General features: G+C 57.6%; 106 protein-coding genes and 11 pseudogenes (1 of these 117 running past the window's edge). 34 read left to right on the forward strand and 83 right to left on the reverse strand.

Annotation, left to right across the window (positions count from 1 at the left end; genetic code table 11):
* The 3 genes from BN32_RS20670 to alr all read right to left on the reverse strand — a co-directional run.
* Positions 1–873 (reverse strand): NAD(P) transhydrogenase subunit alpha (locus BN32_RS20670; protein WP_040427124.1); only part of this gene is annotated, 873 nt, incomplete at its 3' end.
* Between the two features lie 72 nt (positions 874–945).
* On the reverse strand, positions 946–2,220 hold the full coding sequence (locus tag BN32_RS20675) for a D-amino acid dehydrogenase (RefSeq protein ID WP_040427126.1): 1,275 nt from the start codon (positions 2,218–2,220) through the stop codon (positions 946–948).
* Complete coding sequence (gene alr, locus BN32_RS20680) at positions 2,217–3,380, reverse strand: alanine racemase (protein WP_244438223.1); 1,164 nt, start codon at positions 3,378–3,380, stop codon at positions 2,217–2,219. The genes BN32_RS20675 and alr overlap by 4 nt, the downstream gene beginning before the upstream one ends.
* Positions 3,381–3,543: 163 nt before the next feature.
* On the opposite strand from alr, the gene BN32_RS20685 reads away from it, so the two are divergent.
* Positions 3,544–4,020, forward strand: a complete 477-nt coding sequence (locus BN32_RS20685) for an Lrp/AsnC family transcriptional regulator (RefSeq protein WP_019196099.1) — start codon at positions 3,544–3,546, stop codon at positions 4,018–4,020.
* 315 nt (positions 4,021–4,335) lie between these two features.
* Here the strand turns inward: BN32_RS20685 and BN32_RS20690 are convergent, their stop codons facing one another.
* From BN32_RS20690 to BN32_RS20735, 10 genes are all read right to left on the reverse strand, one after another.
* Entirely contained in the window at positions 4,336–4,815 is a 480-nt protein-coding gene (locus tag BN32_RS20690; RefSeq protein WP_040427128.1) for a RidA family protein, read from the reverse strand.
* A gap of 81 nt (positions 4,816–4,896) precedes the next feature.
* Positions 4,897–5,676, reverse strand: a complete 780-nt coding sequence (locus BN32_RS20695) for a sulfite exporter TauE/SafE family protein (protein ID WP_019196097.1) — start codon at positions 5,674–5,676, stop codon at positions 4,897–4,899.
* Between the two features lie 144 nt (positions 5,677–5,820).
* Entirely contained in the window at positions 5,821–6,711 is an 891-nt protein-coding gene (locus BN32_RS20700; protein WP_019196096.1) for an MBL fold metallo-hydrolase, read from the reverse strand.
* A gap of 79 nt (positions 6,712–6,790) precedes the next feature.
* Positions 6,791–8,287 carry an aminotransferase class V-fold PLP-dependent enzyme gene (locus tag BN32_RS20705; RefSeq protein WP_019196095.1) on the reverse strand — a complete coding sequence of 499 codons (1,497 nt, stop codon included), beginning with the start codon at positions 8,285–8,287 and terminating at the stop codon, positions 6,791–6,793.
* A gap of 459 nt (positions 8,288–8,746) precedes the next feature.
* A complete protein-coding gene (locus BN32_RS20710) occupies positions 8,747–10,171 on the reverse strand; it encodes a sodium:solute symporter family protein (RefSeq protein WP_019196094.1) in 1,425 nt (474 codons plus the stop codon).
* A 396-nt stretch (positions 10,172–10,567) separates the two neighbouring features.
* A complete protein-coding gene (locus BN32_RS20715) occupies positions 10,568–12,367 on the reverse strand; it encodes a gamma-glutamyltransferase family protein (RefSeq protein WP_019196093.1) in 1,800 nt (599 codons plus the stop codon).
* Between the two features lie 75 nt (positions 12,368–12,442).
* Entirely contained in the window at positions 12,443–13,957 is a 1,515-nt protein-coding gene (locus BN32_RS20720; RefSeq protein WP_019196092.1) for a class I adenylate-forming enzyme family protein, read from the reverse strand.
* Positions 13,954–14,847 (reverse strand): VOC family protein, encoded by an 894-nt coding sequence (locus tag BN32_RS20725; protein ID WP_040427130.1) that lies wholly within the window; start codon positions 14,845–14,847, stop codon positions 13,954–13,956. Before BN32_RS20725 ends, BN32_RS20720 begins: the two co-directional genes overlap by 4 nt.
* 14 nt (positions 14,848–14,861) lie before the next feature.
* Positions 14,862–15,281, reverse strand: coding sequence for a PaaI family thioesterase (locus BN32_RS20730; RefSeq protein ID WP_019196090.1), 420 nt, complete (start codon positions 15,279–15,281; stop codon positions 14,862–14,864).
* Positions 15,282–15,321: 40 nt separating this feature from the next.
* Positions 15,322–16,326 (reverse strand): zinc-binding dehydrogenase, encoded by a 1,005-nt coding sequence (locus BN32_RS20735; RefSeq protein WP_019196089.1) that lies wholly within the window; start codon positions 16,324–16,326, stop codon positions 15,322–15,324.
* A gap of 231 nt (positions 16,327–16,557) precedes the next feature.
* On the opposite strand from BN32_RS20735, the gene BN32_RS20740 reads away from it, so the two are divergent.
* The 3 genes from BN32_RS20740 to BN32_RS20750 all read left to right on the forward strand — a co-directional run bounded on the left by BN32_RS20740 (position 16,558) and on the right by BN32_RS20750 (position 18,775).
* The gene (locus BN32_RS20740) at positions 16,558–17,295 is read left to right on the forward strand and encodes a GntR family transcriptional regulator (RefSeq protein ID WP_040427134.1); all 738 of its coding nucleotides are present in this window, start codon (positions 16,558–16,560) and stop codon (positions 17,293–17,295) included.
* A gap of 310 nt (positions 17,296–17,605) precedes the next feature.
* On the forward strand, positions 17,606–18,355 hold the full coding sequence (locus BN32_RS20745; protein ID WP_040427370.1) for a F0F1 ATP synthase subunit A: 750 nt from the start codon (positions 17,606–17,608) through the stop codon (positions 18,353–18,355).
* Positions 18,356–18,454: 99 nt separating this feature from the next.
* Positions 18,455–18,775, forward strand: a complete 321-nt coding sequence (locus BN32_RS20750; RefSeq protein WP_019196086.1) for a DMT family transporter — start codon at positions 18,455–18,457, stop codon at positions 18,773–18,775.
* 400 nt (positions 18,776–19,175) lie between these two features.
* Here the strand turns inward: BN32_RS20750 and BN32_RS20755 are convergent, their stop codons facing one another.
* The 5 genes from BN32_RS20755 to BN32_RS27150 form a co-directional block, all read right to left on the reverse strand.
* Positions 19,176–19,559, reverse strand: a complete 384-nt coding sequence (locus tag BN32_RS20755) for a GYD domain-containing protein (RefSeq protein ID WP_019196085.1) — start codon at positions 19,557–19,559, stop codon at positions 19,176–19,178.
* 195 nt (positions 19,560–19,754) lie between these two features.
* Positions 19,755–20,264 (reverse strand): DsrE family protein, encoded by a 510-nt coding sequence (locus BN32_RS20760; protein ID WP_019196084.1) that lies wholly within the window; start codon positions 20,262–20,264, stop codon positions 19,755–19,757.
* Positions 20,265–20,288: 24 nt separating this feature from the next.
* Entirely contained in the window at positions 20,289–20,921 is a 633-nt protein-coding gene (locus BN32_RS20765) for a hypothetical protein (protein ID WP_019196083.1), read from the reverse strand.
* A complete protein-coding gene (locus tag BN32_RS20770) occupies positions 20,918–21,889 on the reverse strand; it encodes a TAXI family TRAP transporter solute-binding subunit (RefSeq protein ID WP_040427373.1) in 972 nt (323 codons plus the stop codon). The genes BN32_RS20765 and BN32_RS20770 overlap by 4 nt, the downstream gene beginning before the upstream one ends.
* Positions 21,890–22,005: 116 nt before the next feature.
* Positions 22,006–23,748: a coiled-coil domain-containing protein gene (locus tag BN32_RS27150; RefSeq protein WP_162161327.1), complete on the reverse strand. Its 1,743-nt coding sequence runs from the start codon at positions 23,746–23,748 to the stop codon at positions 22,006–22,008.
* Between the two features lie 757 nt (positions 23,749–24,505).
* On the opposite strand from BN32_RS27150, the gene BN32_RS20785 reads away from it, so the two are divergent.
* Positions 24,506–25,993: a helicase HerA domain-containing protein gene (locus BN32_RS20785; RefSeq protein WP_019196079.1), complete on the forward strand. Its 1,488-nt coding sequence runs from the start codon at positions 24,506–24,508 to the stop codon at positions 25,991–25,993.
* 29 nt (positions 25,994–26,022) lie between these two features.
* Here the strand turns inward: BN32_RS20785 and BN32_RS27875 are convergent.
* Positions 26,023–26,945 (reverse strand): annotated as a pseudogene (locus BN32_RS27875) (invasion associated locus B family protein).
* A gap of 629 nt (positions 26,946–27,574) precedes the next feature.
* Here BN32_RS27875 and BN32_RS26420 point away from each other — a divergent pair.
* Positions 27,575–27,898 (forward strand): annotated as a pseudogene (locus BN32_RS26420) (DUF992 domain-containing protein); the annotation flags it as partial.
* 633 nt (positions 27,899–28,531) lie between these two features.
* Here BN32_RS26420 and BN32_RS20800 read toward each other — a convergent pair.
* From BN32_RS20800 to BN32_RS20820, 4 genes are all read right to left on the reverse strand, one after another.
* Positions 28,532–29,883 (reverse strand): IS3 family transposase gene (locus tag BN32_RS20800; RefSeq protein WP_152343889.1). Its coding sequence is split into 2 segments (ribosomal slippage): positions 28,532–29,538 and positions 29,538–29,883, totalling 1,353 coding nucleotides; the frame shifts between segments, so codons are not numbered across the junction.
* A gap of 15 nt (positions 29,884–29,898) precedes the next feature.
* Complete coding sequence (locus BN32_RS20810; protein WP_040427137.1) at positions 29,899–30,864, reverse strand: DUF2950 domain-containing protein; 966 nt, start codon at positions 30,862–30,864, stop codon at positions 29,899–29,901.
* Positions 30,861–32,561, reverse strand: coding sequence for a DUF3300 domain-containing protein (locus BN32_RS20815; RefSeq protein WP_019196074.1), 1,701 nt, complete (start codon positions 32,559–32,561; stop codon positions 30,861–30,863). The genes BN32_RS20810 and BN32_RS20815 overlap by 4 nt, the downstream gene beginning before the upstream one ends.
* A gap of 113 nt (positions 32,562–32,674) precedes the next feature.
* Positions 32,675–33,079, reverse strand: a complete 405-nt coding sequence (locus BN32_RS20820) for a sensor histidine kinase (RefSeq protein WP_283805255.1) — start codon at positions 33,077–33,079, stop codon at positions 32,675–32,677.
* 20 nt (positions 33,080–33,099) lie between these two features.
* Here BN32_RS20820 and BN32_RS20830 point away from each other — a divergent pair.
* The 4 genes from BN32_RS20830 (at position 33,100) to BN32_RS20850 (ending at position 37,773) form a co-directional block, all read left to right on the forward strand.
* Positions 33,100–34,451 (forward strand): IS3 family transposase gene (locus BN32_RS20830; RefSeq protein WP_152343889.1). Its coding sequence is split into 2 segments (ribosomal slippage): positions 33,100–33,445 and positions 33,445–34,451, totalling 1,353 coding nucleotides; the frame shifts between segments, so codons are not numbered across the junction.
* A 665-nt stretch (positions 34,452–35,116) separates the two neighbouring features.
* Complete coding sequence (locus tag BN32_RS27285; protein ID WP_173405797.1) at positions 35,117–35,293, forward strand: hypothetical protein; 177 nt, start codon at positions 35,117–35,119, stop codon at positions 35,291–35,293.
* 962 nt (positions 35,294–36,255) lie between these two features.
* Positions 36,256–37,179, forward strand: a complete 924-nt coding sequence (locus tag BN32_RS20845) for a complex I NDUFA9 subunit family protein (protein ID WP_019196072.1) — start codon at positions 36,256–36,258, stop codon at positions 37,177–37,179.
* Between the two features lie 231 nt (positions 37,180–37,410).
* Positions 37,411–37,773: an SPW repeat domain-containing protein gene (locus BN32_RS20850; protein ID WP_019196071.1), complete on the forward strand. Its 363-nt coding sequence runs from the start codon at positions 37,411–37,413 to the stop codon at positions 37,771–37,773.
* 138 nt (positions 37,774–37,911) lie between these two features.
* Here the strand turns inward: BN32_RS20850 and BN32_RS26965 are convergent.
* Positions 37,912–39,238 (reverse strand): annotated as a pseudogene (locus BN32_RS26965) (MFS transporter).
* Positions 39,239–39,682: 444 nt separating this feature from the next.
* Here BN32_RS26965 and BN32_RS26435 point away from each other — a divergent pair.
* From BN32_RS26435 to BN32_RS20865, 3 genes are all read left to right on the forward strand, one after another.
* A complete protein-coding gene (locus BN32_RS26435) occupies positions 39,683–39,907 on the forward strand; it encodes a hypothetical protein (RefSeq protein ID WP_019196068.1) in 225 nt (74 codons plus the stop codon).
* 379 nt (positions 39,908–40,286) lie between these two features.
* The gene (locus BN32_RS20860; protein ID WP_040427375.1) at positions 40,287–40,538 is read left to right on the forward strand and encodes a hypothetical protein; all 252 of its coding nucleotides are present in this window, start codon (positions 40,287–40,289) and stop codon (positions 40,536–40,538) included.
* Between the two features lie 59 nt (positions 40,539–40,597).
* Positions 40,598–40,849, forward strand: a complete 252-nt coding sequence (locus BN32_RS20865) for a DUF1488 family protein (protein WP_019196066.1) — start codon at positions 40,598–40,600, stop codon at positions 40,847–40,849.
* A 319-nt stretch (positions 40,850–41,168) separates the two neighbouring features.
* Here BN32_RS20865 and BN32_RS20870 read toward each other — a convergent pair whose 3' ends face one another.
* Positions 41,169–42,239 carry a YeiH family protein gene (locus BN32_RS20870; RefSeq protein WP_019196065.1) on the reverse strand — a complete coding sequence of 357 codons (1,071 nt, stop codon included), beginning with the start codon at positions 42,237–42,239 and terminating at the stop codon, positions 41,169–41,171.
* Between the two features lie 86 nt (positions 42,240–42,325).
* Here BN32_RS20870 and BN32_RS20875 point away from each other — a divergent pair, with 86 nt between their 5' ends.
* Entirely contained in the window at positions 42,326–43,246 is a 921-nt protein-coding gene (locus BN32_RS20875) for a LysR family transcriptional regulator (RefSeq protein WP_019196064.1), read from the forward strand.
* A 453-nt stretch (positions 43,247–43,699) separates the two neighbouring features.
* On the opposite strand, the pseudogene BN32_RS20885 reads toward BN32_RS20875, so the two are convergent.
* The 9 genes and pseudogenes from BN32_RS20885 to BN32_RS26970 form a co-directional block, all read right to left on the reverse strand.
* Positions 43,700–44,436: pseudogene (locus tag BN32_RS20885) on the reverse strand (succinate--CoA ligase subunit alpha); the annotation flags it as partial.
* 572 nt (positions 44,437–45,008) lie between these two features.
* Positions 45,009–46,109, reverse strand: coding sequence for an alpha/beta hydrolase (locus tag BN32_RS20890; RefSeq protein ID WP_019196062.1), 1,101 nt, complete (start codon positions 46,107–46,109; stop codon positions 45,009–45,011).
* Between the two features lie 106 nt (positions 46,110–46,215).
* Positions 46,216–46,569: an HdeA/HdeB family chaperone gene (locus tag BN32_RS20895; RefSeq protein ID WP_019196061.1), complete on the reverse strand. Its 354-nt coding sequence runs from the start codon at positions 46,567–46,569 to the stop codon at positions 46,216–46,218.
* Positions 46,570–46,668: 99 nt separating this feature from the next.
* Positions 46,669–47,778, reverse strand: a complete 1,110-nt coding sequence (locus BN32_RS20900) for an HlyD family secretion protein (RefSeq protein ID WP_019196060.1) — start codon at positions 47,776–47,778, stop codon at positions 46,669–46,671.
* 34 nt (positions 47,779–47,812) lie between these two features.
* On the reverse strand, positions 47,813–48,316 hold the full coding sequence (locus BN32_RS20905; RefSeq protein WP_244438227.1) for a helix-turn-helix domain-containing protein: 504 nt from the start codon (positions 48,314–48,316) through the stop codon (positions 47,813–47,815).
* A gap of 233 nt (positions 48,317–48,549) precedes the next feature.
* Entirely contained in the window at positions 48,550–48,858 is a 309-nt protein-coding gene (locus BN32_RS20910; protein ID WP_019196058.1) for a hypothetical protein, read from the reverse strand.
* Complete coding sequence (locus tag BN32_RS20915; protein ID WP_283805256.1) at positions 48,855–49,568, reverse strand: DUF2092 domain-containing protein; 714 nt, start codon at positions 49,566–49,568, stop codon at positions 48,855–48,857. The genes BN32_RS20910 and BN32_RS20915 overlap by 4 nt, the downstream gene beginning before the upstream one ends.
* Before the next feature lie 57 nt (positions 49,569–49,625).
* A protein-coding gene (locus BN32_RS20920; RefSeq protein ID WP_156946987.1) for an IS3 family transposase occupies positions 49,626–50,764 on the reverse strand; the annotation gives its coding sequence in 2 pieces (ribosomal slippage) (positions 49,626–50,500 and positions 50,500–50,764; 1,140 coding nt in all).
* On the reverse strand, positions 50,745–51,014 hold the full coding sequence (locus BN32_RS26970) for a hypothetical protein (protein ID WP_156947009.1): 270 nt from the start codon (positions 51,012–51,014) through the stop codon (positions 50,745–50,747). Before BN32_RS26970 ends, BN32_RS20920 begins: the two co-directional genes overlap by 20 nt.
* Positions 51,015–51,365: 351 nt before the next feature.
* Here BN32_RS26970 and BN32_RS20930 point away from each other — a divergent pair, with 351 nt between their 5' ends.
* Positions 51,366–51,662 carry a nucleotidyltransferase family protein gene (locus BN32_RS20930; protein WP_040427383.1) on the forward strand — a complete coding sequence of 99 codons (297 nt, stop codon included), beginning with the start codon at positions 51,366–51,368 and terminating at the stop codon, positions 51,660–51,662.
* Positions 51,652–51,996 (forward strand): HepT-like ribonuclease domain-containing protein, encoded by a 345-nt coding sequence (locus tag BN32_RS20935; protein ID WP_019196055.1) that lies wholly within the window; start codon positions 51,652–51,654, stop codon positions 51,994–51,996. The genes BN32_RS20930 and BN32_RS20935 overlap by 11 nt, the downstream gene beginning before the upstream one ends.
* Before the next feature lie 51 nt (positions 51,997–52,047).
* Here the strand turns inward: BN32_RS20935 and BN32_RS27400 are convergent.
* The 3 genes and pseudogenes from BN32_RS27400 to BN32_RS27155 form a co-directional block, all read right to left on the reverse strand.
* A pseudogene (locus tag BN32_RS27400) lies at positions 52,048–52,206 on the reverse strand (aldehyde dehydrogenase family protein); the annotation flags it as partial.
* A gap of 98 nt (positions 52,207–52,304) precedes the next feature.
* On the reverse strand, positions 52,305–52,724 hold the full coding sequence (locus tag BN32_RS20940; protein WP_244438229.1) for an integrase core domain-containing protein: 420 nt from the start codon (positions 52,722–52,724) through the stop codon (positions 52,305–52,307).
* 103 nt (positions 52,725–52,827) lie between these two features.
* Positions 52,828–53,229 carry a hypothetical protein gene (locus BN32_RS27155; protein WP_040427146.1) on the reverse strand — a complete coding sequence of 134 codons (402 nt, stop codon included), beginning with the start codon at positions 53,227–53,229 and terminating at the stop codon, positions 52,828–52,830.
* A 50-nt stretch (positions 53,230–53,279) separates the two neighbouring features.
* On the opposite strand from BN32_RS27155, the pseudogene BN32_RS26440 reads away from it, so the two are divergent.
* A pseudogene (locus BN32_RS26440) lies at positions 53,280–53,534 on the forward strand (Hsp20 family protein); the annotation flags it as partial.
* Between the two features lie 107 nt (positions 53,535–53,641).
* Here BN32_RS26440 and BN32_RS28265 read toward each other — a convergent pair.
* The 8 genes from BN32_RS28265 to groES all read right to left on the reverse strand — a co-directional run bounded on the left by BN32_RS28265 (position 53,642) and on the right by groES (position 60,234).
* Positions 53,642–53,989 (reverse strand): DUF6894 family protein, encoded by a 348-nt coding sequence (locus BN32_RS28265; protein WP_019196052.1) that lies wholly within the window; start codon positions 53,987–53,989, stop codon positions 53,642–53,644.
* Between the two features lie 163 nt (positions 53,990–54,152).
* A complete protein-coding gene (locus tag BN32_RS20960; RefSeq protein WP_019196051.1) occupies positions 54,153–55,238 on the reverse strand; it encodes a trypsin-like peptidase domain-containing protein in 1,086 nt (361 codons plus the stop codon).
* A 100-nt stretch (positions 55,239–55,338) separates the two neighbouring features.
* Positions 55,339–55,665 (reverse strand): hypothetical protein, encoded by a 327-nt coding sequence (locus BN32_RS20965; RefSeq protein ID WP_040427386.1) that lies wholly within the window; start codon positions 55,663–55,665, stop codon positions 55,339–55,341.
* Between the two features lie 81 nt (positions 55,666–55,746).
* Positions 55,747–56,238 (reverse strand): Hsp20/alpha crystallin family protein, encoded by a 492-nt coding sequence (locus BN32_RS20970; protein WP_040427387.1) that lies wholly within the window; start codon positions 56,236–56,238, stop codon positions 55,747–55,749.
* Between the two features lie 86 nt (positions 56,239–56,324).
* The gene (locus BN32_RS20975) at positions 56,325–56,786 is read right to left on the reverse strand and encodes an Hsp20 family protein (protein ID WP_040427148.1); all 462 of its coding nucleotides are present in this window, start codon (positions 56,784–56,786) and stop codon (positions 56,325–56,327) included.
* 938 nt (positions 56,787–57,724) lie between these two features.
* The gene (locus BN32_RS20980) at positions 57,725–58,048 is read right to left on the reverse strand and encodes a hypothetical protein (RefSeq protein ID WP_019196045.1); all 324 of its coding nucleotides are present in this window, start codon (positions 58,046–58,048) and stop codon (positions 57,725–57,727) included.
* Positions 58,049–58,253: 205 nt separating this feature from the next.
* Positions 58,254–59,876 (reverse strand): chaperonin GroEL, encoded by a 1,623-nt coding sequence (groL, locus tag BN32_RS20985; protein ID WP_040427150.1) that lies wholly within the window; start codon positions 59,874–59,876, stop codon positions 58,254–58,256.
* Positions 59,877–59,919: 43 nt separating this feature from the next.
* Complete coding sequence (gene groES, locus BN32_RS20990; RefSeq protein ID WP_019196043.1) at positions 59,920–60,234, reverse strand: co-chaperone GroES; 315 nt, start codon at positions 60,232–60,234, stop codon at positions 59,920–59,922.
* A 407-nt stretch (positions 60,235–60,641) separates the two neighbouring features.
* Here groES and BN32_RS20995 point away from each other — a divergent pair, with 407 nt between their 5' ends.
* Positions 60,642–61,280: a MarC family protein gene (locus BN32_RS20995; protein ID WP_019196042.1), complete on the forward strand. Its 639-nt coding sequence runs from the start codon at positions 60,642–60,644 to the stop codon at positions 61,278–61,280.
* A gap of 402 nt (positions 61,281–61,682) precedes the next feature.
* Here BN32_RS20995 and rpoH read toward each other — a convergent pair whose 3' ends face one another.
* Both rpoH and BN32_RS21005 read right to left on the reverse strand, forming a co-directional pair.
* Complete coding sequence (rpoH, locus tag BN32_RS21000) at positions 61,683–62,582, reverse strand: RNA polymerase sigma factor RpoH (protein WP_019196041.1); 900 nt, start codon at positions 62,580–62,582, stop codon at positions 61,683–61,685.
* 347 nt (positions 62,583–62,929) lie between these two features.
* On the reverse strand, positions 62,930–64,063 hold the full coding sequence (locus BN32_RS21005) for a glycosyltransferase family 4 protein (RefSeq protein ID WP_019196040.1): 1,134 nt from the start codon (positions 64,061–64,063) through the stop codon (positions 62,930–62,932).
* Between the two features lie 520 nt (positions 64,064–64,583).
* Between BN32_RS21005 and BN32_RS21010 the strand changes: the two are divergent.
* A pseudogene (locus tag BN32_RS21010) lies at positions 64,584–65,035 on the forward strand (Hsp20 family protein).
* 365 nt (positions 65,036–65,400) lie between these two features.
* On the opposite strand, the gene BN32_RS21015 reads toward BN32_RS21010, so the two are convergent.
* Positions 65,401–66,503, reverse strand: a protein-coding gene (locus tag BN32_RS21015) for an IS3 family transposase (RefSeq protein ID WP_152343899.1) whose coding sequence is annotated in 2 segments (ribosomal slippage) — positions 65,401–66,242 and positions 66,242–66,503 — 1,104 coding nt in all. Because the reading frame shifts where the segments join, the coding sequence is not laid out codon by codon here.
* Positions 66,504–66,592: 89 nt separating this feature from the next.
* Between BN32_RS21015 and BN32_RS21025 the strand changes: the two are divergent.
* Positions 66,593–66,961: pseudogene (locus tag BN32_RS21025) on the forward strand (transposase); the annotation flags it as partial.
* Between the two features lie 373 nt (positions 66,962–67,334).
* Here BN32_RS21025 and BN32_RS21030 read toward each other — a convergent pair.
* The 12 genes and pseudogenes from BN32_RS21030 to BN32_RS25720 form a co-directional block, all read right to left on the reverse strand.
* Positions 67,335–69,467, reverse strand: a complete 2,133-nt coding sequence (locus BN32_RS21030) for an amylo-alpha-1,6-glucosidase (protein ID WP_019196034.1) — start codon at positions 69,465–69,467, stop codon at positions 67,335–67,337.
* Positions 69,468–69,656: 189 nt separating this feature from the next.
* Positions 69,657–70,438: pseudogene (locus BN32_RS28270) on the reverse strand (glycosyltransferase); the annotation flags it as partial.
* Positions 70,434–70,967 (reverse strand): annotated as a pseudogene (locus BN32_RS21040) (IS110 family RNA-guided transposase); the annotation flags it as partial. The pseudogenes BN32_RS21040 and BN32_RS28270, both read right to left, overlap by 5 nt.
* A gap of 83 nt (positions 70,968–71,050) precedes the next feature.
* A complete protein-coding gene (locus BN32_RS26460; RefSeq protein WP_082757661.1) occupies positions 71,051–71,335 on the reverse strand; it encodes an integrase core domain-containing protein in 285 nt (94 codons plus the stop codon).
* Between the two features lie 161 nt (positions 71,336–71,496).
* Positions 71,497–72,066, reverse strand: coding sequence for a hypothetical protein (locus tag BN32_RS25715; RefSeq protein WP_051488557.1), 570 nt, complete (start codon positions 72,064–72,066; stop codon positions 71,497–71,499).
* 64 nt (positions 72,067–72,130) lie between these two features.
* Positions 72,131–72,466, reverse strand: a pseudogene (locus BN32_RS26465) (transposase); the annotation flags it as partial.
* A 192-nt stretch (positions 72,467–72,658) separates the two neighbouring features.
* Positions 72,659–73,465: an SDR family NAD(P)-dependent oxidoreductase gene (locus BN32_RS21060; protein WP_019196031.1), complete on the reverse strand. Its 807-nt coding sequence runs from the start codon at positions 73,463–73,465 to the stop codon at positions 72,659–72,661.
* A 19-nt stretch (positions 73,466–73,484) separates the two neighbouring features.
* On the reverse strand, positions 73,485–74,261 hold the full coding sequence (gene pcaD / locus BN32_RS21065) for a 3-oxoadipate enol-lactonase (protein WP_019196030.1): 777 nt from the start codon (positions 74,259–74,261) through the stop codon (positions 73,485–73,487).
* Between the two features lie 60 nt (positions 74,262–74,321).
* Complete coding sequence (locus BN32_RS21070; protein ID WP_019196029.1) at positions 74,322–75,200, reverse strand: FAD binding domain-containing protein; 879 nt, start codon at positions 75,198–75,200, stop codon at positions 74,322–74,324.
* Positions 75,200–75,706 carry a (2Fe-2S)-binding protein gene (locus tag BN32_RS21075; RefSeq protein WP_019196028.1) on the reverse strand — a complete coding sequence of 169 codons (507 nt, stop codon included), beginning with the start codon at positions 75,704–75,706 and terminating at the stop codon, positions 75,200–75,202. Before BN32_RS21075 ends, BN32_RS21070 begins: the two co-directional genes overlap by 1 nt.
* On the reverse strand, positions 75,703–78,015 hold the full coding sequence (locus tag BN32_RS21080) for a xanthine dehydrogenase family protein molybdopterin-binding subunit (RefSeq protein ID WP_019196027.1): 2,313 nt from the start codon (positions 78,013–78,015) through the stop codon (positions 75,703–75,705). The genes BN32_RS21075 and BN32_RS21080 overlap by 4 nt, the downstream gene beginning before the upstream one ends.
* A gap of 36 nt (positions 78,016–78,051) precedes the next feature.
* Complete coding sequence (locus BN32_RS25720; RefSeq protein ID WP_152343665.1) at positions 78,052–79,104, reverse strand: alpha/beta hydrolase family protein; 1,053 nt, start codon at positions 79,102–79,104, stop codon at positions 78,052–78,054.
* A gap of 199 nt (positions 79,105–79,303) precedes the next feature.
* Here BN32_RS25720 and BN32_RS21090 point away from each other — a divergent pair, with 199 nt between their 5' ends.
* Positions 79,304–80,059: a GntR family transcriptional regulator gene (locus BN32_RS21090; RefSeq protein WP_019196025.1), complete on the forward strand. Its 756-nt coding sequence runs from the start codon at positions 79,304–79,306 to the stop codon at positions 80,057–80,059.
* Here the strand turns inward: BN32_RS21090 and BN32_RS21095 are convergent, their stop codons facing one another.
* Genes BN32_RS21095 through BN32_RS21115 form a run of 5 tightly spaced genes read right to left on the reverse strand, consistent with a single transcriptional unit; the run spans position 80,060 to position 84,683 of the window.
* On the reverse strand, positions 80,060–80,698 hold the full coding sequence (locus BN32_RS21095; RefSeq protein ID WP_019196024.1) for an ABC transporter ATP-binding protein: 639 nt from the start codon (positions 80,696–80,698) through the stop codon (positions 80,060–80,062).
* Positions 80,699–80,705: 7 nt separating this feature from the next.
* A complete protein-coding gene (locus BN32_RS21100; RefSeq protein ID WP_019196023.1) occupies positions 80,706–81,452 on the reverse strand; it encodes an ABC transporter ATP-binding protein in 747 nt (248 codons plus the stop codon).
* Complete coding sequence (locus BN32_RS21105; RefSeq protein ID WP_019196022.1) at positions 81,449–82,411, reverse strand: branched-chain amino acid ABC transporter permease; 963 nt, start codon at positions 82,409–82,411, stop codon at positions 81,449–81,451. The genes BN32_RS21100 and BN32_RS21105 overlap by 4 nt, the downstream gene beginning before the upstream one ends.
* Positions 82,411–83,310 (reverse strand): branched-chain amino acid ABC transporter permease, encoded by a 900-nt coding sequence (locus BN32_RS21110; RefSeq protein ID WP_019196021.1) that lies wholly within the window; start codon positions 83,308–83,310, stop codon positions 82,411–82,413. The genes BN32_RS21105 and BN32_RS21110 overlap by 1 nt, the downstream gene beginning before the upstream one ends.
* Positions 83,311–83,369: 59 nt before the next feature.
* Entirely contained in the window at positions 83,370–84,683 is a 1,314-nt protein-coding gene (locus BN32_RS21115; RefSeq protein WP_040427153.1) for an ABC transporter substrate-binding protein, read from the reverse strand.
* 91 nt (positions 84,684–84,774) lie between these two features.
* Between BN32_RS21115 and BN32_RS21120 the strand changes: the two genes are divergently transcribed.
* Positions 84,775–85,089, forward strand: a complete 315-nt coding sequence (locus BN32_RS21120) for an NIPSNAP family protein (RefSeq protein ID WP_040427399.1) — start codon at positions 84,775–84,777, stop codon at positions 85,087–85,089.
* A gap of 255 nt (positions 85,090–85,344) precedes the next feature.
* Here the strand turns inward: BN32_RS21120 and BN32_RS21125 are convergent, their stop codons facing one another.
* From BN32_RS21125 to BN32_RS21160, 8 genes are read right to left on the reverse strand one after another with little or no spacing between them, the layout of a single operon-like run.
* Positions 85,345–86,907: a class I adenylate-forming enzyme family protein gene (locus BN32_RS21125; protein ID WP_019196018.1), complete on the reverse strand. Its 1,563-nt coding sequence runs from the start codon at positions 86,905–86,907 to the stop codon at positions 85,345–85,347.
* A 24-nt stretch (positions 86,908–86,931) separates the two neighbouring features.
* Complete coding sequence (locus tag BN32_RS21130) at positions 86,932–87,684, reverse strand: SDR family NAD(P)-dependent oxidoreductase (RefSeq protein ID WP_019196017.1); 753 nt, start codon at positions 87,682–87,684, stop codon at positions 86,932–86,934.
* Positions 87,685–87,743: 59 nt separating this feature from the next.
* The gene (locus BN32_RS21135; protein WP_019196016.1) at positions 87,744–88,505 is read right to left on the reverse strand and encodes an N-acyl homoserine lactonase family protein; all 762 of its coding nucleotides are present in this window, start codon (positions 88,503–88,505) and stop codon (positions 87,744–87,746) included.
* A gap of 5 nt (positions 88,506–88,510) precedes the next feature.
* Entirely contained in the window at positions 88,511–89,284 is a 774-nt protein-coding gene (locus tag BN32_RS21140; RefSeq protein ID WP_040427155.1) for an enoyl-CoA hydratase-related protein, read from the reverse strand.
* 1 nt (position 89,285) lies between these two features.
* The gene (locus BN32_RS21145) at positions 89,286–90,284 is read right to left on the reverse strand and encodes a branched-chain amino acid ABC transporter permease (RefSeq protein ID WP_019196014.1); all 999 of its coding nucleotides are present in this window, start codon (positions 90,282–90,284) and stop codon (positions 89,286–89,288) included.
* The gene (locus tag BN32_RS21150; protein ID WP_019196013.1) at positions 90,281–91,159 is read right to left on the reverse strand and encodes a branched-chain amino acid ABC transporter permease; all 879 of its coding nucleotides are present in this window, start codon (positions 91,157–91,159) and stop codon (positions 90,281–90,283) included. Before BN32_RS21150 ends, BN32_RS21145 begins: the two co-directional genes overlap by 4 nt.
* Before the next feature lie 6 nt (positions 91,160–91,165).
* Positions 91,166–91,891: an ABC transporter ATP-binding protein gene (locus BN32_RS21155; protein ID WP_019196012.1), complete on the reverse strand. Its 726-nt coding sequence runs from the start codon at positions 91,889–91,891 to the stop codon at positions 91,166–91,168.
* Positions 91,888–92,673: an ABC transporter ATP-binding protein gene (locus BN32_RS21160; RefSeq protein WP_040427157.1), complete on the reverse strand. Its 786-nt coding sequence runs from the start codon at positions 92,671–92,673 to the stop codon at positions 91,888–91,890. Before BN32_RS21160 ends, BN32_RS21155 begins: the two co-directional genes overlap by 4 nt.
* Before the next feature lie 139 nt (positions 92,674–92,812).
* On the opposite strand from BN32_RS21160, the gene BN32_RS21165 reads away from it, so the two are divergent.
* Positions 92,813–94,024, forward strand: a complete 1,212-nt coding sequence (locus BN32_RS21165; protein WP_040427159.1) for an ABC transporter substrate-binding protein — start codon at positions 92,813–92,815, stop codon at positions 94,022–94,024.
* Between the two features lie 15 nt (positions 94,025–94,039).
* On the opposite strand, the gene BN32_RS21170 is transcribed toward BN32_RS21165, so the two are convergent.
* The 5 genes from BN32_RS21170 to BN32_RS21190 form a co-directional block, all read right to left on the reverse strand.
* Positions 94,040–95,008: a winged helix-turn-helix transcriptional regulator gene (locus BN32_RS21170; RefSeq protein ID WP_244438258.1), complete on the reverse strand. Its 969-nt coding sequence runs from the start codon at positions 95,006–95,008 to the stop codon at positions 94,040–94,042.
* A 208-nt stretch (positions 95,009–95,216) separates the two neighbouring features.
* Positions 95,217–97,607, reverse strand: coding sequence for a xanthine dehydrogenase family protein molybdopterin-binding subunit (locus BN32_RS21175; RefSeq protein ID WP_019196008.1), 2,391 nt, complete (start codon positions 97,605–97,607; stop codon positions 95,217–95,219).
* A 31-nt stretch (positions 97,608–97,638) separates the two neighbouring features.
* Entirely contained in the window at positions 97,639–98,121 is a 483-nt protein-coding gene (locus tag BN32_RS21180) for a (2Fe-2S)-binding protein (protein ID WP_019196007.1), read from the reverse strand.
* Positions 98,118–98,993 carry an FAD binding domain-containing protein gene (locus BN32_RS21185; RefSeq protein WP_019196006.1) on the reverse strand — a complete coding sequence of 292 codons (876 nt, stop codon included), beginning with the start codon at positions 98,991–98,993 and terminating at the stop codon, positions 98,118–98,120. The genes BN32_RS21180 and BN32_RS21185 overlap by 4 nt, the downstream gene beginning before the upstream one ends.
* 1,115 nt (positions 98,994–100,108) lie before the next feature.
* Positions 100,109–100,369: a helix-turn-helix domain-containing protein gene (locus BN32_RS21190; RefSeq protein WP_019196005.1), complete on the reverse strand. Its 261-nt coding sequence runs from the start codon at positions 100,367–100,369 to the stop codon at positions 100,109–100,111.
* Between the two features lie 72 nt (positions 100,370–100,441).
* On the opposite strand from BN32_RS21190, the gene BN32_RS21195 reads away from it, so the two are divergent.
* From BN32_RS21195 to BN32_RS21210, 4 genes are all read left to right on the forward strand, one after another.
* Positions 100,442–101,689 carry an MBL fold metallo-hydrolase gene (locus BN32_RS21195; RefSeq protein ID WP_019196004.1) on the forward strand — a complete coding sequence of 416 codons (1,248 nt, stop codon included), beginning with the start codon at positions 100,442–100,444 and terminating at the stop codon, positions 101,687–101,689.
* 98 nt (positions 101,690–101,787) lie between these two features.
* Positions 101,788–102,669, forward strand: a complete 882-nt coding sequence (locus BN32_RS21200; RefSeq protein ID WP_244438231.1) for a hypothetical protein — start codon at positions 101,788–101,790, stop codon at positions 102,667–102,669.
* Positions 102,670–102,804: 135 nt separating this feature from the next.
* Positions 102,805–103,533, forward strand: coding sequence for a recombinase family protein (locus BN32_RS21205; protein WP_019196002.1), 729 nt, complete (start codon positions 102,805–102,807; stop codon positions 103,531–103,533).
* A 104-nt stretch (positions 103,534–103,637) separates the two neighbouring features.
* The gene (locus BN32_RS21210) at positions 103,638–104,027 is read left to right on the forward strand and encodes a hypothetical protein (protein WP_040427162.1); all 390 of its coding nucleotides are present in this window, start codon (positions 103,638–103,640) and stop codon (positions 104,025–104,027) included.
* A gap of 64 nt (positions 104,028–104,091) precedes the next feature.
* On the opposite strand, the gene BN32_RS21215 is transcribed toward BN32_RS21210, so the two are convergent.
* From BN32_RS21215 to BN32_RS21225, 3 genes are all read right to left on the reverse strand, one after another.
* Entirely contained in the window at positions 104,092–105,594 is a 1,503-nt protein-coding gene (locus BN32_RS21215; protein WP_019196000.1) for a phage terminase large subunit family protein, read from the reverse strand.
* Between the two features lie 64 nt (positions 105,595–105,658).
* The gene (locus tag BN32_RS21220) at positions 105,659–106,033 is read right to left on the reverse strand and encodes a DUF5681 domain-containing protein (RefSeq protein WP_019195999.1); all 375 of its coding nucleotides are present in this window, start codon (positions 106,031–106,033) and stop codon (positions 105,659–105,661) included.
* On the reverse strand, positions 106,026–107,465 hold the full coding sequence (locus tag BN32_RS21225) for a DNA modification methylase (RefSeq protein ID WP_244438232.1): 1,440 nt from the start codon (positions 107,463–107,465) through the stop codon (positions 106,026–106,028). Before BN32_RS21225 ends, BN32_RS21220 begins: the two co-directional genes overlap by 8 nt.
* Positions 107,466–108,037: 572 nt before the next feature.
* Between BN32_RS21225 and BN32_RS26980 the strand changes: the two genes are divergently transcribed.
* From BN32_RS26980 to BN32_RS21255, 6 genes are all read left to right on the forward strand, one after another.
* Positions 108,038–108,409, forward strand: a complete 372-nt coding sequence (locus BN32_RS26980; protein WP_152343663.1) for a hypothetical protein — start codon at positions 108,038–108,040, stop codon at positions 108,407–108,409.
* 259 nt (positions 108,410–108,668) lie between these two features.
* Positions 108,669–108,899: a hypothetical protein gene (locus BN32_RS21235; protein ID WP_019195996.1), complete on the forward strand. Its 231-nt coding sequence runs from the start codon at positions 108,669–108,671 to the stop codon at positions 108,897–108,899.
* A 99-nt stretch (positions 108,900–108,998) separates the two neighbouring features.
* A complete protein-coding gene (locus BN32_RS21240; RefSeq protein WP_040427164.1) occupies positions 108,999–109,442 on the forward strand; it encodes a DUF3489 domain-containing protein in 444 nt (147 codons plus the stop codon).
* Positions 109,442–109,969, forward strand: a complete 528-nt coding sequence (locus tag BN32_RS21245; RefSeq protein WP_019195994.1) for a DUF2924 domain-containing protein — start codon at positions 109,442–109,444, stop codon at positions 109,967–109,969. The genes BN32_RS21240 and BN32_RS21245 overlap by 1 nt, the downstream gene beginning before the upstream one ends.
* The gene (locus BN32_RS21250) at positions 109,956–111,491 is read left to right on the forward strand and encodes a recombinase family protein (RefSeq protein WP_019195993.1); all 1,536 of its coding nucleotides are present in this window, start codon (positions 109,956–109,958) and stop codon (positions 111,489–111,491) included. The genes BN32_RS21245 and BN32_RS21250 overlap by 14 nt, the downstream gene beginning before the upstream one ends.
* A gap of 469 nt (positions 111,492–111,960) precedes the next feature.
* Positions 111,961–112,860 (forward strand): hypothetical protein, encoded by a 900-nt coding sequence (locus BN32_RS21255; protein WP_019195992.1) that lies wholly within the window; start codon positions 111,961–111,963, stop codon positions 112,858–112,860.
* A 14-nt stretch (positions 112,861–112,874) separates the two neighbouring features.
* On the opposite strand, the gene BN32_RS21260 is transcribed toward BN32_RS21255, so the two are convergent.
* Both BN32_RS21260 and BN32_RS21265 read right to left on the reverse strand, forming a co-directional pair.
* Positions 112,875–113,426 carry a Pycsar system effector family protein gene (locus tag BN32_RS21260; protein ID WP_019195991.1) on the reverse strand — a complete coding sequence of 184 codons (552 nt, stop codon included), beginning with the start codon at positions 113,424–113,426 and terminating at the stop codon, positions 112,875–112,877.
* Positions 113,427–113,428: 2 nt separating this feature from the next.
* The gene (locus BN32_RS21265; RefSeq protein ID WP_019195990.1) at positions 113,429–114,541 is read right to left on the reverse strand and encodes a Fic family protein; all 1,113 of its coding nucleotides are present in this window, start codon (positions 114,539–114,541) and stop codon (positions 113,429–113,431) included.
* Positions 114,542–114,826: 285 nt separating this feature from the next.
* On the opposite strand from BN32_RS21265, the gene BN32_RS21270 reads away from it, so the two are divergent.
* A protein-coding gene (locus BN32_RS21270; RefSeq protein WP_019195989.1) for an adenylate/guanylate cyclase domain-containing protein crosses the window boundary here: on the forward strand, positions 114,827–115,343 show its 5' end (the start). 1,040 nt of this gene lie beyond the right edge of the window; only the first 517 of its 1,557 coding nucleotides appear in the window; the start codon lies at positions 114,827–114,829; its stop codon lies off the right edge, out of view.

The raw sequence follows: 115,343 nt of genomic DNA on the forward strand, positions 1-115,343 counted from the left end.
GCCGCCGCGCTCGACCGCCAGATCGACCAGCACCGAGCCGGGCTTCATCGACTTCACCATCTCGGCGCTGACCAGCTTCGGCGCCGGACGGCCCGGGATCAGCGCCGTGGTGATGACGATGTCCTGCTTCTTGATGTGCTCGGCGGTGAGCGCGGCCTGCTTGGCCTGATACTCTTTCGACATTTCCTTGGCGTAGCCGCCGGCGGTCTGCGCGTTCTTGAACTCTTCGTCCTCGACCGCGAGGAACTTGGCGCCGAGGCTTTCGACCTGCTCCTTGGTGGCCGGACGCACGTCGGTGGCGGTGACCACCGCACCCAGACGGCGCGCAGTCGCAATGGCCTGCAGGCCGGCAACGCCGACGCCCATCACGAACACCTTTGCCGCCGGTACGGTGCCGGCCGCGGTCATCATCATCGGGAAGGCGCGGCCGAAGGCTTCGGCGGCTTCGATCACCGCGCGGTAACCCGCGAGGTTGGCCTGCGACGACAGCACGTCCATCACCTGCGCGCGGGTGATGCGCGGCATCAGCTCCATCGCGAACGCGGCAACACCGGCATCGGCCAGCGCCTTCAGCGCCGCCTCGTTGCCGTAAGGGTCCATGATCGCGATGACCAGTGCGCCCTTCTTGTATTTGGTAACTTCAGAGGCTTCCGGGCGCTTCACCTTGATGACGATATCGGCATCCTTCACCGCCTCAGTGCTGACCACAGCACCCGCGGCGTTATAGTCCGCATCCAAAAGACCGGACTTGATGCCCGCACCCGGCTCGATCGCGACATCGATCCCCAGCGCCTTGAACTTCTTCACCGTGTCGGGCGTCGCCGCAACCCGCGGCTCCGCCGCATCCACTTCCCTGGCTATCGCAATTTTCATGACGCCTCCCGCAGCCGTATCATTCCCGTATCCATTTGCCGATTGATGCTCCTGCCGCGAATCTTGAATTGTTCACTGCGGTCTCGACATCGACTCTTGATAGCGCCGGATCGAGAGTTCATCCGCCACCACCTCCGGCCTCAATCCCGCGATCTGATCCGACACCACCCGCGCAGCGCCACAGGCCATCGTCCAGCCAAGAGTGCCGTGGCCCGTGTTCAGATAGAGGTTATCGAAACGTGCCGGCCCTATAATCGGCGGACCGTCCGGCGTCATCGGCCTCAAGCCGCTCCAGAATGTCGAGAGCGACATGTCTCCGCCTTTCGGAAACAGATCAGTCAGGGAACGATCAAGCGGCGCGCGCCGATCCGGCACAAGCTTCACTTTATAACTCCCCACTTCGGCTGTGCCGCCGACACGAATGCGGTCCCCGAGTCGTGTGATCGCAACCTTGTAGGTTTCATCCATGACCGTCGATTGCGGCGCCGACGCCTCATCCACAATCGGCACAGTGATCGAATAACCCTTGACCGGATAGACGGGAATATCGATGCCCAGCGGCCGCAGCAGCAACGGCGAGAAACTACCGAGCGCCATCACGTATTTGTCGGCTGAAAACACGCCCTTGTCCGTCGTGATCTGGGCAACGCCCCCACCGGCAACATCGATCGCCTTGATTGTCGTGTCATAAACGAAGCGCACGCCAAGACCCGCTGCAACCTTTTCGAGACGTTCCGTAAACATCTGGCAATCGCCGGTCTCATCGTCAGGAAGACGTAGTCCACCAACGAAAGAGCCTCGTACCGCGGCCAGTCCAGGTTCGGCGCGCACGCATCCGTCCCGATCCAGCACTTCGAAGGGTACATTATACTGACGTAATACCTCCACATCGCCGCCGATGCCGTCGAGCTGCGACTGCTTGCGAAATAGCTGTAATGTACCCTGGCTGCGTTCGTCATAACTAATGCCGATATCGGCGCGCAGCGCACGCAAACAGTCGCGGCTGTATTCAGCGATACCGACCATTCGCGCCTTGTTGACGGCATACCGCGCGGCCGTGCAGTTGCGCAGCATCTGGACGAGCCAGCGCCACATCGCAGGATCAGCCTGCGGCCGCACCACGAGCGGGCCATATTGATCGAGCATCCAGCGCACCGCCTTGGCCGGAACACCGGGACCAGCCCATGGAGACGCATATCCGGGCGACACTTCACCGGCATTGGCAAAACTGGTTTCGCGGCCGGGACCGGGCTGACGGTCGATCACCGTCACCTCTAAGCCTGCCTTGGCAAGATAATAGGACGTCGTCACACCGATGACGCCGGCCCCCATAACCAGAACTTTCATGACTGCAACTCTCCGACGAGTTCGGCCCGCGACAAGTCGGCAGCGCCTAGATAATTCCGTTCATAGCGATGGCCCAGCCCGGTCAGGACTTCGTAGCCGATGGTACCCATCGCTCCGGCCAGGTCGTCGACCGACTGATGATCGCCGATTACCTCTATGTGCGAGCCGACGCCGAGGCGATCAGGCGGGAGTTCGCTGACATCGACCGTGATGCTGTCCATTGACACGCGCCCTGCTATCGGCAGCGAGCAGCCTTCGAAATAGACCGCACCCCCTTTGCCGAGCGCGCGATGCAGACCATCCCCATAACCGATGGAGAGGGTAGCCAGCCGCGACGGCCCACTCGGGCGAAAATCCCAGCCATAGCCGACGTGATCACCTTTGTCGGCTTCCCGGACCTGAATGACTCCCGCCGAAAGCCGAACCGCCGCGCGCATTGGATTCGCCCGCGCGGGAATCGGGTTGATGCCGTAAAGCGCCGCCCCCGGCCGCACGATGTCATGGTGGAAATCCTTGCCGAGGAAGATTCCCGACGAGTTCGCGAGCGATCGCGGCAAGCCCGGGAAATGCTCGGCGAGTCGCCGGAATTTCGCGAGTTGCATCGCATTGGCCGTGTGAGACGGAACGTCCGCGCAAGCGAGATGACTCATGACGAATCGAACATCGACACCGGCAAGCTGCGAGCCGCCCTTAACCCAGGCCGCGATTTCCCGCTGTGACATGCCAAGCCGATTCATCCCGCCGTCGACCTGAACAACGGCGGGGAGTCTCTTGCCAAGAATAGCGGCGTGCATCGACCACGCGTGGCACTGGTCAAGAGAGTTGAGAACCGGGACCAGTCCCGCGTCAGCACAGTCGGCTTCGCCGCCGTTCGGCAGACCGTTCAGAATGTAGATCGAGGATGCAGACAACTGCGGCTGCAGGAGGAGCCCTTCATCAAGGTGCGCGACGAAGAAGTCTCGGCAACCCTCGGCGTGTAGCGCCGGAGCGACGTATTGCGCGCCGAGTCCGTAGGCATCGGCCTTTACCACCGCCCCACACCGGACACGGGCACCGAGCTTGCCCCGGAGAAAGCGGTAGTTCCAGCGCACCGCTTCGAGATCAATTGTCAGCAGTGCGCCAGCATGCAGACCGCCGCTCTTTATCACCGACCTAGCCACACCCGAATCCAACCCCGCTTAAGGCACCCTTAACGGCAGGATGCCAGCAAACCGGAAGAGATTTTCGGCGAATTACCACTGAGAACGACGGTGCAACGCCACAAAGCAGCAGACTCTTGTGATTTTTTGACGTATTTCTGCGCCAAAAGCTGGAGCACGCCTAATGACGACAGAAATCGATGCTATCGACCGAAAGATCATGCGCGAACTCGTGCAGGATGCCCGGATCAGCCAGGTGATCCTTTCCGAGCGTGTCGGACTGTCACCGACGGCCTGCGCGAGGCGGCTTCAACTGCTGGAAAAAGCCGGCGTCATTCGCGGCTACTCAGCAGACATCGATGCGACAGGGCTCGGCTTCCTGATGACCGTGCTCGTACATATCACTCTTGATCGCCAGAACGAGGACGCGCTCGCCGCGTTCGAAAAGGAAATCAAAAAATGCCCCGACGTGGTGTCTTGTTATCTGATGTCTGGAAACGATGACTACCTCGTGCAAGTGCAGGCGCGCGACATGGAAGACTACGAACGCATCCACAAGCAGCACCTGTCGCGGATGCCAGGCGTCGCGCGGTTGCATTCCAGTTTCGCCATGCGCAGCGTAGTCAAGCGCAGTATCTCTCCCGCGGCGCTTAGCGGCTGATAAAGCCCCTCCTTTCGGGCCGGGCTCGTCGGCAATGCATCAAGGTGTGGCAGCGTCGAACTCCGTAAAGCCGCCTCCCGGCTGGTTGCTGCAGACGATGAAGCGTCCAAAGGACAAGCCCGAACCAGTCCGGGACACGATCGGCCGCACGGGAAAATGGGCCAGCCGCTACGATACTATTTGGCTATGAGACCGAGGATAAGCGGTTCGTCATTTAGGAATCCGAGGACTTCGATATGCCGGGCGTGGCCGCAATCCTCAGCCTCGCCGCATCGATTTCTCTGGCAATCTCAATTTTCAGGTGATCTCCCGCGGCTAATGCGCAAGGTGCCCGGGATCATCTATCTGGAAGATAGCTTCCACTTCAACGGCTGCGTTTAACGGCAGGGAACTGCATCCGACGGCGGCGCGGACGTGCTTGCCACGATCGCCCAAAGCAAAAATCAGAAGGTCGCTTGCTCCATTCAAAACGCTTGCGTGCTCCCTGAAGCTGCTTCTGCTTTGTACGAAGCCACCAAGTCTTACGCACCGTAAACCTTCCAGCGATCCCAAGTACGCCTTTAGCTGCCCAAAAATATTCAGCAAACACAACTCGGCAGCCTTCCTCGCGTCTTCAGTCCCGAGATTCCATTCCACAACCCCTTGGAAGGCCAACTTCCCATCCCTCATCGGAAGCTGACCGGAGACATAAATCAGATTTCCAACCTGAAGCACTGGAACGTAGCTGGCCGAACTCGGCGCCGGCGCCGGAATTTCAAGGCCGCGATCGCACAATCTTGCTTCCACTGTATTCATAGAAAGTCTTCCTCGTTCTTCAATCGTATCTCGCAGTGCCTTCGCCGGATGCCAACGCACACCTTCCGTGCAGATATCAAACTAGTTCAAGATCATGTGTCCGCTTCGGTAGAGGACATAAGCCGCCACCGCAAAGATCACGCAGGCGAAGATGCGCTTGAGAGCGTCCTTGCCGCGCGACAAACGATTCGCCAGCGCCACGCCGAAAAATCCCCCCACGATTCCACCGGCGACAAACTGGGCGGCAACGAGCCAATCGACCAGACCGGAGAGCGCATAGTTGATCGCGGTCGCAAGGCCGAAGCATCCGACCGCGAGAAGCGAAGAGCCCACCGCGTTGATCATCGGCATGCGGGTCGCGAGCAACAGGCCAGGCACGATCAGGAAACCACCGCCGATTCCAAAGAAGCCGGAAGCCACACCGGTGAGAAATGCAATACCGGCGGTCAGCAGACAGGTCTTGAGATCGGCATCCCGCTCCGGAGCCGCAGTCTCGCTGCGCGGCCTCAGCATCATGGCCCCGACAGCGAGCATCACCAGTCCGAACAGGAACAGAAGTCTGTTGCCGTCGATCAGCTTGCCCGCGCTCGACCCAACGAATGCACCGAGAGTACCAATCACTGCGAAGACGGCGGCACAGCGCCAGCGTACAACACCTGTCCGCGCATAACTCGCCAGATTGATGAAAGCCGTCACTGAGACCGCCAACGCCCCGGTACCGATTGCGATATGTGGCTGTGCTACGCCGACGACATAGAGTAAAAGCGGGGTCGCCAGGATGGAGCCGCCACCGCCGATCAAGCCAAGCGAGAAGCCCACCAAGGCTCCCGCGCCAATCGCTGCGCTCAGAATCGCACTCACGATCGTGCCGCCTTGGCGTCACCGCATCGAATACTTGCTATTACAGTCAGGCGATTCTTGGCCGAGCTGCCTGCCATACAAGCGGTCTTCATTTGCCCGCCACGCATAGCTTATTGGATTCGTCGCCTCGCCCGACAGCTACAATCAGCCCCATACCGCACCCGGAAATGCGTCGAGCGGAAACTTGAGATAACGTCGGCCATTCTCTTCAGGCGGAGGCAGTCGGCCGCCGTTCACGTTTACCTGCAGTGCATGCAGGATCAGCTTCGGCATCGGCAACGTCTTGTCGCGCGCTTCGCGCAGGGTCACGAAGTCAGCTTCGCTCTTTCCGGCCACATGCGGATTCATCAATCTCTGCTCGTTGACGGTACTTTCCCAGAGTGGCTCGCGTCCACCCGGCTGATAGTCGTGCCCGGTGAAGACGCGTGTCTCATTCGGCAGGGCAAGGATGCCCTGGATCGAAGCCCACAGCATCTTTGCGCTGCCGCCCGGAAAGTCTGCGCGCGCAGTGCCGCTGTCTGGCATGAACAGTGTGTCGTGGACGAATGCCGCATCACCGATCACATAGGTCACGGAGGCGAGCGTGTGTCCGGGCGAAAAGAGCACGTGCGCATCTATCGTCCCGACCTTGAAGCGGTCGTTGTGAGCGAACAAACGGTCCCATTGCGACCCATCGGTCGCCTGCGTGGGTGAATTGTAGATATCCTTCCAGAGCTGCTGCACATCGACGACATGCTCACCAATCGCGGTGGGGGCTCCAGTCTTGTTCTTCAGATAGTGGGCCGCGGAAAAATGATCGGCATGCGGATGCGTGTCGAGGATGTATGCAATCTTCAGGTTGTTCTCAGCCACATAGGACAAGATCGCATCGGCGTTACCCGTACGGGTTGAGCCGGATTTCTCGTCGAAGTCGAGCACGGGATCAATGATCACACAGTCCCGCGTTTCGGGATCGAAGGCGACATACTGGATGCTCCACGTGCGCGGATCGAAGAACCCCTTGACCTCGGGCCTCTTGGAACTGGAGACGATCATGGTGACTCCTTGAATTTCTCTAAATGGCGACGGCCATTACGCAGCAGTGTCGGAATATGCGAGTGGCGGCGGCGCATCGCTAAACCGCTTTCGACATCAACTGACCCTGAGAATTTCGCGGGTAAAAAATCGCCCGACTCGGATCGACCATGTATTGATCCGAGTAAGTGGCAGCGTCCTGCGCAAGTTGTGCAACAGAGTCTAGGATGTACTGCACCTTGTCATCAGAGAGCAGGACACTGAAGTTCAGGCGAGTAAATCCCGGCTTTCGAATTTCATCCCCTTCGGCAATCGCAAGCCGCAACGCACTCGACTGCGCATCGTCAATCTTCAGCAGGCGGTGAACGTATGGACCTGCACACGCGCATCCGCCGCGAGCCTGGATGCCGAACCGGTCGCTGAGCATGCGGGTAACGAGCTGCTGATGAATGTAGCCGCCCTTCCCGTCCCTGATCCGGAACGAGAAGATTGGCAGGCTCTGCGCCTGCAAATTTCCGAGAAGCTCAATACGCTCGATTTTACTCCATGCAGACAGTGCCCGGGCACGCAGCGCGGCATTGCGCAGGGACATCGTTTCCTGACCAATCGCTTCCTTCACAAGGAAGGCTAGAGCCGCGCGAATGTCTCCGACAACATTTGGCGTACCGCTCTCCTCTCGGACCTCAAGGCTTTCGCTATAGTCGTGCTCCGTCGGCGTCACGAATTTCACCGTACCGCCTCCTGGCCACGTGGGAATCGTCGTGACAACGGCATCTCGACGAACAATTAGGATGCCTGACGCGGCAGGACCGCCGATGAACTTATGCGGCGAGACGACCACTGCATCGATCTGAACACCCCTGGCCGGCTCCATGGCAATCGGCAGATAGGGTCCTGCACCGGCGTAATCCCAGATGATTTTCGCCCCCGCAGCCTTCGCCCTTTCGGTGATCTCGGCCACATTCGAAACAATTCCGGTAACGTTGGAAGCTGCAGAAAACGCACATATCATCGGCCGCCCGCCCGCGCCGGCCAAGGCTGCATCGAGTTGCAAAAGATCAGGGCCGCCAGTTGCGATTTCTTCGATCTCAACGATCTCGGCGCCGCTTTCCCGCCAAGGCAAGATGTTTGAATGGTGCTCGTAGGGGCCGATGATCACCCGTGGAACGATACCGTCGCGCAAACTCGCGTTCACGCCAAACAGGTTCACGAGGCGATTCAAACCTGCAGTTGCACCCGAGCCCGTAAAAATGACATCATAGCGTTCGTCCGCTCCACAGCACTGAGCGATCACATCGCGCGCTGCGCGCCGGAATCCTGTCATCGTCCCACCGCAGTACGAGGCCTCGGTATGACTGTTGGCGTAGTACGGCAGTATGTTCTCGAGGATGAAGCGCTCAACCACCGATAACGCCCGGCCAGATGCAACATAGTCCGCGTAGATCAGCGCCTTGGCTCCGAACGGTCCAACGACCTCGGCATCGTTGCCGATCAAATCCGCGCCGAGACGCTCGAGGCGGTCATCGCGCACGAGGTCATTCTTGAATTTAGCTAACAAATCGGCTGCTCGCAGAGAATGCTGGCTTACGATGTTCATAACAAGTTATCTCCGCAGTATTTCGCGTGTTGTAGGTAGAGAGGCAGGAAATCGGATTTCCTGTCGGGTAAGTGAGGGGGGGCGCCGCAAGCTGGCGCCAGCCTTCACTGCTTTTCGGTTGATGGCGCTCCCGGCATCTCCGGCTTTTGCGAGTCGCGAGATTCAGATGAGGAACATCAGCGGAACGGCGACGCCCTTCAGGCACCATCGCGGCGATTGCTTCGAGTCGCCGCATCGGAAACGAGAGGCCCGAACTCCACCAGCCCAGCGAGCGACACTTCGCAGTTTCGAGCTAACGAACCGGTCAACAGCCCCCAGCCGGTCGGCGAGGCACCGGATCGAACAGCCCGACGCCTCGCCCATCATCTATGTCTTCACAGTAATCATTGACTGCTCCATGTCGGCCACCGGCCACCATTTGTCTGCATCGATATTCTCCGCATTGCTTTGCATGATTGCCTAGTCCAGCGTCCGCGAAGATGCCGCAGGCACGACGGCCACATCGTCATTGCGGATACGCTTCACGATCTCGCTGACACCCATGACGACCAGCGGGACGAGCAGCGCGATGTAAGCGTTATCGATGCCGTATGGATTGCCCATCATGAACCAAACGATCGTGGCGACGAGGGACGCCAGAATGCTTAGGAACGCTCCGCGCTTGGTGCCAAACCAGGGCGCGAAGAAAACAAACAGAACCAGGACCGACAGCGATGCTCGGAGCGCCTTGCCCAGAAAGGTCATCGACAGGATGTTCGGAGTGTAGATCGCGAGAACAATCGGAAGCAGACCCATTACGACTGTCGCGACGCGAATGAACATCAAGGAGCCCTTTTCAGTGCGGGCCTTGCCGCCAAAGCCGACATAGAAATCTTTGTAGAGCAACGTCGCGGTCGCAACCGCGAATGCGGCGATCGAACCAAAGAGTGACGCTGCAAGGCCGGCGCAGACGATACCCGCCATCACTCCATCCATCTGCCCGATCAGCGCAGCAAATGCATTGATCGATTTGATATTGGGGAACAACGCAAGCGAGCACATACCAACGAGGGCTGTGATAATGCCGAACGGGACCAGAAAGAGCGCCGTGGAGAAGCTTGCGATCTTTGCGCTCTTCGCATCATCCACCGTGTTGATGGCCTGAATCACATACTGCGTGGAGAACGTCGCACCCATGCCGGCGATGAACCAGGCGAAGATCTGCCCCCAGCCCACGTGGGTCCACGAGAACATTTCCGCAGGAATCCGCGCCTGCAACTCATGGAATCCACCGAGCTTGGTGATGCCGAAGTACAGAGCGGTCAGGATGCCTAGGTATTTGATGACCGAGTGAACGACGTTGGTGTAAACTACCGACTTCATGCCACCCATGAACACATAGAGCACGGACACCACACCGCAGACGACAATCGCGGATGTGCGATCAACACCAAGCAGAATGCTCAGGATCGTGCCGCCGCCGGCATAGATCGCGACAGCGACGATCTCCAGCGCGAAGATCATCACCAGCGATGTGGCAAGTCTCGTTTTGCGGCCATAAACATCGTTGAGAATCGCCGAGATCGTGTTGTGGCCGGACTCCTTGTACTTCCCGGCGAGAAAGAGGCCGTAGAAGATAAAGCCCGCCGCCAGCGCCAGAATATTCCAGGAAGCGGAAATGCCGACCTTGTATGCCTCCTGCGCGGTGCCCACGCTCGCAGACGTCCCGATGAATTCGGACATCAGCATCATGCCGACCAGAATCGCCGGCACACCGGTGCGACCGGTCGTTCCCGACGTGAAGGTGTTTGCCGACTTGACCGACCGTTGAAGGACGCCTGTGACGAGCGCCAAACCGACGATGTAGACCGCAACAATTGCTATTGCGACGTAGTTTGCGTGCATTTCTTGTACCCCTCCCAAAAGTGGCTTTGCATCCCCGTACATTGCAGAGACATCATAGACATGTTCATAATCGCAATTTTGACTCAATAAACTATCGAGTCAACATGTTTTAACTTATTACGAGGGATTATTTGGCGACCACGCCTATGGGTGGTTTTCTGCAAGATTGCAGCGAAGTCCGAAGCATCACTGCAGCGATACGAAAAACATAAATTAAAACAATTACTTCCTATCACGCTTGTCTATTCGTAAGACGATCAGAAGGAGCACATTTGTGCTTGGTTCGTCGCCTTTCCCGCAGGTCTGATAGCCCGCTAGAACATATCACGAGAGCCAACGGTCTTTCGCTGGCCCGCCCTCAAGACTTCGGTCGTTACGCATCGAGCGTGAGGCGCCCTAGCGCCCTGCCGCGTAGGCTTGCATTCCTCTCGGGTTTGCTGCGGCTCGGAGCCAGCCGTTCGAACGAGAGGCCGCGGTCAAACGGCCTTCCGACCAGTCCTCGCCAACCTCGACGATGTGACCCCGCGCGCGCAGGTCCTTGATCGCGGCGTCGGAAACACGCCCTTCAAGCACGAGCACTCCGGGGCGCGCGAGGCGCGGCCAGAACGAGGCCGGGAAATGCTCGGTGTGCCAGGCGGGAGCGTCGATCGCCTGCTGCAGATTGTGCCCTGCATGAATATGGCGAAGCAAGAATTGCGTCGCCCACTGATCCTGCTGATCGCCACCCGGCGTTCCCCAAGCGAGGTAGGGTTCGCCGCCGCGCAGAGCAAGCGTCGGCGACAATGTCGAGCGCGGCCGCTTGCCGGGTTGCAGCGAAGCTGGATGCTCTTCATCCAGCCAGAACATCTGTGCACGCGTTCCAAGGCAGAAGCCGAGGCTTGGAATAATCGGCGACGATTGCAGCCATCCACCCGATGGCGTCATCGAAATCATGTTGCCATGCTTGTCGATGATGTCGAGATGCACAGTGTCGCCGCGCTCGGCGCGAAGCCGGCCGACCGTAGGCTCGCCCGTCCCGATGGCAGATACCGACTCACGCAAACCACCCTCGCGCATCCCCACTGCCTTGCCGTATCCGGGAATCGTGCCGGGCAGCAACTCCATCGATGCCCGCTCGGTGATGAGCTTTCGGCGCTCTGCGTTGTAAGCCTCGGACAGCAATTTCTCGACTGGCACGTCGCTGAAGTTAGGATCGCCGTAAAAAACGTCCCGATCTGCGAAGGCAAGCTTGGTGCATTCCACCTGCAGATGGATAAATTCGGGGCCGCACGGATCTAGCTTATCGAGATCGAAACCCTTCAGCAGCGCTAATTGCTGGAGCAGGACCAATCCCTGCGTCCAGGGGCCTGGCTTGCAGACAGTATAGTCGCCATAGTTGTAGCTGATGGGCGCTTCGATCGTCGCGCGCCAGTTCGCCATGTCGCTGCCGGTGAGCAGGCCGTGGCGTGCAACGCCGGTCGCATCCATGACAGCGTTGTTCTTGCAAAAGTCATCGATCGCTTCGGCGATGAAACCTTGCGACCACACCTGGCGGGCACGTTCAATCTGGGCTTCCCGGTCGCCGCCGACAGCCTTCGCTTCAGCAAGGATGCGTGAATAAGTATCCGCCAGCTTTTCATTGCGGAAAATCGTTCCCGTCTTGGGAACAGCGCCATGCGGCAGATAGATCGCGGCGGACGAGCGCCAGTGTTCGCGAAACAGCTTTTCGACGGTCGAAATCGTATCGCAGATTCGCTGGACCAGAGGGTAACCGTTGCGGGCATATCCAATCCCCGGTGCGAGCACATCTTCAACCGACATCGTGCCGTAGTCTCTGAGCAGCAGCATGTAAGCGTCAAAGGCGCCGGGCACACAGGCTGCAAGCAACCCGGAACCCGGCACAAGGTCGAGTCCCATGTCACGAAAACGCGCGATGGTCGCTGCACCGGGAGCCGGCCCCTGCCCGCAGATCACCTCCGGCTTTCCGCGCCGTACGTCGTAGACCATGATCGGGACGTCACCGCCCGGGCCGTTGAGATGCGGCTCAACGACCTGAAGAGCAAAAGCCGTTGCCACGCCTGCGTCGAAGGCATTGCCTCCGCGTTCAAGGATGCCCATGCCGACAGCTGTCGCGATCCAGTGTGTCGATGCCACGACGCCAAACGAGCCGGTGATTTCCGGCCGCGTCGTGAAGATCTCGTCCTGGTCGTTCGCCATGATACTGGTATCCCTTACCTTGCTATTTCAGCCGCAAGTCCTGCAAACGGCGGTGACCGCCGTATGCACCGAAAGTCACTTTGCATCGGCTGGCGGCGCTTGCGACAAATCGCGGGCGCGCTGCGCAAGTGCGGCGCGATCGACCTTGTTGGTCGATGCAAGTGGAAATTCGTCCAGAAACCAGATCGAACGCGGGTGCTGATAGGCTGCCCCGCGCTCCAGTGCGAACGCTTTCAATCCGCTCGCATCGATGGTCGCGCTGGGAGCGAGCCGAACAAAAGCAACCGGCTTTTGGCCCTTGATCGGATCGTCGATCGGAACAACGCAAGTCTGGATAACGTCCGGATGGGTCTCCAGCATGCGTTCGACTTCACCTGGAAAGATGTTTTCGCCGCCGCTCACGAACATGTCGTCGGCTCGGCCAACGAAGTAATAGAAGCCGTCGGCGTCGCGGCTGAAAACATCTCCCGTGACGTAGTAGCCATCGGCTGTGAACGGGCGCGGAAGATCGGCACGATTATGATATCCGCTCATCATCGCAGGCGATCGGAGTTGCAGCACACCTTCGCTTGTCTCGGCACCGGTATCATCAACAAGCCGTAAGTCGACCTGGGGGTGCTTGTAACCGAGAGACAGGTTTGGCGTCGGCTTGCCTTCGGGATGTGGCGCGAAGACAATCGGGCTCCCCTCTGTCGTTCCGTACGCATTCAGGATTTTGGCTTTCGGGAAAGTCCGTTTAATCTCGTCAAGCAGGGTGGCACTCGCCGGCGCAGAGCCCATCCTCAGGTTCTGCACGGACGAAAGGTCGGCGCTTGCCATTGCCTCCTTGTCGTCGAGCATCATGGCAATCATCGGCGGCACCGAGGTCAGCCATGTGCAGCGGAAACGACCAATTGCTTCGATGTACGGCTTCACCTTGAACTGCGGCATGAGGACCATGCTGGCATGCCCAGCGAGCACCAGATGCGACAGCGCAAGCGCGTTCATGTGGTAAAGCGGCGCGGCGATCAGCATGTGCTGGTTTTCGATGCCTTGCGGGCCAAGCCGCATCTCAACCACCCAGCGCTGGGCGGCATGCGAGAGCACCACGCCTTTCGGCCTTCCGGTCGATCCAGACGTATAGAGAAACGTCGCAGCTTCGCCATCTTGCGGCTCAACCGCTTCAAAGGCTCCGGGCTCAACAAAAGAGCCGAACTCCTTCGCATCATCGAGCCTGATCGCGTCCACATCATCAGAAACGACAGAGCGGCGCTCCGCATCGCAGAACACCAGACGCGTCCCGCAATCCTTGATGATGTATTCGACGAGATGGCGCGGCAGCCGGAAATTGATCGGGACGGACACCAGGCCGGCGCGCATGATGCCAAGATGAACCGCCAGATAGTCAGAGTTATTCGCAGAAAGAATGGCAACGCGATCGCCTCGTACGAAGCCGCGATTGACCAGCGCTCGCGCTACTCCATTGGCGAGCGCATCGAGTGCGCCATACGTCACTTCCCGGCTGCGCTCACCGTCGAAATCTATGACTGCGATCTTATCCTGCGGACGCGCGGGATCGATCAAGGTTCCCAGGTTACGTGATGAGATCATGCCAGGCTCACATTAGGTTCGAGAAACTCAAGCATCACACCGAAGCATTCAGCGGCTGGGACGATCAGGCGATGATGGTCCGGTTCGATCAGCTTTCCAGTCCACCGCAAATCAAGACTCGCCTTGAGCGAATCCAGCGAGCGGACACTGATGCTCATTCCAACAACACGTGGGAACGCTCCTTCCAGGCGAAGGCTATCACCATAGAGAGCCGTGAGTTGCTGCTTTGAGCTGAAATCAATTCGGGTTCCGCCAACGTCGACGCGGTTGCCCGCGCCGGGCCTTGCTCCGACGGCCCGAGCGAGACGGTCAGACTGCACATCCGGATCGTCTGCAGCGACCATCAACCGCTTCAGGGAAATCGCGGTGTTCGGGTGCTGCATGAATGCATCATGCCAGACCAGGTCCGGTGTCAGATGTTCGCAGAAATAGAGACGGGACGCCGGAAAAAATCCGGGATCCATGTGAACTGTGCGGAATCGCGCCTCGGTCTCAACGCCGTCAACCGTGACGGGTCGGCTGAAAGTTTTCGGCTCCAGCACAGGCAATTGCTGCGATCGCAGCCGAGCCTGCGTGACGTCGACGTCGTCGCTGCCGTACACCAGGCCATTCAGGCCGACAGGCCAGTCGAGAAGTTCTTTGCGAGGATTCGGGTTCGACGGATCCAGCCCGATTAGTTCGAGATAATTCGTATCAAACATGATCAAGTGGTTCATCGAACCAAGACTGTGATAACCGCGCGGCGCGATCTGGAAGCCAAGCGAGTTGAACAACTCTTCGCCGGCATCGAGATCGTAGTGAAGATTAAGAACCGCGTGATCGAACATTCCCTCGCGTTTCAGGACGGCGGAATCCGCCGTCCTGAAACCATTGGCGCCTTCGGGGGCCACCGGGGTTACCCCGCTCAGGCCTTGGGGGGAGCGGTGAGATAAACTCCCCGACCGCTGGCGAGAAGGGCACCGTCCTTGTCGTAAACGCTGGCTTCCGCGACCGAAAACTGGCCGCCCCGCTTCACGATGCGGCCCTTTGCAGTCAGGTCGCCGGGCATTGCCGCCCGGTGATAGTCGACACGCATGTCGATGGTCGGGACACCGCGACCGGTGTGGGCAACCAAAGCCCAATCGGCCGTGAGATCGACCAAGGCCGCAAGGATGCCGCCATGGGTATAGCGGCGATCCGGGTTAACCACCCACTCTTCGCGCCAGGTGGCGGTCAACTCGATGCCCTCTTCGTCCACCTTCTGGACGCGCAGGCCAAGCCATTGATGGAAAGGTCCGCGCGTCAACATGGCCTCGACGGCCGCAGGAGTAAGCTTCTCGGTCATTATCGATCCCTCGCTATGGTTGTTTGACGGAATGCCAAGCTCAAGGCGTAATCACGACCTTGCCCAGGACCTCCCGGTTCTCAATCAGCCGCAGGCCATCAACGGCCTGATCAAGCGGGAGAACCTTGTCGACAACCGGCTTGAGCTTCTTTTCCGCAATCAACCGCATCAGATCCGCAAGATTGTCGTCGTAGAAGCTGTTCGAACCGATGACCTGCAATTCGAAGCTCCAGATGTAACGCAGATCTTCCTTGGGATCGTGACCGGCGGTCGCACCGCAAACGAGCAGCTTGCCGCCGCGCTTCAGACAACGCAACGAAGGCACCCAGGTGTCGCCACCGGTGAAGTTAATCACCACATCGACGCCACCTTCATATGTACGGCGCTGCGGCTTGCCGTACTTTTCAATCGCCCACTTCGAAAAGTCGACGTCCTTGTAGTTGATGACATGGTCAGCCCCGAGATCGCGCAGGCGCTGCATCTTGTCTTCGCCACCGGCGCACGCGATGACCTCAGCTCCAGCGAGCTTGGCCAGCAGCACGCAACCCGTGCCGACGCCGCCCGATGCACCCAGCACCAGAACGCGGTCGCCCTTCTTGATCGTGTTGTGAGTCACCAGCATGCGATGCGCAGTTCCGTAAGCCACCGGCAGCGAGGCCGCGTCCTCATAGGAAACATCGTCCGGCATCCGGATCAGCTGCTCGGCGTCGACAAGGCAGTACTGCGCCATGCCGCCGTCCATCATCTCGCCCAACAATCCCTTTTTCTTGTTCAACGGATTGACCAGAACGCGGTCGCCCTTGCTCCAACCCTTGACGCCGGGACCGACCTCGGAAATCTCGCCGGCCATATCGAGACCGATCACCACCGGAAGAGGCACCTTGATGCCGGGCATGCCGCGCACCGTGAACACGTCATGATAATTGAAAGAAGAAGCGCCGACGCGGATAACCACATGGCCTTCGACGGCAGCCGGAATTGGCCGATCGTTCACGACTTTCAGATTTTCCAGCCCGCCGTGGCTTTCCAAAACCAGAGCGCGCATTGTTCCCTTCGACATCTTAGTATCTCCCAGTGATATGTTCTAACATCAGTCTATAGATGTCCTAAAGTGTCCTGTCCAGTATATCTGATCACCCTTGTGCATAGAGCAACTGCGCCACAGCGGCGAAATACCGAGGGAACTGGCGCCGTAAAGCCCTCCTGCCGGAGCCAGATCAAACTCCTACCCCCTAGGAAGCTTGCAAATAGAGCCTTGATATGTTCAGGTGCGGATATGGGACATGTCGTATCAATGGGAAAACCGCCTAAGGAAACGAAGGGCGGCTTGCGGCAAAGTGACATAGCTTTTGACGCCATTCACAAGGCCATCGTGCGCTGTGAAATAATGCCCGGCTCAATCGTGACCGAGGTCGATCTCGCCGGCCAGTTTGGCGTGGGCCGCGCGGCAGCACGCGCTGCCGTTGATCGTCTGTCGCTCATCGGCCTGCTCCAACCCGTTCGCCGCCAAGGCTACAGGGTCAAGCCCATTACGCTGCGAGACCTGAACGATCTTTTCCAGCTCCGCGAGATTGTCGAAGTGGCCTGCGTGAGGCTAGCGGCGGGAAGGGTGGATTCCGCAGACCTCCATCGACTGGACCGGCTGTGCCGAACCGACTATCAGCCGGGCGACAAGGAGAGCGAAGCTGTCTTCCTTCAGCGCAACAGTGACTTCCATCTTTCAATCGCAGCAGCGAGCGGCAATGATCGATTGATCGCGGTGCTCAACCAGACGCTTGTCGAATTGGAGCGGATGTTTCACTTCGGTCTTTCGCTCCGGGATCGAGGCAGCGAAATGCATTCCGAGCACCAATCGCTTATCGACGCCCTCGCCGAAGGCGATGCCGCTACCGCGGAACGCGTCACCATCGACCAGGTACGCTCCTCACGCGCGATGGTTCTGGACGCCTTGCTTTCAAGCGCGTCGCTTCTCGATGTAAAGATCGGCGTAGCTGAAAAGGAACGGTTTTTGTAGGCCGAGCAAACCAGCCATGCGCTAAACGTCAAACTCCGTATCGACTTAGGAAATCCGCAATTTGATCGACACTGTTGGATTTTCAGTACGCACACTCAGACTGACGTCTTGAAAAGCCGATAGCAGACGTTTAATATCAGCGTTGCTTACGGGACGACCCGTATTGCTTAAGCTTCGTCGGGGACGACCCCACATCTCTTGGAGAGATGTTGGGATAGTCGCTCCGGGTCGGACGCCTCCTCCTCATCATGCTCCGCTCAGAACCGCGCCGGCTCACCGGACGCGATTCTTTTGCATGCGACAGGACATCATGGCCGGACCGATCGAACAGTTTGAAATCAAGCCGATTCTGCAACTCGGCGAGATCGCCGGGCAGCAAATAAGTATCACGAACTCGACGGTATACATGTTCGTGACGGTCGGCATGATCGGCCTCTTCATGCTTGTTTCAACGCAACGACGCGCCTTGGTGCCAGGACGATGGCAGGCCGCTTCGGAGCTTCTGTTCGAGTTCGTCGCGAAAACCGTGCGCGAAAACGCGGGCGAAGAGGGAATGCGGTTTTTCCCGCTGGTTTTTTCCTTGTTCACCTTCATTCTGGTGGCGAACCTGCTCGGAATGCTCCCCTACGCTTTCACCGTCACGAGCCATCTCAGTGTGACCTTGGCGTTGGCAATGATGGTGTTTCTAACGGTCACCATCTACGGCGTGATGCGCAACGGTTTTGGCTTCCTTCGGCTCTTTCTGCCATCGGGCATTCCGCCATATATCGCGGTGTTCATTGTCCCTATTGAAGTGATTTCCTATCTGTCGCGACCCGTAAGCCATTCGGTACGCTTGTTCGCGGTGATGCTCGCGGGACATATCACGTTGAAGGTATTCGCGAGTTTCGTCGTCGGTCTCGGCGGTCTCGGAACACTGGGCATTCTCGGAGCGACGATGCCGTTTCTAATGGTGTTGGCTCTTACCGCGCTGGAACTGCTGATGTCCGTCATCCAGGCCTACGTCTTTACTATGCTGACCTGCATGTACCTCAACGACGCCCTGCACCCGGGACACTAGCTTGGCTCCAAGGAGCCGCACGGTATTCAAATTCAGAGGAACGACCTCCCCATTTTGGGCGCAATGACCGGGACGGCCCGGCCCAATGGAGAGTTGAAAATGGCATGGATCTATCTGGTAGCGGCCGGCATTCTTGAAATCGTCTGGGCCTATTCGATGAAGCAATCGGAGGGCTTTACGAAGCTCGTTCCGAGCACAATCACCATCGTCATGATGATTGGCAGCTTTGCGCTGCTGTCCATCGCCATGAGAACACTTCCCCTCGGGACCGCCTATACGATCTGGACAGGCATCGGGGCCATAGGCGCGTTCCTTGTCGGGATCATCGTCCTCGGAGAGGCGATGACAATGATGCGTATCGGCGCCGCGATCCTGATTGTTTCCGGTCTCGTTATGATGAAGCTCTCAACGTCGGCCTAATCTGGTGCTCGTGCGATGCACAAGCATCATGCCGTGAGGCGCGATCAAAATTTGCGGTCATTCCCATGCGAATGGTGCGCCCGGCGCACGCGACATCGTGCGCGTAGACCAATGGCGCACCTACATTGCCTGCACGGCATTTGCGCACCGTATAATCGGCATGAGAGTGGGGCAACATCGTCAACATAGCATCGGTAGCCGGCATGCGCGCCGGCGGACACTTTTCAAGCGCGACCATCGCGATCTTCGCGGCAGACACCATGACGCGGCCGATTGTATGGACGAAACAACGTACTCATGTAGCCAGAGACCGGCGCTCCGATTCCCGGCCTTGCAAAGCAGCAGCGGGAATGTCAATTGCCGACGACCTCGTGTTCCCATATCAGCAGCAGCAATGCATTCAGGCCTCACCGATCTCACGACTCGGATCGATCCCTACTCCGTAGTAATCGGCTTGGCCCGCCGATCTGAATTTCTGAGTGAGCTCGCCTGCCCGCTGGAAGGCTTTCTTCGTATCACTCGCCGTGAGCGCCACGGTTGTGGTTATGTCCGAAAGGCTTCCGCCAGCCGCGGCGGCAAGCACCGCTGAAATCATCGTTGGCTCATCCGGCGCTTCCGCTATGATCAGCCAATCATAGGGACCCAAAGTCAGATACCAACTAATCAATCGAGCACCGGCGGCAGCGAACAACTCCGCAACCGCCTCGGAACGATCCTCCGGCTTCGCAGACATCCCCTTGATAGCAGCGGCGGTGTAACGACCTTGAGAAATGTAGATCGTCATGCTGGTCTCCTTTGCATTCGCCAGTTCTATCCAACTCAGGGCGCATTCTTACTACTCCCAACCGACATTCATTGGATGTTGTCCGATCCCAAGTTCGAGGCGAAACGGACGTTCGTACCGATGCGCAAATTGAACCGAAGAGAAACCACTCGTTGCACAAGCGCTCTGAGGCGGGCTGTCCAGCTCGGCACATCATCAAGGCTTGACATATGCCCATCCCTGCTCCTGCAACTCCATGACGCGCACAACGCCGGATTTCACAACTTTCGCCTCTGAAACGAGCGGAATTTCCTTGTTCTCGGCCTTGCTCATATTTTCTTGGGTATTGCCGCAGGCCTTGAAGGAGATTGCTGGATTGTCCACCGCGATCGCCGTGATCCGCGCCTTAACCGGCGAAGTGTCGTCGCGCAGCATATGCAGGCCGGGACCGAAAGTGACGATCTCGATCGTCACTTTCTCGCCGATGTCCTTATAATACTGCGCGACGTTCGTTGCATTGTTGAGCGCGAGATTCATCATCGCGGGCTCGTTTGTATTTACCTGCAAGACAAGCTGGTGCTGCTTCTTTTCAGCAGCAGGCCGCTTCGACGTCTGCGGTGTCGCCTGCTTCCTTTCCTGCGCCGCCCAGGATGGCGCAACGATGAGCAGGGCTATGAGGCTTGCTGCTACTGCACTGACAAATCGTCCAAATTCCATCATCACCATCTCCCGCGCTAGTTCGAGGACCGATCAATTGCGTGGCTTGGCAACCGCGCGAGGCCACTTGCACGCTGCGGCTATCTTGTCTCGGACTATCTTCAATCCGTCGAGGGAAAAATACCCGTCATGGGCGGCACCACCCCGGGTGGAGAGACGAACGGCAATGCCGCCCTTTTCGGGGAGCGACAGCAGAAAGTGCACAACATCACCGCGGAATGCTGCGCCTGCTCCAAACGTTGGCGAGCCCGCTAGAAACTGCACCGGTCGATCCTCATTGATACGATAGGATATGGTGTACTCCTCGCCAACGCGTGAGGTCGCTGGTCCTGTAACCACCAATTCAGTGCGACCAGCGCGGCAGTGAATGGAGAGCTCCATGGATGAACTGTTCGGGCCACCACGAGAAGCACTCCTGGCAGCGACGATCGGCGTATAGTCAACAGGTGAAGTGGTCTCGCTGATAATCCAGTTGCGGCCATCCAGTGCCGTGCCAGTCGCCGGCGCAATATCGCGCGATAGCCTATCCAGGCACGCTAGCCGCTCCACGCGCTCCATCAGGGAGCAGGCGCGAAGATTTACCATTGGGTCGCTAGCGCTTTGTGCAAAAGCGATTCCGGTTGCAACCTCAAATGCAACAGATAGGGGAATCCCAGCGGCTTTCATCGGGATGCCTGCCCTCCGCGTGCTTGACGATCCAGCCATCCCTGCGCTGCGGAGAAACGTGCGAGGCCGGGGACCGACGCTGCGAGATTGATCGACTTCCATTTCGCATCGAAACCAGGCGCTTGCAGCCGGTCAATCCGGGAAAACAGGTAATCGACGAAACGGGCAACGCGCAGATAACGGTTCGACTGTGCAGGCCAATTGAAGGCGACGAGAACCGTCGGCACCGCGATCGTCGGCACGCGGTCGCCTTGCTTGATCAAATTGGGATACTCGCTCGCCTCCAATCCCGCGGGAAGATAGTAATCCTCGAACTTGCTTTCGTAGTTCACCGGCAGGAACTTGAAACCAGTACCCCATCCTCCGCGCAGGAAGGCATCAACCGGCTTCGACGTGATAAAAACGACAGCCGCCATTTCGCCTTTGCGCATCTGCTCCAGCGCGATCTGATGGGGAATGAAGGTCTTTTCGACGTTAATACCGAGGCGGCTGAAAATCAGCGGACCTGAATAGGCTGCTGCCGTGCCTTGGGTGTTGAAATTCACCTTCTTGCCAACAAGATCCTGCAGGCTTTCTATCTCCGGCCTCACGAAGATATGCAGTTCCGACGGGAAGAGGTTGAGAAGATAGGCGATCCGTCGCCGGATTTCGGGTACCTGAATCTTGTACTCTTCGAGTGCGTCGGAATTGATAATCGCCATATCGACGCCACGCAGATAAAGGAGCGAGTTCAGATTTTCCGTAGCCCCCCGGGTGACAATGGGGAGGACATGCATATTTGGTCCGTCATCGACGACGCGGGCAATCTCTGCAGCAAGACGGATTGGTGCACCCTCGAGCAAGCCACCGGCCAGGCCGACCGTCCAGGCATTCATCTTCTCTTTTTCCGACTCATGCGCCGGGACACGTCGTGGCGAACGGTCGCTTTGCGTCTGTGCATCGGCATTGACTGACTGAAGCGCCAGCATGGCCGGAACCAACGCGGCAAGGAAAAGCAATAGGCGTGGTCTAAGAAATTTTCTCACCAATGAGCCCTCATGAGCGTCAAATTCAGCTTTCCGACTACCCGCCATCACCGCCGGCCCTACTGCCGCAACGCGTTGATTCGATCCTTCGCTTCCTGAATGCCACCGGCATAAGCATTTGCGTAGAATTCGCGCGCCTTCGTCGTATCGCCGCGCGTCCCATATGTCCCCCAAGCGGAGAGAATGACGGGATCATATGTCTCTGCGAGAGTGAAGCTTGCTTGCGCACTTCCCGTCTGGGCAGCACGCTCAAGCACTACCCGCGCGGCGCCGATATCACCCTGACGGAGCAGCGCGCTGGCGCGCGATATCAACCGCGCGGCTTCCGGACTACCTTGCGATTCTGCGGCAGGATGCTGCTCCGCCGCGACCACTATCGGACTGTTCGCCGCAGGCTGAAACGCAATGCGCGGATCAGCCCTGCCGCGAGCGAGTTCAAGTTCGCGCTCAAGCGCTTCCGCCCTGTTGCGCTCCTGTTGCAAAGACTGTCGCAATCCTTCCGTAGCGCTCTCCGCCGCCAACTTGAGCTTCGTCGCTTCGTCCCTTCCCTTGTTTGATAGTGCCGCGTACGTGTCGATCTCGCGGCGCGCTGTCGCGAGCTCCTGTGCCAGTGCTTCGGCCCTGTGGTGCTCCTGTTGCAAAGATCGGCGCAATCCTTCCATAGCGCTCGCCGCCGCCTGCTTGAGCTGTGCCGCTTCGTCCTTCTCCTTGTCTAACAACGCTGTGTGGGTGTCGATCTCGCGGCGCGCCGTCGCGAGCTCCTGTGCCAGTGCTTCGGCCCTGTCGCGCTCGCGTTGCAAGGATTTCCGCATCTCCGCCGCGGTGCTTTCCGCTACCTGCTTGAGCGGTCCCGCCTCGTCCTTCTCCTTGTCTGACAACGCTGCGTGCGCGTCGATCTCGAGGCGCGCTGCTGCAAGTTCCCGCGCGAGGGCTTCGGCCCTGTCGTGCTCGCGCTGCAAGGCTTGCCGTATCTCCGCAGCGCTTTCTGCCACCTGCTTGAACTGCGCCAGTTCCTCCCCCGCCGGCATCTGAGTGTTTGCCCGATCGGCTTCGGCCTGCCGCTGAAGTGGCGCAAGATCCCACGTTACCGGGTCGACGTTCCGCGAGTCCTGTGGACGGCGGATTTCTTGATCGACGGCCTTTGCGCCGGCCGTGCCGCTTCGAGCGATATCCAAATGACCGGCGTATCGGGTCTCGGGCTCGGCGCGCAAAAGATACATACCGACGAGTGCCGCTACGATAATGATTACGGTGATCGAAGAAGCAGCGAATCGCCCGCGTGTGTGCGGCGTGTGCATCGCTATGACCGGTGACGTCTGTGCTTCGACTACCGCATTCATGGATACCGCGTTCGCAACCGGTCGATGTTCAATCGCGTCACTGGCTGCCGCTGACTGTCGTGGCGCAGACCTGTCAGAGGAGAAGAAGTTGAAGGGATGGAAGAAGTTGTAGCCGCGCCTCCGCGACGCCAACGGCCCGACCTGAGAATCCTCTGGCAGGGCATATTTGTCGCCGGGCATCGCATACCAATGTGTCGGCGTTATTTTGCTTGGCTCTCCGTTCTCTCCGATCCAGTTTCCAGCCTCAATTGACCACTGAGCAACGTCATAGGTTCCGCTCGCGTCATCTTCAAGAATGACGACTTTCCCGTCCCTCGGGGCCGTGTCGATCACTTGGCGCATGCGAGACGCCTGTTCTGACAGTGTTATCCGACCGTTTACAGACTTTATTCCACTTGTAGCCGACCCAAGATAATCCTTTTGGCTATGGGTCAGAGCGCCAAATGCCCCGAGTTCCCGCAATCGGTTTTCAGTTCATTTTGGATTTCTGCTCCATGTCGCGTGAAAATTCAGAGACCATCAAGACCTTGGAAAATGAGCGCCGCTCAGCACGTCGCTGGTATGATCGGGGCAAGGATCTAAAAGCCGCACAGTCCTTACGGAGGTCAGCGTGCGAACACTACTTGCAGGAGCGATGGCGTTCGCATTGTCCAACACGCCTCTCTGTGCCCTGCCTCCCGACAACGCCGACCCGGCATTGGTCCCTTGGTTCAAGAGTTTGAGGCAGCCGGGAACGGGTGCGGAATGTTGCTCAATCGCGGATTGCCGCACCGCTGAAGTGCGCCGGGATAGCCAAGGTTATGAGGTCAAGATTGACCACAAGTGGCATGTCTCAGCGATTTTTTGGCTCCGGGTCCCGGCAGAGAGGATACTCGATGAGCACAGCAACCCAACCGGGGGCGCAGTGTTGTGCTACACGCCGGAGGCAGGCATCCTCTGCTTCATCCCGCCACCCGAAAGCTAAGATTCGGACCATCGGTGGGTGCAGCCCGCAAACTTGACTAAGCCAACTCCGCTACAAGCGAACCACCCGCACCCGCTCGGCGATAAACTACGGTCGTTCGCCGATGACAGTTTCTGGACGACCTTTCGCGCTCGCCGGGTCGCAGGGATGCTTACGTCAGAGCCATGCGGAACACAGGGTGCTCGGACATGGGGTGCTCGACGGGCTGCGATCAGGTTGATAAGCCCTCTTCGCAGGGAGACTTTGAGTCGAGACATGACCGTTGCAATCGAGATGGGACACACGACGGCAGGCGCGTCGGCGGCTCTGGACCTGGAAGAACTTCTGGCAACCCGCCTGCTCGTGCAGGGCAATTCGGGTTCCGGCAAATCTCATCTGCTGCGCCGGCTGCTGGAACAGAGTGCCCCCTGGGTGCAGCAAACCATTATCGACCCCGAAGGCGACTTCGTTTCGCTGGCCGACCGTTTCGGTCACCTCGTGATTGATGCCGATGACCATACCGAGCGGGGCCTGCAGGTCGCCGGCGAGCGTGCGCGCATCCATCGCATTTCCACAGTGCTCAATCTCGAAGGCCTCGATGCCGAGAATCAGATGCGGCGCGCCGCCGCCTTCCTCGGCGGACTTTTCGAAGTCGTCCGCGACCACTGGTACCCCATGCTGGTGGTGGTGGATGAGGCACAGCTCTTCGCGCCCGCAGTCGCAGGGGAGGTTTCGGACGAGGCGCGCAAACTTTCTCTCGGCGCCATGACTAACCTGATGTGCCGTGGCCGCAAACGCGGGCTGGCGGGCATCATCGCAACCCAGCGACTGGCAAAGCTCGCCAAGAACGTCGCTGCCGAGGCTTCCAATTTCCTCATGGGCCGAACCTTTCTGGATATCGACATGGCGCGCGCCGCCGACCTTCTGGGCATGGAACGGCGACAAGCAGACGCCTTCCGGGATCTTGAACGCGGGCAATTCATGGCGCTGGGCCCGGCCCTCTCCCGCCGTCCCCTGGGGCTCCGCATCGGTCCAACGGATACCCAGCCACGCAATGCGACTCCGCGACTTTTGCCGCTGCCGGAAGCGACGCTGGAGGACGCGCGCGCCGTTATCCTGGCAGCCCCTCCACCCGAGAATACCCGGCCCCAACGCCGGTCGTCGCCAGACCTCCTCGGTCAGCTCATGGCGGCGAAGTCCGCGGCGCTGGAGATCCGTCCCGAAGCGGCGGAGCAGTCACTCAGCGCGGAAGAACTGGCGGAGCGGCGCGAGCGGGTGGACCAGATTCTATGCGCCGTTATGGCTGAACCGGACGCAGGATTTCGTGCAATCGGCGTCCTCTATCAGGAATTCGTGGTCCGCTGCCGAATAGCGGGCCTTGGTTCGGCCGTACCGGACTTGACTGAATTCCGTCGCATGCTGACGCGCGCTCGCGCTGGGCTCGGCTCCGATGTGGCAGAAGATGACGCGTGGCAGGATGTCTCCATCCGCGCCTCCATTCTGCCCGAGGATATGCAGGGGGTCTTCATGATGATCGCCCGTGCCGCGAAGGAAGGTTGGCCCTGCCCGAACGATGCCGCAATTGCCCGCGCCTATGGCTCACACTCGTTGCGCCGTGCACGGCGTCTGCTGACCTACATCGAGGAACAGGGCCTCATCGTTTGCCAGCTTGACGGTGCTGGTCGGCGGATCGTGACGCTTGTCGAACTCGCCTGGGCGACGGCACCAGGTGACCCCAATGCGGAAGAACTACCTGTGGACTAAGGCCGCAGCGGTCTCGCCCAGGGGCGCCATCAATAGCTGATTTTATCATAGCCTTCGGCAAAACCCGAAAGCACAAAGGCAAGATTCACATTCTCTTTGCTCAAGTTTTGAAAAATAACAGAGAGACGTTTTCCGGACTTCATCGATCCCAGCAGTCCGGGCGAAACAGGCGTCGCAGCGTAACATCCCTTCAGATCGCAGGTTTGAATTACGAGTGCCTGGGGCTTTCCTTCATCGATCTGGAAATTGACTCCCCTGGAAGAAACAATCCGACCGGAAGCTGAATCATCATCACGGGCTGGCGTGTGTCGAGAGGCAGCTTCACATTGACAGAAGCGACCAGCTGTCCCGTTTTGGTGATATAGAGACTTTGTTCGATTTCACAGAGAAGCGCCGCTTTCCTGCCGTCACTGGAGCAGCGCGATGTCCATACCGGCTGAGGGGGTACGCTGCTATCGGCCGGCGCTGAACTGCCCGCTGCCGTCGGGGCTCCCGATGATTTCGGCGCAGCGGGCATCGACTTCGTCGCCTTTTGCTGCAGCGGCTGCTGCGCGACGGCACAATCGGCTGGAGAAACGCAAACGGCCCCCGCAACAAGAACCGGTATCCATCTTATCTTTCTCATCGTGCCATCCATCACACCGTTCACGCATAGCCAAATCGCGCCCTGCGACATCGTTCCGGCATTCGTGAGGAAATTTCCCATACCCAGCATGACGCTCGCACCCGGATCGAACAAGGCCGCGGCCTCTTCGTTGAAGACGTTGACGCCCGTTCCACGATTGACCGAACCGATCATGGCGCCGTAGTTGTCGACCGTGTCGTCGTCGCCCGTGGCTGTCATCGCATAGCCGGAGATCTGGTTGATCAATGTAATCCTGTCGTTGTGTGGCGGCAGATTTGTCGTGCCGTCGAGGAAGCCAACGCCCGCGCCGCAATCGACAAAATACATCTTCGGCACCGACGCTCTCGCTGAGAGGAAGACTGAGATGCAGAGCAATCAAATCCGGAAATCAAGTTCCAGACTAAAATTCCAAACGGACCACTCGACTGAGAGAGGCGGTCACAGCGCTGTTGCTAATGTCGGGCGCCTTGCTAGTCTTGGACGCTGAAGTGCTTACAGCTCGCTGCTAGCGTTCGGCCTAGTGACCGGTGCCGTGTTCCTTGCGGAACTGACGCCGCGTGTGGCTTCGAGCGCAACCGCGCAAAGCCTCACCATCGATCGCGATGGCGTTCGCATCGATCGACGATCGCATCGCGTAGGTCGTTCGGAGGCAATTAGAATAGCCCAGCGAAACGGACTTAGCCGCGTTAGACACGCCGATTTGCGAGGACGGCACTGGGTCGTCACCGGCGAAAGTCGCCGTCGGCGCGACTTTCTGCGACTGACGATCGATGCTCGAACCGGACGTGTAATTGGGCGCCGTTATATCCATCGATGATGGATAACGGCTGCTCTTCTCGAACAGGAGATGAGAATGCGGAGAGGGATACCGATTCTGTTTTGTCTTTCGCTGGTCATGAGCGCGTCACATGCCAATGCGCAAGAATCCCGTACCCAGCCGGTGAACATGTAGCGGTGGACCAAGCGTTGGATTGATCGTCGGCTCAAACCAAAGGCTTAGCTGCACGTTTCGTTCTTTTCAGAGTGGTCGGCGATACACTTATTCTGGCACGATGAAGCGCGTTGGTCTCGACATTGGTGTAACAGGCGGATCCAGATTGCTATGGGTAGTTTTCTCTGCACGATCATCACGCGTTAAGCGCAGTACTCTCGCCGGAAACTACGTTGGGGCAGGTGGGGATGCTTCCTTTGGCTTCGGCGCAGGTGCGAATGTTCTTGTAGGCGGATTTAACCGCTCGATTTCGCTGCAGCCGCTCTCTATCAGGGTCAGACTGGCGTGAACCTTGCGGTCAGAGTGTCGCGACTGACCTTGCGTTAGCGCGCCTGCGAATTCTTGTCTGAAAATGGCGCCGCGGTAGTGCGCGCCGCGCTCTATTCGGCAGGTGTGACCTTCACTCCAGATATATGTCTGACGGTTGCATGTACCATCGGATGTATTTCGTCGATCTCAAACAAAGAGAAAACGGCCGCCAAGACCGATATCCCGCTGATTGTCTCGCGCGCGATCCAAGGGTGTCGAGACCTTCGACTTCATTGATAATGTCTGGGTGGCTGAGCCGCTTTTTGCGATTCCGCCAGTGATCGCGCTGCATGAGTCCCTGACGAACCTGGCCGGATTGCCGGTCAAGAGCAGCTAGTTCACGCATAACGCATCCGTAACCGGCAGAAGCAATGGAGCACCAAGCCACGACAGTGCATGCTCGTCAAAGCCACAACGGAAATATTATGCTGCGCATTCTTGAAATCCCAATAGAACAGGTTGCTTTTCACGTTGAGCCTGTCGTTGCGAAAGATTGAGCGTGTGAACAACTCGCGGCTCCAGAGCGACTCTTCCTTGAACTGTTCGTCGTCAGATAATTTGAGACTGATCAGGCATTTCGAGAAGGGAGGCTCTGGCTCATCAGGGTTAGAGTTTAAGCGGCCTGCAGTCGGTGCTGCAAGCGGCGGTTTGCGATGGTGGCCCGCTTGATGCGGTGTCGTTCGGCGAGGATCGTCTCGGCTCTTCCAAAATAGACGTCAGCGGGCGTGAGGTTGTCGATGCTCTCGTGATAGCGGACGTGGTTATAGTGCACGACGAAGGCCTCGATCTGCCGTTCGAGATCTCCAGGCAGATAGTAATTGTCGAGCAGAATGCGGTTCTTCAGGGTCTGGTGCCAGCGCTCGATCTTTCCCTGGGTTTGGGGATGATAGGGGGCGCCGCGTACATGCTCCATGCCCTTGTCTTCGAGCCACGTGGCTAGATCGCCTGCCACGTATGACGCTCCGTTATCCGAGAGGAGTCGCGGCCGGTGCATGACGGTGGCGCGATCGAGACCCGATGCCGCGAGCGCCTGGTCGAGCGTGGCCGTGACGTCGGAGGCGCACATCGTGGGACCAAGCCTCCAGGTCACGATGTAGCGCGAGAAGTCGTCGAGCACGGTCGAGAGGTAGTACCAGCCCCAGCCGGTGATCTTGAGGTAGGTGAAGTCGGTCTGCCAGAGTTGGTTGATGGCGGTGGTCTTGTCCTTGAACTCGTTCGCCGCCTTGATCACCACATAGGCCGGGCTGGTGATGAGATCGTGTGCCTTCAGCAGCCGATAGACCGAAGCCTCCGAGACAAAGTACTTTTGCTCGTCGGTGAAGCGAACCGCCAACTCCCGCGGCGACAGCTCGGGAATCTCCAGCGCCAGGTCGATGATCTGGCGGCGGACATCGTCGGGAATCCGATTCCAGACGCGGTCGGGTCGTGAACGATGATCAGCCAGCGCCTCAGGCCCGCCGTCACGATAGCGATCATACCATCGGTAAAAGGTGGCGCGGGGAATACCGAGTTTGTCCAGGGTGCGCTTGGCCGGCAGATGCGATTGCTCGACCAACTGGATGATCTCGGCCTTCTCGGATGCAGGATATCTCATGCCTCGTCCTCCCCATCCCCGTTCAGACTTTTTTTGAGCAGGCGGTTCTCCAGGGTGAGGTCGGCGACCGCCTCCTTCAGAGCCGAGGCTTCACGACGAAGGTCCTTTACTTCGCCGGAGGTCGCTGCGCGCGCCGTGTCGCCCGCCAGCCGGCGCTTGCCGGCCTCGAGGAACTCTTTGGACCAGCCGTAATACATCGAGGCAGCGATGCCCTCCCGGCGGCAAAGCTCGGAGATATTCTCCTCGCCGCGCAATCCCTCCAGCACGATGCGGATTTTCTCTTCCGCCGAATACTGCCGGCGGGTCTGACGCCGAATGTCCTTCAGCACTTGGTCTGCCGGCGCTTTGTCCGGCCCGGATTTCTGTTTCATCTGCGCTCCTTGCGGCTACGATGAACCAGAAATCCTCCCTTCGTGAAGACCCTCAATTTGTCTCAGGGGTGCCGACGGCGAACATTGATCGGGATCGAACAGCTCGATGCGCTTAGCGATACTTCCGGTCCGTCGTCCGAGATCCTTCTGGTAGACGGTACCGCTATGGTCGACCAAGAAGGTCATGACGCCGGAATTTCCATACTCGGCGGGATAAGCGATGAGCGCGAAGCCACCCATCATTTTTCCCTTAACGACGTAACTCAGAGCTCCGCCCGGCGCATCGGATCCCTGCCCTTTCAGGATCCGGAAGTAGTATCCATGATAAGGCGCGGCTTGTTCGCCAGCCTTGTATCCTTCGGCTGAAGCCTGCGCCGCAAATTCACCAAGCGGGCTTGGATCCTTGTCGTCGCGCCAGAACAGCCCATCTTTCTTGCCCGGATTACTGACGATGCGCTGTGCGTAGATTCCCGCCCCCGCACCGGTGCGATCTTTCTCGGCATACTCGTTCTGGGCATCTACGAAGGCCAGAGAGGCTTGAATCGCACTCAGCTCGTTGCGTCCGATGCGGCGATACAGAATCTCCGTACGCCCTGCAGCCGGGTCGAACTCCCAGCCAGTGTTGTTGTTCACCAAAGGGATCGGAAACGGGAAATCGTCCGTGCCCAGGATGAGCGTAGCCCTTTTGTTTCCTTCGGCCTTGACGGAATGTTTGGCGTCATAAGCCGAGAGGAAGCGCTGGCGCATGTCTGCATCGGCAACGTCATCGCCGGATTCGATAATGTCCTCCGCGTCCTTGCCGAGAACCTTCAGAATGGTGCGCCTCGTGCCGGTCTTGACCGCAGCAACCAGCGCCGCTGCAGCTTCCTCCGGCGAAGAAAAGGACTGCTGCGCCTGAGAAACACCGGTCAACAGCGCCATTGCCACTATTGCACCGAGGCCCACTGAAACCGTGCGACGGAGAGAATTGAGCATGATCATGGCAAGACCTCCGCTGGCATGGGTATCCTTGCACCGCTGACAAGCCAGTCGGTGTAGGTGCGGAGCGTCAGTCCCAGTTGTTCGTAATAAACCCGGAGATACCCGTCCCGGCCGCGAGTCACGGCTTCCGGCGCCAAGGTTTGCACCTCCTGCGCAATCACGCCAACATAGGACTTGCTGCTGCCAAGATAGCTGAAGCGGTAGTAACCAAGTCCATTGGCGAGATGACCGAGTAGTACTACGTCCTGCTTCAGTGCGATGTCGGAGCGCCGTCCACCGCCGCCGCCGCGGAAGCCTCCACCTCCGCCACCTCGGAAGCCGCCACCACCTCCGCCGCGGAAACCACCGCCTCCGCCGGCAAATGCCGCCCCACCGCCGCCGCCACGTCCGGCGAAACTGGCACCCCGCGCGCCCAAGCTCGCCTGACCGCGGGCTGATTGCGCAGCAGCGATCCTGCCCGACGACACGTTCAAGGCGGAGCCGCGATTGCCGCCGCGCGCGGCGTTGCCGGCGCGGTTGGCGGCCTTCGCGCGGTCACCGCCACCCTTGGCGCTCCCCTTGGCACTCCCCTTGGCACTCCCCTTGGCGCGATCCGCTGTGCTCGGGCGATTGCCACGATCGGCACCCGGCCGATCACGCGAGGCCGCACGATCGCCAGCACGGTCACCGGCGCGATCTCCAACGCGGTCACCGCCCCGATCTCCAGCGCGATCTCCGCCGCCCGGCCGATCCTGTCCCGGACGAAGCACCTGCTGGCCATCGCGGCCACGAAAATCCATCCGGTTAGACGCGCCGGCCTTCAGATTGCTATTGCCGAAGCGCTGCTGAACATTCGCGTTGTTATATCGCACGCCCTGGCGATGTGCCGGGTTGTGCTGCCAGTTGTTTCCGATGTTGTTTATTCTGTTGTGCTGGTTGACGTAGAGGTTGCGGTTGCCCCAGTTGCATCCGCCGCCCCAGTAATTGCCCCAGCGTCCGATCGCCCAGCCAGCGCCGAAGGCGAGACCCGCGGCGATCACGCCGGCGCCGATATAAGACGGGTACCCAAAGTAATAGGGTGGATATTCCGTGTAAGGCCAAGCTCCATAGACGGCCGCCGGATCGTAGTACGGCACGTAGATCGTACTGGGATCCGCTGACTCAATAACGATCGCCTGCTTGCTTTCTTGCGTCTGAACGCTGACTTTCTGCTGCTTGGTGGTGACCAGCTTCTTGTTATCATAGGCCTTCGAACGCAGGCGCTGGATCGCATCCATCACATCCGCCTGCTGCGCCAAAACGGCATCGCCCAGATTCTTGGTCCAGTCGACCTTGTCGCTCATCATCGAAATGACGTCTGAGGTGCTCGTGAGCGCCTTGACGCTGCTGTCCCACGACTGCTTCTCGACCTCCGTCTTCAACGCATCGCCTTTCAAGCTCTTACGCGCTTTCAGCCAACGATCAGCCTGCACGACTTCCAGCGGATAGGTCGATGCCGCCAGTACATTTGCCAGCAATTCGTCGGGATAGAGCGCAATCGGTGCAACCAGCGCCTCGAGTTGCTGGGGCTTCAGCAGCTCTGCACTCGGCGGTGATTGGGTCGCCGGTTGCGGCGTGCTGCTAGGAGCAGGCGGATTGTCGGTCGTTTGGGCCGAGACGGCTACAGGAGTCGCCATCAGCAACGCGAGCGCGATCAGGGTCTTGCCGCAGCGGAACATCACACCCTCCTTGAGCTCATCGCAGCAAGCATCGGTCCGGGGAGACGACGTTCTTTGATAGAGATCAAAGAAACCGGTTGGACCGCCTTGCTGCAGCGCAAGGCTGGTTTGTATCAGGCCGAAGTTGATCGACCGCGGGCGACCGGAAGCCGGATCGTGAAAAGCGCGCCGCCGGACGCATGATTTGCCGCGGAAATCTGGCCGTGGTGCGCCTCGACGATGGTGCGTACAATCGCAAGCCCCATGCCCATGCCCTGCGGTTTCGTGGTGAAAAACGGATCGAAGACGTTCTTGAGATTATCCGCCGAAATACCGGGACCGGTGTCGCTAACCCTGATTTCCGCGAAGGCACCGGAAAGGTTCGTGAGTACACTGACTTCGCGCTTCTTTGCCTGAGTGTCAGATATCGCGTCCATCGCGTTAATAATCAGATTCAGAATGACTTGCTGTAGCTTGTTCGCCGTCGGCACCCCTGAGACAAATTGAGGGTCTTCACGAAGGGAGGATTTCTGGTTCATCGTAGCCGCAAGGAGCGCAGATGAAACAGAAATCCGGGCCGGACAAAGCGCCGGCAGACCAAGTGCTGAAGGACATTCGGCGTCAGACCCGCCGGCAGTATTCGGCGGAAGAGAAAATCCGCATCGTGCTGGAGGGATTGCGCGGCGAGGAGAATATCTCCGAGCTTTGCCGCCGGGAGGGCATCGCTGCCTCGATGTATTACGGCTGGTCCAAAGAGTTCCTCGAGGCCGGCAAGCGCCGGCTGGCGGGCGACACGGCGCGCGCAGCGACCTCCGGCGAAGTAAAGGACCTTCGTCGTGAAGCCTCGGCTCTGAAGGAGGCGGTCGCCGACCTCACCCTGGAGAACCGCCTGCTCAAAAAAAGTCTGAACGGGGATGGGGAGGACGAGGCATGAGATATCCTGCATCCGAGAAGGCCGAGATCATCCAGTTGGTCGAGCAATCGCATCTGCCGGCCAAGCGCACCCTGGACAAACTCGGTATTCCCCGCGCCACCTTTTACCGATGGTATGATCGCTATCGTGACGGCGGGCCTGAGGCGCTGGCTGATCATCGTTCACGACCCGACCGCGTCTGGAATCGGATTCCCGACGATGTCCGCCGCCAGATCATCGACCTGGCGCTGGAGATTCCCGAGCTGTCGCCGCGGGAGTTGGCGGTTCGCTTCACCGACGAGCAAAAGTACTTTGTCTCGGAGGCTTCGGTCTATCGGCTGCTGAAGGCACACGATCTCATCACCAGCCCGGCCTATGTGGTGATCAAGGCGGCGAACGAGTTCAAGGACAAGACCACCGCCATCAACCAACTCTGGCAGACCGACTTCACCTACCTCAAGATCACCGGCTGGGGCTGGTACTACCTCTCGACCGTGCTCGACGACTTCTCGCGCTACATCGTGACCTGGAGGCTTGGTCCCACGATGTGCGCCTCCGACGTCACGGCCACGCTCGACCAGGCGCTCGCGGCATCGGGTCTCGATCGCGCCACCGTCATGCACCGGCCGCGACTCCTCTCGGATAACGGAGCGTCATACGTGGCAGGCGATCTAGCCACGTGGCTCGAAGACAAGGGCATGGAGCATGTACGCGGCGCCCCCTATCATCCCCAAACCCAGGGAAAGATCGAGCGCTGGCACCAGACCCTGAAGAACCGCATTCTGCTCGACAATTACTATCTGCCTGGAGATCTCGAACGGCAGATCGAGGCCTTCGTCGTGCACTATAACCACGTCCGCTATCACGAGAGCATCGACAACCTCACGCCCGCTGACGTCTATTTTGGAAGAGCCGAGACGATCCTCGCCGAACGACACCGCATCAAGCGGGCCACCATCGCAAACCGCCGCTTGCAGCACCGACTGCAGGCCGCTTAAACTCTAACCCCTGATGAGCCAGAGCCTCCCTTCTCGAAATGCCTGATCAGTCTCAAATTATCTGACGACGAACAGGCTTCGGTAGCATGACTAAGAAGAGCGGCGAGCGGAACGATTGCGAGGACGGCGAGCACGAACAGGAGCGTATGGGCGGTAGGCACGATCCTGGCTGCGATCAGCACGGCTGGCACAAATATCAGCATCCACAGCAACGGAGTCTCTCGGATCTCCCGTAGCAATGGTTTCATGGTATTTGCCGCTCCTTGCTCGATTCTCGTCAAAGCGTTTGCCTGGCATCGCAACTTGAGTTGGAGCTACCTGAAGCGGCAACTGCGATTTCGTAGCGTCGGGCGCTGATCGGCTAGAGGGGAGCAAAGCGTGAGACAAGATGCATGTCTGCCTTCCGTCTCCTCTTTGAGGAGACAGTCGCCCACATGAACATCTCAGCGGACATTGGTGTATACAATTCTCCGCTACACAACTCATGTTGATCTAGATCAACAAACGAATGCAGGTGATCTGCAGCACTAGCTTTGAAGCAATAGCCTTGCACCCAGCAAGGGGACCTCGCGGCCCCAGGTCAATCTTGCAGGCAGGTGGCAGTGCCGTTTCGGCTGGCAGGCCTCTGTTGTGTAGACGCCGGTCGATTGGACAAGAGGTATATCATGGCCGAAACACCGAAACTCTCTGTCGAGAAAGCACTCGAAAAACTGCGAACCGACAAGCCGAAATCGAGAAACGAGCGACGCACCGAGGAAATGGAAGCACTCGATGACGAGATAAAACGTTTGAGAGCGCAAAGACTTCGCCTCGACCGGCAACAGCGACGCTCGACTGATTGAGATTACCATTGATTGCAATGACGGCTGTCCGCAACTTCCCGATTCGCCGTTACTTTTGGCACTACCACCGATCAAATAGTGTCAGCGCAGGCGCGCCATTCCATAACCACTCGTTGCGCGAACCATTCAGCGTTTCGAGGCCTTTCCGCGTGCTGAAATTTTCGTCTTCGGCTGGCGATCGTCTGGCTCTCCTGGCGCAAGTGACAGCACCTCGTGCCGGCGGCCGCTAGATCTGGCACAAACTGCACTTATTTTGCGGTTTCGCGGGTATTAAGCTGGCCAAATGACCAACGAGTTCCTGTACCGCGTTGCCGTGATCGGGTTCGGTTCACTACCAGTGGCGCTGGTAGCCCTGATCCTGCTTTTGTGAATCCTTTCGGGGCTTCACTACGGCCTTGGGTCAGTCGCTTGCCGAGGAACCGCAAGATGTCGTCAGCGAGAGCGTGCGAGCCGGGAGCCTTTTCCTTCACGATGTCACGAGCGGCTCGGAGATCACGACGCCGTCGAGCGCTCCGGTGATCGCCGTCTCATCGTCTGCGCGGCTATTATCTGGCGATGGCTGCCCTTGGCTTTCCCATCATGTTCGATGCAGCGATCCGGGTCTCCTTGTCGGAGGGGTTGCAGGTGACGGCGTCCAATCTTCTCGGACGATTGGCACAATAATGTTACCTCGCAGAGCAGCGCGTCCGACCCAGGAACCCGCAATAGCGGCGTTGCATTGCAAAAATCTCGCACAGAACTCCTGGCCTGACTCTATCAAAGATAAGTCGTATCGCGGTCTGGTTATCTGGGCCTCGGACCAGCCTCGCCGGCCCGAACTTGGAAAGTTGCCTTCAGTCCTGCATAGAAGGCCCGCGGTCGCGCCAATAACAACTCGAAGCAGCCTGCCATTTCAACGGGTGCTGGGAGCGCGTATGGTGCTCCGATGAACAGTGGTCGCCGCAATCCGGCGAGATTGAGTCATGGTGGCAACGAACGCTCGCAGCGTGACCGTGTTTGGCGGAACCGGATTTCTCGGCCAGCGCATCGTTCGGCGGCTGCGCTATCGCGGATTTCCCATTCGGGTCGCGTCAAGGCATCCGGATCGGGGGCGCAGACTTTTTGGTTCTGATGGTCCGCAACTACAATCCGTTCAGACCAACATCCACGACGAGCAGTCAGTCGCTGATGCGACTGCCGGCGTTTACGGTGTTGTAAATGCAGTCAGTCTTTACGTCGAGAACGGACGAGAGACTTTTCACTCCGTTCACGTCAAGTCGGCCCAACGGGTAGCAGTGCAAGCGCACCGGGCCGGAGTCGAACGGTTCGTTCACGTTTCAGGAATCGGCGCCGATCCCGCCTCACAGTCACAATACATCCGAAAGCGCGGCGAAGGCGAATTGGCGGTCCGGGCCGCGTTCGCCGACGCACTTCTAATCCGCCCGGCGGTGATGTTCGGACCAGACGACGCGTTTCTCACCACCATCCTCAAGCTCCTCCGCCAGTTTCCAATCTATCCGATATTCGGCCGCGGCCTGACCAAGCTGCAGCCGGCCTATGTAGAGGATGTTGCGGAGGCGATTGGCCAGGTCATGCAGAACGCCGAAACGCCTTCGATGATCTTCGAATTCGGCGGCCCTCGTGTCTACTCCTACGAAGAACTTCTCAGAGCTATCGCGCGCCAAGCCGGCCTTGCGCCTCTATTGATTCCGATCCCGTTTGCCGTTTGGCACGCACTCGCATGGACCTCCGAAATGTTTCCAAGTCCACTCCTCACTCGTAATCAAGTGGACCTGATGCAGATCGATACCGTGTCATCACCGGAGATGCCTGGATTTACTGAACTTGGGATTTCGCCGCACTCGGTCGAAGCAATTCTCCAGAGGATGTTATCGAACTGCGGGTGAAAGAGGTTTCTCGGTCAATCCGCTTCAACGGCTGACGGGTTCGCGTGCACGCGCGATATTTTCGCTCGAGGCATCGAATGTATCGTTCTTGTGTAAGCTGGCCTGCAAAAATGCAAGGCAACCGATAGAAAACGCCTCAATGTGTCACGGACCTTTCCCGCGACGATCCGCGCCTGTCCGGAGGCATCGTCAGCGCTATACCATCATCTCGAGAGAAGGGAGGTGAGCATCATGCGCATTCAACATTGGCAAGACGTTGCCAGCCTGTTGCTGGGCGTGTGGCTGATCTTATCACCATTCGCCCTCGGCTTCGCCGGGGCGGCTACTTGGATAACCATCGTGCTTGGGTTGTGCGTCATTCTGTTTGCCGTAGAGGGATTTGTCATTCCGTCCTATCTGGAGGAATGGGGAGAGGTTCTCCTCGGTCTGGCTCTGCTGGTTGCACCTTGGGCGATCGGCTATGAGTCGGCATCGGCCACGATAAGCAGTATGGCGTCGGGCACATTAGTGATCTTGTTTGGAGCCTGGGAGCTGATGACCGATCGCGATTTCATCACTTGGTGGCGCGATCGTTGGCATCACCCGGCCAACTGAGAAGTGTGATTGCCTGAACCATAACCACTATCTGCTCGCGGTCGGAGGAGAGAGATGGCCTCGTCCGCGTGGGCGAATTCGCCCTCTGAGCCGTGAAAGAATGTGCAGGGCCTGGCGGCCCCGCACATGGGCACCTGGTTACGATGCAGTTCGAGGCTCTATCGGCTCCCAGATACTTATCTTGCGGGTCTCAGGCATCAGGAAGAGCGCGAGCACGAAGCATACCGCAGGAACGGCGATCGGATAGATCAGTGCGTAACCGATGCTGCCGGTGGCCGCGAAAGCCGCCGAGGTGATGAACGGCACCAATCCGCCACCCCAGCCATTCCCGATGTGATACGGCACCGATACCGACGTGTACCGAATCCTGCCAGGGAAGTATTCCGCCAGGAACGCCCCAACCGGCCCATACACCATCCCGACGTAGCAAACGAGAATGAAGATGATGAAGATCGCTATCGGATAGTTGATGTTGCCAGGCTTCGTCACGGTCCCCAGCCACAAATACAGCGGATAGTACGTGATCGCGGCAAGCAACATGCCTCCCAGGATCACCGGCTTGCGGCCAATCTGGTCTGACAGCCAGCCAAAAAAGATCAAGCTCGGCGTTGCAATGAGCAGCGCGGCTCCCACGATGTAGGCCGAGGTCAGCGCGTCCACCTTGGAAACCTGCTGCAGGAAGTACAGCGCCCAGAACTGGCCACTGTACCAGACCACGCCTTGCCCGATCAGCACGATGGTGGCGATCCCGACGTATTTGATGTTGGAGCTGAGGAAGGCTTCCTTCCAGGGGTTTCTGGTCATCTGCCCCTTGGCCTTGATCTCCGCGAAGATCGGCGTCTCCTGGAGCTGGAGCCGAATGTAAATTGCGATGGCGACCAGCAGGAAGGACACCAGGAACGGAATGCGCCACGCCCACTCGTCGAACGCCTTGTTGCCAAAGTACGTGCGCGTGGCGATGATGACGGCCAGCGACACCACAATCCCGAGCGTCGGAGAGGTTTGCAGCCAGCCGGTAGTAGCCGCGGCTTTCGTCCGGCACATGCTCCGCGACGTAGGTGATGGCGCCGCCATACTCGCCGCCCAGGCACAGGCCCTGGATCATCCGTAAGCCGAAGAGAAGGAACGCCGCGGTCAGACCGATCGACTCGTAGGTCGGGATCAACCCGATCGCGCCCGTGCCGAGTCCCATTCCGCTGAGGGTAACAAGGAATGTGTACTTGCGGCCGACCCGGTCGCCCATCCATCCGAAGAGAAACGCTCCCAGTGGACGGATCAGAAATCCGGCGGTGAACAGCGCAATCGTACTCAGCAAAGCCGCGACCGGGTGGGATTGTTCAAAGAACTTGACAGACAGAACCGCAGCCAAGCTCCCGAAGATGTAGAAGTCATACCACTCGATCACGTTTCCCACCGACGCGGCAACGATCACGCGGCGGAAATCCCTTGGAATTTGAAGTGCCATGTGTGCCTCCTACTATTTCAAGACATGCCTCCCGTTCTCTCTGTGCTCGATTTTCTCACGCCCGAGGTCTATGCGCGACGTGTTACACGCGCGACATCGGGCATCGGCAAATGCGTCAGCAACGCCTGAACCTCAGGTGAGCTTTGAATCACCCGAGGAAAACTCCAACGGCGTTCAGCGCCGCGAGCCACCGCTGCCTCCTTCCCATCCGTCCGGGAGCGAAGGCGCGGAAGACAGTTTAATCCCTAACGGGACACCACCGCATAAGACTTTTGGCTCAATCGAACGGGGCCAGGCGCGATGATGGGCATCCGAAAGCCTGAGCCGCTTCGGGTGGTGGTTGGATCGCATCATCATAGGCGCGCCACCAGTGCGTCATGCGGCCTCCCCTATGGCTTCTGAATTCGTGCTACTGTCCATCCCGGGCAGGCAGGAACTCACGACATGAAAAGGCCCAGCAAAACTGCCGGAGAGCTAGAAGCATCGATCAAGATCCAGATGGAAGATATCTGCGATCTTCCAACCGACATTACGATCTCTGTTCAGCCCGACGGCGATACGTGGAAAGTCGTCATCTCGGAAGACGCCACGGCTCTCGATCCGAGCCGACGCGATATGATCTTTCTGATCGCTGAAGAACTTCGATGCGAGTTTGATTTGAAGGGGTGACTTCATCACGCCCCCGCCCCCTATGAAGCGCCGCCGTCGCCGCGAAACGGCTCCGCAACCGGTCGATCCAATTCCCATTTGATGATCACGAAGCCGGCACTTCGGCTGCTTCAACGTATGACCGCCGAATTCGTACCAAGCCGACAGTTCATCGACCGGCACTTGAAGGACCGGGTATCGGGTTTGCTCGGTCATGACGCCTCCGGTTGCAAACGTGAGGCGGCCTCGCAGGCGATAGCCGCCAAATTTTCTTCGGGGACTGGAGACGGATCTTGCGATGGCTTTCCCAAATTTGTTGTGCCACAGCTACTCGTGCCGCACCTGCGGAACTTAAAGAGCGGACGCGAGTTCCGATTGAATGGAACGGAGGGTCACCCTCATGGCCGTTTCGAATGACGACTACGTCGATTTCATTGTGCAGTACGGTGGGAATACCGAACGCTGCCGAGTAACCGGCACCGCCCTCTTGAATAGGGAGCGCGCGAGCAGAACCAACACCAACCACGGGATGCTGATCGCCATATACGTCAAGCATCTGGCCGAGATCGAATGTCTCGCACTTGCGAAGCTGCAGCGTTTTGGTCACACGGACCGCGGCATATTGATCACGACTGAGGATCTGAACCCCTGAAGTTGACGCCTCTGCAAATCGCCGAGACGCGATAGCTCTCCTGCAAGAGGTACAAAGTCATGGCCGTGGTCCGCGGCGACTTCGTCCACTTTCATATCCGCCACGCTGGTGGCCTCCAAAAGTGCCACATATCGCAAGCAGCCCTTCTGGTCCGGGAGCGGTTGGAGCGGCAGGACAGCAGCCCCGAAATACTGCTTGAGATTTTTGAACGGCACCGACCCGAAATTGAGCGCCTTGCTCACGAGATGGCAAGCCGGGGCATGGGCATCCGACGAGGCATCATTATCACCACGGTTCAATTTAACTCCTGAGGCGATAATGCCGCTTATGCCGGCTTCCTCGCGTGGAACATACCGGACTCGCAGACCGGATAATTGTGCTTGTGCGGGTACTATAGATGAGAGGAATTCTGGCCTGTGAGGAAGACCAGTATCCGATGGCATGAGTCCATTCCCCAAATCCTCGCGAGCGGAAGATTGCGCCGGTTGAGAATGGTGGAATATCCCGTGCCTGGTGACGGCGCAGTTGACGCGTGGGCATCAGCACGGCCATCACTTGGATGCGGCGCTTGCATGAAGTGGTTAGCCTTGGGCCGGCAAGACTTTCAACTTGGCCTAACCGGCTGGTCCGCTACGAGAATAAACGAGCGACGCCGAGGCTAATCAGCAATAGCAAAAGAAGCGAGAGCGTTACGGCGGCAGTTACCCTGCCTCCCACGCGCCCAATCACGCGGACATCAACGCCCAACCCGAGTGCCGCCATCGAAACGACGGTTAGGAGAGAGGCCACCTTCAGCAGCGGCACAACCACATCGTCGGACAACATTTCGAACGAGCGAAAGCCTGCAAGGACAAGGAAGCCGATAATGAACCACGGAACCACTTGAATTGGACCGAAGCGATCGGATGCGACAGGGCTCACAGCGCTCTTCCGAAGCGTCCGCCCAAACAAGGAAAATCCGATCAAGATAGGCCCGAGAGTCAGAACTCGCACCAGCTTGACCAAGGTCCCCATCTGGGTACTGAGGAGACCAGCAGGAACAGTCGCTGCGAGGACCTGCGGTACCGCATACACCGTGAGACCAGCGAGAATACCGTACTGGGTCGGAGACAGCGCCAGCAGGGGGATCAGTAGCGGCAGGCCCAGGACCAGCATCACTCCGAGGATCGCTGTAAACGATATCGCGGACGCAATATCATCTCCGTTGGCCCCGATGACCGGCGCAATCGCCGCGATCGCGGAATTGCCGCAGATCGAGTTTCCGCAGGCAACGAGGATCGAAAGCCGGACCGACAATCCGAGTAACCTGCTGATGCCGTAGGTCGCTCCGAGAATGATCGCAACGGTCGCAACGATTGCGACGAGCAAGGAGAACCCTGAGGCAACGATCGTAGAAAAGCTGATCGAAGCGCCCAGCAATGTCACCGCGATTTCGAGGAGCTGCTTAGCGCTGAAGGCGATTCCGGCGCGCCAGCGCGCACTCGGCTCCCATGCGGTCCGGATCACCATCCCCAGCAAGATCGCGATGACTAAGGCTTCGATATAGGGATGGCCAAAAATGCTCTCTTCGAGGTGCTGAACGCCAAGCGCTACCAGCGTAACGGCGACGCTCAGACCAACACCAGGCAACAAAGCCGCAGCGTACGGGACGATGGCCCCCCTGCCCGTGGCCTTCACGGCAGACTTCTCAACAACAGGCATAATCCCCCCTACGCGAGAAGAGATTATGCGCTAAAAGGCGAAATCGAAGGAAATACCGTTTACCTTTAGGCCTATAGGGGAAAGTTATGCCATTGAACCTCCATCTGCTCCGCATGTTCGCGACGGTGGTGCGAACGGGTAGTTTTTCCCGGGCGGCGGAGGCGCTCCACGTCAGCCAGCCAGCTATCTCAAAGGGCGTGGCGGATTTCGAGCTTCAGATCGGCAGTCGCTTGTTGGACCGCGTCCCGAAAGGCGTCCGCCCGACGCGTGAAGGCCAGGCCCTGATGCGCCATGCGGAAGCGCTCTTTGCGGCGGAGCGCGCGGCAGAGGAGGAAATGCGCTCTTTTCGCAATCTCGGAGAGGGCTCGCTTCGCATCGGGGCGAGCACGACCATCGCCTCCTATATGATTGCGGAGTACCTCGGTATTTTCCACAATGCCTATCCGAGTATCGATCTTCATATCATTAGCGCCAACACGCGCGAGATCGCCGACCTGACGATTGGCCATGAGGTCGATATCGCGCTGGTCGAAGGACCGATTAAGGACGAAAATCTAACTGTAAAACCATGGCAAACAGACGCCATGGAGTTGATCGTTGGCCCGCATCATCCGTTCGCGACTGCGATGATGCCGATCGACCCGCATGCCATTGCGGCGGAAACACTGATTGTGCGCGAGCCGGGATCGGGCTCGCGGGAGGTCGTGACGAAAGCATTGGCCAATCATGGCATAGAGCCTCGCCGCACACTGGAGATTGGAAGCACCGAGGCGATCAAGCAGGCTGTCGCTCGGGGGCTCGGCATCTCGATCGTCTCAACGGCCGCTGTCACCGATCAGACGGCGCAAGGCCGATTGAAGATCATTCCCATGGGCGATCTGAAAATACAGCGGCGACTATGGCAGTTGAAAATACCCGGTCGGCTCGACGCGCCGGCCGCCGTCGTTTTCGAGCAGCTCCTGAACGGAAAGTCCGCGAATTTGGCTATCGCCAACAGTCCATCCTAGGCGCCGCGCATCGTTCGCAAGCGTCTTCGAACTAGTGAAACTTGCTGGCAAAATCCGGGTCAAAGTAGAAGACCCGTGCAACTATGGTTACGAGCACAAGGAGCCAGAAAAGACCGACACCGGCAATCAACGCCCAGCTTGAGGCGGATCTACTTGTTATCGACGCGCGGTTCTCATCATACTTCACCGGCTCGCCGAAAGCATCAAATTGCACCTCTTGCACTGCCGCCTCCGGACCTGTCGAAAGGTTCAACATCGTCCATAGATATGCGGCCGGTCGAAGGCGGAAAGCAAACGAACCGCCGTGCAAATATTCCCTCAGCGGCAGGCCATTATTCTTCGTGGCCCTCGCAACGGAGAACTTCCTTCCTTGTCGGGGCTGGCGCCATTAAAGCAGCCCAATTCCGGCCGAGTTCGTCAGAAGACAGTGGACCGCATGACGCTTCAATGCGATCAGGCGACGGGCGCTTGCGCAAGAAACGCCGCCACCTCGGACGGTGTATCCGCAACTCGGACGCCAGCGTTTTCGAGCGCCTTCCGCTTTGAAGCATATCCGCCACGACCGCCGGTGACGATCGCTCCCGCGTGCCCCATTTTTTTATCCGGAGGAGAAGAGTGTCCCGCGATAAACGAAACGACAGGCTTCTTCATCTTACTGGCATACCCCGCGGCTTCTTCCTCCATCGCGCCGCCGATTTCACCAACGAGAACAACGGCGCTCGTCCGCGCATCTCGATCGAGGGCCCGAAGCGCATCGAATGTCGTCGTCCCGATGATCGGATCGCCGCCTATGCCGATGAAGGCAGATTGCCCAAGGCCGGATCGCGTCAGATTGAGGCACATCAGCGTGCCGAGACTGCCGCTCCGTGAAATCACGCAATACTGCCGGGCATGAAGATATTTGAATTGTGACCAGGCATGATCCCGACGAATCCCTCGCCGGGCGTCACAATGCCGGCAGTGTTGGGGCCGATAATTCTGCTGTTCGAGCCACGGATGCGCGCAAATATTTCCAATACGTCGTGGCTCGGAATGTGCTCCGTCAGCACAACAATCGTACCGACGCCCGCATCGATTGCGTCGATGATCGTATCCTTTGCCATTGTCGGCGGAATAAAAATGACCGAAATATCGCAAGGCGCGTGTTTCGTGGCCTCCGCCGCAGAGCTGAAAAGCCGCACGCCAAGATACCGGACACGCTGTAGCCAAAAAACAAACCGGACGCATGAGGAAAGGTCTGAGTGAGGAGACGTTGTTGAAGCTTCTAGTGACCTCCTACGGAAACGGCCAGTACGCTACCATGCTCCCCGATCTTCTCCGACTTGCGCTGCTTACGGGAGCAAGACTGAGCGACCTATGCGACCTCAAGCTTGCAGACGTCCCTTTTTTTCAACTAACAGAGAAATTCTCTAATCACACACTGGCTGGCTGGCGACGCAGTGCGGATCGCGCCGGTCTCCAACGAAATTCGCTGCTATCAGGGAATTTTACCGGGAATTTCACGCTTTCTGGACTTCAAGAACGCTCTATTGAAACCAGAAGCCGCTGAGCTGCAACGGATTCTGCGCAATTCCCTACTCGAATTAACAGGGAAAATATTTCAAAGAACAGGGAATTTTCTGGTGAAAACAAGCAATTTTTACCCCCTGCACGCAAGCCTACTCGAGGGGAGCCGACCGGCCTGAAAAGATGCCCATGCAGACGATCATGGCAATGAACCGATTCAGTGCATCATTTTTCAAGAACGCAGCAAACCTCCGATCTACCGGAGGCTCTCCGATGTCCTCTGGTGTGCGGTGGGGCGATGGGGCGGCCGATGCTCGTCAGACTTTCTCTGCTCTATCATCGCCATAACCGCAGTTATGTCGTCAAAGGCCCGGCTGTGCGCGTCGCCACCCGCGACCTTGAGCTTTGTCAGATCAAACACCTCTATCTTCCCGCGCTCGAATTCAGTCCGATACGGTTCGTCATTAGGGTCGACCTCGCCCAATCGCGATACCCCTCCCCAGATCAATTTTGACAGGTCAAGCGCCTTGTCATCGCGCGAGACAAACAGAGCAATGTGCGGCCTGTAGGTACCCATTCTCGCGATCTGGCTGCGAAATACATCAACATCGACGTCGGGAGCGACCAGGAGGACATTTTTCATCTTGGCAAAGTCGCCACGATCCGGCGAGCCAGCTTCCCGAATGGACATGCCCCTCATCGCTTCCAGAGTGATCCAGTTCCCCATGGAATGGGCGACAATGTTTATCTCTGAAATGCTTGGCTCTCGCGTCAATGACGTCAGTAATTGTTCAAGAGCATCTCGCGAATAGTTCGCGCTTTCGCGATCATACATATAGGCGCGTAGCGCTATCTCGCCGCGGGATGGCCACGTGAAGAGCACCGGGATAGCCTGGGACTTTGAGTCATGGACAATCTGCGCAAACCGGAAAACCGATTCGTCGAATCGATTGTTGAATCCATGAACAAAGACCATCACTTTCCTCCGGCCGCCTTTCGTCGCGCTGGCGATCTCGGATGTGAACTCATTCTTATCAATGTATTTTGCTGCCGACGTAACAAATTCGCGTCTGGGATCGCCCGGCACAGATCTCGGCCACTGCACGTGCCCAATCGTCCGTACGTCATCAGGCGGAACGGAAACCGCAACGGACGCATAGGAGATGGCGGTTGCGCGCTCGCCACTGAACATCTCCCCCGGATCTTCCAGCGACGGCTGCCTCGTTGTCGCAATAAGGATCGGGACCCTTGTCGCTCCCGCCGCAACAGCATTGACAGGAATCATTGCCTTGTGAGGCATGCTGGCGCACGCTCCACATACAAGACCTGCAGCTGCTACGATCAGAATACGCAGCATAAACTTGCCCCCATCTGGCAGACCCTAAGTGCGTCGACACACCGCGCAGCACCAGTAACCTGGACTGGAATCGCATCGGGAAAACGACAGCCCTCTATAGACGCGCCTAAGGCTTCATCTTGATACCAAGCGTCGCGCGCATGTCCTTAAACACGACAGCAATGGCTTCGATGATCAGCTTGTCTGGATTTGCCTTGCAGTACTGAATCAGCTCATGCTCCGCTACCTTTCCCTTCCTGAGATCCATGTAGTGCTTCTTGGCCAAGCCGTTGTACCAACCGCTGTACCAGGCTGTCAGGGCGTCCGCGTCTTCCTGGTAGGTACCCGCGAGTTGGGCGCATGTCAGCTTTTGAACATCAATGAAGCCGTTGCTGTCGACATAGGCCGAAAGCGGCGTCTGGGCGAGAGCGCTGGAGCACGCAATTGTCGTAGCAACCGCAAGAAGATAGCAATACTTCATTCTAAATCCTCTATCTCGCGTCTCTTGTTCGACTTCCGCGACAGACGCGCTAGGCGATAAGACCGTGCCGATTGCCGGCGACGCGCCAATCCCAAAACCTTACAGGTAGGCCGTGTAGGAGTGGATCCAGAGCACGATGCGGGCAATCAGTCCGATGGGCCCCGCGTTCTCCGCGAACACCGTCGCCGTGCCCGATGTACCAAGGCGCAAAGTTGAGCGGTCCGCATTCGCTGGAATCGAAATCGCCGCAGGATACGCGCTCGTACCGCCGATTGATCCGACACGAGCAAGCGTGCCTGATACCGCAATCTGACCCTGCCCTACGCCCTCCGGAATCTCCGTGATCCTGGCCTCATAGACGCGTCCCGGGTCGCTGTCTAAAACAAGCTCCACCCGCGCGCCGGGCTTGATCGTGCGAAAGCCATTTTGGGCAAACACACCGATAACGGAAGTGTCAGACTCGACGATAAAGGACATCGCCGCACGCGCCTGCAGCGCGCGGGCGCCGACCGCGAGCGCCACGACACTTGCGTAGCCGTCCGACGGCGCCCTGACAGTCGTCTGCTCAAGCTCCCATTTCGCATCATCGAGCTGCGCGCGAGTCTGCAGCACGGTCGTGTTGACACCGCCGATGGAAGAGTCGAACGAGACCTTCGCACTCTGCTGTTGCGCTTTTGCGGACTGTAACTGGGCCATCGCAACATCAAGCTGCTCGCGCGTATCCTGTTCACGAAAGGACGTGGTAGCTCCGGTATTCGCCAGAGCGGCGATATCATTCAACCTCTTTTCATGAAACGCAGTCTGCTTTTCGAGACCCGCTACATTCGCACTCGCCTGATCATAATTCGCCTTCAGCACCTCGGCCTGATGCTGAGCGGCCACCAATGCGGCTTCAAGTTGACGAACCTTGTATCGAAATGGCGTCGGGTCAATTTCGAACAAAACCGCGCCCGCCTTGACTGGCATGTTCGGTCTAACAGGGATCGCAATCACCTCGCCGCTGACGTTCGGCGTCACTTCCACCACGCGGGATACGATTACAACGCGCCCGGTGGGGGTGAGATAATTCAGCATCGCCACGAAAGCTGCGAGAATGAGAACGCCTGCGAGGCCCGCGACGATCCCGGACGGCCAGGTCAGACGTATCAGCTTGAACTTTGAAAATACCAGCCAGACGAGGACAAGGTAGCTGACGAGAATGATGAACATCGTTTGTCCTGTCGCAGTCAGTGCCGTTATAGCGTTACTTTTTCCCTTGCCGGGGGATTGCAACGGTATTCCCGCTTGGCAAGGAAGACGTCTTGCCATTTCGCGCCAACAGTAACGGCTTGCGCTGATTTCCTGCATCCGGCTCTTTCCTGAGCCTGGACCTGTCATTTCCTTGAACGGTTCGCTTCCGCCGATAGATCACGGGCGGCATTTTGGTCAAACGCATGAAAGCACGGCTGAAGCTGCTCGTTCCGGCATAGCCGAGACGCAGCGCGATCTCCGATATGCGCTTGTTGGATTCAAGCAGCAGGTGGCAGGCTGTATCGAGGCGCACCTCCGCAACCATGTCGCTGTAGCTGGCGCCCATCCAGGCGAGATGGCGCTGTAACGAGCGCGGGCTCATCCCGAGCTGGAGCGCTGCACGTTGAAGGGCTGCGTCACCATAGTGCAGTGAAGCAGCAATCGCCGCACGCACTGAGTACAGGGAAGGTGCTTGAACAGGCTTCATGGGACCGAAGATATGTGATGTGTTTGCCACCCTCGTGCACCGCCAGCTTTGCCTTGAGCCGATGCAGCCGGATTGATCCGTTCCGCGATGAACGCCGGATGCGGGATCGAGACGACGTCACTCGAACTCATAGAATATCGATTTACGAGACCCCGCTATCATCCAATCCGGACCTGCCAGAATGCAGCAAATCCTCGTCCAAGATTGGTTGCGCTTGACCGAAGGCTGCCGATGTCAAGCACCGGCAGCCCCTCTATTTGCGCTTACGGACACCGAAGATAGATACGTCCGTAAACATCCACGGCCTGTACGCAAGTCGGGACCGGAGCGACGACCACAGGAGCAACCGCGGCCGCCCCAACCGCAGCGCCAGCCACCACGGCCCGACGCGTCGTGCGCCGAGCCACGCCAGCATAGCTCACCGGCGTAAGCGGGCGGCCGATGATGGCGTTCGCGCTGCTGACGAGCGATGCGGAACTCCTGTCAGGAGCGACATCACGAATTAGCAGGCAGGTGACGAAAACAATACCAGCAGCACCGAACTGGAAAATCCGATACATCGCGCGGTTCATTTTTTTCCTCCTGGGATGATGCCGTGCGGCACTTCATCAATGGCCGACAGGTCCGTGATCGCAACTTTCTTGGTCGATGCAGGCGCCTTGATTGCGAACACATCGGCCGCCAGATCAACATCCGTGCGAAATTCTTTTATCCGCAAAGTGTACTGAGGAGCTGCCGCGACAGCTTTGCTGGTAATGACATATTTCCGAGGGATGGGTTTGCTGCCGACCTCTACCCAAAGCTGCCAATCCGTATCCTGATTACGGAAGGCAAGGTGCTCGCATTCGACGCCATCGACCACACCGCGCCCGATGTATTTAACATCAAGCACATCCATCATCAGCTCATCATAAGAACGGGACAACAGGAAAGTAGCCCCCGGAACAGCGATCGAGAGTTCGTCGCGCAATCGGTGGACAAGCTGGTCAATCGAACCAGGTGCATCGACCTGAGCAAGCGCGTCGATATTTTTGCCAAACACCGTAAGCTTGCTGCCGTCAAACGTCAGTTCAACATCGGCATAGCCGCCAACACGGGTCGCACGCAATTTGTTGGGACGACTTAGGATTATCTGACCGGAACTTGCAAACTGAATCTTCTGAAGCTCGGGAGTGATCACCTCTATGTCAGAATCGTATGTCAGCGTGACCGCTTTCGCACTCGCGAGATAGTCGGACATCGCCTTAACGATTCTTTCGGGCTCCTGCGCGTGCGCTTGCACTGAAAGAAACGCAATCGCGAGTGACCTGACGGATATTTTGGACCAGCTGGATAGAGACTACTGCATCGCTGCGCTCCGATCCAGATGCTGCAGTGTCGGCGCCGATGTTTGCGGTGCCGGCGGCCGGTAGCTCAGAGATGAGTGCGGTCGGATCGTGTTGAAGTGCTTGCGCCATTGCTCGATGACGACGGTAGCCTCCTTTAGGCTGTAAAAGATTTCACCGTTCAGGCATTCGTCGCGCAGTTTGCCGTTGAAGGACTCGCAGTAGCCGTTTTCCCATGGGCTGCCGGGCGCAATGTAGAGCGTCTTTGCTCCGAGCTTTCCGAACCAGCTGCGCACGATCTTGGCCGTCATCTCCGCGCCGTTGTCCGACCGGATGTGCTCAGGGACGCCTTTAGCAAGCATCACATCGGCCATGGTGTCGATGACGCCGAAGCTGTTGATGCGACGTGCAACCCTGATCGCCAGGCATTCCCTGGTAAACTCGTCGATCAGCGTCATGAGCCGGAGCTTACGGCCATCATGGGTCTGCGCCTCGACGAAGTCGTAGCTCCAGACATGGTTACGATGCTGCGGCCGCAAACGGATGCAGGATCCGTCGTTGAGCCACAGCCGGCCGCGCGGTCGCTGTTTGCTGGGTACTTTTAGCCCCTCACGGCGCCAGATCCGCTGGACCCGATCACACCCGACCTGCCAGCCGGCATCGACCAGCAGCGACGTGATCCGACGATAGCCATATCGCCCATATTGGGACGCAAGAGAGATAATCGCTCTCGTCAACGCATCCTCATCAGATCGAACGATGGTGGTGTATCGCTGTGTTCCGCGGTGCTGGCCGACGATCCGGCAGGCTTGGCGTTCCGAGAGACCATACTTCCCTCGAATGCCCTCCACCGCCTGCCGTCGCCGCTCAGGGCTTATAAGTTTCCCGAGGCAACGTCCTTGAGCACCTGCTTCTCAAGCGACAGATCGGCGACGAGACGCTTGAGGCGGACATTCTCCCGCTCCAGATCCTTCATCCGCTTCGCCTGATCGAGCTCAAGGCCACCGTATTCCTTCCGCCAGCGATAATAACTCTGCTGCGAAATTCCGGCTTCCCGACAGGCCACCGGCGCTGCCTTGCCCTGCGACATCAATACTTCAATCTGGCGCAGCAGCACCACGATCTGCTCCGCATTAAACCTCTTCTTCGGCATGACCAAAGCTCCTTTCCAAGCTCAGTTTCTCACAAAGCTTGGTCCAAAAAAGCCCGGTCAGGTCAGGCGGTTGAGACGGAAATTTGTCGCCATTCTGGCCAGCATTCAATGCGATCGAACCCGTCTCTGGTTTAGGTTCTCTAAAAACGGGAATATTTTGTGAGAGGGTCGGAGAATACTGGCCAATTTCAGTCAGGTTGGCGGAAAAACGGTCTCTGCAGAGAATGCTCTCGCATGAAAAGCCCGCCATTGGCGGCCCTTTTTCGCAACTAACAGCGAAATTCTCCGAAACACGCACTGGCTGGCTGGCGAGACAGTGCTGATCGCACCCGTCTCCATGCAAATTCCCAGCTAACAGGGAATTTTACAGGGATTTTTGCGATTTCGAGGTTGTAAGGGGTGGTTTCTTAGCGAGAACCCTCTGCGCTGCAACGACTTCTCCCGCAATTCCCTACGCAATTTATCAGGCAAGATTTTTCAGAGAACCGGGAATTTTCGAGCCGAAACAGGGAATTTTACCTGCAAATAATCGCGCATGTTCGGTACACACAGGGCTTTCTGCCTCTCCCGTAAATCACTCCACCATGCTATATTAGATGACATGAATAGCCTTGAAGCCCTTGAAACCTTACGACGTTCCGAGAAAGCCCTGCGCACGCGTGGCGTGCGGCATGCTGCCTTGTTTGGCTCGGTGGCGCGAGGCGAGGACACGCCTGATAGCGATATTGATATCATGGTCGAGATTGATCCCGAGGCTCATATCACTGTGTTCGATTACGTAGACCTTAAGGAATATATTGCTGGTCTGTTCGACGGTCCCGTGGACGTCGTGAGCCGCGAAAACCTAAAACCCTATGTCCGTCCCGCCGCGACGGCCGACGCCATCTATGCCTTCTAAATCTGCAGACACGGCACTCCGAGATATTCTGCACCACATAGACCTCGCGACGGGATTCGTTGCTGGCTTTGACCGCGATGCCTTCAAGGAAGATATATGCACGGTCTATGCCGTCACGCGCTGCCTGGAAATTATCTCTGAAGCATCGCGGCGCTTGCCGGAAGATTTAAAGGAGCGACATCCCGCCATCGCATGGAAACAGATGGCTGGCGCAGGGAATGTCTATCGCCACGACTATGAAGATGTCGCAGCCCAATTCGTGTGGGACACCGTGCAGCGCGCACTACCGCCCTTGAGGATCGTAGTCGAGCAGGAAATCTCGCGTCAGGCCTAAGCGCTCACCCTGGAGCTGTCGGAACCTTTTCAGCAAGGGACAACTGGCTGTTCAAAAATTCATCTGACTGATGAATTTTGTATTGAGAAAGCCCTCCAGGGCCTCCGTGCCGCCTTCGGATCCGTGGCCGGATTCCTTGGTGCCACCAAACGGCGTTTCCGGAAATCCCAGCCCGAAATTATTGATCGAGATCATGCCTGTGTGTACCGAAAACTTAAGCTCGGACGTAGTGGTGGTGAAGTCCGCCAAGGATAGGATGCGATTTAATGCTTCCGGTCGGCTGAACTGGGCGAGAGACCGGCGCGTCTTTATCCAGTGACCGGATGCGTTCTGATGTCGTTGTAATAGCATGCGTACGATCGCAGTATCTGGCGCAGATGCGCCTCACCCAAGACAATGACGTGGTCCACACACTCGCGCCGGATCGATCCGATCATCCGTTCAGCGAAGCCATTTTGCCAAGGTGAAGCTGGTGCAGCGGGCTTGTCCCGGATGCCCATGGCGCGCAATCGGCGTCTTACGATGGTGCCAAAGATGCGATCCCGATCTCGGATCATGTAGCGCGGAGCCTCATTCCAGGGAAATGCCTCGGTTAGTTGACGTGCAACCCATTCTGCCGTCGGATTTGCTGTGACGTTGATCCAGACGAGGTCTCTGCGGTCGAGCCGAACGATGACGAAGGCATAAAGCAGGCCGAAACCGATAGTCGGGACAACGAACAAATCCATGGCGGCAATGTCCGGCGCGTGGTTACGCAAGAAGGTGCGCCATCCCTGGCTGGGCGGTCCCCGTCGTTTGACGATGTACTTGGCGACGCTCGACTGCGCGACCTCAAATCCGAGCTTGAGCAGTTCGCCCTGGATGCGTGGTGCACCCCCAAAGCGGATTTTCGACGCTCATCCGCCGGATCAACACGCGCAGCTGCGTCTCGATCTGCGGTCGCCCTCCCAGTGGGCGCGACTTCCACCGCCAATAGCGACGAAAGCCGGCCCTGTGCCAACGCACCAGCGTCTCGGGCTGGATGATTGTGAGAACCTTCAGGATCGACGGATACCACCGATACAGCTGGATAAAAAGCCAACGATCGTTGTTCGTCAGCCGTGGCCGACCGCGCATCTTGCGCCGCAAAACGATCAACTGATGTCGAAGCATCGCGTTCTCTGCTTCAAGCCGCAACTTCGACTTGAATGGCGAGGCCAGGACGGCCAGAACGAAACAGAGCAGCTCGATCATTCCGCCAGCTTAGGCGATTCCATCATGTCATCAACTCGGATAAGGTTTTCGGTACACACACCGAGAAGGAAGATAAGACCTTCCTGCATCGCGGCATCTCGACGCGTTCGTTCAAGCGCCAGTTCACCCTTGCGGACCACGTCGAGGTCAAGGGTGCTCGCTTCGAGAACGGGCTGTTGATCATCGAGCTACAGCGTGAGGTGCCGGAGGCTATGAAGCCGCGCCGCATCGCCATAGCCGGTGCCAGCCAAGGCGAAAGATCCAGAGTGCCAACCGGCACGCTTCACCGGCATTGCCAGCCGTGAGGCCGACGCGAGGTGGGACTTCATCGGCTTCAACAGTGACGTCGCTCACTACTTCCTCGAAGTTGTCGACATTGGACCCGAGCTCACCGACGGCCACCGTCGCCGGCTCACTGCCCGGCGTCCTCCCAACGGTAGCGACTAGGTCGGCGCTCCACTTTTCGACCACTGGTACCGGCCCTCTTCACTGCTTTCTTCACGGCACCCGAGTGCTCTAGTGCGATTTCGAATGCGAACCGAACGTTCATCACGGGGCCGGCATCGTCGCGCACTTCGATTACCAGTGGATGACTATCAGTGCCTGCAGAGCACCGTGCCGCATCCCAAGCGAAGCCCGCCAGAGCGCGTGCAGCTTCTTCCTGCACGGCCCGAACATCCAAGAGCTCCAAACCTTCCTCATCGACGACTAGAACGTCGCCGCATTCGCGCCGCTCGCTAGACCCTGCCCGACTGAACACAAACGATAGGCCTTTGTTCCTATCGGTCGCCCACCTCCGCAGCGCCTCGCGCTCTCCCTGTCACCTGGCGTCGCGGTTCAATCGTTACAATTCTCGCCGGATAGACGTAACTTACTATGGTCCATCGACCGCCAGCATCTTTCCCGGCACCGTCAGCGCGGACTCACTGGATAAGTGACGTCGACGCATTATTCGACTTCGGTTGCGGGGCGACTCTAACCATCACATTCGACAGCGAGCCATTGCGTTGTACAGTCAGTTTGAGCTCTTGGCCGATCCGGGCGAGGCCGACAGTGTTGCGCAACTGCGCCGCCGAACGCACTGGATGATCATCGACCATGGTGACTACGTCCCCCTTGCGGAGGCCAGCTTTTTCAGCAGGAGAATCCGGCGAGATGTCAGCGACAACAGCGCCGCCGTTGCGTCCCTTCTGAACATCTTGCAACGATATGCCGATGCGGCCGCGCTCGACGCGCCCTGTCGCGATGATTTGTTCCATCACCCGCCGCGCCATATTAACCGGGATCGCAAAGCCGATCCCGACATTGCCGCCAGCCGGCGAGATAATGGCTGAGTTGATACCGACCAGTTCGCCACGCAGGCTCACCAAGGCCCCCCCAGAATTGCCCGGGTTGATAGCGGCATCGGTCTGGATGAAGTCCTCATAACCTTGCTTGCTGAGGCCGGTGCGCCCTAGCGCGCTGACGAGTCCGGAGGTAACTGTCTGGCCGAGGCCAAAGGGATTGCCGATCGCAAGCACAAAGTCACCGACTTCGAGCGTGTCGCTGTCTCCAAAAGAAATCGCCTGCAGTCCAACGGGGTTCTGGATCTGAAGCACCGCGACATCCGTTGGCGAATCCCGCCCGACGACCTTTGCGGAAAATTTTTGGTTATCCTTCGTCGTCACCTGCACAGTTGAAGCGCCCTGGACGACGTGTGCGTTCGTGAGTACGTAGCCGCGCTGCGCATCCACAATGACACCTGAGCCGGTGGCGTTGATCTCTTTCTCGAGCTGCTTCGGGACGTCAAAGAACTCGCGAAAGATTGGATCACGGTAGAGCGGATTATCCTCACGCACTCGGCCATGCACGGAAATATTCACAACCGCTGGAGTCACCTGGCGAACCAACGGCGCGAGGGTGGGGACCGGGCTGCCCCTCTTCAGATCAGGCACTTGCGCGGTCGCAAGATGACTTCCCGTCAGGGTCAGTACGAGAAATCCCAACAATAGAATGCGGCTCGTTTTCACGACGTGGACTCCGGCTGCACTTGCAGGGCGATGATCGGGATGGCCCACGCAGCAACCGCGTGGCTGAGCAACACGAGCGCAAGCACCGTCTGCGTGAACATTAGAAGGACCTCCGCAGCGCGGCGGCCCAAGGCCGCCGCAGCCGCATCGGAACGCCGCCACCGGGTGGCAGGTCATCTTCATCGCCGTCGAGTTGGCGTAACGCGGCCAATATGTCGGCGAGCCGAATGGTATGACCCATACCCGGTATTTCTCGCAAGGCGGGACAGGATTCCACCGCATACATATCGGAGGCCCACGACGACAGGATAATTCGTTTCTCTGGAGCGGAAAGCGTGTCGTCGTTCAAGACCTCGCTCGGAGAATCGTAATGGGCTGCTGGGTGGAAAAGGGGATGAATGCCATTGTCGGTATTGATGTTGGTCATGCTCGTTTCCCTCCTTACACTCCTTTCCAGGGGACGGGTTTTGACGAGGGGCGGCGCGGTTAGTCGCCGCCCCATGTTGCTTCACTGGGTGTGGATCGCGATACGCTTGACGCCTTCTCGCGGCTTGTCAGACTTCGGCAGGGACACCGTCAGAACGCCGTTCTTGAACGACGCCTCAGCCTTGTCCTCCTGCACGTTGTCCAGCGGTATCTGGCGCTCGAAGGCTCCATAATAGCGCTCGGTAAAATACTTGCCTTCGCCGTTGCGCTCAGCCTTCTTCTCGCCGCGGATCGTCAGGACGCCATTGGCGATTTCAATCTGGACGTCCTTCTCCGTCATGCCGGGCAGTTCAGCCGAGATGGTCAGCGTCTTTTCATCGTCGCTGAGCTCCACCTTCGGCCAACTGAATCGCCCCTCCATCAGCGGCGACAGACTCGTGCTGCCGAAGCCGCGAAACACGTCGTCGAACAGACGATTCATCTCGCGATGCAACGTGAAGAAGGGATCCAAGTTGTCGCGCGCAGGCGCAAGCTCCTGGTTCTTTGTCCAGGGAATAAGATCACGAATAGCCATGGTTTCTTCTCCTTCGTTCATGAGGTTGGAGTGCGGGCGTGCAGTTGCGCGCCCACGCTCTAATCCTTGCTGCGTCGACCGAGCATCTAGGCCGCCCTCTTCTGGTCGATCTGCGGCGAAGAAGAAGCGCCCGCGCCGATCTCGATACGACGCGGCTTCATGGCCTCCGGGACCTCGCGAACGAGGTCGATCACCAATAGTCCGTCCCGGAAGGACGCCTGCTTCACCTGCACGTAGTCGGCGAGATTGAACACCCGCCGGAACGGCCTGGCTGCAATGCCCTGATAAAGGTACTCGTGCGCATTGCCGTCAGGCTTCCTGCCTTCGATGGTGAGCGCGTTCTGCTCGGCCGTCACGGCGATATCGTTGACGCCGAATCCGGCCACCGCCAACGAGATCCGGTAATGATCCTCGCCGAACCGTTCGATGTTGTAGGGAGGATAATTGTCCTCGTTGGTGTGGCCCAGCGAGCTGTCAACGAGATCGGCCAGGTGGTCAAAGCCGATCGTTGAGCGCCACAAGGGCGCGAAGTCAAAGTTAGTCCTCATAACCAAGTCCTCCAAAGAGCAAGATGGATACGAAGGAGCGCAGGACACCGGTCCGGCGCCCAGTTCAGCCAGCCGGACCCGATCTGGCGTCCGGCACCGCGGCTAGCGGCAAAAAAAGAACTAGAAAAATCAACTTGGGTTTCAAGGGGGCCTCGGAAATTTTTTTGGTAACGCCCGAGCCCGCATCGCTCTCTTCCTGTTCGGGGGCGAGACGACCGGCGCACGGCATCTCCTGCTGCAGTAATTTTCCGCAGTGCAAAATGGAAGGCCCCGTCGCTTTCGATCAGAAGGCGCGGCGTCAGGGGTCCACGTCCGCGTAGAGGCGGTTTCAATACTCCATGGACGTGTCCTAGTACTGGCCTGTGTCCAATATTGAACTCACAACTGGGCATCGCCATAGTTAAAATCAATACGTTCGAGTGCTGAACCCTACGGTTAGGACCCGTAAGCACGGAGGTTGCGCCATGGAGCGTCGCCGTTTCAAACAGACCGTATCCCTTGAACTCCGTCTAGCCGAAGAAGCGAAGCGCCTACGTGCAGAAGCTAAATTGCTTCCCCCCGGCGCCGCACGAGAAGCGCTTTTGCGCCGAGCCCGCCAAGCCGAAACCGGCGCGCATTTGAGCGAGTGGCTGCGATCTCCCGGGCTACAACCGCCGAAATAGTGGGCTTGAAGCAGCCGGTAGTTTGCCGGCCGAAAAAACTTGAACTGCGAGGTCGCGCCAAACCTCTTGGTCGCGGACCGTCGACCTGCTGAGCCGGCCCCTCCGACCTGCTCTGGTGACAGCGCCATGAGCCGATTTCGCTTTCGCGACGGAATTGGGTGAGCCCTACGGCAAGAAAGCACCGCCGGAGGTGGTGGCTGGAGTGCCGATTCGCATATCCTTGCGCTTACTTCGACAGGCGCGACCCGCCACGTCGGGTCGCGCCATATTGCGGGCTCAGCTCACTCTCGGCTGGCCGCGCTCATAGCCGGATGGAATTTGAAAAAGGCCGGGCTGGGGACCGTCTGGGAATAGCAGGGTATCGGTTTTGAATACCGGACCGCTAGGTTTCATCCAGCGCATCGATTCCAGATAAGGAATGGGCGGAAGCGGCAGCAGGTTGCCAGATCTGTCGAGCGCCGGCTTGGGCGTGCTATCCATGCCCCAGGCACCCAGCGGCATAAGCATGGTCGCCATTGCGACGGCGCATGCGACAATTCTGCGGATACGGCTTTGCGACTTCTCGGCACGAACGGAGCCGAGTGAGGGATTGCTGATCATCTCATCCTCCTATCGTTGAAAAACTGATCCATGCGATCGTCAGAAGGCTGAGGGCGAACATGAGCCAATGCAGTACAGCCGCCCCGCTCTTGCGCGATCGTGATTGCATGCGTGTGCTCATCTGAGGGCTCCCTGGTGTTTGTGCGTCCTTTCTCCTGGTTGTGGGTAGGAAAGCCCGGCCGTTCACGGCCGGGCTCGGTGTCGATCAGAAGTCCATCGGAGGCGCTGCGGCAACCGGTTCGGACTTCTTTGGTTTTTCGGCGACCAGCGCCTCGGTGGTGATCAGCAGAGCCGCGACGGACGCCGCATCCTGCAGCGCGGTGCGGACGACCTTGGCGGGATCGATCACGCCGGCCTTGACAAGATCCTGGTATTCGCCAGTTGCGGCATTGAAGCCCCAATTATAGCTGGAGTTCTCAAGCAGCTTGCCGACAACCAGCGAGCCGTCCTCGCCGGCATTCTGCACGATCTGCCGGGCTGGCACCTGGATGGCGCGACGTACGATGTCTATACCAGCCTTCTGGTCGGCATTCGACGTTTTGATGCCGTCGAGCGCCTTCAACGCGCGCAGCAGCGCGACACCACCGCCGGGCAGAATGCCTTCTTCGACCGCCGCCCGAGTCGCATGCATCGCATCATCGACACGATCCTTGCGCTCCTTGACCTCAACCTCGGTCGCGCCGCCGACGCGGATCACCGCAACGCCGCCGGCGAGCTTGGCTAGCCGCTCTTGCAGCTTCTCGCGATCGTAGTCGGAAGTGGTCTCCTCGATCTGCGCCTTGATCTGAGTGACGCGCGCCTCGATGTCCTTCTTGGCGCCGGCGCCATTGACGACGGTCGTGTTTTCCTTGTCGATCACGACCTTCTTGGCGCGGCCAAGCATCTTCAGCGTGACGTTCTCGAGCTTGATGCCGAGATCCTCCGAGATCGCCGTGCCGCCGGTGAGGATCGCGATGTCCTCAAGCACGGCCTTGCGGCGATCACCGAAGCCCGGTGCCTTCACGGCCGCGACTTTCAGGCCGCCGCGCAGCCGGTTGACAACCAAGGTTGCCAGCGCTTCGCCTTCAATATCCTCGGCCACGACCAGCAGCGGTTTGCCGGACTGCACGACGGCTTCGAGCAACGGCAGCATTGGCTGCAGGCTGGACAGCTTTTTCTCGTGGATAAGGATATAGGGATCTTCGAGCTCGGCCCGCATCTTTTCGGCATTGGTCACGAAATAGGGCGATACATAGCCGCGGTCGAATTGCATACCTTCGACCACCTCGAGTTCCGTATCGAGGCTCTTGGCTTCCTCCACGGTGATAACGCCCTCGTTGCCGACCTTTTTCATGGCATCGGCAAGGAAGCGGCCGATCTCGGTATCACCGTTGGCGGAGACGGTGCCGATCTGCGCGATCTCCTCATTGGAGGTGATCTTCTTGGCATGCGCCTTCAGGTCCTTGACAATCGCCTCGACCGCAAGATCGATGCCGCGCTTCAGATCCATCGGATTCATGCCGGCGGCGACTGATTTCGTGCCTTCCTTGACGATGGCCTGTGCGAGCACGGTGGCGGTAGTGGTACCATCGCCCGCAAGGTCATTGGTCTTTGAAGCGACCTCGCGCACCATTTGCGCGCCCATGTTTTCGAACTTGTCCTCCAGCTCGATTTCCTTGGCGACGGTGACACCATCCTTGGTAATGCGCGGTGCGCCAAAGGATTTTTCGATCACAACGTTGCGACCCTTGGGACCGAGCGTGACCTTCACCGCATTCGCCAGCGTATCTATTCCCCGCAGCATTCGCTCGCGGGCTTCCGTAGAAAATTTCACGTCCTTGGCAGCCATTTTCCTGCTCCTTTCTCTTAATGACTGTCATCTTGCATTGTGATCAGGCGGCCTTCTTGACCGAACCGGTCTTGTCGATAACGCCGAGAAGATCGCTCTCTTTCATGATCAGATAATCCTGACCGTCGATCTTCACCTCGGTGCCGGACCATTTTCCGAACAGGACCCGGTCCCCGGGCTTGACGTCGATCGGGAAAAATTGGCCCTGCTCATTCCTGGCGCCCGGGCCAGAAGCGACGATCTCACCCTCCTGCGACTTCTCCTTCGCGGTATCGGGAATGATGATGCCGCCGGCGGTCTTCTCCTCGGCATCGATGCGACGCACGAGCACGCGGTCGTGCAGTGGACGGAAATGCATGCACATCCTCCTTGTCAGTTCAGCGATGTCCAAAACCGGGTCCGGGAACCGGCCCCGGGGCGGAAAACCACCTAGGAAGCAGGAAAAGGCCCTTCAAGAGGCGGACGAAAAATTTTTGTCACTCGCGGCGCCGGAGTGCCAAGGCGTTACCCCGCGGTCAGGCGCCGGCTTTCACCATTCGTCGTCAGCCAGGCCAAGCACCCTGCCCGTTTCAACGTGGACCGCATGAAACCACCCACAGGCCGGGCATTGCACGGAACGGTAGCGGTCGCCGTGTTGTTCATCGTCGGAAGGACCCGGCATTAGCGTATCGGCCTTTTCTCCCGTCTGAGGGCAGGTAAGAGTGATTCGCCTGATCATCTGCGCGAACTTGAAAACCTGAGTAAGGTTTCAAAGATGGTGCTCTGATGTCTGTCGCTGAATTTGCACTCACGACCTTTGCCACCCTGTTTGTGGCGATCGGGCCCGTCGACACGGCGATCGTGTTCGGAGGTTTGACGGGTGGTGTACACCGTCCCGAGCGGTTTCGCTTGGCGGCGCGCGCAACGCTGATTGCTGGCGGGGTTCTATTTGGATTTGCCCTCTTCGGGACAGGGTTGCTTCGCGCTCTCCACGTCTCACTCGAGGCCTTTCGTTTTGCGGGAGGGGTCCTCCTGCTATTGCAGGCGGTTCAACTGATCTTCGGCCATTCGGCCGGCCTTTCGACCCTGACAGCCGGAGAACGGCGGGAAGCCCTTGAGCCCGGCGATATTGCGATCTTTCCTTTGGCATTTCCGGTGATAGCCGGTCCAGCGGGGCTGACAGCCGTAGTCCTGCTTATGGGACAGGCAACCGGCGACCTTACCAAGTCTGTTGTCGTTCTCGTATCCATGCTTCTGTGTCTATTGCTGACTTATCTCGGAATGATCTTCACTGATCTCCTGCATCGTATCCTCAAGACGACCGGCTCGAATGTCATCGCCCGGCTTGCCGGCGTGATCCTGGCGGCCTTGGCGTCACAGTTCATCTTCGACGGGATCAGGGACGCACGCCTGTTCTGCGGCTAGTTAAAAGGTACATCCTCGATTCGTAGAGATGCCCGATCTTCATCTCGCTGGTTCAAGGCGATTGAAATTAAGCGGCATCGCTCCAGGTTTATTCGCGAGGCCCCTGGCGTCACGCCCGGGAGATCGTGAACGAGAATGAGCTATGAGAAGATTCTTGGTAACCGCCATTGCGCTTTGGATGGCCTCTGAATTGAACGCTAAAGAATTTGATTCTCTGCGCAACGCGCGCGGGTCGGCGGGGACGACGCAGCAGGTCGTTGTCGATTCCGGCGAGCCGCAGCGAGTGGTCGCAGGACGAACCAGGAGAACCGCAAGGGTCGTGACTTCTCAGCTGAGCGGATGGTACCCGACATCTGCACCGGCTGCTGACCTGCGTTACAGCCAATCAGCAGCCGGCGAGCGTCACCTACAACGATGCAGGCCGAACTGCATCTGATGCCTTAAGCGAGCGCCGATCTTCGCCCTGAGGCGCTGGAGCGCACGCTGTTCGATTTGCCGGATTCTTTCGCGCGAAACATGGAAAACCGCTGCCAACTCATCGAGCGTTTTTGGCTCTTCGGTGAGAAAGCGCGCTTCGAGAATGGAACGCTCGCGCGCTGACAATTCAGCAAGCGCCTGATCGAGGGCCGTCTTTTTCTGCTCACGATCGCTCCCCTCCAGAAGCAGGCTTTCAGGGTCTGGACAGGGATCGGCCAGCCAATCTTCCCATTCATCGCCTTCGCCGGCAACGCTGAGCGGGGCGTTTAGTGAGATGTCGCCACGCATCCGGCCGTTCATCTCCCTGACCTCAGTTTCTCCCACCTGAAGATGTTCAGAGATGTACTTGACGTGTTCCGGCGACAGATCTCTTTCTTCCGGCGCACCGATGCGACTCTTCAGCTTGCGGAGGTTGAAGAACAGTTTCTTCTGCGCCGGGGTGGTTCCGAGCTTGACGAGCGACCAGGATCTCAAAATATACTCCTGCACCGACGCCTTGATCCACCACGCGGCATAAGTCGCCAGCCGACACCCTCTTTCCGGATCGAATCGCTTGATAGCCAGCATCAGTCCGACGTTGGCCTCCGAGATCAGGTCCGCGATTGGCAGGCCGTAACGCTTGTACTGCAATGCGATCTTTGCGGCGAGCCGCAAATGACTTGTCACTAGTTGGTAGGCGGCATCGCGGTCGCCGTCATCTCGCCAGCGCTGGGCGTACGTGGCTTCTTCCGATGCTGAAAGAAGCGGAAACTTATGAATCTCCGTCAGATAACGAGAAAGACCACCCTCCGATCGGATGGCGGGAAGCGCTGCGGCAAATGACATGGTTAGCCCTCCTCAAGCGTGCACGCTCCTGACGCGGGCTTGATCGAAGCACGATCAGGCTTGGGGCGTGGTGGGCAGCAGTCAGTGCTTGAGATGAGCCGAGCGAGTCGCCAGGCGCTAAAGCGGTCGTGTTCCATATCCAATTCCTCCTCTGAGCAAAATGGGCAGAAACCGCCGGCAACCCTACTCGACTGGCCCCAGAAATCGGCGACCAGTCGGTCGAAGGTTGGCAACGCCTTAGGAATGAGAAACCCGCGAAAATGTTCCAAGCTGAACGTGCGCCGCCGGGCCAGAAACCGATGGCTCCTTACGGGCCCCATGAGCGGGCGGACAGCGACATCCCCTCTTCAGGAGGGCTTGTGCGGGGCCGTAGCCGCCGCTTCAGCTTTGCGGCCATGGACGTGCGCATTGAGTGCATGCGCCGCAACGACCGGCGCACGTTTTTGCGCCTCCGGCCCGATCAGCAACTTCTGGTACAGTTTGACGTACTGCGTCGCCATTTGCGCCGACGAAAAGCGCTCCTCAAAGCGCCTGCGGATGCCCCTTCGATCAAGGGCTAGAACGGTGGGAAGGGCGGCAACCGCCTCCTCGACACTTGATACGATGTGGCCGGTTACTTCCTTATCAATGATTTCAGGGACTGATCCGCCGCGGAAGGCGAGGACAGGCGTACCGCAGGCCATCGCCTCAATCATCACCAAACCGAAAGGCTCAGGCCAATCGATCGGGAACAGCAAGGCGGCGGCTTGGCCCAAAAATTCGCTCTTGGCGCTCTCGTTGATCTCTCCGATATATTCGATCTGCCTTCCGTCGATCATAGGCTCGATGGTCTCACGGAAATATGCCTCGTCCACCTTATCCACCTTGGCTGCAATTTTCAGTGGAAGACCGGCCTTCCGCGCGATCTCGATGGCGCGGTCAGGCCGCTTCTCCGGCGAGATGCGGCCCAGGAAGGCCAGATAGCCCCCCTTGGAATCGAATGTTGGTTTGTACAGATCGAGCGGCAGGCCGTGATAAACCGTGCCAACGAAGTTTCCCTTCGGCAGTGGAATCCGTTGCGAATCCGAGATCGAGACCAACGGCATCTCCGAGAACCGGACATAGAAGGGCAGGTGGTCGGCCAGATCCTGCCTGCCGTGCAGCGTGGTCAGGCTGCGGCCAGCATCCGCCCGGAACAGGGGGAAATGCAGATAGTCGATATGGAAGTGCAAGATGTCGAATTCGTCAGCGCGCTCTCGAATCTTGTCGAGCATGACCATCATATGGGGGATCGTATCGCGGGCATCCGGATCGAGGCGTAGCGCCTGCGGCGTACAGGCGACGAGTTCCGCGGACGTCATGGAGTCCCCGCTCGCAAACAGCGTTACCTGATGTCCCTGCCTGACCAGCTCTTCGGTCAAGTACGAAACAACCCGCTCCGTTCCGCCGTAGAGCCTCGGCGGCACGCTTTCGAAAAGCGGAGCAACTTGCGCGATCTTCATCCTCCTGCTCCTTTTTCAGTGAGTTGCTCTGAAGTCGGCCGGCTCGGCACTTTCCTTGCGCGCTTTGGACGCGACCTCTGCATTCGAATGCCGACTCCGCTACCGCTTCGAGCGTCGGCGGACCCAAAGCCATAGAAAGTTTCCCTTCGAAACGGCCGTCCGATCACGACGCCGCCAGCGACGAATGCCGGCGGATCGCTCGCGGGAAATGAGTCCTGCAGGGCCACATCGACGAGACCATCCCTCACCTGTAATCCTGGCATGGTCGAGCCTCCGATATTCCTGAATTCGTCATGGTCCGAGGAGCGCGGCCTTTCGGGTCGCGAGAAGTAAATTGGTTTGCTTCACATCCGGCGCAAGAGCTTGAACACGCCTCTTGAAACGGCTGAAGCCGCTTCTAATTTCATTGGCGCACGCGCGGAACTGCGCTGCACCGGGCGCCTTCTATAGGGTCCGGTGATCGGGCGCCGGGCACAGTGTCCGGCGTCGTAACCATGTTGCTCAAGAGGAGGATGTGGCTATGACCACCTTTGATCTTGCCCCCTTATGGCGTTCGACTGTTGGTTTCGATCGCCTGTTCGATCTGCTGGAGGATTCCGCCGAGTGGGCGGGCGGTAACTACCCGCCCTACAACATTGAACGAGCCGGTGACGATAGCTACCGGATCTCGCTCGCCCTGGCCGGATTCTCGCCAGACGAAGTATCCGTTGTGGCGGAGCAGAACGTGCTTACCGTGGAAGGTCGCAAGACCGAGAGGGCATGCACCAGTACCTCTACCAGGGTATCTCTGCGCGTCCGTTCCGGCGGCAGTTCAATCTGGCCGAATACGTCCAGGTAAAGGGCGCCTCGTTCGAAGACGGCGTGCTAAAGATCGATCTCGTGCGTGAGGTCCCCGAAACAATGAGGCCTCGCCAGATCCCGATCAACGCCGTCAACGACAACAAAAGACTCGAGCACACGCAGACGGCCTGATCATCTGGCCACCCGCTGACTCGGCCCGCGGCGCGGTGCCGCCGCGGGCAGGTTGCTCGTCCACGAGGACATCGCGGAAGCCAATTATCAGCCCCAACGCTCATAGGCACGGAGGTCTCGATGAACAATGTCCATGAAACCTGTTTCGAGGCGCCCGCGACGCCAGTCACCCGGTCGGTCTTTCCGGCCGATGCCCATGCGCTGATCTTCAGGCCTGCTCATTCGGTAACGATGTCGGCGCCTAGGCGAAAAAATCAATGGAAGCTGCAATTCGAGCGCCGCTCGTGACCGGCCCCCACGGAGTGGTCCGATTGGAATGTTAGTTTAGAAATTGCTTGGAGCTGCCCCGTTTTGTGGTCCAGGTCCTAGGCAATTTCTCGGGCTATTTGAGTTTGTCGTGCGAACTCGTTCGGGGTCAAGTTGCAGAGCGAGGTATGGGGTCTGTCGTTGTTGTAGTGGCGCCTCCATTCGTCGAGTCGATCGATGGCGTCAGCCATCGACAGGAACCATGATGCGTTGAGACATTCTGCGCGCAGACGACCGTTGAAGGCTTCACAAAATGCGTTGTCCGTTGGCTTTCCGGGTCTGGAGAAGTCGATCTCCACGCCGCTAAGGTGTGCCCATTGATCCAGCATTCTACCGGCAAACTCCGGGCCATTGTCGCAACGAACAGTCTGGGGTTTGCCGCGTTCCGTTACCAGCCGCTCAAGAACATCGACGACCTGGAAGGCTCTAAAATTCGTTCTCGGAACGATCGCAAGCGATTCTCGTGTGTGGCAATCGACAATGGTCAAAAGCCGGAACGGGCGGCCGTCAAACAGTGCATCCGACATAAAGCCCATCGCCCAGTATTGGTTCACGCCGGCGATCTCTGGCCGACCCGAGCGATAGCGCCAGGCTCGCTTGCGCTTCGGTATTTTCGACCTGATGGAGAGCCCTTCTTCGCGATACAGCCGGTAGGTTCGCTTGTGGTTTAAACGATAGCCCTCCCGCAGCAGCAGCACATGGAGACGCCGATAGCCATAGCGGACCCGACTGGCCGCCAGATCCTTCAACCGCATGCGCAGTTCAGTTTGCGGATCACCGCGCGACTTGTAGCGCTGCGAGGATCGATGAAAGCCGGTTGCCTTGCAGGCCCGTCGCTCGCCGATATCGTAGACCTGCTGCAGATGGTGCACGATCTCGCGCCGGACGGCGGGCCTTACCATTTTTTTCGCAGGACATCCTGCAACATCGCTTTGTCCAACGTGAGATCCGCCACCACCCGCTTCAGCTTCGCGTTCTCGTCTTCAAGCTGTTTCAACCGACGGATCTCGGCGACGCCCATGCCGGCGTAAACTTTCTTCCACCGGTAGAACGTCGGCTCTGAGACCCCCATCTTGCGGCAGATCTCCTCGATCGGCGTGCCGCTGTCAGCCTGCCTCAGCGCAAAGGCAATCTGCTCCTCCGAAAACCGCTTCCGCTTCATGGCATCCTCCCTTCGTGGGGTTCAGAATGCCCGAAAAAATTGCCCTCAGCATGGACCAGTTTGGTGGGGCAGGATCAGGTCAGGATCAGGGCGTCGGCGCGATCACAGCTCTATCGGTTGCGTCGGTCTTCGATGATCCCGAGCGCTTCAAGCGATCGTCGAGCGCAGGCGCTTATCTCGGATTGACGCCGCGCCGCTACGAGTCAGGCGAAGTCAGCCGGAATGGGCGGATCTCCAAACACGGAAACCAGATGACGCGTAAGCATCTCTATGAGGCCGCCACGACGTTACTCACCAGAACCAAGGCCTTCTCGACCCTCAAGGCCTGGGGCCTCAAGCTCGCCAAGGTTGCCGGCTTCAAGAAAGCGCGTGTCGCTGTGGCACGGAAGCTCGCCGTCATTCTCCACGCAATGTGGAAGACAAACACCCCGTTCCGTTGGAGCGCTGTGGCCGCATGACCATATCCATGCTGCGCTGACAACGTTTCCAACAGCGCGTCCCGCCGGGACGCATGGCGCGGATCAGGCCGTCCCTTTGAATGTGGCATCACCGAACTTTCCATGATGACCACGTGGACCACTTCGGCCGATCCACCATCCGACGCCAACATGCGGCGATGCAGACCATCGACCGCGGAGAGAACTCTGAGCCCGGCGAGAACGCCCAGTCGTGGAAGAAAAGCTATTGACGAGCGCGATTAGAGAACTTCAAAGGGGGCAGATCAATATGATCGAACCGTCATGGTCACGCTTTGAAATTAACAACCTTTCCTCCGTCCATCGGGCCTTCGAGGTCTCTACTTGGTGCGAGGGACACCGCTATCTCAAGTAATCAAGGCGAACTTGGCGATCGGCGATGGCTTATAAACACTTCGATTCCGTCCGGATTACGCAAAATCTGAAGCGAAACATTATCCTCATGTCGGTATAGAGCGAAATCGATCCTAGCACCGCCAAGTTCGAGGTTGCGCAATACAAGCATATTCAGAAATCGCGGCAAAATAGGGTCGATGAGGCGAATACAATTACATTCAGGTTGAAACTCCAGCCCAAGACAAGCTTGCAACATGGCGAACGGCGCGCCGCAGGCCCATGCCTGGGGCGAGCAGGCCACGGGATATAACGTGGGTGCCTGACCTCTTCGCCGCCGAAAGCCACAAAATAATTCCGGCAATCTGCGCAAGTCCATATAGGATGCTGTACTACTAATGGCTTCAAACACTCTGCACGCGGCTATCTTATACCCGTACCGTGCCATTCCGACAGCAATGAGCGCATTGTCGTGCGGCCAAATGGACCCATTGTGATAGGACATCGGATTATAGCGATTCTCACCAGCGGCGACGGTGCGAATTCCCCATCCTGAGAAGAATTGAGGTGTCATCAGGCCTTGGATGATCCGCTTCGCTCGCTCCGGCGATGCCATTCCACCGAACAGCACATGACCAGCATTCGATGTCCGCACCCGACATGGATTTCCTTCGCCGTCGAGCGCAATCGCGTACGTATCTATCTCGTCGCACCAGAAAGCCTTTTCGAAATGCGACGCCAACGTCTCCGCTTCTCCTTCGAGCCGATCGGCATGATCTGCAGAACCGAGCTTTCGTACCGCCTTCGCAATCGACCGTTTGGCGGCATAGACGTATGCCTGAACTTCCGCAAGAGCGATCGATCCCTCTGCGAGGCGCCCATCGGCATGAAATACAGAATCGAAAGAATCCTTCCATCCCTGATTGACAAGGCCTTCGGTATTGTTGCGGGAGTAACGGAGAAAACCGTGATCGTCCAACGCAGAGTGTTCGTCGATCCACATAAGCGCCGCTTGAATATTGGGCCACAATGATCGAATCGTTTCCATGTCTCCGGTGCGCTCGGCATATTCGCCCGCAAGCAGAACGAACAACGGTGTGGCGTCAACACTTCCGTAGTAAAGTCCGAACGGGATTTCGCGCAGGCGCGCCATCTCGCCGGCCCGCATCTCGTGAAGAATTTTTCCAGGCTCAGCGTCATTGAGTTGATCGGTCGATTTGGCCTGAAACGCGGCCAGTCGCGTTAATACGCCCTGCGCCAGCCGTGGTTTGCACCACAACATCTGCAACGCAGTGAGGATGCCGTCGCGACCGAACGTCGTCGAATACCATGGGATGCCCGCATAGGGATAATCTCCTTCTGGGGTCTCGGTTGTCAGCATCCGAAGATCCCAAAGCGATCGCGCCAGAATTTGATTGATGACATCGCTCGACGTACCGATTCCCACGTGGTCCAATTTTTCCCTTCGCTGTGAACGTGAGGCCTGTGCCATTCCCTTAAGAAATGGCACAGGCGGATCGTCTGGTTTGCCGTTGCATTTTACTGTGAGAAAGATTGATTTACGCTGCCTCGGATCCAGCGTCATATCGTATGCGGCATAGCCATCGTCCATTTGGTCCGGCACAGGATCAAAAGACAGCGATGTACTTCGCTCCTCAGCGTCAAGGCCTTCATAGAAGAGATAGACGCTGTTCTCCCGGATGACCGATGGGCGGCGAGTCCCGCGCCGCACTCTTCGCATCCCGCGCACTTCGAAAATGTCGGCAAAGTCATTTGCGAACGCGAGTGAAACAGTGATCGACACGCGCTCGCTGCCGTGATTGCAAATTCTAAAACGAGTGTAAAAGTGGCCCTGCCAGATAAAGCTCGTTCGGATGATGTGGACGGTATCCTTCGGAAGAACAAGCTGGTCTCTGACGTAGATATCCGAATTTGTGAGATCTGCCATAAGAGCCGTGTTATCATCCCGCACAGTCGAACCTAGCAAAAGCGGCTCCAGTCCATTCACCGTCAGCTTCAGACGGGACAAGTATCGAGTGTCGCAGTTGAAAATTCCATCCGGATCTGACGAGGTGCCGATATCGCCGTAATTGTCTACCACAGCAAAGGTGTCATTCGCTTTGAGTATTCGGCGCGGACGCGCGATCGAGCCCATTGCAGGGATATAAAACGGCGTTTCTTGAGGCGAAATGGCGCCACGTGCTGCATGAGATAGAACGACCACAGGACACCTCCGACGAACGCGACATTGGTCATGATTGGAACGTGTGCATCAATTGCAGAGGCGTAGCATCAAGTTTCCTCTAATTTTGCGCAATCAGATTCATATCCGATCGGCTTACACTCAGTTCGTTACCAGCCGCGGCGGAGCGCCCTTTTCTGGACGCCTTGACTGGCAAACGTTCTGGTAGGCTCTCAGATAGTCCAGCGTCATACGGTTCGAAGCGTTGCTCAAACGTTGAACGCACTTTGCCACGCGAGATCGAGGAAATGTTGTGATGGCACCTACCGCGCTAATTTCGTCCTCGACCACAAATCCCGTTACTCCATTCTCGATGAGCTCTGGGATCGCCCCTATATTGTAGGCAACCACGGGCGTACCGCATGCCATAGCTTCGATAATCACGAGGCCGAAGGGTTCTGGCCAATCAAAGCGATCGCGCCGCTCAGAAAATCCGATTTTTCCGCGTCCGAAATTTCGCCGATGAATTCGACATGCTTCTTTTCCAGCAGCGGGCGGATGCCATTCCTAAAATAGCCGAGATCGGCCACATCGACTTTTGCCGCTATCTTGATGGGAAGGCCGCATCGCTCTGCGATGTGAATGGCGCGGTCGAGACGTTTTTCCGGAGAAATGCGGCCGAGAAATGCAAGGTAAGATGGGGTCTTCAGCTTCGGCGTCAAAAGGTTTTCTGGAAGGCCATGATAAATTGTGTCAATCCAACGCGCCTTCTGAACAGGTCGCCTCTGCGCATTCGAGATTGAAACTAGCGGGATGGATAAAAATGTATCAAATATCGGCTGATGCTCTGGCAGATCCAAGCGCCCATGCAGTGTTGTAATGAAAGGCACTGGCTGGCGTGACATTACCGAGAATGGATAATAATCGAGGTGAAAATGAAGAACGAAGACGCGGTCCAAGACCGTTACCTTCGTCCGCCAAAATCTCCGGAAGCAGCCGTTCGACCTTGCGTCGCCCTTGAGGCGCAGTGATGCCACGCTCCAGCAAGAGCGCACGCAACTGGTTGATCAATGCTGTCCGCTCCGCAACCAATCGCCCGCGGACACGATGCAATGACTGCACTTCGAGCTGCGCCTCGCTCTTGATCTCTACAAAGCGCATTGTCGGCCGGGTGGCTGCTTCTGCGATCGCTTCCGCGTCTCGCTCGTCATTCTTTTGCGCCTTGACATAGGGGCGGACATATTCCGCTGACATCAGTCGTACAGCGTGGCCTTGTGTAGCGATCTGCCGGCCAAGATGATGGGCCCCACAGCACGCCTCCATCGCCACCATGCATTGCTGCAGCTGTGCCGTAAACGGCAACACAGACTCTCGTTTCATCCGCCGCCGAAGGACAATTGCTCCGCTCTCATCCAGCCCCGCCATACTGCAAAGATTCTTGCCGAGGTCGATGCCAACCATCACGATCTTCATGACTCCGCTCCTTCTCACTGGGGACTCAGAACCGGCATTCTACCTGCCGGTCCCGCTGGGAGGGGGCGGGCCATCCCATAAACCTAAACACGAACATATTGGTGATGCAGTCCGCCCAGAATGGCGCGTGAACAAATGACACCGGTTCGCTGAACCGGCCTAGAGACCGGCGCATCCTTGTTCACAAATCGATGGGTCCTGACACGGTTGTAATACTCGGCATAGGATTTGAGTGTCCGGCGCAGATGCGCCTCGCCCAAGACAATGACGCGGTCCACACATTCTCGCCGGATCGATCCAATCAGCTGTTCGGCATAGCCGTTCTGCCAGGGCGAGGCTGGTGCAGTCGGCTTGTCTCGGATGCCCATGGCGCGCAGTCAACGTTTGACGACGGCGCCATAGATCCGATCCCGATCGCGGATGAGGTAGCGCGGGGCTTCGTCCCAAGGAAGGCCTCTGTTAACTGGCGTACAATCCATTCAGCTGTCGAGTTTGTTGTGTACGTTGATCCAGACGAGGTCTCTGCGGTCTAGCCGAACGATGACGAAGGCATAGAGCAGGTCGAAGCCAATGGTCGGAGCAACGAACAAATCCATGGCCGCGATATCTGGGGCATGATTGCGCAGAAAGGTACGCCCTCCCTGACTGGGCGGCCCCGCCGCGTGATCATGTACTTGGCGACGCTCGACTGCGCGAGCTCAAACCCGAGCTTGAGAAGTTCGCCATGGATACGCGGCGCTCCCGAAAGCGGGTTCTCGACGCTGATCCGCCGGATCAGCGCGCGCAGGTCCGTCTCGATCTGCGGCCGTCCTCCCAGCGATCGTGACTTCCACCCCCAATAGCAGCAAAAGCCCGCCCGATGCCAACGCACGAGCGTCTCGGGACGGATAATCATGAGGGCCCGCAGGATCGACGGACACCACCGATACAGCTGGATAAAGAACCAGCGGTCGTTGTACGTGAGCCGGACGCGACCATGCAGCCTACGCTTCAAGACAATCAAATGATGTCGAAGCACCGCGTTCTCAGCTTCAAGCCGCAACTTCGACTTGAATGGCGAGGCCAGGACGGCCAGAACGAAACAAAGCAACCCGATCATTCCGCCAGCTTAGGCGATTCCATCACGTCATCAACTCGGATAAGGTTTCGGTACACACAGGAGCACAGGCGCGCCTGATCGACACCTTCCATTCCGACCGGACCTTGTCGACAAGTTCGCGCTTGCGGCCAGGCCTCAAAGCTTTTTGAAAGCACGTCCTGCAGCATTGCCTTGTCGAGGGACAGGTCCGCGACAATCCGTTTCAGCTTGACATTCTCGTCTTCGAGCTGACGTAAGCGCTTCATCTCCGATGGCATAAGCCGGCGTATTTCTTCCGCCAGTTGCAAAACGTCGCGTCACTGATGCCAGCCTTCCGGCAAACCTCCGCAATCGGCGTGCCGCCCTCCGCCTGCTGCAAAACGAAGGCGATCTGCGCCTCCGTGAACTTCGATGCCTTCATGGAATGCTCCTCGCCCCAACAGGGGACCATAAGTGGAAATTCCAGTTCAGATTGGCCTAATTTGCAGGGAGCACGTCAGATCTTATCGCGTTTGCGGCGCGTTGACCGGAGACCGGACGATCAAAGTCTATCGATATAAAGCCAATACGCGCAGCTCATCTCATGGGCAGGATAATGCATCCTCGCGCCCGTTTACGCCGCAGTCCAACCTCCGTCGTGCGCTATCAATTGGCCGGTGATGAATAGGGACGCATCGCTAGACAAGTAATGAACTAACCCGGCTAGTTCGTTGGGGCTTCCAAGCCGCCGGAAAGGTGTACGACGCAAGATGGCATCATTTAGCAATTGAGTCTCGGAAATCGACGCAAAGGCACGCCGCTCCTCGCCGAGTTCAGTTCCGCTATGAAAACCCGGCGCTACAGCGTTACAACGAATATTGTCTGCGGCATACTCTGCGGCCAGTTGTCGGGTGAAACTCGCCATGCCTCCCTTCGAAGCGGAATATGCTGCGCTTATGGCTGACGCTCCGGGATAAAATCCGACTATTCCCGTTATGGAAGCAATATTAATGATGGATCCGCCTCCCTTCTCCATCATGTAGGGTAGCACCGCCTTGGCGCAAAGATATGTTCCTCGCAAATTGATGCTCATCACTCTATCCCAGTCCGTGGTAGGCAACTCGTGGATGCGTACCGGACGCGTGCTAATGCCCGCATTGTTGACGAGAACATCGATCCGACCAAATGTTTTGATTATGCTTTGAACCGCATCATTCAAGATATTCTCTTCGGAGACATCGGCAATGTAGACGTCTGCGACTCCACTGGATCGCTGGATCGCAGAGACGGTTTCACTGGCACCACGCACATCACGATCAAGGCAAGCAATCGACGCTCCGGCGCTCGCAAGCGTCATGGCAAACTGGCGGCCCAACCCACCACCTGCGCCCGTCACCAAGATAACCTTTTCATGAAGACTAAAGGGTGAGCTGGTCGACATATGCTAAATCTCCCGGATATTACCGACCCAGAAATTTGAGCACGGCCTGAGAGAATGCCGTGCTTTGCTCCACATTAGAGATGTGGGCTGCATCTAACACCGCGAGTTTCGCACTCGGAATTTGACTTGCGATGAACTCAGCGTCTTTTAGCGGAGTCGATAGATCCCGTTCGCCTGCGATCACCAAAGTTGGGTTCTTGATATCTGCAAGCAAATAGCGCTGGTCGAGGCTACTCAAGGCTTCACAAGTTTGGATATAACCATCTTGGGAAGTAGCCAGCAGCATGGCCTTCATTCGCTCAGCAATAACCGGCTCTCTCTGGCGAAAATCTGCCGTAAGCCATCCTGATACGACACGCTCTGCAATCGATTCCATACCCCCGTCTTTAACCGCCTGAATCCTATCAAGCCAGAACGCCGGGCTGCAGTAGTAACAAGTTGTGTTTGCAAGAATGACTTTGTCGAACCGGGAAGGAACATTGGCCGCGAGCCATTGTCCAATCATTCCACCAAGCGAAAGTCCGCACCAGTGCGCTTTGCCGATGTCCAGAGCGTCCATTATGGCCAGAATATCACCCGCAAACTGCGCCACTGAATACGAACCTTCTGGAACAGCCGAGTTGCCTTGGCCGCGACAATCGTACCGAACGATCCGATAATCCCGCGTCAAAGCAGCGACCTGCGAGTCCCACATTTCCAACGAGGTCCCAAGCGAATTCGACAATACGATTGTCGGCGCAGTCGCAGATCCTTGAACTTTGACGCGGAAGGAGAGGCCATTTGCATCCACTTGCATCGCAGTACACCCCCAAGCGTAGATCTCAGTTTATCACTCCTGCGCGGCCAGAAATAACCGTTAAACGGAGCGCATCGCGGCCGTCTGTTTCACCTGCATCAGTGCACGACGGACATACACGCGGCAGAGCTCTTGCTTGTCTTGCGCAGAAAAATGCATGTCGCCTTCGATATTGAGACTTTCGCAAGCTAGATTGCTCGCATCTGCAATCCGCCGCTCCTCGAATGGATGACCAACAAGAAATTTTTCAACCTGCAAACCACGAATCGCATTCGCCCCTACCCCCGTGATTCCGATCCGCGCATCCACGCATTGGCCACTGGGCGTAACTTGAGCAATCGCAGCCACTCCGACGACGGCAAAGCGCGATGCTGGGTGCGGCAGCTTCAAGTAGGTCGCAGCTACATTGCTGGCCAGCAAGGGAATCCTGATCTGGGTGAGGATTTCACCGTCTTCGATGGCGGTCGTCATCAGGCCCTGAAACCAGTCCGCCGCCGCAACCACGCGCGTTCCACTCGAGCTCACGCAAACCATTTCGGCATTGAGCGCGACGATGCTCGCCGGATAGTCAGCCGCAGGATCGGAGTTAACAACGGAGCCGCCGATTGTTCCTCTGTTCCTGACCTGAGGATCGGCAATAAGCGCAGCGACCTTCGACAGATAAGGAAGTGCGTTTCGGACCACCGGAGACGATTCGACCTGCCAGTGCGTAACCATGGCGCCGACAATGAGTGTGTTATCTTCAACGCCAATTTGGCTTAACTCGGCGATGCCAGATAAATCGATCAAATGTTGCGGGCTCGTCAAACGGAGCTTCAGCGCGGGAATCAGACTTTGGCCACCCGCCAGAAGTTTAGCATCATCGCCCAGAGCGGTGAGCATCTCGACGGCTTCCGATAGAGCGGCTGGCTTGTGATAATCAAACGGTGCGGGAAACATCAGGATGCCGCTGTTCCGGCGTGGCGAGAAATCGGCTTACCCGCCATTGAATCGGCAGCCGCTTCGATCGCTTTGATGATTCCGTGATAGCCGGTACAGCGGCAGATGTTGCCATCCAGTTGATGCCGAATTTCCTCAGGCGTCGGGTCCGGATATCGCTCGAGAAGCTGTTTCGCAGCCATGATCATACCCGGCGTGCAGAAGCCACATTGCAAACCGTGATGGGCACGAAAGGCTTCTTGAATTGGATGTAGCTTCTCGTTGGCGGCCAACCCTTCAATAGTGACGATATCGGCATTATTGGCTTGCACGGTAAAAATCGTGCACGATTTCACAGCTTGGCCATCAAGGCTAATCGTACAAGCTCCGCACTGTGTCGTGTCGCAACCGACATGTGTCCCGGTCAGCGCCAGAACGTCACGAAGAAAATGAACAAGCAAGAGGCGCGACTCGACCTCCGCACTCCGGTCCTGACCGTTCACCCTGATTTTAATCGCGTGCTTCATTGAGACCGGATCGCCTCCAGAACGGAACTCATGGTCACTGGCAGCCTGGTGATCTGTACATCCCCATCTAACGCATCTTCAATCGCCGCGGCAATGGCCGCCGGAGGAGAGTTGGGGCCACTCTCGCCAACAGACTTGATACCGAGAGGATTGTCAGGTGTCGGGAATCTGAGATGCTCAACATCCAGATCCGGGATATCCGATGCACGTGGAACAAAATAATCCATCAGCGTACCGCTGCGAACCTGACCTTCCTGGTCGTAGGCATTGCACTCGCCGAGTGCGATGCCAAGCCCTTGCGCGAAGCCACCTGATATCTGCCCATCAACGACCAATGGATTGAGCGGCAATCCGCAGTCGTGAACGAAAACGTACTTCAAGATATCGACTTTACCAGTCTCACGATCAACTTCCACTACGACGATGTTGACGCCGCTGGCCCAGGTGACCGTCTTCGGATAGAAGAACTCCGTTGCAACAAGCCCTGGACCACCGAGCTCGGCCATGCCCCGATCTCGAATGGACCGACCGGCGAGTTCTGCGATTCCTATCTGATTTTGACGCGCACCGATAACGGACAGCACTCCGTCGTTGATCTCAATCTCGCTTTCTGCGCAGCCCAGAATTCTCGCGGCGAGCGCAACCGCTTTCCTGCGAACCTCGATCGCCGCTTTATGCACCGCATTTCCGGAGTTTACTGCCACGCGGCTGGCACCGGTTCCAAAGCCCACGTTCATCAGACTGGTGTCACCGCCCAGCACCCGAACGTCATCGATCTTGACGCCCAATGCCGCGGAACAGACTTGCGCAAGCGTCGTCTCGTGACTCTGTCCCTGCGAATTCACGCCGATCTTCACGGTTACCCGGCCGGCTTCGTCGATCTTGATCGACGCTCCTTCGCATGGTCCAAGTCCCCCGCCCTCCACGTAACTTGAAATTCCGATGCCTATCGACCGGCCGGCACCCCGAAGCTCTTTCTGCCGTTCGCGCCATCCATCATAGTCGGCGCGCTTGCGCGCGGTATCAAGCAACAGAGGGAAGTCGATATTTTCGTACGTCACGGGCACGCCGTCGCGGTACACCATGCCATTCCGGTAAGGCATATCCTCCGGCATGACGATATTCTTGAGACGGACCTCGATCGGATCGAGGCCCGTCGCACCAGCGACAGCGTCGAGCATACGATCCATTGTGAAAACCGCTTCGACACGACCCGCCCCGCGATACGGGCTTCCGGGTGAGGTGTTGGTGCTCACCGCCCATCCCTCGATCCGCATGTTCGGGATCTTGTAATGGGTGGTGAGATGATTGATCGTGTTGATCTGCAGCATCATGTCAAAGTGATCGTACGCACCGATCTCTTTGTGCATTTCCAGGTCCATTCCCAGAATGGTCCCATCCCGTTTCGCAGCCACACGAACCTTGTTCGCCTGGTTGCCGGAATGATTGGACGCGGTCATATGCTCCATGCGCGTCTCGGCCCAGCGCAACGGGCGTCCAAGACGCCGGGCTATCAGCGGAACGATAACGTCTTCGGCGTGGAGAACGCCTTTCAGACCAAACCCGCCGCCGATATCGCGGGCGATGACGCGAACGCTCTCCGCCGGCATACCCAGGATTCCGGCCAACGTGTTCCGCAGCATATAATGAAACTGGCAGGTCGACCATACATTGAGTGTTCCAGTCGCCCGCTCCCATTGAGCTGCGACGGCACGGCACTCGATCGCCATCGACTTCAAGCTTTGCGTTTCGAGTGTTCGCTCCACGACAACATCCGCCTCGCGGAACGCTGCGTCAATGTCACCGAAACCATGCTTGAGGTGCGCAACGATATTGTCGAATCCGGTGTGCACGCGCGGCGCGTCCGGCTTGACGGCGTCCCTCCACGAAGCAACTACGGGCAGCGCCTCATACTCGACTTCCACTGCATCGACACCATCAACCGCGGCATAAGGCGATTCTGCAATAACGGCGGCGATTTGCTCGCCAACGTAACAAACCTTCTTCGGAAACAAATGGTGTGGAGCGACCTTGAGCGAGTCGATATAGGGGCTGACGAGCGTGACAGACCCATTCAGCTCAGGCAGGCGAGAGCTTAGCTCGGGCCACTCGTCGCCCGTGATGACGGTGACAACCCCCGGCACTTGCCGCGCGCGACCTGCATCCACACGACGAACAATTGCGTGAGCGTGAACGCTCCGCACAAAGGACACATAAAGCATTCCCGGAAGCTGTACATCCTCTACATAGAGTCCAGCTCCGGTAATGAAGCGCTCATCTTCCTTGCGGCGGACCGATCGTCCCAGCATGCTATCGACCTGTGCGAGGAATGCTTTTTTATGCTCTCAGAGATGCCTCAACATGAAATCAGCCAGTGCCGGGCGGACAATATGTGCACGATCGTGGCAACAATGCACGCTATCATCCCAGATGATGGTTTCGACGTGACATTTCAGATCCCTGATAAGGCTTGTCGCGTTATCGATCGGGGTGATCACATCGAGTCCTCCATGAACCACCAACGTCGGGCATGTGATGCTCGGAGCATATTTTGACAAGTCGATAGTATCGTAGAATGCCTTTGCCTCTTCAAGAGTTTTGCTTCCGCTCACGAACATGAAGCCTTCAAGCGTGTGCTTTGGCACTTCCGCAAGGTTCTGGAGGTGATACATCACACCCCACGCGACAAGAGCCTTGATACGCTTATCGATGGCAGCCGTCTTCGGCGCGTAGCAACCGCCCATGCTGCGACCAATGATGCCTATGCGATTACTGTCGATCTCCGGCCGCGTTTCGACGTAATCGATGGCCGCAACGACGGCCTTTTCGAAATCAGTTCGCCAGCGCATTTCAAACAATGTTTCGCCCTGACCGGGGCCGTCAAACGCGAGAATCGCAAGTCCGCGACGCAAGCAATGATCCGCCACTGTCAGATAGTCTTCCTTGGTGGTATCGAGACCGCCCAGAAGGATGACGCAAGGCGGCTTCCTGACGCCAACCGGCGCACGGAGATAGCCGGCCATCTTGATGTTTTCGAACGGGATTTCAACCCGCTCCATCGGCACCTCCAGCAGCGGCGCAGCGCGCTTGAATGCATCACGCTTCTTATCGTGCACTTGCTTCTTGAGATGCAGATCGTCAAATAGAAGATACTGCCCGTAATGGTAATAGAGTGAAGCGCGCGCGAACTCGGTGGCCGCCGTTAGCAACGTTTTAGCGGCGAGCGCCTCTTCACCGCGCTTCTCGGCCTGGGCAGCCCACTTCGACCAAGTTTCCGGCCAGGCACTCCAATCAGGAGCAGCAGCGCGGATATCCATCAGGTCCCTGTAATGAACGCCGTCAGCTAGGAATCTATGAATGCCTTGATCGATCGCAGTTTCAACAGCAGCTTTGGTCACTTTAGTTCCTCACCTCTCGGCTCCCTGCTATAGGTTGCCGGCAGTAGTTATTGCGGGCCGCACGATGGATCTTTTGATCCACTTCAATCGCTCGATGCGGGCAGATCAAGTAACGCGAACGGACAACCAAAGCTCGCCGTTACGCAAAAGTTTGTATACAAAGTTGTCTGAGATGTCAACGCACCGCTGGAATGTTCAAATGGCAAAGCTGCAACGCCCTCTTCTTCCGAAAGGTTCTGGAAGACATTCGCTTCTGTATCGAGATGTTGCGGAGAAACTGCGCTTGCGTATTGCGAGCGGGAAATATCTTCCCAACTCGAAGCTCCCGCCGCTCTCCGATCTTGTGGAGGAATTCAAGGTCAGTGAAATCTCCGTGCGACGCGCATTGCGGGAGCTGAGCTATGAAGGTCTGGTTTACGGTGAACAGGGTCGCGGAATCTTCATCAAGCCTAAGAGCGTTATTCATCGCGTTTTCGCTGCCGATGCGGAGCATACTATCGGCGATGAGATCGAACGCGCCGGCTTCAAACCGACGGTGAAGGAACTTAAACGCGACCAGATAGCCGCTGATGGAGAGATTGCTTCAAGACTTCGTATCGTTCAGGGCACCAAGATCTACCGCCATCAAAAGCTTGTTTATGCCAATGAGGAGCCGGTCAGCCTGCATTTTTTGTATCTGACAGATGAAATGTTCGAGCGTCTGAAGGATCAACTGAATCACGGATTCGCCTTCGCCATGCTGAAGCGAGCTCGATTAAATGTGGCCAAATCCCGATTTGGTTTCGCCTCAACCGCCCTGAGCGCGGAGTATTCCGCCTTGTTCGAAATGCCGGCGGGTTTTCCAATGGGTGTCGTTTACTTCACACCTCTTTCAAAGAGCGAAAAGCCCTTTTTGACTGGAACTACAATCTATCGCTCCGACCGCTTCGTATTTGACGTTGACGTCCATGCCTAACTAAATGCTCGTGCCGCGTTCGATCGAGTAACTTCTATCAAGCATCTTTGCCGCGTGGTTGACCTCGGATTGCGCGATCAGAACCGCGAGTTTTTCACCGCGCAATGCACCAATCACTTCAGACACGCGCTGGGACAACGCAGGCGCGACACCTTCAAACGGTTCGTCAAGAAGAAGAACCTTGGTTCCAGCCATGATCGCCCGCGCAAGGGCAACCAGTTTTTGCTGTCCACCGCTGAGTTGAAGAGCCTTGCGATCGCGCATTGTGGCGATTTCCGGCAAAAGATCGTAAGCGAAGGCCAGCCGTTTTTTGTGATCGATCTGGGGCATTGCCCAAGACGGCACTAGGATGTTTTCCTCCACCGTAAGCAGGGGCACGAGGCGCCGGTCTTCAGGCAGATAGCCAATTCCCAGCGCCGCGCGCTGATGCGGCTTTAGGTGATCGATACTGCGGCCATCGACGAGAATTTCGCCGTCTTTTAGAGGAGCTAGTCCCATAAGCGCGCGGATCGTCGTGGTCTTACCGGCACCGTTGCGGCCCACGAGTCCGATCATCTCACCCGGCGCGAGTGTCAGGCTCACGCCGCGCAGAATCTCGATCGACTTGATGAGCACTTCGATATTCTTTACCTCGATCATATCTTTCTCAGTTCGGCGCGCCGGTAATGAAGCTTTTCACGCGTGAATCCTGTAGTACGACATCGGAAGGACCATCGGAAATAATCCGCCCATCGTAGAACGCAAGAACGCGCGTCGAATAGCGGCTAACGATATCCATGTCGTGCTCGACAAAAAGGACGGTTACGTCCTTCGGCAGTGCATTCACAACAATGTCCATCAGATCGAATTTTTGTTCTGCGGCGACGCCGCTGGTCGGCTCGTCCAGCAGCAGCAGAGAAGGCCCACGCGTCACGCTCACCGCAATGTCGAGCAATTTACGAACGCCGCCGGGCAGTTCCGATACCACGCGATGACGAAATTCCTGGAGACGATATCGGGTGAGCAGGTCGTCAAGCGACGCAACAAGGACTGGCGATCCAGTGCCAGCAAACGGCCGTAACGCCTCCCCCGACGAAATGCCCAGCGCGATGATGAGATTCTCTTCAGTCGTCAGACTCAGGAATAATTGAGGGATCTGGAATGAACGGCAAACGCCCGCGCGCGCAATCTCCCTCGGAGACTTGCCAGAAATATCGGCTCCCCGGAGCACGATACTTCCGCCGTCAGCCCGCAGATAACCCGTGACCATGTTGACGAAGGTGGTTTTCCCCGCTCCGTTTGTTCCGATGAGACCAACGCGTTCGCCCGCATTGATCGTGACGGAAATATCATCCGCGGCTGTGATCGCTCCAAACGACTTTCTTAAATTTCGTACATCCAGAATTGCACTCACGGAGCTTCCCCTTGCGCAATTTTGCTTCCGCGCCGGCGCTGCAACAGCGCACCAATGCCGTTCGGCATGAACAGGATGACCGTCAGCATGAAGATGCCAAGCGTCATCTGCCAGGCATTTGGGAAGTGTTGGCTGGAAAATGACCGGACGAGTTCGAGCAGGATCGATGCCACAAAAATGGCGACAACGCTGACCTGACCCGCGAGAATAGCGACAAACACAAACTCGCCCGATGTTGTCCAGAACGCGAGCTCAGGGTCGATGTGTCCGAGCACGAGCGCATTCAACGCTCCACCCATCCCTGCGAGAAATGCAGCAACGACATAGTTCTCGAAAATCGCGCGGCGAACCGAGGTCCCAAGGTATTCCACGCGAATTTCATTGTCCTTTACCCCCAGCGACAGCAGGCCACGAACAGACCTGAAATGAATCCGAAGCAGACAGGCGCTTGCTACTGCGATGACGCAGGCAAGCGCATAGATCGCAAATACGGGCGAAAGACCGGTCGTCTGCTCCAGTCCGAAAAACGTTGGCGGCCGGAGATTCAAACCATCCGAGCCGCCCAGGATATCGGCCTTTGTCAAGGCGCCATGCACCAGCATCGACAATGCGAGCGTGAGCGTTGCGAAAAATATCTTCCTATATCCGGCGAGCAATGGGCCGATCAACAGCCCCGCCACCAGTCCGGATAGCCCGCCGGCAATCACCAGAACGACGGCGTTGGTGACGTCGCCCCACAACATGAGCAGACCGGCACCGTAGCCGCCTACGCAATAAAACAGCCCCTGTCCGAACGATAACAAGCCGCTTCGCAACATCACCACCAGGCCGAGCGCTGTAATCCCCTTGGCCAGAGCCACTGCGCCCAGGAAGGTCGCCCAACCCGGCAGAAACGGGCCTAGCGCCAGCAATGCTGCAAGCGTCGCCGTGGCAGCCAGAATGATCTTTGTATTAGTCATCATATTTTCCGCAGTTGCACCGCACCGAACATGCCTTGCGGCTTGATCGCGAGCATCAGCGCCATAACCAGATAAACGATGAAAAGCTCGGCCGATGGCCAGAGATGAATGGCAAGGGACCGCGACAGGCCGACAACAAGCGCTGCTATTGCGGCCCCTTCGATGCTGCCCAACCCGCCGATCACCACCACGGCAAAACTGAGAAGCACCACAGTCACCGCCAGACCCGGCTGCACCGAAATTTTCGGCGCCGTAATCGCCCCGCCTATAGCAGCCAGGAACACACCAATCGTGAAGGCAATCACGAAGATACGGGTGACATTGATTCCCAGCGCGCTGCTCATGTCACGATCATGAATCACAGCCAGCACGAGCTTTCCGCTCTTGGTGCGATTCAGCCCAAGCCACAAGATGATCCCGGCAAAAATGGCGAACACGATCAGCATAAGATCGTAGCCGACGTAAGTCAGTCCGTAGACCTTCAAATCTCCGAAGAGCGAGTAGGGATCGTACGCGTAGTATGGATTAACACCCCAAATCAGCTTGGTCGCATCTTCAAGAATGAGGAAAAGCGCGTAGGTGACAAGCACCAGGATGACTTCATCGCGCTCATACAGAAAGCGGAGCAGCCCACGTTCGAGAAGCGGACCGAGGATTCCTGCCACCAGCATCGATGAGCCGAGCATCAAGACCAGACCGAACGCCGGAGGATTGTCGCCGCTGGCATAGTACCAGCCCGCAACTGTCGCGGCTACGTAGGCTCCTATTGCGTAGAAATTGCCATGCGCAAGATTTAGGACGTTCAAGACACCGAAGATTAATGTGAGTCCGACCGCAACGATGAAAATCCACGATGCATCGATCAAACCGTCAAGAAGTATCGTCGTCACGAGTTGCACGAATAGTTCCCCCGAAGTGCCGCACCCCTGGCGCACGAATGCGCCGGGGTGCGCAATGCCTAGTTACACTTTGCTTCGGGAAAACCCTGGGCGATCCATTCTTCCGATTTCACATTCACCGGCGGATTCACACATTCCGCGGCAAAACGCTCGACTTCGACAACTTCCACGCGCTTCGTAGCAGGATTCCACTTTGTCAGGCCGATCGCATTGGCTTGGATAGCCTGATGGCCATCTCCCAGTGCCATCTTGATGCGGCCCGATGGTGCCTCCCATTCAAGTCCTGTCAGGGCATCGGCTATCTGATCGGCTGTCGGTTTCTTGCCGCCGTTCGCCGCCGCCGCCTTGTCCACGGCAAGTTTGAGAGCAAGAACGGACTGTGCCATGCGGTAGGGCGCCTGGGATGGCACCTGACCCGCGAACTGTTTCTCATAGGCAGCCACAAACCAGTCATTCAGAGCGCTCTTGGCGGCAAACGGCCCGTTCTCACCGCGCGCGCCGACAAGCACGTCGTTCGGCATACGGCTTCCGAGCGGTTGAAAGACATGATCTGCGGCAATAATGGCAACGTGGCGGTCTTTGAAAAGATTGCGCGGAGCGCCCTGCAGGATGAACGCCTGAAGGTCACCTCCCCAAAGACTGGTGTGCACGATTTGGGGGTTCGCTTGCAGCAGCGCGGAGATTTCAGTGCCGTATTGTCCTGCACCGAATTTCGGCCAAAGCTCCGACTTGATCTTAGCCTTGTCATTCAGCTTGACCATGCTCTGCTGGAAATCTTTCCAGTTATCGCGGCCATAGGCATAATCAGGATTAATGCCCCCAACGTCATCCGACTTAAGCTTGCGCTTGGCGATATACCGAGCCATGGCGACGTTATCCATCGTCGCGTGCGCGGTTGCGCGAAAAACATAGCGATACTTGTTATCCTCGAATATTCGGGGCGTGCCGCAATCGAAAAGTATAAGAATTTTTTTCAGCTCCTCGGCAACGGGTGCGCCCGCGAGGCAATTGCTTGAGCTGATGTAACCGATCACCGCATCGTACCCATCGCGGTCATAGGCGTTTCGCAGTTCCTGAACCTGCTTGGTCGTGCCGCCGTTCTCGTCGATAACGGAAGCTTCCACTTTAAGACCGCCCAAACCGATCTTGTCATATGGCGGCGGCAACTGACCTCCCTGATTGAATGCATCAGCGAGCATCTTTGCTGAATTCCAGGCAGGCACACCGAACGACTCTGCACCAGGCCCGGAAGTGAACGTCACGATTCCGAGCTTAAACGTTTGTCCTTGAGCGCACGCCGTTTGCGCCAATCCCAACAGCGAAAGCGTACTAATAGCCGCGGATAAAAGACGCTTGGTGCGAGTGATAGGCATCGTGCCCCCCTGATTGGTTTGCTCTTTGTTGGAAAACTATGTATACAAAGTTGGCCGAGCGGTCAATATGGCGAATACTACGGAGGCTGCGATGATTGTCGAAATGCGGACCTATTCACTCACGCCCGGAAGCGTGAGCAAATGGCTTCGTCTGTACGAAGAAAAGGGATTCCCTGTTCACAAGGAAATTCTGGGCAATCTGATCGGCTACTTCCACACCGAGATCGGCGATGTGAACGAAGTGATTCATATGTGGGGTTACGAGAGCTTTGAAGATCGACAGCAAAGGCGCGCTCAACTGGCCAAGCATGCCGACTGGCAGGCGTTCCTCGCCGACGCATTGCCTATCTTACAAACGCAGCAGATCAAGATTCTGAGTTGCGCCACCTTCTCGCCGATACGCTGATCTTTGATTGCGCACCAAGAGTGCCGCCTGTTTCAGCATTTTTTAAGTTTCAAAGGCGGAATTGGCGGCGCTGAGTCTTGGCTGATCGAGCACCGTGTCTACGGTCCCATTATTCCGTAAGGGCGCCGAAAAAGCGACGCTTGGCTCTTTTCGTTGCTTCGAGACATAGTCGATCCCGCGAGCTTAAGTTACTGAATACCGTCACGGCAGTTGAATTCCATAATCGCTCATTACGCGAAAAGGCGGCGATAAAGTTCATGTTGAATGACCGTTTAGCGTGAGCATTTCTCGTAGCTTGAACCGAAGTATTTTCCCGGATCCTGTCCTAGGTATTTCTGATATGAAATGTACCGAGTACGGGACCTTATAAGACGACAGCCGTTCACGGCAATACAAGATGACCGCGTCCGGCGTAACGGGTGAGCCCTCCCGCGGTACGACAAAGATTGCGGGCACCTCGCCGAGATGCTCGTGCCGGATCCCGACGACGGCACTATCGACCACCTGCTCCATCGAATTCACGACTTCCTCGATCTCGCCGGGCGCTATATTCTGTCCGCCACGGATGATCAACTCCTTGAGACGACCCGTAATGGTCAGAAAACCATTCTTGTCACTCCGCGCCAAATCGCCGGTGTAATACCAGCCCTTTCGCAAAGCAGATGCCGTCTCTTCGGGCTTGTTGTGGTAACCGCTCATCAGATTTGGACCGCGGACGATTAACTCGCCTTCCTGGCCAAGATCGACGTCTTCTCCCGTGGCCGGCGATAAAATGCGAACTGCGAGTCCGGGAATTGGCAGACCGCATGATCCCATGACGCGACTGCCTGTCATCCAATTCAATGTGACGAAGGTGGAGGTCTCTGTAATACCGTATCCGTCGAGGAGCTTTAGCTTAAAACGCGATTCAAACTCTCGATTCAGAGTTGCCGGCATGATCGCACCGGCGCTGATGCAGACGCGCAAGCCCGGAAACTTATCGAGTGGCTCATCCTTCGTCGCCTCTAACAGAAAATGAAACATAGTCGGCACGCCGGGAAATACAGAGAACTCGCCCGTTTTAAGCAAACGAACGGCTTCGGACGTGGAGTATTTCTCCATGATGTACTCGGTGGCACCTGTGGCCAGAATACCCAGCACTGAGAGCGCGAGTGCATAAGAGTGGAACAGCGGGAGCGGTGAAAGCACAACGTCTCGCTCGCTTAACCCGCCGATGGGCGCAAGGCACGCGGCAGTAATCCAGAGCATGCCATGGACGGTAAGCAATACGCCCTTCGCACGTCCCGTTGTTCCGGACGTGTAGATGATGAACGCGGGAAGAAACATGTCGAGCGAATCGCGCGGAGTTGAATTCGGCGCCGTCGCGACCAGTTGCGAATAACGCACCCCTTCGCCCCTGACGGCATCCCGGCCGACGAGAATAACGAGGCGTAATCCGGGAGCAGACTTCATAAGCTTGGCCACCAACTCAGAGCGCTCGTCCGTGGTGACAATGGCCGCGCAATCGGCATCCAGCAAGCGATAGAGTATCTCGGATTCCGTCGAGTCATAACTGATCGGAACGGAGATACAGTCGGCACGATTGATCGCAAAGCAGGTTTCAACCCAGGCAACTGAGTTGGGAAGAAAAATGGCGACCTTCATCCCCGCTTCCATTCCACGGTCGGCGAGGTGTCCGGCCAAATGACCCGTCCGCGTCGCCAGCTCGGCATATGTTACCGAACCGGCGACATCGCGAAATGCCTGCTTCGATCCAAGCTGCTCCGCTTGACGGCGGAGCAGTTCGGGTATCGGCGAGATCAATTCTGTCTGGATCATATTTCGTTTCCTCGAGGTCGGCGGTTACACCATGCTGAAGCCGCCGTTGATGCTGATCGTCTGGCCTGTAATCCAGCTGCCATGCTTGGACGCAAGGAGCGTCACCATCGGGGCTATATCCGACGAAAAACCAAGACGGCGCAGCGGATACAGCTTTGTAAGTTTCTCACGATTTGCGTTAACCCACGCAATGTCATGAGGTGTCTCGACCAAGCCCAGCGAAATGGTATTCGCCGTTGTCCCGACGCGGCCGAGTTCTCTTGCGAGAGACTTCATCAGTGCGATAACGCCGCCACGCGCCGCCGCAACGATGCTGAGCCCGGATTCTCCGACGCGGGACGAATCGCCCACAAGCGCGATAATCCGGCCGTCGCCGGATTTCTCCAAATGCGGCGCGGTCGCTCTGCAAACGTGAAGCGCGCCGTACAGACATACGTCGATCTGCTTCTTCCATTCATCCTGCGTCGTGTCGCTGAAGCGATTTCGCAGCGCTACGCCCGCATTGTTGACGACAATATTGAGACCGCCGAAATCCGCGACGATCTTCGAAACCATGTCGTTGACTTCCGCGAAATTGGCGACATCGGCCTTATAGGCGATGGCTTTTCCGCCGGCCTTCTCGATGTCCGCAACAACAGCCGCGGCCTTCTCTCGGGAGCCGTTGTAGTTGACGGCGACTGCCGCACCTTCAGCGGCAAGACTTAGAGCAATGTCGCGCCCCACATCTCGTCCAGCGCCCGTGACCAGTGCCACCTTGCCCTTCAGAACCATATCCATGTTTTCGTCCTCTTCGCTTTATGTTTGTTAGATGCCCTTGGGAATGTCTAGTGGCCGATCTAGTCGTACGCATCCATGCCTTTTCGGAGAGCGCTCCATTGCGCGGCGTCATGACCGCAGATAACAGACGCGCCCGCCTTCTCAAGCTTTCGCACCTCGGCAAAAGATTTCAAAAACTGATCGACGTTCCATGTGTTTCGCGGGGCATGGTCCGTATCCAGGTTGGCACGAATGCTTACTGCATCCGACGTGAGCAGGAATTCACCGGATCGATCCAGCTTCACGAGCGCACCAACGGTTCCTGGCGTGTGACCCGGCAACTCGATAACCGTCAGCCGTCCGTCGCCGAAGACATCTTCCGCGCTCTCAATGATTTTCAGCGGATTTTCCGTTTTCCAGTCAGCGGCAAAGTATCCGCTGTTGGACGAATCAGATGCCTGCGCGGCGCTGAGTTCGCGCGCGTGCACGATCATCGTTGCCTTCTTGAAAAACTCATTGCATCCGCAGTGGTCCGTATGGAAGTGCGAACAAATGACCACATCAATGTCGTCCGGTCCCAGCCCAACAGCCCGGAGACCGCTCAGAACATTATCGTCCGGCGACATAACCGGTGTCATGAACTTGGCGAGATTCCCCCAACGAGCCTCGGCGTTCTCAGCTATCGTTGGATGACAGCCCGTGTCGAACAACACATTCCCTTGCGCATGCCGCATCAAAATGCAGGAAACGGGAAGATCGACCGTCTCTTCCCGGCCGGCATCCGGATAATAAATCGCCTTCTTCATCCTCAGACGACCGCCCGATAACACATGCATTTTCATAGCCGCTACCTCCCGCGAAATTCAGCAGACCGTTTTTCAACGAAGGCAGCCCGGCCTTCCCGATAGTCGTCGCTGTCGGATACCCGATCGATAAACGCATTGGCGGCGTCCTCATCGAGACATCCAGGACCCATCGAAAGGCCGGTCAGGATCTGCTTTGCGCCCTGAACCGAGAGCGGCGCGACGGCCGCAAGACGTTGCGAGAATGCAGCGGCTTCGGTCATCGGATCGGGCGAAACGTGATCGATCAAGCCAATCTGGTGTGCATGCTCTGCAGAAAGCCGTTCAGCCGAGTAAAGAATGCGCTTCGTATTTGACAGACCAACCAGCGACAAAAGCCGCTGTGTGCTTCGAACGCCGTAGACGATAGATAGCTTCGCGGCAGGAATTCCGATGGAGGAATCCCGATGAGCGTAACGGAAATCGCACGCCATCGATAAATGACAACCTCCTCCGAGGCAGTATCCTTCCAGCACGGCGATCACTGGCTGTGGCACGCTCGAGATTGCGTCGGAGGCGGCGTCCACCGCGACCTCATACGCTTTGCTTTCCGCAAGATTAGACCTCACCTTGCCGAATTCCGATACGTCCGCACCGACGCTGAAATTGCCTCCGGCTCCTGTCAGAATTATCGTGCGTACGTCACGCTGCCTGCCCAGTTCCTCGAAGATCGCGGCGATCTCTCGCCACATCGACAGCGTCATGGAATTTCGCTGCGATGGACGATTGATCGTTACGGTTACGGTGGAGCCAGAACTCCTGGTCTCGATATCCGCCATATCAACCTCCCTTCGCATCGAGCCGCTGCGCGCGGAAAGCGGCGACGGCAGCGGCGATCTCCCCCACTATTCCGCGTCGGAACAGCAGGACACACATCATGAATATGAGGCCGATGATGGTTGGCACCTTGCTCGACAAATCGATTGCGAGAGGACCGAGCTGAACCACACCAAGACTGGCCAGCCGGCTTTCCAGCGTCACGATCAGGACGGCGCCGACAATCGGACCCAACGCCGTTCCGAGCCCGCCCAACAAACACATGAGAATCACATTTCCGGATTGCGTCCAGTGCGCATCAGGCAATCCAGCAAACCCAAGAGTGAGAGCCTTGATGCCGCCAGCAAGACCGGCAACGGCCGCCGAGATTGCGAATGCGCTCAGTTTGTAGCTTTGAACATCGTAGCCAAGTGAAATTGCACGCGGCTCGTTGTCACGAATGGCGAGCAGAACCTGTCCAAAAGGCGCTTCCATCAACCGCTGAAGCCCCCAGACGACGCCAACAAGCAGAACAAGGACAAAAGCGTACATCACATAGTCGTTGGACAGATCGAGCATCCCAAAGACAGCACGACGCGGAATGCGCTGCAGTCCGTCTTCGGCGCCGGTAAACGGGGCTTGAACGAAGAAGAAGTAGACCATCTGCGCCAATGCCAGCGTAATCATCGCGAAGTAAATTCCCTGACGGCGAATGGCCATGCCGCCCATCAACAGTCCCAGCACCGCGCCTGCAAGAGCGCTTCCCCCGAGCGCCAGCTCCGGCGTGAAATTCCATTCCTTGACGGCATATCCAGCCAGATACGCGCCTATGCCGAAAAACGCGGCGTGGCCAATCGAGAGCAGGCCGACGTTGCCGGTGAAAAAATTAAACGCCACCGCGAAAAGTGCGAGGGAGACGCACTTCATGAGAAACTGCACGTAAAGGCCAGTGAACGGAAGGACGATACCAACGATCGCAAGTCCGAGCAGAATCGCCGTAGATGCCCGCATTGTCGTCATCATGCTTCCCGTCCAAACAAACCGGCAGGCCGCAGCAAAAGCACCAGCATCATGACGATGAAAACGATCGTCGAGGAAACTTCAGGGTAAACCACTTTCGCAAGCCCCTCTATCAAGCCCAGACCCAGACCGGTGATGATGGCACCTGCTGTGGACCCCAGACCTCCGATCACGACGACTGCGAACGTCACGATCAGAATGTTCGACCCCATCAACGGTTGCACCTGATAGATCGGCGCCGCCAGAACGCCGGCGAACGCCGCCAATCCCGCTCCGAGCGCATAGACAAACGTGACCATCAGCGGAATATTTATTCCAAGCGCCTGGACGATGCGCGCGTTTTCCGTTCCGGCGCGCAAATAGGATCCAAGGCGGGTGCGCTCGATCAGAAGCCAGATCGCCAAACACACCACGAGCGAGATCCCGACGATCCAAATGCGATAGAGCGGCAATCTCATGAAGCCGAGATCGATCAGTCCGCGCAGCTCGGACGGCGTCGGATACGGCAAGCCGCCGGAGCCATAGATATCGCGGAAGATACTTTCGATGACGAGCGCGAGGCCAAACGTCAGCAGCAAGCTATAAAGATGATCCAGGCCCGCCAGCCTGCGGAGCAAGTATCGTTCAACCAGCGCGCCGAATACTCCGACCACGATTGGAACCGCGACCAACGACCACCAATAGTTCACGCCGAGCTTATGCATCGCAAGATAGACGCCGAACGCCCCGAGCATATAAAGCGCCCCGTGCGCAAAATTGATGATGTTCAGCAGTCCGAAGATTAGCGCCAAGCCAAGACTCAGAATGGCGTAAAAGCAGCCGTTTACGAGACCGATGGTGACCTGTCCGAGCAAGACCTGGATGGGGAAATCGAACATCGTTTCTCAAACCCCAAGGCGTCGGTCGACCAGATCGCTCTGGGATTCAAGTTCGTCGGCCGTCAAATGCATGACGATCTGGCCGTGCTCGACGACAAGAAAGCGATCCGCGAGCAGCTCCGCGAAATGCTTGTTCTGCTCGACCAGCAAAATCGTGTAACCACGGCTGCGCAAAGTGACGACAAGATCAAATAACCTGTCCACCACAACCGGTGCCAGGCCTTCGGAGATTTCATCGAGCAGAAGCAAATGAGCACCTGTTCGAAGAATTCGCGCAATCGCGAGCATTTGCTGCTCACCTCCGGAAAGGCGCGTTCCCGGCGTACTGCGCCGCTCGGCGAGATTCGGGAGAAGCTGATAGATTTCTTCCACCGACATCCCGCCCTCCGATTGCTTTGGAGGGAGCAATAGATTTTCTTCGCACGACAATGACGCGAAAATGCCTCGCTCTTCCGGGCAATAGCCGACGCCGAGACGCGCGATCTGATGTGGAGGAAGGTTACTTGCTTCTTTGCCGTCTATCTGGATGGCGCCCGTGCAGCGATCCATGAGACCCATGATTGCGCGCAGCGTGGTCGTGCGGCCGCTTCCGTTGCGGCCGAGCAAGGCGACAACCTCCCCTCGCTGCAAGGCGAATGTCATACCGTGAAGAACGTGGGACTCGCCGTACCAAGCCTCGAGATGCTCCACTGCAAGGACCGCGTCCGCATTCCCAAGCGCAGCGGCTGTCATTGTGCACGCTTTCGGCGAGAGCCGAGATAGGACTCTATGACCTGCGGATCGCAAGATACCTCGTCATACGTCCCCTCCGCGATAATCTGCCCCCGGCGTAAAACACTAATGCGGTCCGCGATGCGAGCTACTATCTTCATGTTGTGCTCGACCATCACAACCGTACGGCCGACCGCCGCTCGCTTGATGAGGCCGGTGACGCGGTCGACGTCCTCCTGGCCAAGCCCTTGTGTCGGCTCGTCCAAAAGCATGACTTTTGGCTCAGCGGCAAGCGTCGTCGCAAGCTCGAGTGCGCGCTTTCGTCCGTATGGCAGATCGCCAGCGCGCGTATTCGCAAAACTCAACAGATCAACCTGTGTCAGAAGATTTGCGATGCGATCGGAAACATCGCCCAGTTTTCCACGCCCGCGCCAAAATGCCACGGGTGACACATAACTCCGCTGCAGCGCAGTCATCAGATTCTCGGCGACAGTCAGGCTTGGAAATACTGCGGATATCTGGAAGGACCGCACCAGACCGCGGCGGGCTACTTCTGCAGCTTTTTGATTTGATATATCAACGCCATCAAGAAATATCTGGCCTGACGTCGGCCGCATAAATCGTGTCAGTAAGTTGAACACGGTGGTCTTGCCCGCGCCGTTGGGACCGATCAACGCATGAATTTCGCCCCGGCGAACGTCGAAATCGACGCCTGATACAGCGACATAGCCACGAAAATCTTTTCGCAGGCCCCGCGCCTGCAATACCGCGTCGGTTGCAATGCGAGGCGTGACCGCGTGCATCCAGACCCCCATTTGGCTTTTTTGCTCCGCGCGAGAAGCACGGCATTATTGACATCGTCATAGCAAAGATAGTCTAGTTACGCAAGCTTGCGGAATAGTTTCGTCGCGGGCCAATCAAACAAGAGAAGGGGAGGAATTCATGAGAACTGCAATTCTAGCTCTGGCTGCGTTGGCAACTTTTACCGGCTACACGCACGCTCAGACGACGATTTCAGATGATGTGGTCCGCATCGGCGTGCTGACGGATTTATCGGGACAGTTTTCTCACGAATCCGGAGAAGGCGCTGTCACCGCCGTTAAAATGGCTGTCGAGGATTTTGGCGGAAAAGTTTTAGGCAAGCCTGTTGAAGTCATCGCAGCCGATCATCAGAACCGGAATGAAGTCGCGATTGCCAAAGCGCGCGAATGGTACGATGTCGGAAAGGTTGACCTCATCGCCAACCTCGTCAATTCATCGATTGCGCTTGCAGTCACGAATATCGCGCAGGAAAAGAACCGGATCGCGGTCGTCACGACCTCCGGATCTTCAAGGCTGACAAACGATTCCTGCACCACGAACAGCATTCACTACGTTTATGACACGTACGCCTTGGCTCAGGGTACGGCCAAGGCTCTCATGAAAGAGAAGCTGGACAGCTGGTATTTCCTGACGGCCGATTACGCGTTTGGGCACGCGCTCGAAATCGACACGTCGGCGATCGTGAAAGCGAACGGAGGAACGGTTTCGGGTGCATTGCGGTATCCGATGGATACCTCAGACCACTCCTCTTTTCTGCTTCAGGCACAGGCTTCAAAAGCAAAGGTCGTCGCAATTGCGGGATCAGGCACCGTATTCATCAATGCGGTGAAATCCGCCAAGGAATTCGGGTTGACGGATGGCGGCAAGCAAACCATCGCAGGGCTTCTTGTCTGGATCAACGACGTCCATGCGATGGGCCTGCCGCTTGCGCAAGGACTCGTTCTCACCAACGGATTCTATTGGGACCGCGACGATGATACACGCGCGTTCGCAAAGCGTTTCTATGAGCGGCTGAAGCGTATGCCCAACATGGGCGACGCAGGCGATTACTCTTCAACCATGCACTACCTGAACGCCATCAAAGCTGCCGGAACCGATGAAGCAAAGTCCGTCATGGCAAAGATGCGCGAACTGCCTGTGAACGACTTTTTTGCCAAGAACGGCCGCCTCCGCGAAGATGGGCGATTCGTTCACGACATGTATCTCTATGAGGTGAAGAAGCCGTCAGAGTCGAAGTACGCGTGGGACTACTACAAGCTTCGCGCGGTCATTCCCGAGAATGAAGCTTTCCGCCCGCTTTCGGAAAGCAAGTGCGCATTGGTCAAGAAGTGATCGAACATTGAGACGTCAGATGCGGCCGGGCACTGCCCGGCTGCTCTTGCGCCCTCCGAATTTCTCCGGGTTGTAGCGCATCCGGTACTTCATCGAGAACGCACTGATCGCCTCGCCGCAGCGGTTGCAGACGACGACCGGCGTAAAAATCTTTTCGCAAGCGTCGTGACGAAGCAGCATCGGCGGCCTGCCCTGTGACCGCCAGCGGTCGCCCCACGCCATGATCATCAAGAGAGGCCCGTGCAGGTCGGCTCCCATCGGCGTGAGAAGATACTCATAGCGTTCCGGAGCATCCTGATACATTTCCTTCCGGAACACTCCGTGATCAACAAGACGCGCTAACCGATCGGTCAGAATATTGGTGGCGATACCAAGTTCCGAATGGACCTGATCGAATCGCGTGTGACCGTAAAACGCCTCGCGAAGAATAAGGAAGCTCCAGCGGTCTCCAATAACTTCGAGTGTGCGTGAAACCGAACTTGGGCGGCCGCGCATGAAATCGTCGGCCGTGCGGCGCGATCGTCGCGGCGCCTCCGCCGGTATTCGCCCGGCACCAGGTCCGTCCACGTAACTCACATCTCGCGCCGAGAAACGCTGCTCACAGCAGGAACATGTGACGATTGGCTTGCTCACGCAATTGCAACTCTCATGAATGAGCTGAAGCGGGCCGCTTTTGGATGTCTCGAGCCAGCGATCACCGAACTGCATCATCGACATGAACATCGGATAAAGTTCGATCCCGGCCTTTGTCAGCTTGTACTCGACGCGGCTCAACGTACTGGAATATGGGAACTCCCTCATAATTCCTTCGTGTACCAGACGCCTCAGCCTGTCAGTCAGCGTCGCCCGCGTAATCTCCAGACCTGAGCGGAATTCCTCAAAACGCTTGGCACCGAAGAACGCTTCCCGAATGACCAGAAATGCCCACGCGTCCGATAAAATGCCGACCGTGCTTGCAATCGAACAGCGCCTCTCGGTCGCGATGGCTTGCTTCTGTCCTTTGCGAACCGGAGATTTTTTCTTCGATGATTTGACGGGCTTTTCTTTAGCTGCTGCTGATAGCCCCATTATATAGCTCAGGTTCGTCGATCTATGACATCAGGAAAGATCGAACGATGAATTTGTAAGCTGATGCTCGATTATACCAATACCGATCTCAGAACAAGCGACAGGTGACGGTCGACACATGGTGTCATACACCCTCTGCGTTTCGCGTCGCGGATCGAACCAACTGAAAGATACGTTCGGGCGTCGCCGGCAACGTGTGGATTTCAACCCCCAAGGGGGATAGCGCGTCCGAGATGGCATTCGCTATCGCGGCGGGCGCTCCGATAGTCCCCCCCTCGCCCATCCCCCGGAAACCTCCGATATTGTTCGGAAGGTCTGCCTCGATATGAAGAATTCCGATGTCTGGAACGTTCGTTGCAAGCGGCAGGAGATAATCGGCAAGGCTTGCCGTTACGACCTGGCCAGATTCATCATGCACGATCTCTTCCAGCAAGGCAGCGCCAATGCCCTGTGCCACGGCGCCCTGAATCTGGCCGTCGACAATCATTGGATTAATAATGCGGCCGCAGTCTTCAGCCACGACATACTTGCGGATTGTCACCCCATAGGTCTGCGGATCAATTTCAACCATGACCAGATGCGTGGACGAACAGGCCGTTCCGAAATAGGGATCGTAGGTTTCCGATGCGATGAGGTCTTCGCGCTGCTCTCGGGGAATTCTTCCCATCTGTGAATATACCGCATGCGCGACCTCCTTGAATGTCATCGAGACATTCGAATTACGCGCATAGATAAGGCCTTCCGAAGCATCGAGATCGTCGACTGGCACATTCATAAGATGAGCCGCGGCTTTCAGGACTTTTGCTTTCACCACCCTGGAAGACATCGTCGCGGCCCCGCCGGCAAGCACGGCTGACCTGCTTGCGAAGGTGCCGCTGCTCACCGGCGTCAACGCGCTGTCGCCATGCTGAATTTCCACATCTTCCAGCCTGCAACCCAATTCATCTGCTATGACCTGCGCAAGCGTGGTTTCCAGGCCCTGACCATGCGATGCAATGCCGAACGCAGCGGTAATTGCGCCGGTTGCGTCGATGCGGATTGAAGATGTCTCCGTGCCGGTATTAATCGGCATGCCGGGCGCAACCGAAATGCGCGAGCCTATGCCAGTCAGTTCTGCGTAGCTCGACAGACCGATGCCGACCCAGCGTCCCTCAGCCCGTGCGTCGTCGCGCTCGCGCAAAAGTGTGGGATAATCTGCGAGGTCGCATGCTCCGCTCAGGCATTCCTGGAACGCGGATTTATCCCAGATGAGTCCCGATGCAGTCCGATACGGAAACTCCTCCGCGCGCACGAGATTGCGCCGCCGCATTTCAACGGGATCCATTCCGATCTTGCGAGCGGCCATATCGATGAGCCGCTCCATCGCAAAGGTCGAAGCGGGACGGCCCACGCCGCGATAAGGCCCCGTCGGCGGCTTCGGCGTCAGGACGCCCCGCACGCGGCCTCGGTAATGCTGAAGACGATACGGGCCAGGCAGGAAACTTACGACCTGCACAGGTTCAAGCGCCCCCGTCCAGGGATAAATCGAATAGGCACCGATGTCCCCGATCACGTCAGCACGCAGACCAAGAAGCGTGCCGTCCTCATCCACGGCAAGCTCTGCATCGATTAGCTGATCGAAGGCCTGACTCGTCGCCGATAAATCCTCAAGCCTGTCGCATACATACTTCACCGGGCGCCCAAGTTTTCGAGCGAGAGCACAGACTAGAATTTCCTCGTGATAGAGCGACCCCTTTCCGCCAAAGCTGCCACCGACATCCGGAGCGACGACGCGGATTCTGTTTCCGGGCAGGTCGAGGCAGTTCGACAATGCGTCGCGTACAATACCCGGGATATTGGTCGAGGAGTGAAGCGTCAGCGCGAGGCGGCGGCGATCCCATTCTGCGAGATACGACCTATTTTCAATCGAGACGGCCGTCTTTCGCGTCATCCGGAATGTCGCTCTGACCGTCACCGGAGCCTGCGCGATCACGTTATCGACTTCGCCGCGCGCGAACTCGCGGGAAATAATGACATTCGTTCCCGCTTCCTCGTGCAGGAGCGGAGCGTCATCCGCAACCGCGTCGACCTGCCGAATTGCAAACGGGAGCGCTTCGTATTCAATATGAATATGTTCGAGCGCATCTTCGGCTGCATAACGGCTGTCGGCGAGCACGGCGACGACCGGTTCGCCCACATACCGAACCTTGCCACGGGCGAGCGGCCAGATCGGCGTCGCGTAATAGTTCTTCATGGTCGATATCGGAACTGCCGGCTTCACCTCATCCTCGAGATCGGCGGCGCTAAAGACGGCAAAGACACCCGGCACCGAAATCGCCTCGCCCGCATCGATCTTCACGATCCGCGCATGCGGCTGATCGCTACGGCGAATTGCCATGTGAAGAGTTTTGCTCGGGGTCATATCGTCGACGTAGCGTCCAACGCCCGCGAGCAGGCGCGGATCTTCCGTGCGCTTGATCCTCTGTCCGACCATCTTGGGTCGCATCTCGACTGACGATGAGTCGAAACGTTTCATGTCCGAACCCTCGCGTGACTGGAAGGAAGTCTCACTTGAACGAGGCCCTTTCCCTGGCCAGTTCGCGCACCGCGTTGACGATATGCTCGTAACCGGTACACCGGCATATATTGCCCGAGAGAGCTTCACGAATTTCGTCATCGGTGTCGAGGCTGTGATGCAGGAGCATGTCCGTGATGGTCATCACGAAACCAGGCGTACAAAAACCGCACTGTAGTCCATGATGATCGCGGAAAGCCTGCTGGACACGGCCGAGATGCTCAATCGTTCCTAGCCCCTCGACGGTCTGAATGTCGGCACCGTCCGTCTGCACCGCAAGCGTTAGGCAGGAACGCGCGCTACGCCCGTCGAGCAAAATCGTGCAGGCCCCACAAACACCATGCTCACATCCGACATGCGTGCCAGTGAGCCCGAGTTCATGACGCAGGAAATCCGACAGCAGCATGCGGGGCTCGACAAGCTGCGTGTAGGATTGCCCATTCACGGACACCGTGATTGACACCCGCTTGCTCACTTTGTCCCCTTTTCCGATCGGGACCACGCATCGATTATAGCGCGACCAGCAAGGGCTCCGGCTAAGTGTCGGCGGTAATCTGCAGATGCATGTAGATCGGAATTAGGTTCAAGCTCCGCTTGAAGAGCCTCAACGGCTTTTTTCAAAAGATCGGAATTGATCTCACGACCCTCGAGCATCTCCTCCACCTGCGGCATCCGCATTGATATTTCCCCAACACCCATCACTCCGATGCGGACACCCGATGCGGCGCAGTCATGCCGTTGCATTGTGACCGCGACCGCGGCAAGGGCGTAATCACCATGACGCCGCGCGAATTCGTGAAATCCCCAGCCCGTTCCACCGGGCAATACATCGACCTCGACCTCTGTGACGAACTCATCTGGCTCCAGCACAGTGGCCATGGCGCCGATAAAGAAATCTTGCGCGGGAACTTCGCGGCGTCCTCGGGGCGATGCAATGTGCATTATTCCATTGAGCAGGAGTGACATCATCGGCATCTCAGCTGCTGAATCAGCGTGACAAATGCTGCCACAAAACGTGCCACGATTTCGGACTGTTAGATGAGCCACATGCTTCATTGTGTGATGAAGGACAGGAATGTGCTGCTGAACAAGCTCACTTGCACCCGTCATACGATGACGGACTAGCGCACCAATAGAAAGCCTCGCGCCTCGAATCTGTATAATATCGAGATCAACAATTCGATTAATATCCACTAAGATAGATGGTTGGACCAAGCGAAAGTTCATCATCGGCATTAAGCTCTGTCCGCCCGCAATCAGCTTGCCATCTCCGCCTGCGGCAGCAAGCGTTTGCACGGCATGCTCCACACTTTCAGCGCGGACATAATCAAAAACCGCTGGCTTCATTACGCGGCCCCCTCAACCGACCCAGGATATTATTCAAATGAAAATGAGATCGACGGTGACTTGCATTATTAGACTAATATGGCATATGTCAACATTGCCGAAGTTCGCTCAGCGCAGATAGCTTCGGTGTGAATCATTGGACTTTGGATCAGACCTTATCGGCGATAGTCCACAAATGCCTTGCCCAACCAGAAGGACGGTGAAGCCGCCTGTTTAGCAATCAGCGCGCTAGGAGCAGCCGCGGTAATATCGACCGCAAGCATTCGGTATCAAGATACTTTTAATTCCTCACGAGAAAACAAGCGTGTTTGCTCGAAGACGTGAATGTTTTTTCGGCAAGCACTGTCTCTGAATTTACGATCATTTGACGCCGGACACGTCCGGCAAATCATTGAGCTTCTTGAACACGAGAACTGCTCCAAGTTTCGATCTCGTACCCGCAATTACAGTTATAATTGCCCTTATCTAGAAAAGGCACCTCGATTAGCGTGCGCTCATAAAGAGCGTGGCATTGTTCACATTTTACAATTGAGCTCATAGTCATAATCTACGCTATGGAAATCGATTTTTCCACATCGTTCGCTGGCCATTCCATAACGCGTCATTATGCGAACTTTTGTTGTAGACGCCAGATAGAGAAGTTGACGGGTTGGCCGGCGTCAGGTGTTTCGGCTGGCTGCCAAGTACGAGCGCTGCCGCTTATCGATATCGCGATGGTTCTTTTCATACCATTGGATTGAGGCCTCAGCGCGCTCCCGCATCCGAGACGTCCAAAGCAGCGCGTTCCTCTTTGCCCACTTCCAGGCAGCTCTCTCGCGGACTAATACCCTGGGACTGCTTTGATTTGGTCCTAACACATGGCCTAGTTCATGTAGCGCGACCGCATAACTCAACACCGATCTGATAGGTGTGATATAAATTTCTTCGCTTACTCGCATCGAGTACGAGCGGGTCAGCCTATTCAAACTACGATGAATAACGATCTGATTTTCATCGGCAATCAATTGGACGTGTTTATCCATTTCACCTGCAGTTAAAGACATATGAAGCGACCTCTTTATGTGCTGATCGCCTCGCCGACAAGTTTTACCGCGGCTGGCGAAGCAAAGGCTGGGCTACCGCTTTTTCCTCCCTTTTCGAAGCGTGGCTGGCGGCTTCTCGTTTGCTTTTGGGACGGCCAGAAGATCAGCGACGGGCACATCCAAGGCAGCCGCTAATCTCTCCAAGGTCTCGGCGGTCGGATTTTCGACCCCACGCTCGATTCGTCCGACGTAGGACCTGTCCACGCCGGCATCGACAGCCAGCGCTTCCTGCGACAGGCCGCGCTTAACCCGCAGTTTTCGAACATTCCAGGCCACGAGCGCTGTCGCTTTCATAAGCGAAACAAACGACTTGGCGGCCCATTAAAACACGCACTATAATGTCCCTATTAGAGATTTGGGGCTGTTGTGCGCATTCGCATTCATCGTGGGACGAAAGAGATCGGCGGGACCTGTGTCGAGCTAGCGGCCGACGGTGGCCGAATTCTACTGGACCTGGGATTGCCGCTGGACGGCGATGCGGACGAGGTCAGCGTCCATCCGACAGTAGACGGACTCGCAGGCGGCGGGGATTTGCTGGCTCTGGTTCTGTCCCATGGTCACGTCGACCACTGGGGGCTGGCCCATCTCGCCGGACCTGATCTCCCCGTTGCGCTAGGCGCTGCAACTCACCGCATTCTGAAGGCCGCAGCCCCGTTTGTGCCCAGACCCTATGTGCCGGCGAGACCGCTCGAGTTCACAAGTGGTACGTCGCTGGAGTTTGGTCCGTTTCGGGTAACGCCGCATCTGGTCGATCATTCCGCGTATGATGCTTATGCCCTTGAGGTGGAAGCTGACGGCAAGCGCCTGTTCTATTCCGGCGATATCCGGGCACATGGCCGCAAGGCTGCTCTATTTGAGCGACTCATCGCCCATCCTCCTCGTCCAATCGACGTGATGCTGATGGAAGGGTCGAGCTTCGGTCGCCTGAGCCCCGATCACGTCTTCCCAACCGAGGCCGAAGTCGAGCAGCGCCTGGTCGATGTGTTTCTGGCAACGGACGGTCTGGCGCTAGTCGCAGCCTCGGCGCAAAATATCGATCGCATGGTCAGCCTCTATCGGGCCTGCAAGCGTACCGGCAGAACGCTGATCATCGATCTCTATGCCGCCGAGATTCTTCGCGCCACAGAGAACGCCAATATCCCTCAGTCAGACTGGCCGCATGTTGCGGTGTACGTGCCGCAGTATCAGCGCATCCAGATCAAGCGCAGCGGCCGCTTCGACCTTCTAGATCCTCACAAGACCAACCGTGTTTTCGTGGAGCGGCTTGAGGACCTGGCGCCTCGGGCGGCGATGCTCTTCCGACCAGCAATGCTGCGCGATCTCGATCATGCCGGCTGCCTGTCCGGCGCACGCGCCATCTGGTCGCAATGGGACGGCTATCTCAAACAGGAGCGCGGCCTCGCCCTCCTCGCCGAGCTCGAAGCACGGGGCATCCCGCTCGATCACGCCCATACCTCCGGCCACGCCAGCATCCCCGATCTGAAGCGCCTCGCTGAAGCGATTCGGCCGAAGATGCTGGTGCCGATCCATACCTATGAGCCGGAGCAGTTTCCAGCGCATTTCCAGGCCGTCAGTCTCAAGAATGATGGCGAATGGTGGGACGTTGCAACATGACCATCCAGCAGACGCCCTCAAGCCACGGCGTGAGTGGCGCTTTCCTCGATGCGCTCGACAATCTCGCTCAGAAGCCATCGTGGTGGCACAACGTCCTATTGCGGGACGATGTGTTCATCGCAGTGCGAGCAAACTCACTCAATGTCTACCACCGGGGTGCCTCGATCTTCCGGATCGACGATGGCGGAGGCGGTCGGATAATTCCGTGGACACACACCAAGTACCTGATCCGTCAGCAGCAGGTATTGGCACAACTTCACGATGACGGGCATTTTGAACCTTCCGATATCGGTTGGTCACAATACGCTGGCCCATCGACACTCTCCGACATGATCCGCTCAGCCACCGATCTCGCTGGAGCTGAAAAGAGCGGATTGCATCCGCTGATAGTCGGCAGCTCAAAGGTCATCGACGTCGAGCTGTCACTGCTTCGGGCAAGCTCGACCCTCGACGAGAGTCTGCCTGACGCAGACGTGCAATCATCCGACACCACGTCCATCGATCGGGCCCAGGATCGATTGGATGTCGTCACGGTCGAGAACCGTGGCGGCAAGCCATTCATCGTTTTCCATGAAGCAAAGCATTTCAGCAATCCTGCCTTGAGGGCCAAAGGTGAGCCTGCCGTTCTGGCTCAGATCGTGCGTTACCAGGCAACGCTCAGGCAGCATGATGCAACACTGCGACAGCGCTACGTCGCTGTCTGTCAGGCGCTGGTCCGTCTCCGCACCATGCGAACTGCGGCCCGCACTGCCCTCCCCGCAAACAGACCGCTACTCGAACCTGATCCCCTGATCGCCGCCATCGCCTCAGGTCAGGCCCAGGCCGAGATTGACCCTGATCCGCGGCTGATTGTGTTCGGTTTCGACGGCGATCAACGCGACGGGCGGTGGGAACGGGACGCCAAGCGTCTGCGGGATCATCAGCCATCCCTCAAGATCCGGGCGATCGGAAACACCCGATCGGCGCGTGAATTTTTCTGATGTCGCGGTACTCGTGCCCTGAAATGCGGCTTTCGGGAGACACTCGACCTTTCTTTGCAAAACCCCGCAATTCCTCGGGGCCTCATTTGAATCTAGGGGGCACGGGCTGTCCGTGCCTTTAATCTGGGATTCTGCATGAAGGTTATTGCCTATTACCGCGTCCGACCGAACGAGCCCGTGCACTCTGATATTGCATTGCAAGAACAACGTGAAGCCGTCAAAACTTGGATCGAGGGCCATCAGGCGGCTGTCCAGGCCGAATACGTCGAGCCCGAGACTGACGGCTTCGCGCGCCCGCAATTGCGACAAGCCATGGAGGACTGCAAACAGTCCGGCGCCACCCTGCTGATCGCCCGTACTGAGGCCATCGGCAGCGGCGCAGAATTCTCTCCGCGAATTTGGAGTATTTCGGTTGCGTTCGCGCCGGAGTCATCGCGCGAGCGCGGCTACATCGCTCTTGCTCCGGAGAAAGCTCCACCCGACCTCACCTTGTATTTTCCGGACTTCCGCAGCCTGAAGACCATGCCGGTGTATCTGTGCAATGGGACAGACGAGCCCATTCACAATATCGCTGTCAGGACGATCGGCCTGACCTCGAAATTCACAACGCCAAATCCGACCACCCCTGACGGGAGTGGCTCCGCGTCTGAGCAGCCCCTATCGACGACACCGACCGCATTTTCGATTGACCGGCTGGATGCGCGACGTGCCGCTGTGATCGATCGTTACGATCCGATGTTTGACAGCGATTTCATCACTGCTTTCGAGATCACGTTCCTCGATAAGCAGGAACAGACGCAACGGCTAACAGCATTCCTCAATGCCGCGCCTCTATCGTCGGCTTACATCGCCCTGAAGAAATAACCGCTAGCCCGACAAAGCCTCGACGCGCGCCTTTCAACGGCGGCGGCGAACGATGCCCCATGCCCCCTGATCGTTTCGAAACTCCCGCAGAGAAAGAGCTACCCATGACAATGTCGTTTTCAAAATCGAACCTTATGACCGGTATTGCTTTCGCGGCCCTGTTCGGAGGCGTCATCATTATCCTGCGCCTTGCAACAGGCGGATATGGTGGCCCCACCAGCATTCCCGAATGCAACAGCAACACCACCCGCGACATGCTGCAGGATGCCTTCAAGAATTCGCCTCAAGCCGCGCTCGGCCTGAAGCTGCTCAAGATCGGCGAAATGTCCGTTGTTGGGAAGGACCTGCTCGACGAGAACAACGAGGTCCGCCACCGCGTTTGCGTCGCCGACATCTTTACGAACCTTGGGCGGAAGCCGGTGTACTTCAACATGTCCTGGGCCGACGCCAAAAAGACGCAGGTCTATCTCGAAGCACCCATGCTGCCGTTCTGACGGCAATCAGGAGGCTTTCAACGCCCGTATGGAGACCGCTCCGGTCGCATCCCCCTGATCGCCACTACCGCCGGCGCAGGGGTTTGCCGCGTGGACGGAGCGGATTGTCGCCCTTTGCCACGGGCCAAGGTCGCCGAGAAAGCGCGCGCTCGATACGAGCATCCATCCCGCCGGTGCCCATCACCACAGGGTTGGCCATGGGACTTTCAGCGACCCAGGCGAGATACTGCGTCAGCGCGTCCACCTGATCGTTGTGCTTTCCGAATGGGAAACGCATCAGCTCACTTTCGAGTTCAACCGTCCAGGGTTGATTCTTTTTGATCAGAACCCGGTGTTGCGCGAAAACGTGGAGTTGGCTTTCAAGCCGCTCTTCCTTGCCGCGTCCACCGGTCGGGCGAAGTTCGGCATGATGACCACGCTCGAACAGCATGCTGTAAAGGCCGCTTCCTGAGCTGGCATCCTCAATCAGGATTTTTGCCGGTTTGTAGGCCGTAATCAGTTCGAGAGCGGCATCGCGCATCTGAACGGGGTCGAGACGCGAGCGCAGCACGTCGATGACATAGTGACGCCGGATATCGCGGGCGATCACGAGACACACCGTGTAGCTATTGTCCGATCCGGTTTTGACGGCCGTGTCCCAGCTCAGCGTAATCCGCCGCGCGTCCGGCGGCAGGTCATCAAAATGCTTGATCTGGCCCGGCCGGATCAGCTCACCTAGTGCCGCTGACGGGTTCTGCTGATACTGGGCAGCAAAGATCGACTCGCCAACCTCTTCCCGCTTCCGCTTGACGACCTCGGCAGGCCACTGATTTGTCAGCAGCGGCTCGCCGGTCTTTCGATCCCAGGTCGAGTTGCCGAAGGAATAAACCGCGTCTTCCTCGGCCACCAGAGCCAGGCAGACGTGCTTCCAGCCGCCCTTCTGAAGCAGACTGCCGGACAGATCGTCCTCATGCATGCGCTGGCCGACCACGATCATGGCGCCTCTGATTTGGTCGTCGAGGCGCGACGCGATCATCGTGTCAAAGTTTTCGTTGACGTTCTGACGTTCCTTTTCCGACTTGACGTGATGGGCCGAGATCGGGTCATCGATAATGATGATGTCGAAACCACGGCCCGTGATGCCGGTCTCGAACGATGCCGCATAGCGGCCACCGCCCTCGACGGTGACAAAGTCCATGGCCTTGCGGCCGTTGTCACGGAGTTGAAAGCTCGGAAAAACCCGCTGGTAGAAATCCGAGTTGATCAGCTGCAGCGTTTTGGATGCCAGATCTGAGGCCAAGGCCTGGCTATGAGAAATCACCGCAATGCGCAGCTTCGGATTGCGACCGAGAAGCCAAGCAACGAACACGATGGACGTCAGCACGGACTTCAGGTGACGTGGCGGCAGATTGATAATGAGCCGGGTGTCACGGCCTTCAGCAACCCCCGTAAGCTCGCTGACCAAATATTCCAGATAGGGCGCGACCTCGAGCGCCCAGCGGTTATCAACGATCGGAAAGGCGCCCTCCAGAAACGCCTGAAGGTCGTTCTTCATGACCGCACGAAAGATTTGAAGATCAGAACGCATAGGTCCTACTTTCAGAAACGAGCGGCCGGCGCCGATCGGCGCCGGCCGAAATGATCCGCATTTCCTATTCGGCCAGACGCCGCGCGAGAAAGCGCTCGAGGATCGCTTGGTCGTCGGATGTCAGCGCCGGCACCTGCTCTGCCACAGCTTCAGCCTCGAACAACCGACCGACCAGCGTCAAGACAACGTTGGCCGCGCGAGCGTCGCCCTTCAGTGCTTTGGCGACAAGCGCCTTCAGCATGGCGCGCTGCTTGGAGACCTTGAGGCTGCGCTCGCCCTCCCGAATCCGGATCTTTTCCGAAAGCTCACTGCGCAGATCCGTCTTCAGATTGACGCTGCCCCTCGGACGCCCGTTCGGATTGCCGGACTGCCCTGGCTTGAAGCGAGTTTTTGTGGGCGGCTTACGATATCCGATCTTTTCTTCTTCTGACTCAGACATCGTCCGCCTCCGTCGTGGTGGCAGCGATGCCAAACGAGTTCATACTGGCCACGCCGCCGTCGGCGGCGTTGTCAGTCGATGATTCCGAAGCGGCGACATCTGTCGATGCGGCGTCGCTAGCGGCCACCGAGACAGCGCGCTGATAGATCTCGTCGAAGGTCTCACCGGTGACGGCATGGACGGCGTCTTTGCCGGTGCGCTTCTGCCAACGGCGGATCGCGGCATCGACATAGATCGGATCAAGCTCAACGCCGATGCAGACGCGACCGGTTTCTTCCGCCGCGATCAGCGTCGATCCCGACCCCAAAAAGGAGTCGAAAACAATTTCGCCGCGGCGCGTCACGTCACGCAGGGCGTCAGCGATCATCGCAACCGGCTTCACCGTGGGGTGAGTACGCAGGAGGCTCATCCGATCCTTGCCAAAGACGTTGACGCTACGATATTGCCAGACATTCGAGCGGTTGCGGCCATGTGCCCCAAGGCCGAAATGATTCTGATGCGGGCCTTCACCGTGCTTGAACACGTAAACCAGTTCATGTTGAGAACGGTAGAACGAGCCCATACCTGGGCTCGATTTCACGAATATACAAAGGTTTTTCTGCTGAAGGCCGTTCTGCGCGGCAGCCTCGCACAGCTCGCCGCCGTGTCGCCAATCCATGCAGAGATAAAGAATAGCGCCGTCAACAAGGAACGGCTTGATCGCCGCGACCGCCGCGCTCAGGAAGGCGACAAACTCTTCGCGAGTCATCTCTCCCGCGGCCATCGCGAAGTCTCGGTGTCGCGTCTTGCCGAGGCCCGACACAAAGCCGTCGATCGGGACGTTGTAGGGCGGATCGCTGAACACGCACGCGACCGTCTTGCTGGCCACGAGGCTGCGGATGAAAGTTGCATCGCGCGCGTCCCCGCAACCGACCTTATGGTCGCCAAGACAGAAAACGTCGCCGAGCTTTGCAGCCGACGGTCCAGCCGCCGGCACGAGGTCATCAAGCGCTTCTTCCTCAACGGTATTGGCCGTCGGTGCATCGATCGACAGCGCCATGTCGATCTCCACCGTCTCAAAGCCGCTCAGATCGAGATCGAAGCCGACGTTGATCAAGTATGCGAATTCATCGCGCAACTTTGCATCGTCCCAGACTGTATCCTGAGCAACCCGGTTCAACGCCAGACGGAGGGCACGGATCTCGGCTTCCGTGCGGTTTTCAACGGTCACAACAGCGATCTCATCATGACCGAGGTCACGAAGCGTCTCATAGACCGCGTGACCGTCCACGATCTCGTTGTTAACGTCGATGATGATCGGCGCGACCTGGCCGAATTTTTGAAGGAGGTTTTTGAGTTTACGGCGCTGACTGGCGCTGTGTTGGCGGGCAGAATGGGCCGAAGGCATCACCGCCGCCATTGAGAGATATTGAATTTGCAGAGAATTTTTCATGTTGAGGTCCATTATTCGACCTCAATCGCGGCACATCCGACGAGCAATTTACGGGAACGGGACCGGTCAGCACCCAGCGATCCACGCCCATCTGCCCGCCAAGCTTGATCCCCGCGATCGAGGTCATGCTGACCTCAATGAATCCGTATTAGGTGATTATCACTTCGGGCCCGGGTCCGGAGCGTTTGGAGGTGAGCCGAACGATCTGCATACACCCCAGAACGCAAGTTGACGCATATAGGTCTCGGATTGGTTCAACGCAAATAGTCACAACAGCAAGACCAAAGCACGCCTGAAGGTGCTGAAGGTGCAGTTCTTGATTTTGCTCTGCAGGAAACTACATACCCGTTTCTGCAGCAACATCTGCAGTTCGGTTTGTCGTACGCCTGCCAGCACCTGTGGCTTTGGTCGTGCGCCGGCCGCTCGCCTCGTGGAGTCACGACCTATGAGCCGATGCCGACGCACAGAGACCCCGCCTAGCTGAACAGCTGAACGTCCAAATTGGTCGTGATCTCCCCCAACGCCTGGCAACGGGCGAACGATCAATTATGGCCAAAACAGGAGGTTCAGCCATGCCATCTAACGTCCACAAACCATCATTGCCAGCTCTTACGACAAAGCTCGTCTGCTTCAACAGCACACTTAAATTCCCCAAGGCTGCGCAGCGTTACACGCACGTCCAACGGCAGCAGCTTCAGACTCCTGGCTATTGGATGCCGACCGTTCTGATTGACGAGCGCAGTCTCGTGCTCGCAAATTTTGCAGGCGTGCTTAAGGCCAACCGTTCCGTGTTTGGCAAGGAGATGATCCTTATCCGCGAAAGCGACCTCAGCCAAACCGAAGCGCGCAAGTTCGTGCGGGCCCTTACGACGCTCGCACGGAAGAACAAGTGGGGGCAGGATGTCCTCGACATCGAACTTCAGTATCTGCGCAAGCTGATCTGATTTCATTTCCTTACACCGAACAAAACGGCGGCCTATCGGCCGCCGTTTTCGTTTATCAGCATGCGATAGCGGCGATCACGGATCGGGACGACACCGTTGGCCCAAAGGCGGGAAAGACAAAGCGGCCGGTTGAATATCCGATACTGGTAACGATCCAAAGATGATCAGACGAGCTCGAAAAGAGCCATAAGATTGCTCGCAATTCCGCTCGACTTCGGCGGAAAACGGAGCATGTGTGGTGGTCTAAAAGGAACCTCCCATGACCGAAATCCCAGAAAAGCACGTCGTCGCAGCGCTCATATCGGAAGTCCGGGCCAAGCTGGAAGAAGCCCATAGCATCGCGCAAGCTGCCGAAATCTGCGCCCGCGCTGGCAATGTAAGCCGCGCGGTGCAGATTCTAGCGGATTTTGAGGGACTCGGGCACGAGGCACAGGACCTGTTCAGGGCGGCTCTTGCGATCAAGCGCAGCCTGCTTGCCGAGACCATCTAGTTCTGGCCGGGCCGGCGTCGGCTCCTCCCCGCCCCGCATTGCGGTCGGCGGGTTGGGTCAGTGCAACGCTGATGTTGCACTCGTCCCGAAGGAGCCCCCATGAACATCCAGAAACTCAAGAAGACCAAAGCCGGTGCAAAAAGAAAACCGATCGTAGCGGCACGTCGTCCATCGAGGGTTGTAAAAGAAGCTCGTTCGCCGAAGGCAAAGCGCCCACGAGCGCAAAATGCCGTTAAGCCATTAACAACGCGCACCCGCGAAACTATTGCCCAGTCGCCGCCCCCAGCGAAAGGGCCCTCCTCCCAAACCTCGGTCCCGCAACCCGTCCGAGAGTCTTCCAAGCTGACTACGGTGCTCGCGATGCTTCGTGCGCCGGGCGGCACGACCATTGCCGACATTATGAAGGCGACCGGCTGGCAGCAGCATTCGGTTCGGGGTTTCTTTGCCGGAGTCGTCCGCAAGAAGCTGAAGCTCGACCTGACCTCCGACAAGGCTGATGGTGAGCGTCGTTACCGGATCGGTGAGCCTTCGGGGTCCAAGTGATGGACGCCCGCCCGACAGTGAACGGGCGGTCGGTTGATCCGGACGTAGAGACCAAGCTTGATAAGCTCGGCTCACTGCCGATCGCCGCCTTGCGGGTCTGGTACCGCGAATTGTTTCGGTCCGAACCGCCTTCGGCGTTCGGGCCGGACCTGCTGCGGCGGAGTATTGCCCAGCAGATTCAGGAGAAAGCCTATGGCGGTCTTTCCCGAGAGGCAAAGAAGCTACTCGGACACCTAGTCCGATCGATGGCTTCCGGAAAGACGGGGCGTCTTGAAGTACCACAGCGGATCAAAGCCGGCTCCGAGCTGGTGCGGGTTTGGAACGACCAGACTCACAAGGTCACGGTGTTAGCCAAGGGCTTCGGCTACCAAGGCGAGGTCTTCACCAGCCTCTCGGAGATCGCCAACAGGATTACCGGTACGCGATGGAACGGTCCGAAGTTCTTTGGGCTGCGGACGACGAAGAATGAGATCGGCAAGACGGCCCCGGTATCCGTCTCGAAGCGAGGGCAACATGGCCGCAAATAATATCAAACCGGTTCGCTGTGCTATCTACACGCGTAAATCCACCGAGCATGGACTTGAGCTGGAGTTCAATTCTCTCGATGCCCAGCGTGAGGCCTGTGAGGCTTATATCAAGAGTCAGGCTTCGCAAGGCTGGCGCGTGCTGCCCCAGCAATATGATGATCCTGCGTATTCAGGCGGCAACCTCGACCGCCCTGCTCTGAAGCAGCTTCTGGCCGATATCGAGTTCGGCCTGATCGATGTGATCGTGGTCTACAAGATCGATCGCCTGACCCGATCACTCGCCGACTTCGCCAAGCTGGTCGAGACCTTCGACCGGAAATCCATTTCTTTCGTGGCTGTAACCCAGCAGTTCAACACCACGTCGTCCATGGGGCGATTGACCCTGAACGTGCTGCTGTCATTCGCCCAGTTCGAGCGGGAGCTGGCGTCGGAACGCGTTCGGGACAAGGTCGCCGCCTCCCGCCGCAAAGGCAAATGGACCGGCGGCACCGTTCCACTCGGCTATGAGGCTAAGAACAAGAAACTCATCATCAACCCGAAAGAAGCCGACACTGTCCGCACCATCTTCAAGCAGTATCTGGAGCTGAAATCCTTCAGTTCACTGGTCCAAGATCTCGATCGGCGCGGGATCGTTACTAAACGGCGTGACACCAAAGTGCCGAAGTATCGGGGCGGCATCCCTTTCACCTATGGCCCCCTCGCCCACGTCCTGAAAAACCGCACCTACCTTGGCGAGGTACATCATGGCGGCAAATGGTATCCCGCCGAACACAAGCCAATCCTGGATGGCAAGATCTTCGACCAGGTACAGGCACTTCTCGCCGAGAACCGCGTGACCACCCAAACCCGTCAATCAACCAGCGGAGCCCTTCTCGCCGGCAAACTCCGTGATGATCGCGGCAACCGCATGAGCCCAAGTTTTACGGTCAAGAACGGCATTCGATACCGGTTTTATGTCTCACGCGCTATTCAGCGTGGAAGGAAAAAGCAGGCCGGTTCGGTCGCTCGTCTTCCGGCGCAGTTGATCGAAGACATTCTCACCAACGCCATGCGCGAGCGCCTCGCGCTCGACGTGCACACGCCTGATGATCAGCTCAAAAGCCAGGTCATCGATTCAGTCACAGAGGTCGTCGTTTACCCTAAGAAGATCACGATCAGCCTGCAGCAGGATAATTCGGAAGTCATCGATATCCCATGGCAAGCACCGATCAAGAATGCTCCCGCTCCGGCACCGCCATCAGCTAATACCGATCGGCCAGATCCAAAACTTCTGCAGGCGATCGTCCGGGCTCATGCCTGGCTGCGGGATCTGCAGTCGGGGAAGTTTGACAGCGTCGAAGCGCTGGCCGCTTCAGTGAAGCTACATCCGAAAGTGGTTCGGCAGGAGCTGCGCTATGCGTTTCTGGCGCCGTCTATTACGGAGGCGATTTTGACGGGCGACCAACCGCCGACACTTTCACTCGCCCGAATCCCAAAGACCCTTCCCCTGACCTGGTCCGGACAACGCGCGCTGGGGTTCTGATCGGATACGCACATCCGATGCTATGGAATATTCCCTCGGCCGTGCTCACTTTGTGCCTCGTTGTGCGCCATGAAAGACAGCGGAAAGAAGCGCATATGCATTCGGGTGACTACGGCTTACGACGTTGCGGTGCTTGCCTGGAGGACAAACCGGCGGTGAATCATCTGACCAAAAACATGGATACACTTGAAGCCGCTCGTGGAGAACGACTCAAAAGTCCTACGCTGCGGCCGGACGAAACAAGGCACCTCATCGTCGCTCCCCTCATTGAAGATGGCATAGCGTTGGAGGTGAGAAAGCCCAGACGCATCGACTTCAAGATGATATGGCGGAACGGTAGGTTTGGCGTCGGGCGATTCTGTCTACTTGCATACAGAAACGGTGCGGCTGTTTTAGCCCTACGACCAGAATAACTTTTAATTTTGTCTGCAACGCAGATAACCCACGGCATGTCAAATAAGCTGATCCAATGAACTTGCGGCAAGATATTCGAGAATACGTGCTGGCAAATTTGCCGCACGACCCGGCGCATACCGCCGAACTTGAGAAAGAAACGGCCGAGTCCCTTCTTATCATCTACAGCAACTGGCGGGCACGCCTCGTCCCGGCGGTGCCGCGTCGTGTGCATCGTTCGAAGGCGTTGAGCGCGAGCCCGCTTTCATCGGATCAGCGATACAGAGCCGGCCTGGCCGAAATCGCGGCGAAGCTGGAGAACGGGCAGGATTTGACACCGTATCTGAGCCGCGGCATTCGCCATGGATACGTCCCTCACCGGCCTGGCGGCAGACGGGAGGATCTCGATCTGCTGCTGAACGACTGGGGCGTGCATCACCTTCACCTGTCGACGGCGACCCGGACGAATGGCTTTGTCGCGCGTACGAAACATCTGCTCTTTGCGGTTATTCGCCCGCAGGACGCTTACCTCATCGACATCATCGGACACGGTGGGTGGACGCGCGAGTCGGTGGTCGAGATCATGGTGCGGGAATGGCCGCACGCCAACTTGGCCTTGGAAATGAAGGGCATCATCTCGCCCGAAGAGCGCTTGTCGGAGACCCAGCGCAAAAGTCTGCGTGACAAGCACGTCAACGCTTCTTTTGAGATCGATGGCAAAACCTACATGGCCGCAGGTGGCCTCACCTCCGCAGGCACATCCTTTTTGAGCACGATAGGGGTACAGCGCCTCTTACGCACCCTGGACGCGTTCGAGCAGATGCTGAAGGACAATCCGGACTGCTTACGGGAAGCGGCAACAAAACAGGACCTGATACTGTCTAGCCAGCGGGACCTCCACTTCGCATTTTTCCCGGAAGGTGGTTATGGCGTTGTGGACGCGAAAACCGGCATACATTTCCAGATCGGCTATTAAGCGCATCTGTTGCGTTATCTGAAAAACCACCGACATGCCCATATGACCGGCGGCGCCATCAGAACAGCAATTGCGGCAAAAACGAATCCGGCCGCGACATTGAAGAGGCCGAATTTCCTGGCTGCGATGCGCGCGTTGACCGATATCTGGACGCAGAGGTCATCAAGGTAGCGCTCGGTCACGCTATGCCCGTCTCCCGGCTTGTAGCGCTCGATGACTCGGTCATGAAATTGGCTAACGGGAATGGCGGCGATATGGCCCCAATAGAGCAGGCTTTTAGCATCGCCTTCCGGCTCATAGAACCGGGCGAGAACCTGCGGCACAAATGACAATATGCAGACTAGGCCTCCGACGCCGAAAAGCGGCAGCGAGAGACTGAAGGCCACGTTGTACCCAAGGGGTAACGTGGCCTGACCGGTGAGCAGGTTGATGGCGCCTATGATCCAAGCCGATGAGAAGGTGAGCAGAGCAGCATTTTTGGTTTCCGCGAATTTGACGAAATCGATCGTACGGGTGAGCTGGCTGGAAAGTATTTTTTCAAAGGCCTCTTCCTGGTCGTCACGCATCTCTATTCCTGTTGGTCCGTGAGAGAATAACTGGTGCTCCTGCCGCCAGCGGAGTCCTTTCTGAGGACTTGAAGGTCAATCAGCTCTTCAATATCGCGCGAGGCGGTGGCTTGCGAAACCTTGGCGATCTTGGCCCACTTCGATGATGTCAGCTTGCCTTCCAAGCCATCGAGCAGGCGGTTGAGAACCTTGCGCTGGCGTTCGTTGAGCGCAAGATCCGCGCACTTTTCCCAGAAATCGGCTTTGCGCAGCACGCTGCTGAGGATGTGATTTGCACCGTCAAACGCGCTGTCAAGGCAATCCAGAAACCACTCCAGCCAGTTCGTTATATCGAGCGAGCCTTTCTGGGTACGCTCGAGAACGGCGTAGTACTCGTTTCGCTCGCGTCGAATCTGAGCCGACATGCTGTAAAATCGCTGCGGGCTGTTTTCCGAGCGCGCGAGCGCCATGTCTGCGATTGCGCGCGCGATGCGCCCGTTGCCGTCTTCAAACGGGTGGATGGTGACAAACCAGAGATGTGCTATCGCGGCCCGCAGCACCGGATCGGTTTTGTCGGTGATGCCGTTAAACCAGATGAGGAAACGCTGCATTTCAATTTTCAGACGGTCTGCGGACGGAGCTTCGAAGTGCACGACTTCGCGGCCGGCCGCACCCGAGACAACCTGCATGGGTCCGACCTCCGAGCGTCGCCATCCGCCAACCTTGATCTTTAGCATTCCGCTGCGGCCCGTCGGAAAGAGCGCCGCGTGCCAATCGAACAGGCGGTCTGCGGTCAGTGGATCGGTGAACTTCTCCGTCGCATCGAGCATGATCTCAACAATGCCCTCGACGCTCCGGTCGTGGCTGATCAGACCTGCGGTTTCAAGGCCGAGACGCTGGGCGATCGACGATCGGACCTGCTCCCGGCTCAGGATTTCTCCTTCGATCTCGCTGGACTTGACGACTTCTTCCGTGAGCGATTCAAGCGAGGCTTCTGCGCGAAGGGTGAAGCCGAGCCGGTCCATTTGCCCAAGCAGGCGTCCCTGCTTGTGCCTGACGGCCGCCAACTGGTCACTGATCCGCTGAACGTTCCAGTTGAATCTGGGCCAGTCGGCAAGGGTGTGAATATAAGCCATAATCTCTGCGTCGTTTGATGAGATTATGGGTCCTAATCTCGTCAATCGCAAGCCTATCTCATCAAGGAATGACGAGATCAGCCCGAATATTCTTGTCACGCTCAGAAAAATAGGGGATATCGCGGAAAAGTTCGCTTGGCGGCTGTTGATTCAGTTCCCGATATGTTCTACCATCCCGCCCGACCAAAAACCGGGTTCCCGAAGCGGAACCTCAATATTACTATCGCCGGTTGAGCGGCTACGGCCCCTTCCGGTGCATGGCGCCATCATTTCGAAGGAGACCCCATGGCGGGCCGGAATTGGAATAAGGATCGGGCGACCAAGCGGATCGACGGCAAGATCGACGGGCTTCCGTTGAAGGACATCGAAATCAAGGACTACGTCCGCGATACCGACCTCACCAACCTGTCTGGGACGGTCGCCTATCGTGTGGATGGCGCGCATCTCTACGCGGACATCCTGAACCTGGCGGATATGCTCGCCGTCACCGACACCGAGGGCGAGACCTGCCACAAGCGCACGCTTCGCTTCCTCAATCTTCATTATCGTGCTGTCCACCGCATCATTTCGCGCGTGGACGCCCTCCTCGTCGACTTTCATAATCAGCGCCTGCATTCGGTCGTTGCGAAGCCTTACGACAATGAGGCGAAGCGCGTGCACCGTGCGGTGGCAATCGGCCAGCTGATTATCGATGTGCTCGCGCAGACCGGCGAAGACGCGGACCACCCCGCAGCAAAGATGCGGGTCGGTATCGACACGGGGAAAGCGCTGGCGGTCAACAACGGGCGTCGCGGTCACCGTG

Source organism: Afipia birgiae 34632, from assembly GCF_000308295.2.
GTDB lineage: Bacteria > Pseudomonadota > Alphaproteobacteria > Rhizobiales > Xanthobacteraceae > Afipia > Afipia birgiae.

Coding starts and splice junctions, on each gene's coding strand:
- BN32_RS20820 (WP_283805255.1), bottom strand. CDS start 33,079: ATGAACCAGAAATCCTCCCTTCGTGAAGACCCTCAATTTGTCTCAGGG.
- BN32_RS27285 (WP_173405797.1), top strand. CDS start 35,117: ATGGCCGAAACACCGAAACTCTCTGTCGAGAAAGCACTCGAAAAACTG.
- BN32_RS20895 (WP_019196061.1), bottom strand. CDS start 46,569: ATGAAGTATTGCTATCTTCTTGCGGTTGCTACGACAATTGCGTGCTCC.
- BN32_RS21260 (WP_019195991.1), bottom strand. CDS start 113,426: ATGCGTGACGACCAGGAAGAGGCCTTTGAAAAAATACTTTCCAGCCAG.
- BN32_RS20740 (WP_040427134.1), top strand. CDS start 16,558: ATGGGACATGTCGTATCAATGGGAAAACCGCCTAAGGAAACGAAGGGC.
- BN32_RS21075 (WP_019196028.1), bottom strand. CDS start 75,706: ATGAAGCACGCGATTAAAATCAGGGTGAACGGTCAGGACCGGAGTGCG.
- BN32_RS21165 (WP_040427159.1), top strand. CDS start 92,813: ATGAGAACTGCAATTCTAGCTCTGGCTGCGTTGGCAACTTTTACCGGC.
- BN32_RS20715 (WP_019196093.1), bottom strand. CDS start 12,367: ATGGCGAACGACCAGGACGAGATCTTCACGACGCGGCCGGAAATCACC.
- BN32_RS21060 (WP_019196031.1), bottom strand. CDS start 73,465: ATGTCGACCAGCTCACCCTTTAGTCTTCATGAAAAGGTTATCTTGGTG.
- rpoH (WP_019196041.1), bottom strand. CDS start 62,582: ATGTCATTTGCCGCAGCGCTTCCCGCCATCCGATCGGAGGGTGGTCTT.
- BN32_RS20890 (WP_019196062.1), bottom strand. CDS start 46,109: ATGCTGCGTATTCTGATCGTAGCAGCTGCAGGTCTTGTATGTGGAGCG.
- BN32_RS26980 (WP_152343663.1), top strand. CDS start 108,038: ATGCCATCTAACGTCCACAAACCATCATTGCCAGCTCTTACGACAAAG.
- BN32_RS21140 (WP_040427155.1), bottom strand. CDS start 89,284: ATGGCGGATATCGAGACCAGGAGTTCTGGCTCCACCGTAACCGTAACG.
- BN32_RS20785 (WP_019196079.1), top strand. CDS start 24,506: ATGACCGTTGCAATCGAGATGGGACACACGACGGCAGGCGCGTCGGCG.
- BN32_RS21240 (WP_040427164.1), top strand. CDS start 108,999: ATGAACATCCAGAAACTCAAGAAGACCAAAGCCGGTGCAAAAAGAAAA.
- BN32_RS21250 (WP_019195993.1), top strand. CDS start 109,956: ATGGCCGCAAATAATATCAAACCGGTTCGCTGTGCTATCTACACGCGT.
- BN32_RS21175 (WP_019196008.1), bottom strand. CDS start 97,607: ATGAAACGTTTCGACTCATCGTCAGTCGAGATGCGACCCAAGATGGTC.
- BN32_RS21210 (WP_040427162.1), top strand. CDS start 103,638: ATGACAATGTCGTTTTCAAAATCGAACCTTATGACCGGTATTGCTTTC.
- BN32_RS20910 (WP_019196058.1), bottom strand. CDS start 48,858: ATGAACCGCGCGATGTATCGGATTTTCCAGTTCGGTGCTGCTGGTATT.
- BN32_RS21135 (WP_019196016.1), bottom strand. CDS start 88,505: ATGAAAATGCATGTGTTATCGGGCGGTCGTCTGAGGATGAAGAAGGCG.
- BN32_RS20685 (WP_019196099.1), top strand. CDS start 3,544: ATGACGACAGAAATCGATGCTATCGACCGAAAGATCATGCGCGAACTC.
- BN32_RS20940 (WP_244438229.1), bottom strand. CDS start 52,724: ATGGATTTGTTCGTTGTCCCGACTATCGGTTTCGGCCTGCTTTATGCC.
- BN32_RS20730 (WP_019196090.1), bottom strand. CDS start 15,281: ATGACCGAGAAGCTTACTCCTGCGGCCGTCGAGGCCATGTTGACGCGC.
- BN32_RS21030 (WP_019196034.1), bottom strand. CDS start 69,467: ATGGGCTCGATCGCGCGTCCGCGCCGAATACTCAAAGCGAATGACACC.
- BN32_RS21145 (WP_019196014.1), bottom strand. CDS start 90,284: ATGATGACGACAATGCGGGCATCTACGGCGATTCTGCTCGGACTTGCG.
- BN32_RS21245 (WP_019195994.1), top strand. CDS start 109,442: ATGGACGCCCGCCCGACAGTGAACGGGCGGTCGGTTGATCCGGACGTA.
- BN32_RS20675 (WP_040427126.1), bottom strand. CDS start 2,220: ATGAAAGTTCTGGTTATGGGGGCCGGCGTCATCGGTGTGACGACGTCC.
- BN32_RS21225 (WP_244438232.1), bottom strand. CDS start 107,465: ATGAAAAATTCTCTGCAAATTCAATATCTCTCAATGGCGGCGGTGATG.
- BN32_RS20815 (WP_019196074.1), bottom strand. CDS start 32,561: ATGTTCCGCTGCGGCAAGACCCTGATCGCGCTCGCGTTGCTGATGGCG.
- BN32_RS26435 (WP_019196068.1), top strand. CDS start 39,683: ATGAAAAGGCCCAGCAAAACTGCCGGAGAGCTAGAAGCATCGATCAAG.
- BN32_RS21115 (WP_040427153.1), bottom strand. CDS start 84,683: ATGCCTATCACTCGCACCAAGCGTCTTTTATCCGCGGCTATTAGTACG.
- BN32_RS20995 (WP_019196042.1), top strand. CDS start 60,642: ATGTCTGTCGCTGAATTTGCACTCACGACCTTTGCCACCCTGTTTGTG.
- BN32_RS20745 (WP_040427370.1), top strand. CDS start 17,606: ATGGCCGGACCGATCGAACAGTTTGAAATCAAGCCGATTCTGCAACTC.
- BN32_RS20980 (WP_019196045.1), bottom strand. CDS start 58,048: ATGATCAGCAATCCCTCACTCGGCTCCGTTCGTGCCGAGAAGTCGCAA.
- BN32_RS21235 (WP_019195996.1), top strand. CDS start 108,669: ATGACCGAAATCCCAGAAAAGCACGTCGTCGCAGCGCTCATATCGGAA.
- BN32_RS25715 (WP_051488557.1), bottom strand. CDS start 72,066: ATGATCGGGTTGCTTTGTTTCGTTCTGGCCGTCCTGGCCTCGCCATTC.
- BN32_RS20970 (WP_040427387.1), bottom strand. CDS start 56,238: ATGGCTATTCGTGATCTTATTCCCTGGACAAAGAACCAGGAGCTTGCG.
- BN32_RS21105 (WP_019196022.1), bottom strand. CDS start 82,411: ATGACTAATACAAAGATCATTCTGGCTGCCACGGCGACGCTTGCAGCA.
- BN32_RS26970 (WP_156947009.1), bottom strand. CDS start 51,014: ATGGCGGGCTTTTCATGCGAGAGCATTCTCTGCAGAGACCGTTTTTCC.
- BN32_RS20760 (WP_019196084.1), bottom strand. CDS start 20,264: ATGGTGATGATGGAATTTGGACGATTTGTCAGTGCAGTAGCAGCAAGC.
- BN32_RS20700 (WP_019196096.1), bottom strand. CDS start 6,711: ATGATCGTCTCCAGTTCCAAGAGGCCCGAGGTCAAGGGGTTCTTCGAT.
- BN32_RS21160 (WP_040427157.1), bottom strand. CDS start 92,673: ATGCACGCGGTCACGCCTCGCATTGCAACCGACGCGGTATTGCAGGCG.
- BN32_RS21150 (WP_019196013.1), bottom strand. CDS start 91,159: ATGTTCGATTTCCCCATCCAGGTCTTGCTCGGACAGGTCACCATCGGT.
- BN32_RS20710 (WP_019196094.1), bottom strand. CDS start 10,171: ATGCACGCAAACTACGTCGCAATAGCAATTGTTGCGGTCTACATCGTC.
- groES (WP_019196043.1), bottom strand. CDS start 60,234: ATGCATTTCCGTCCACTGCACGACCGCGTGCTCGTGCGTCGCATCGAT.
- BN32_RS21155 (WP_019196012.1), bottom strand. CDS start 91,891: ATGACAGCCGCTGCGCTTGGGAATGCGGACGCGGTCCTTGCAGTGGAG.
- BN32_RS21125 (WP_019196018.1), bottom strand. CDS start 86,907: ATGATCCAGACAGAATTGATCTCGCCGATACCCGAACTGCTCCGCCGT.
- BN32_RS21005 (WP_019196040.1), bottom strand. CDS start 64,063: ATGAAGATCGCGCAAGTTGCTCCGCTTTTCGAAAGCGTGCCGCCGAGG.
- BN32_RS20770 (WP_040427373.1), bottom strand. CDS start 21,889: ATGCTGGCGCTTCAGTCAGTCAATGCCGATGCACAGACGCAAAGCGAC.
- BN32_RS21095 (WP_019196024.1), bottom strand. CDS start 80,698: ATGATCGAGGTAAAGAATATCGAAGTGCTCATCAAGTCGATCGAGATT.
- BN32_RS20965 (WP_040427386.1), bottom strand. CDS start 55,665: ATGACCAACATCAATACCGACAATGGCATTCATCCCCTTTTCCACCCA.
- BN32_RS21185 (WP_019196006.1), bottom strand. CDS start 98,993: ATGAAGCCAGCGGTTTTTGATTATGTCCGCGCTGAAAGTGTGGAGCAT.
- BN32_RS21080 (WP_019196027.1), bottom strand. CDS start 78,015: ATGCTGGGACGATCGGTCCGCCGCAAGGAAGATGAGCGCTTCATTACC.
- BN32_RS20765 (WP_019196083.1), bottom strand. CDS start 20,921: ATGAAAGCCGCTGGGATTCCCCTATCTGTTGCATTTGAGGTTGCAACC.
- BN32_RS20930 (WP_040427383.1), top strand. CDS start 51,366: ATGAATAGCCTTGAAGCCCTTGAAACCTTACGACGTTCCGAGAAAGCC.
- BN32_RS20865 (WP_019196066.1), top strand. CDS start 40,598: ATGGCCGTGGTCCGCGGCGACTTCGTCCACTTTCATATCCGCCACGCT.
- BN32_RS21120 (WP_040427399.1), top strand. CDS start 84,775: ATGATTGTCGAAATGCGGACCTATTCACTCACGCCCGGAAGCGTGAGC.
- BN32_RS21205 (WP_019196002.1), top strand. CDS start 102,805: ATGAAGGTTATTGCCTATTACCGCGTCCGACCGAACGAGCCCGTGCAC.
- BN32_RS21070 (WP_019196029.1), bottom strand. CDS start 75,200: ATGTTTCCCGCACCGTTTGATTATCACAAGCCAGCCGCTCTATCGGAA.
- BN32_RS20735 (WP_019196089.1), bottom strand. CDS start 16,326: ATGCGCGCTCTGGTTTTGGAAAGCCACGGCGGGCTGGAAAATCTGAAA.
- BN32_RS20900 (WP_019196060.1), bottom strand. CDS start 47,778: ATGTTCATCATTCTCGTCAGCTACCTTGTCCTCGTCTGGCTGGTATTT.
- BN32_RS21255 (WP_019195992.1), top strand. CDS start 111,961: ATGAACTTGCGGCAAGATATTCGAGAATACGTGCTGGCAAATTTGCCG.
- BN32_RS20875 (WP_019196064.1), top strand. CDS start 42,326: ATGCCATTGAACCTCCATCTGCTCCGCATGTTCGCGACGGTGGTGCGA.
- BN32_RS21220 (WP_019195999.1), bottom strand. CDS start 106,033: ATGTCTGAGTCAGAAGAAGAAAAGATCGGATATCGTAAGCCGCCCACA.
- pcaD (WP_019196030.1), bottom strand. CDS start 74,261: ATGCAAGTGGATGCAAATGGCCTCTCCTTCCGCGTCAAAGTTCAAGGA.
- BN32_RS20720 (WP_019196092.1), bottom strand. CDS start 13,957: ATGATCTCATCACGTAACCTGGGAACCTTGATCGATCCCGCGCGTCCG.
- BN32_RS20870 (WP_019196065.1), bottom strand. CDS start 42,239: ATGCCTGTTGTTGAGAAGTCTGCCGTGAAGGCCACGGGCAGGGGGGCC.
- BN32_RS20935 (WP_019196055.1), top strand. CDS start 51,652: ATGCCTTCTAAATCTGCAGACACGGCACTCCGAGATATTCTGCACCAC.
- BN32_RS21130 (WP_019196017.1), bottom strand. CDS start 87,684: ATGGATATGGTTCTGAAGGGCAAGGTGGCACTGGTCACGGGCGCTGGA.
- BN32_RS20750 (WP_019196086.1), top strand. CDS start 18,455: ATGGCATGGATCTATCTGGTAGCGGCCGGCATTCTTGAAATCGTCTGG.
- BN32_RS21190 (WP_019196005.1), bottom strand. CDS start 100,369: ATGAAAGCGACAGCGCTCGTGGCCTGGAATGTTCGAAAACTGCGGGTT.
- BN32_RS21215 (WP_019196000.1), bottom strand. CDS start 105,594: ATGCGTTCTGATCTTCAAATCTTTCGTGCGGTCATGAAGAACGACCTT.
- BN32_RS26460 (WP_082757661.1), bottom strand. CDS start 71,335: ATGGGCATCCGAGACAAGCCGACTGCACCAGCCTCGCCCTGGCAGAAC.
- groL (WP_040427150.1), bottom strand. CDS start 59,876: ATGGCTGCCAAGGACGTGAAATTTTCTACGGAAGCCCGCGAGCGAATG.
- BN32_RS20975 (WP_040427148.1), bottom strand. CDS start 56,786: ATGAGGACTAACTTTGACTTCGCGCCCTTGTGGCGCTCAACGATCGGC.
- BN32_RS20850 (WP_019196071.1), top strand. CDS start 37,411: ATGCGCATTCAACATTGGCAAGACGTTGCCAGCCTGTTGCTGGGCGTG.
- BN32_RS20690 (WP_040427128.1), bottom strand. CDS start 4,815: ATGAATACAGTGGAAGCAAGATTGTGCGATCGCGGCCTTGAAATTCCG.
- BN32_RS21090 (WP_019196025.1), top strand. CDS start 79,304: ATGGCAAAGCTGCAACGCCCTCTTCTTCCGAAAGGTTCTGGAAGACAT.
- BN32_RS27155 (WP_040427146.1), bottom strand. CDS start 53,229: ATGATCGAGCTGCTCTGTTTCGTTCTGGCCGTCCTGGCCTCGCCATTC.
- BN32_RS20705 (WP_019196095.1), bottom strand. CDS start 8,287: ATGAACATCGTAAGCCAGCATTCTCTGCGAGCAGCCGATTTGTTAGCT.
- BN32_RS20860 (WP_040427375.1), top strand. CDS start 40,287: ATGGCCGTTTCGAATGACGACTACGTCGATTTCATTGTGCAGTACGGT.
- BN32_RS21265 (WP_019195990.1), bottom strand. CDS start 114,541: ATGGCTTATATTCACACCCTTGCCGACTGGCCCAGATTCAACTGGAAC.
- BN32_RS20755 (WP_019196085.1), bottom strand. CDS start 19,559: ATGACGATCTACATTTCTCAAGGTCGTTACACCGCCGCTGCTATCAAG.
- BN32_RS20810 (WP_040427137.1), bottom strand. CDS start 30,864: ATGATCATGCTCAATTCTCTCCGTCGCACGGTTTCAGTGGGCCTCGGT.
- BN32_RS20845 (WP_019196072.1), top strand. CDS start 36,256: ATGGTGGCAACGAACGCTCGCAGCGTGACCGTGTTTGGCGGAACCGGA.